General features: G+C 59.7%; 98 protein-coding genes and 1 pseudogene (2 of these 99 cut by a window edge). 39 read left to right on the forward strand and 60 right to left on the reverse strand.

Going from position 1 to position 115343, the window contains the following annotated elements; all coding sequences use genetic code 11:
• Nucleotides 1-976, forward strand: partial view of an ABC transporter substrate-binding protein gene (locus tag PspS49_RS28775; RefSeq protein ID WP_127930229.1) — the 3' portion only. It extends 611 nt beyond the left edge of the window; only the last 976 of its 1587 coding nucleotides appear in the window; the start codon falls outside the window, past its left edge; its stop codon occupies nucleotides 974-976.
• A 133-nt stretch (nucleotides 977-1109) separates the two neighbouring features.
• On the opposite strand, the gene radC is transcribed toward PspS49_RS28775, so the two are convergent.
• Nucleotides 1110-1784: a DNA repair protein RadC gene (gene radC, locus PspS49_RS28780; protein ID WP_160042336.1), complete on the reverse strand. Its 675-nt coding sequence runs from the start codon at nucleotides 1782-1784 to the stop codon at nucleotides 1110-1112.
• A 133-nt stretch (nucleotides 1785-1917) separates the two neighbouring features.
• Here radC and coaBC point away from each other — a divergent pair, with 133 nt between their 5' ends.
• The 4 genes and pseudogenes from coaBC to argB all read left to right on the forward strand — a co-directional run bounded on the left by coaBC (nucleotide 1918) and on the right by argB (nucleotide 6211).
• Entirely contained in the window at nucleotides 1918-3126 is a 1209-nt protein-coding gene (gene coaBC, locus PspS49_RS28785; protein WP_095119812.1) for a bifunctional phosphopantothenoylcysteine decarboxylase/phosphopantothenate--cysteine ligase CoaBC, read from the forward strand.
• A gap of 5 nt (nucleotides 3127-3131) precedes the next feature.
• The gene (gene dut, locus PspS49_RS28790; RefSeq protein WP_038359240.1) at nucleotides 3132-3587 is read left to right on the forward strand and encodes a dUTP diphosphatase; all 456 of its coding nucleotides are present in this window, start codon (nucleotides 3132-3134) and stop codon (nucleotides 3585-3587) included.
• Nucleotides 3588-3884: 297 nt separating this feature from the next.
• A pseudogene (locus PspS49_RS28795) lies at nucleotides 3885-5288 on the forward strand (phosphomannomutase/phosphoglucomutase); the annotation flags it as partial.
• Nucleotides 5289-5305: 17 nt separating this feature from the next.
• Complete coding sequence (gene argB, locus PspS49_RS28800) at nucleotides 5306-6211, forward strand: acetylglutamate kinase (RefSeq protein WP_007954443.1); 906 nt, start codon at nucleotides 5306-5308, stop codon at nucleotides 6209-6211.
• Nucleotides 6212-6379: 168 nt separating this feature from the next.
• On the opposite strand, the gene pyrE is transcribed toward argB, so the two are convergent.
• The gene (pyrE, locus tag PspS49_RS28805) at nucleotides 6380-7024 is read right to left on the reverse strand and encodes an orotate phosphoribosyltransferase (RefSeq protein WP_008078597.1); all 645 of its coding nucleotides are present in this window, start codon (nucleotides 7022-7024) and stop codon (nucleotides 6380-6382) included.
• 82 nt (nucleotides 7025-7106) lie between these two features.
• Between pyrE and PspS49_RS28810 the strand changes: the two genes are divergently transcribed.
• Complete coding sequence (locus tag PspS49_RS28810) at nucleotides 7107-7886, forward strand: exodeoxyribonuclease III (RefSeq protein WP_007920349.1); 780 nt, start codon at nucleotides 7107-7109, stop codon at nucleotides 7884-7886.
• A gap of 79 nt (nucleotides 7887-7965) precedes the next feature.
• Here the strand turns inward: PspS49_RS28810 and gltS are convergent, their stop codons facing one another.
• The 3 genes from gltS to rph all read right to left on the reverse strand — a co-directional run bounded on the left by gltS (nucleotide 7966) and on the right by rph (nucleotide 10654).
• On the reverse strand, nucleotides 7966-9177 hold the full coding sequence (gene gltS, locus PspS49_RS28815; RefSeq protein WP_160042338.1) for a sodium/glutamate symporter: 1212 nt from the start codon (nucleotides 9175-9177) through the stop codon (nucleotides 7966-7968).
• A gap of 357 nt (nucleotides 9178-9534) precedes the next feature.
• Nucleotides 9535-9903, reverse strand: coding sequence for a DUF4870 domain-containing protein (locus PspS49_RS28820; protein ID WP_007920344.1), 369 nt, complete (start codon nucleotides 9901-9903; stop codon nucleotides 9535-9537).
• A gap of 28 nt (nucleotides 9904-9931) precedes the next feature.
• Nucleotides 9932-10654, reverse strand: a complete 723-nt coding sequence (rph, locus tag PspS49_RS28825; RefSeq protein ID WP_016985814.1) for a ribonuclease PH — start codon at nucleotides 10652-10654, stop codon at nucleotides 9932-9934.
• Nucleotides 10655-10922: 268 nt separating this feature from the next.
• Here rph and PspS49_RS28830 point away from each other — a divergent pair, with 268 nt between their 5' ends.
• The 6 genes from PspS49_RS28830 to PspS49_RS28855 all read left to right on the forward strand — a co-directional run bounded on the left by PspS49_RS28830 (nucleotide 10923) and on the right by PspS49_RS28855 (nucleotide 16226).
• Nucleotides 10923-11786, forward strand: a complete 864-nt coding sequence (locus PspS49_RS28830; RefSeq protein WP_127930232.1) for a YicC/YloC family endoribonuclease — start codon at nucleotides 10923-10925, stop codon at nucleotides 11784-11786.
• Between the two features lie 12 nt (nucleotides 11787-11798).
• Nucleotides 11799-12419 carry a guanylate kinase gene (gmk, locus tag PspS49_RS28835; RefSeq protein WP_007920339.1) on the forward strand — a complete coding sequence of 207 codons (621 nt, stop codon included), beginning with the start codon at nucleotides 11799-11801 and terminating at the stop codon, nucleotides 12417-12419.
• Nucleotides 12420-12586: 167 nt separating this feature from the next.
• Nucleotides 12587-12850, forward strand: coding sequence for a DNA-directed RNA polymerase subunit omega (gene rpoZ / locus PspS49_RS28840; protein ID WP_127930233.1), 264 nt, complete (start codon nucleotides 12587-12589; stop codon nucleotides 12848-12850).
• A 57-nt stretch (nucleotides 12851-12907) separates the two neighbouring features.
• Nucleotides 12908-15013: a bifunctional GTP diphosphokinase/guanosine-3',5'-bis pyrophosphate 3'-pyrophosphohydrolase gene (spoT, locus tag PspS49_RS28845; protein ID WP_016985811.1), complete on the forward strand. Its 2106-nt coding sequence runs from the start codon at nucleotides 12908-12910 to the stop codon at nucleotides 15011-15013.
• Between the two features lie 24 nt (nucleotides 15014-15037).
• Nucleotides 15038-15418, forward strand: coding sequence for a RidA family protein (locus PspS49_RS28850; protein WP_003229509.1), 381 nt, complete (start codon nucleotides 15038-15040; stop codon nucleotides 15416-15418).
• Nucleotides 15419-15485: 67 nt separating this feature from the next.
• Nucleotides 15486-16226, forward strand: a complete 741-nt coding sequence (locus tag PspS49_RS28855) for a hypothetical protein (RefSeq protein ID WP_160042340.1) — start codon at nucleotides 15486-15488, stop codon at nucleotides 16224-16226.
• A gap of 139 nt (nucleotides 16227-16365) precedes the next feature.
• Here the strand turns inward: PspS49_RS28855 and PspS49_RS28860 are convergent, their stop codons facing one another.
• Nucleotides 16366-17223 (reverse strand): SDR family oxidoreductase, encoded by an 858-nt coding sequence (locus PspS49_RS28860; protein ID WP_160042342.1) that lies wholly within the window; start codon nucleotides 17221-17223, stop codon nucleotides 16366-16368.
• A 188-nt stretch (nucleotides 17224-17411) separates the two neighbouring features.
• On the opposite strand from PspS49_RS28860, the gene exbB reads away from it, so the two are divergent.
• The 6 genes from exbB (at nucleotide 17412) to PspS49_RS28890 (ending at nucleotide 24306) form a co-directional block, all read left to right on the forward strand.
• Nucleotides 17412-18356: a tonB-system energizer ExbB gene (gene exbB, locus PspS49_RS28865; RefSeq protein ID WP_160042344.1), complete on the forward strand. Its 945-nt coding sequence runs from the start codon at nucleotides 17412-17414 to the stop codon at nucleotides 18354-18356.
• Between the two features lie 6 nt (nucleotides 18357-18362).
• Nucleotides 18363-18791 (forward strand): TonB system transport protein ExbD, encoded by a 429-nt coding sequence (gene exbD, locus PspS49_RS28870; protein WP_007920333.1) that lies wholly within the window; start codon nucleotides 18363-18365, stop codon nucleotides 18789-18791.
• The gene (locus tag PspS49_RS28875; RefSeq protein WP_127930238.1) at nucleotides 18788-19534 is read left to right on the forward strand and encodes an energy transducer TonB; all 747 of its coding nucleotides are present in this window, start codon (nucleotides 18788-18790) and stop codon (nucleotides 19532-19534) included. The genes exbD and PspS49_RS28875 overlap by 4 nt, the downstream gene beginning before the upstream one ends.
• Nucleotides 19535-19811: 277 nt before the next feature.
• On the forward strand, nucleotides 19812-20741 hold the full coding sequence (locus tag PspS49_RS28880) for a hydrogen peroxide-inducible genes activator (protein WP_007920331.1): 930 nt from the start codon (nucleotides 19812-19814) through the stop codon (nucleotides 20739-20741).
• A 9-nt stretch (nucleotides 20742-20750) separates the two neighbouring features.
• A complete protein-coding gene (gene recG, locus PspS49_RS28885; RefSeq protein ID WP_016985805.1) occupies nucleotides 20751-22826 on the forward strand; it encodes an ATP-dependent DNA helicase RecG in 2076 nt (691 codons plus the stop codon).
• A 79-nt stretch (nucleotides 22827-22905) separates the two neighbouring features.
• Nucleotides 22906-24306: an aminoacyl-tRNA deacylase and HDOD domain-containing protein gene (locus tag PspS49_RS28890; RefSeq protein WP_016985804.1), complete on the forward strand. Its 1401-nt coding sequence runs from the start codon at nucleotides 22906-22908 to the stop codon at nucleotides 24304-24306.
• A gap of 150 nt (nucleotides 24307-24456) precedes the next feature.
• On the opposite strand, the gene PspS49_RS28895 is transcribed toward PspS49_RS28890, so the two are convergent.
• Nucleotides 24457-24840, reverse strand: a complete 384-nt coding sequence (locus PspS49_RS28895) for a helicase (protein ID WP_016985803.1) — start codon at nucleotides 24838-24840, stop codon at nucleotides 24457-24459.
• Nucleotides 24841-25424: 584 nt separating this feature from the next.
• Here PspS49_RS28895 and PspS49_RS28900 point away from each other — a divergent pair.
• Complete coding sequence (locus PspS49_RS28900; protein WP_038359293.1) at nucleotides 25425-25796, forward strand: DUF6124 family protein; 372 nt, start codon at nucleotides 25425-25427, stop codon at nucleotides 25794-25796.
• Nucleotides 25797-25853: 57 nt separating this feature from the next.
• On the opposite strand, the gene PspS49_RS28905 is transcribed toward PspS49_RS28900, so the two are convergent.
• The 34 genes from PspS49_RS28905 to PspS49_RS29070 form a co-directional block, all read right to left on the reverse strand.
• Nucleotides 25854-26285: a hypothetical protein gene (locus PspS49_RS28905; protein ID WP_150749850.1), complete on the reverse strand. Its 432-nt coding sequence runs from the start codon at nucleotides 26283-26285 to the stop codon at nucleotides 25854-25856.
• A 66-nt stretch (nucleotides 26286-26351) separates the two neighbouring features.
• Entirely contained in the window at nucleotides 26352-27425 is a 1074-nt protein-coding gene (locus tag PspS49_RS28910) for a tetratricopeptide repeat protein (protein WP_150775932.1), read from the reverse strand.
• Nucleotides 27426-27427: 2 nt separating this feature from the next.
• Nucleotides 27428-28276, reverse strand: a complete 849-nt coding sequence (locus PspS49_RS28915) for a tetratricopeptide repeat protein (protein ID WP_160042346.1) — start codon at nucleotides 28274-28276, stop codon at nucleotides 27428-27430.
• Entirely contained in the window at nucleotides 28263-28808 is a 546-nt protein-coding gene (locus PspS49_RS28920; RefSeq protein ID WP_150749852.1) for a hypothetical protein, read from the reverse strand. The genes PspS49_RS28915 and PspS49_RS28920 overlap by 14 nt, the downstream gene beginning before the upstream one ends.
• A gap of 4 nt (nucleotides 28809-28812) precedes the next feature.
• Nucleotides 28813-29268: a hypothetical protein gene (locus PspS49_RS28925; RefSeq protein ID WP_150749967.1), complete on the reverse strand. Its 456-nt coding sequence runs from the start codon at nucleotides 29266-29268 to the stop codon at nucleotides 28813-28815.
• Between the two features lie 88 nt (nucleotides 29269-29356).
• A complete protein-coding gene (locus PspS49_RS28930; RefSeq protein WP_238786309.1) occupies nucleotides 29357-30061 on the reverse strand; it encodes a hypothetical protein in 705 nt (234 codons plus the stop codon).
• Nucleotides 30062-30081: 20 nt separating this feature from the next.
• Entirely contained in the window at nucleotides 30082-32532 is a 2451-nt protein-coding gene (locus PspS49_RS28935; RefSeq protein ID WP_160042350.1) for an alpha/beta hydrolase, read from the reverse strand.
• Between the two features lie 9 nt (nucleotides 32533-32541).
• A complete protein-coding gene (locus PspS49_RS28940; protein ID WP_160042352.1) occupies nucleotides 32542-33936 on the reverse strand; it encodes a TIGR01777 family oxidoreductase in 1395 nt (464 codons plus the stop codon).
• Nucleotides 33937-34075: 139 nt separating this feature from the next.
• Entirely contained in the window at nucleotides 34076-35440 is a 1365-nt protein-coding gene (locus PspS49_RS28945) for a lysozyme inhibitor LprI family protein (protein ID WP_160042354.1), read from the reverse strand.
• Nucleotides 35441-35568: 128 nt separating this feature from the next.
• Nucleotides 35569-36159 carry a lysozyme inhibitor LprI family protein gene (locus PspS49_RS28950; RefSeq protein WP_160042356.1) on the reverse strand — a complete coding sequence of 197 codons (591 nt, stop codon included), beginning with the start codon at nucleotides 36157-36159 and terminating at the stop codon, nucleotides 35569-35571.
• The gene (locus PspS49_RS28955) at nucleotides 36141-38789 is read right to left on the reverse strand and encodes a pesticin C-terminus-like muramidase (RefSeq protein ID WP_160042358.1); all 2649 of its coding nucleotides are present in this window, start codon (nucleotides 38787-38789) and stop codon (nucleotides 36141-36143) included. The genes PspS49_RS28950 and PspS49_RS28955 overlap by 19 nt, the downstream gene beginning before the upstream one ends.
• 51 nt (nucleotides 38790-38840) lie before the next feature.
• A complete protein-coding gene (locus PspS49_RS28960; protein WP_160042360.1) occupies nucleotides 38841-40883 on the reverse strand; it encodes a type VI secretion system tip protein VgrG in 2043 nt (680 codons plus the stop codon).
• A gap of 28 nt (nucleotides 40884-40911) precedes the next feature.
• Entirely contained in the window at nucleotides 40912-41913 is a 1002-nt protein-coding gene (locus PspS49_RS28965) for a serine/threonine-protein kinase (RefSeq protein WP_160042362.1), read from the reverse strand.
• On the reverse strand, nucleotides 41910-42638 hold the full coding sequence (locus PspS49_RS28970; RefSeq protein ID WP_038359322.1) for a PP2C family serine/threonine-protein phosphatase: 729 nt from the start codon (nucleotides 42636-42638) through the stop codon (nucleotides 41910-41912). Before PspS49_RS28970 ends, PspS49_RS28965 begins: the two co-directional genes overlap by 4 nt.
• The gene (gene tssM, locus PspS49_RS28975; RefSeq protein WP_160042364.1) at nucleotides 42638-46177 is read right to left on the reverse strand and encodes a type VI secretion system membrane subunit TssM; all 3540 of its coding nucleotides are present in this window, start codon (nucleotides 46175-46177) and stop codon (nucleotides 42638-42640) included. The genes PspS49_RS28970 and tssM overlap by 1 nt, the downstream gene beginning before the upstream one ends.
• 13 nt (nucleotides 46178-46190) lie before the next feature.
• The gene (gene icmH / locus PspS49_RS28980; protein WP_016985783.1) at nucleotides 46191-47066 is read right to left on the reverse strand and encodes a type IVB secretion system protein IcmH/DotU; all 876 of its coding nucleotides are present in this window, start codon (nucleotides 47064-47066) and stop codon (nucleotides 46191-46193) included.
• A 5-nt stretch (nucleotides 47067-47071) separates the two neighbouring features.
• Nucleotides 47072-48403: a type VI secretion system baseplate subunit TssK gene (gene tssK, locus PspS49_RS28985; RefSeq protein ID WP_007920300.1), complete on the reverse strand. Its 1332-nt coding sequence runs from the start codon at nucleotides 48401-48403 to the stop codon at nucleotides 47072-47074.
• 2 nt (nucleotides 48404-48405) lie between these two features.
• Entirely contained in the window at nucleotides 48406-48906 is a 501-nt protein-coding gene (gene tssJ / locus PspS49_RS28990) for a type VI secretion system lipoprotein TssJ (protein WP_095119786.1), read from the reverse strand.
• Between the two features lie 5 nt (nucleotides 48907-48911).
• Nucleotides 48912-50108: a type VI secretion system-associated FHA domain protein TagH gene (tagH, locus tag PspS49_RS28995; RefSeq protein ID WP_064116459.1), complete on the reverse strand. Its 1197-nt coding sequence runs from the start codon at nucleotides 50106-50108 to the stop codon at nucleotides 48912-48914.
• Nucleotides 50109-50126: 18 nt separating this feature from the next.
• On the reverse strand, nucleotides 50127-50267 hold the full coding sequence (locus tag PspS49_RS29000) for a hypothetical protein (RefSeq protein WP_007920296.1): 141 nt from the start codon (nucleotides 50265-50267) through the stop codon (nucleotides 50127-50129).
• A 93-nt stretch (nucleotides 50268-50360) separates the two neighbouring features.
• The gene (locus tag PspS49_RS29005; protein WP_127930259.1) at nucleotides 50361-51881 is read right to left on the reverse strand and encodes a sigma 54-interacting transcriptional regulator; all 1521 of its coding nucleotides are present in this window, start codon (nucleotides 51879-51881) and stop codon (nucleotides 50361-50363) included.
• Nucleotides 51882-51891: 10 nt separating this feature from the next.
• Entirely contained in the window at nucleotides 51892-54549 is a 2658-nt protein-coding gene (gene tssH / locus PspS49_RS29010) for a type VI secretion system ATPase TssH (RefSeq protein WP_160042366.1), read from the reverse strand.
• Between the two features lie 11 nt (nucleotides 54550-54560).
• Nucleotides 54561-55568, reverse strand: a complete 1008-nt coding sequence (gene tssG / locus PspS49_RS29015) for a type VI secretion system baseplate subunit TssG (RefSeq protein ID WP_034152087.1) — start codon at nucleotides 55566-55568, stop codon at nucleotides 54561-54563.
• Entirely contained in the window at nucleotides 55532-57319 is a 1788-nt protein-coding gene (gene tssF / locus PspS49_RS29020) for a type VI secretion system baseplate subunit TssF (RefSeq protein WP_122596749.1), read from the reverse strand. The genes tssG and tssF overlap by 37 nt, the downstream gene beginning before the upstream one ends.
• 101 nt (nucleotides 57320-57420) lie before the next feature.
• Nucleotides 57421-57804, reverse strand: coding sequence for a hypothetical protein (locus PspS49_RS29025; RefSeq protein WP_160042368.1), 384 nt, complete (start codon nucleotides 57802-57804; stop codon nucleotides 57421-57423).
• Nucleotides 57801-58652: a hypothetical protein gene (locus PspS49_RS29030; RefSeq protein WP_160042370.1), complete on the reverse strand. Its 852-nt coding sequence runs from the start codon at nucleotides 58650-58652 to the stop codon at nucleotides 57801-57803. Before PspS49_RS29030 ends, PspS49_RS29025 begins: the two co-directional genes overlap by 4 nt.
• A 5-nt stretch (nucleotides 58653-58657) precedes the next feature.
• Nucleotides 58658-59161 carry a PAAR domain-containing protein gene (locus PspS49_RS29035; protein ID WP_122604598.1) on the reverse strand — a complete coding sequence of 168 codons (504 nt, stop codon included), beginning with the start codon at nucleotides 59159-59161 and terminating at the stop codon, nucleotides 58658-58660.
• An 11-nt stretch (nucleotides 59162-59172) separates the two neighbouring features.
• A complete protein-coding gene (gene tssE / locus PspS49_RS29040) occupies nucleotides 59173-59580 on the reverse strand; it encodes a type VI secretion system baseplate subunit TssE (protein ID WP_007920274.1) in 408 nt (135 codons plus the stop codon).
• Between the two features lie 9 nt (nucleotides 59581-59589).
• Nucleotides 59590-61065, reverse strand: a complete 1476-nt coding sequence (tssC, locus tag PspS49_RS29045) for a type VI secretion system contractile sheath large subunit (RefSeq protein ID WP_007920272.1) — start codon at nucleotides 61063-61065, stop codon at nucleotides 59590-59592.
• A gap of 25 nt (nucleotides 61066-61090) precedes the next feature.
• Nucleotides 61091-61594 carry a type VI secretion system contractile sheath small subunit gene (tssB, locus tag PspS49_RS29050; protein ID WP_003229587.1) on the reverse strand — a complete coding sequence of 168 codons (504 nt, stop codon included), beginning with the start codon at nucleotides 61592-61594 and terminating at the stop codon, nucleotides 61091-61093.
• A 32-nt stretch (nucleotides 61595-61626) separates the two neighbouring features.
• Nucleotides 61627-63189: a type VI secretion system protein TssA gene (gene tssA / locus PspS49_RS29055; protein WP_007920270.1), complete on the reverse strand. Its 1563-nt coding sequence runs from the start codon at nucleotides 63187-63189 to the stop codon at nucleotides 61627-61629.
• A 641-nt stretch (nucleotides 63190-63830) separates the two neighbouring features.
• Nucleotides 63831-64106: an HU family DNA-binding protein gene (locus tag PspS49_RS29060; protein WP_003213368.1), complete on the reverse strand. Its 276-nt coding sequence runs from the start codon at nucleotides 64104-64106 to the stop codon at nucleotides 63831-63833.
• 190 nt (nucleotides 64107-64296) lie between these two features.
• On the reverse strand, nucleotides 64297-65445 hold the full coding sequence (locus PspS49_RS29065) for an FAD-dependent oxidoreductase (protein ID WP_160042372.1): 1149 nt from the start codon (nucleotides 65443-65445) through the stop codon (nucleotides 64297-64299).
• 20 nt (nucleotides 65446-65465) lie between these two features.
• Nucleotides 65466-65633, reverse strand: coding sequence for a rubredoxin (locus PspS49_RS29070; RefSeq protein WP_003437744.1), 168 nt, complete (start codon nucleotides 65631-65633; stop codon nucleotides 65466-65468).
• A 200-nt stretch (nucleotides 65634-65833) separates the two neighbouring features.
• Between PspS49_RS29070 and PspS49_RS29075 the strand changes: the two genes are divergently transcribed.
• Nucleotides 65834-66394 (forward strand): chorismate lyase, encoded by a 561-nt coding sequence (locus tag PspS49_RS29075; protein ID WP_160042374.1) that lies wholly within the window; start codon nucleotides 65834-65836, stop codon nucleotides 66392-66394.
• Complete coding sequence (gene ubiA / locus PspS49_RS29080; RefSeq protein WP_127930263.1) at nucleotides 66394-67284, forward strand: 4-hydroxybenzoate octaprenyltransferase; 891 nt, start codon at nucleotides 66394-66396, stop codon at nucleotides 67282-67284. The genes PspS49_RS29075 and ubiA overlap by 1 nt, the downstream gene beginning before the upstream one ends.
• 113 nt (nucleotides 67285-67397) lie before the next feature.
• Here the strand turns inward: ubiA and PspS49_RS29085 are convergent, their stop codons facing one another.
• Entirely contained in the window at nucleotides 67398-67781 is a 384-nt protein-coding gene (locus PspS49_RS29085) for a hypothetical protein (RefSeq protein ID WP_160042376.1), read from the reverse strand.
• A gap of 151 nt (nucleotides 67782-67932) precedes the next feature.
• Here PspS49_RS29085 and phoB point away from each other — a divergent pair, with 151 nt between their 5' ends.
• From phoB to PspS49_RS29100, 3 genes are all read left to right on the forward strand, one after another.
• Complete coding sequence (gene phoB, locus PspS49_RS29090) at nucleotides 67933-68622, forward strand: phosphate regulon transcriptional regulator PhoB (RefSeq protein ID WP_007896474.1); 690 nt, start codon at nucleotides 67933-67935, stop codon at nucleotides 68620-68622.
• Nucleotides 68623-68760: 138 nt separating this feature from the next.
• Nucleotides 68761-70047, forward strand: coding sequence for a phosphate regulon sensor histidine kinase PhoR (phoR, locus tag PspS49_RS29095; RefSeq protein WP_238786360.1), 1287 nt, complete (start codon nucleotides 68761-68763; stop codon nucleotides 70045-70047).
• Nucleotides 70048-70157: 110 nt separating this feature from the next.
• The gene (locus tag PspS49_RS29100) at nucleotides 70158-71498 is read left to right on the forward strand and encodes a hemolysin family protein (RefSeq protein ID WP_095119766.1); all 1341 of its coding nucleotides are present in this window, start codon (nucleotides 70158-70160) and stop codon (nucleotides 71496-71498) included.
• 114 nt (nucleotides 71499-71612) lie between these two features.
• Here the strand turns inward: PspS49_RS29100 and PspS49_RS29105 are convergent, their stop codons facing one another.
• The 8 genes from PspS49_RS29105 to PspS49_RS29140 form a co-directional block, all read right to left on the reverse strand.
• On the reverse strand, nucleotides 71613-72509 hold the full coding sequence (locus tag PspS49_RS29105) for a M23 family metallopeptidase (protein ID WP_127930266.1): 897 nt from the start codon (nucleotides 72507-72509) through the stop codon (nucleotides 71613-71615).
• Between the two features lie 209 nt (nucleotides 72510-72718).
• Nucleotides 72719-73675 (reverse strand): response regulator, encoded by a 957-nt coding sequence (locus PspS49_RS29110; protein WP_095119764.1) that lies wholly within the window; start codon nucleotides 73673-73675, stop codon nucleotides 72719-72721.
• A 177-nt stretch (nucleotides 73676-73852) separates the two neighbouring features.
• Nucleotides 73853-74614: a phosphate signaling complex protein PhoU gene (gene phoU / locus PspS49_RS29115; RefSeq protein ID WP_016985766.1), complete on the reverse strand. Its 762-nt coding sequence runs from the start codon at nucleotides 74612-74614 to the stop codon at nucleotides 73853-73855.
• A 125-nt stretch (nucleotides 74615-74739) separates the two neighbouring features.
• Nucleotides 74740-75573, reverse strand: a complete 834-nt coding sequence (pstB, locus tag PspS49_RS29120; RefSeq protein WP_016985765.1) for a phosphate ABC transporter ATP-binding protein PstB — start codon at nucleotides 75571-75573, stop codon at nucleotides 74740-74742.
• Between the two features lie 144 nt (nucleotides 75574-75717).
• Nucleotides 75718-77388 (reverse strand): phosphate ABC transporter permease PstA, encoded by a 1671-nt coding sequence (gene pstA / locus PspS49_RS29125; protein ID WP_007920248.1) that lies wholly within the window; start codon nucleotides 77386-77388, stop codon nucleotides 75718-75720.
• A 16-nt stretch (nucleotides 77389-77404) separates the two neighbouring features.
• Entirely contained in the window at nucleotides 77405-79438 is a 2034-nt protein-coding gene (locus tag PspS49_RS29130; RefSeq protein ID WP_174245149.1) for an ABC transporter permease subunit, read from the reverse strand.
• Between the two features lie 422 nt (nucleotides 79439-79860).
• Entirely contained in the window at nucleotides 79861-80859 is a 999-nt protein-coding gene (locus PspS49_RS29135; RefSeq protein WP_122660264.1) for a phosphate ABC transporter substrate-binding protein PstS, read from the reverse strand.
• A 240-nt stretch (nucleotides 80860-81099) separates the two neighbouring features.
• Nucleotides 81100-82398: an MFS transporter gene (locus PspS49_RS29140; RefSeq protein WP_150749869.1), complete on the reverse strand. Its 1299-nt coding sequence runs from the start codon at nucleotides 82396-82398 to the stop codon at nucleotides 81100-81102.
• Between the two features lie 377 nt (nucleotides 82399-82775).
• Here PspS49_RS29140 and PspS49_RS29145 point away from each other — a divergent pair, with 377 nt between their 5' ends.
• Nucleotides 82776-83180, forward strand: coding sequence for an acyl-CoA thioesterase (locus PspS49_RS29145; RefSeq protein WP_003229628.1), 405 nt, complete (start codon nucleotides 82776-82778; stop codon nucleotides 83178-83180).
• Between the two features lie 57 nt (nucleotides 83181-83237).
• Nucleotides 83238-84137, forward strand: coding sequence for a D-hexose-6-phosphate mutarotase (locus tag PspS49_RS29150; protein ID WP_160042378.1), 900 nt, complete (start codon nucleotides 83238-83240; stop codon nucleotides 84135-84137).
• 126 nt (nucleotides 84138-84263) lie between these two features.
• Here PspS49_RS29150 and PspS49_RS29155 read toward each other — a convergent pair whose 3' ends face one another.
• From PspS49_RS29155 to PspS49_RS29175, 5 genes are all read right to left on the reverse strand, one after another.
• Nucleotides 84264-84800, reverse strand: a complete 537-nt coding sequence (locus tag PspS49_RS29155; protein WP_007920225.1) for a DUF3299 domain-containing protein — start codon at nucleotides 84798-84800, stop codon at nucleotides 84264-84266.
• 93 nt (nucleotides 84801-84893) lie between these two features.
• On the reverse strand, nucleotides 84894-85139 hold the full coding sequence (locus PspS49_RS29160) for a GlsB/YeaQ/YmgE family stress response membrane protein (protein WP_095187854.1): 246 nt from the start codon (nucleotides 85137-85139) through the stop codon (nucleotides 84894-84896).
• A 112-nt stretch (nucleotides 85140-85251) separates the two neighbouring features.
• Nucleotides 85252-86334: a 5-(carboxyamino)imidazole ribonucleotide synthase gene (locus PspS49_RS29165; RefSeq protein ID WP_127930271.1), complete on the reverse strand. Its 1083-nt coding sequence runs from the start codon at nucleotides 86332-86334 to the stop codon at nucleotides 85252-85254.
• Between the two features lie 10 nt (nucleotides 86335-86344).
• Nucleotides 86345-86836: a 5-(carboxyamino)imidazole ribonucleotide mutase gene (purE, locus tag PspS49_RS29170; RefSeq protein ID WP_127930272.1), complete on the reverse strand. Its 492-nt coding sequence runs from the start codon at nucleotides 86834-86836 to the stop codon at nucleotides 86345-86347.
• Between the two features lie 331 nt (nucleotides 86837-87167).
• Nucleotides 87168-88076: a LysR substrate-binding domain-containing protein gene (locus tag PspS49_RS29175; protein WP_160042380.1), complete on the reverse strand. Its 909-nt coding sequence runs from the start codon at nucleotides 88074-88076 to the stop codon at nucleotides 87168-87170.
• A 180-nt stretch (nucleotides 88077-88256) separates the two neighbouring features.
• Here PspS49_RS29175 and aspA point away from each other — a divergent pair, with 180 nt between their 5' ends.
• The 6 genes from aspA to PspS49_RS29205 all read left to right on the forward strand — a co-directional run bounded on the left by aspA (nucleotide 88257) and on the right by PspS49_RS29205 (nucleotide 99989).
• Nucleotides 88257-89681 carry an aspartate ammonia-lyase gene (gene aspA / locus PspS49_RS29180; protein ID WP_064116482.1) on the forward strand — a complete coding sequence of 475 codons (1425 nt, stop codon included), beginning with the start codon at nucleotides 88257-88259 and terminating at the stop codon, nucleotides 89679-89681.
• A 450-nt stretch (nucleotides 89682-90131) separates the two neighbouring features.
• Complete coding sequence (locus PspS49_RS29185; protein ID WP_150776037.1) at nucleotides 90132-91580, forward strand: alanine/glycine:cation symporter family protein; 1449 nt, start codon at nucleotides 90132-90134, stop codon at nucleotides 91578-91580.
• Nucleotides 91581-91752: 172 nt separating this feature from the next.
• Entirely contained in the window at nucleotides 91753-92757 is a 1005-nt protein-coding gene (locus tag PspS49_RS29190) for an asparaginase (RefSeq protein WP_150749872.1), read from the forward strand.
• A 248-nt stretch (nucleotides 92758-93005) separates the two neighbouring features.
• Nucleotides 93006-93998, forward strand: coding sequence for an AraC family transcriptional regulator (locus PspS49_RS29195; RefSeq protein WP_127930277.1), 993 nt, complete (start codon nucleotides 93006-93008; stop codon nucleotides 93996-93998).
• A gap of 204 nt (nucleotides 93999-94202) precedes the next feature.
• Nucleotides 94203-95228, forward strand: coding sequence for a histone deacetylase family protein (locus tag PspS49_RS29200; protein WP_127930278.1), 1026 nt, complete (start codon nucleotides 94203-94205; stop codon nucleotides 95226-95228).
• Between the two features lie 153 nt (nucleotides 95229-95381).
• Nucleotides 95382-99989 carry a DUF6543 domain-containing protein gene (locus tag PspS49_RS29205; protein WP_160042382.1) on the forward strand — a complete coding sequence of 1536 codons (4608 nt, stop codon included), beginning with the start codon at nucleotides 95382-95384 and terminating at the stop codon, nucleotides 99987-99989.
• Here the strand turns inward: PspS49_RS29205 and PspS49_RS29210 are convergent.
• The gene (locus tag PspS49_RS29210; RefSeq protein WP_160042384.1) at nucleotides 99946-101499 is read right to left on the reverse strand and encodes a PLP-dependent aminotransferase family protein; all 1554 of its coding nucleotides are present in this window, start codon (nucleotides 101497-101499) and stop codon (nucleotides 99946-99948) included. The two genes, PspS49_RS29205 and PspS49_RS29210, sit on opposite strands and share 44 nt — an antisense overlap.
• A 92-nt stretch (nucleotides 101500-101591) precedes the next feature.
• Between PspS49_RS29210 and PspS49_RS29215 the strand changes: the two genes are divergently transcribed.
• The 3 genes from PspS49_RS29215 to PspS49_RS29225 are packed head-to-tail and all read left to right on the forward strand — an operon-like array spanning nucleotide 101592 to nucleotide 103356.
• On the forward strand, nucleotides 101592-102215 hold the full coding sequence (locus PspS49_RS29215) for an FMN-binding negative transcriptional regulator (protein ID WP_160042386.1): 624 nt from the start codon (nucleotides 101592-101594) through the stop codon (nucleotides 102213-102215).
• A gap of 10 nt (nucleotides 102216-102225) precedes the next feature.
• Entirely contained in the window at nucleotides 102226-102672 is a 447-nt protein-coding gene (locus PspS49_RS29220) for a GNAT family N-acetyltransferase (protein WP_137218281.1), read from the forward strand.
• Between the two features lie 12 nt (nucleotides 102673-102684).
• Nucleotides 102685-103356 (forward strand): GNAT family protein, encoded by a 672-nt coding sequence (locus tag PspS49_RS29225; protein WP_127930283.1) that lies wholly within the window; start codon nucleotides 102685-102687, stop codon nucleotides 103354-103356.
• Nucleotides 103357-103456: 100 nt separating this feature from the next.
• Here the strand turns inward: PspS49_RS29225 and PspS49_RS29230 are convergent, their stop codons facing one another.
• Complete coding sequence (locus tag PspS49_RS29230) at nucleotides 103457-104356, reverse strand: homocysteine S-methyltransferase family protein (RefSeq protein ID WP_160042388.1); 900 nt, start codon at nucleotides 104354-104356, stop codon at nucleotides 103457-103459.
• A gap of 113 nt (nucleotides 104357-104469) precedes the next feature.
• Between PspS49_RS29230 and PspS49_RS29235 the strand changes: the two genes are divergently transcribed.
• Complete coding sequence (locus PspS49_RS29235) at nucleotides 104470-105291, forward strand: ABC transporter substrate-binding protein (RefSeq protein ID WP_127930285.1); 822 nt, start codon at nucleotides 104470-104472, stop codon at nucleotides 105289-105291.
• The gene (locus tag PspS49_RS29240; RefSeq protein ID WP_160042390.1) at nucleotides 105288-106124 is read left to right on the forward strand and encodes an amino acid ABC transporter permease; all 837 of its coding nucleotides are present in this window, start codon (nucleotides 105288-105290) and stop codon (nucleotides 106122-106124) included. The genes PspS49_RS29235 and PspS49_RS29240 overlap by 4 nt, the downstream gene beginning before the upstream one ends.
• Nucleotides 106125-106156: 32 nt before the next feature.
• Here PspS49_RS29240 and PspS49_RS29245 read toward each other — a convergent pair whose 3' ends face one another.
• Nucleotides 106157-106435: a transcriptional regulator gene (locus PspS49_RS29245; RefSeq protein ID WP_127930287.1), complete on the reverse strand. Its 279-nt coding sequence runs from the start codon at nucleotides 106433-106435 to the stop codon at nucleotides 106157-106159.
• 262 nt (nucleotides 106436-106697) lie between these two features.
• On the opposite strand from PspS49_RS29245, the gene PspS49_RS29250 reads away from it, so the two are divergent.
• Together PspS49_RS29250 and PspS49_RS29255 are read left to right on the forward strand one after the other, a co-directional pair.
• Complete coding sequence (locus PspS49_RS29250) at nucleotides 106698-109655, forward strand: autotransporter domain-containing protein (RefSeq protein ID WP_160042392.1); 2958 nt, start codon at nucleotides 106698-106700, stop codon at nucleotides 109653-109655.
• Between the two features lie 199 nt (nucleotides 109656-109854).
• Complete coding sequence (locus PspS49_RS29255; RefSeq protein ID WP_160042394.1) at nucleotides 109855-112044, forward strand: autotransporter outer membrane beta-barrel domain-containing protein; 2190 nt, start codon at nucleotides 109855-109857, stop codon at nucleotides 112042-112044.
• 179 nt (nucleotides 112045-112223) lie between these two features.
• Here PspS49_RS29255 and oadA read toward each other — a convergent pair whose 3' ends face one another.
• Both oadA and PspS49_RS29265 read right to left on the reverse strand, forming a co-directional pair.
• Nucleotides 112224-114032 carry a sodium-extruding oxaloacetate decarboxylase subunit alpha gene (gene oadA, locus PspS49_RS29260; protein WP_160042396.1) on the reverse strand — a complete coding sequence of 603 codons (1809 nt, stop codon included), beginning with the start codon at nucleotides 114030-114032 and terminating at the stop codon, nucleotides 112224-112226.
• Nucleotides 114033-114043: 11 nt separating this feature from the next.
• Nucleotides 114044-115343, reverse strand: the 3' portion of a protein-coding gene (locus PspS49_RS29265; protein WP_025112637.1) for an acetyl-CoA carboxylase biotin carboxylase subunit. It continues 116 nt past the right edge of the window; only the last 1300 of its 1416 coding nucleotides appear in the window; its start codon lies beyond the right edge, outside the window; its stop codon occupies nucleotides 114044-114046.

Raw genomic sequence — 115343 nt, forward strand, 5'->3', positions numbered from 1 at the left:
CCCGTTCGTGTTCAACCGTTTCCAGAAAGACGCAGCGATTCGTTACAAGGCCAACCCGGATTACTTCGGCGGTAAGCCTTCGGTGGATCCGTTGATTTTCGCCATTACCCCGGACGCTAACGTGCGCCTGCAAAAACTGCGGCGCAATGAATGCCAGATCGCCCTGTCACCGAAGCCACTCGACGTACAAGCCGCGCTGAAAGAACCGACGCTGAAAGTCGAAAAGACTGACGCGTTCATGACCGCTTTCGTCGGCATTAACAGCCAGCATCCGCCGCTGGACAAGCCGGAAGTGCGTCAGGCAATCAACCTCGCCTTCGACAAGGCCAACTACATCAAGGCTGTGTTTGAAGACACCGCCGAAGCCGCCAACGGCCCTTACCCGCCGAACACCTGGAGTTACGCGAAGAACCTGCCGGGTTACCCGCACGATGTCGCCAAAGCCAAGGCATTGCTGGCCAAGGCCGGGTTGAAGGACGGTTTCCAGACCACCATCTGGACGCGTCCTTCCGGCAGCCTGCTGAATCCGAACCCGAGCCTGGGCGCACAGATGTTGCAGTCAGATCTGGCGGAAATCGGCATTCAGGCGGAAATCCGCGTGATCGAGTGGGGAGAGTTGATTCGTCGCGCCAAGGCCGGCGAGCATGATCTGCTGTTCATGGGCTGGGCCGGCGATAACGGCGACCCGGACAACTTCCTCACGCCGCAGTTTTCCTGCGCGGCGGTCAAGTCGGGTACCAACTTCGCACGCTACTGCAATGCCGATCTGGACAAGCTGATCAGCGCCGGCAAGACCACCAGCGAGCAAGGCGTGCGCACCAAGCTGTATGAGCAGGCGCAGACGCAGATTCAGCAGCAGGCGCTGTGGTTGCCGCTGGCGCACCCGACAGCCTATGCGCTCACACGCAAAGACGTTCAGGGTTACTCCGTGAGCCCGTTTGGCCGTCAGGACTATTCCAAGGTCAACCTCAAATAACCTGCCTTACACATAACCTGTAGGAGTGAGCCTGCTCGCGATGGCGTCATTTCAGTCAACCCATTCGGTGACTGGAAAATTGCTATCGCGAGCAGGCTCGCTCCTACAGGGGTATAGCGTTTGTCCCTGAGAACTACATCCAGCCACACTCCGCCATCGACAGCGGCTCCCCATCGCCAACGATGAAGTGATCGAGCACCCGCACATCGATCAACTCCAGCGTCTTCTGCAGACGCTTGGTCAGCAATCGATCTGCCTGACTGGGGTCGGTATTCCCCGATGGATGGTTGTGGCACAGGATCAGCGCCGCCGCGTTATTGGCCAGACATCGCTTCACAACCTCGCGGGGATGCACGCTGGTGTTGTCGATCGAGCCACGAAAAAGTATCTCGAAATTCAGTACTTGATGTTTGGAGTCGAGAAACAGGCAACCAAACACCTCATGCGGTTCGTGACGCAGCATCGCTTTCAGATAATCGCGAACGACCTGAGGGTTTTCCAGGGCTGGTTTCTGCCGTGATTTCTCAGCCAGATGCCGCCTGTTCATTTCCTGAGCCGCCTGCAGTTGCGCAAACTTCGCCGGCCCGAGCCCTAATTGTTTGCTGAATGCGTGCTGATCGGCCTCAAGCAGCAAACGCAGGCTGCCGAATTGAGTCAACAGATTGCGCGCCAGGTCCACAGCGCTTATTCCGGGCAATCCGGTGCGCAGAAAAATCGCCAGTAACTCAGCGTCCGAAAGACTCGCTGCCCCGTGTTCCAACAACCTTTCCCGCGGGCGTTCCGCCGCAGGCCAATCGCGAATACTCATACACATTCCCTGTCTGTGGGCGCCGCTGTTCCGTAGCGGTCGCTGTGATATCGTAGCCCATCTTTTTTGCGGTCGATTCAACCCTGGGGAGGGGCATCGCATCGCAGTCATCAACGAAATGAAAGGCAGACCTATGCAGCGGCTGTATCGGAAACGCATCGTTCTGGGCGTCGGCGGCGGCATCGCGGCCTACAAGAGCGCTGATCTGGTTCGTCGCCTGATCGACCAGGGCGCCGAAGTGCGCGTGGTCATGACCCATGGCGGCGCCGAGTTCATTACCCCGCTGACCATGCAGGCCTTGTCCGGCCACCCGGTGCACCTCGACTTGCTCGACCCTGCCGCCGAAGCCGCGATGGGCCACATCGAGCTGGCCAAATGGGCCGATCTGGTGCTGATCGCCCCGGCTACCGCCGACCTGCTCGCCCGCCTGGCGCAAGGCATCGCCAACGATTTGCTGACCACTTTGGTGTTGGCCACCGACGCTGTCGTCGCCGTTGCTCCGGCCATGAATCAGGCGATGTGGCGCGATCCGGCGACTCAGGCCAACCTGCAACTCCTCGAAAGCCGTGGCCTGAAGACCTTCGGCCCGGCATCGGGCAGTCAGGCCTGCGGCGACGTCGGCATGGGCCGCATGATGGAAGCCACCGACCTCGCACAATGCGCGGCGGACTGCTTCCAGCGGCAGGCGCTGACCGGTAAACACGTGGTGATTACCGCCGGCCCGACCCAGGAAAACATCGACCCGGTGCGCTACATCACCAACCACAGCTCCGGGAAAATGGGCTTTGCCCTCGCCGAAGCCGCAGTTGAAGCCGGCGCTCGCGTAACCTTGATCAGCGGCCCGGTGCACCTGCCGACGCCGGATCGCGTCACCCGTATCGATGTGGTCAGTGCCCGCGACATGCTCGCGGCCTGTGAGTCGGCGATCCCGTGCGACGTGTTCATCGCCTCTGCAGCGGTCGCGGACTACCGCCCGGAAGTCGTTGCCCCGCAAAAACTCAAGAAAGATCCTACGAGTGGTGACGGCTTCGTCCTGCAAATGGTGCGCAATCCAGACATCCTGGCCACCATCGCAACCCGTCCCGACCGTCCGTTCAGTGTCGGCTTTGCCGCCGAGACCGAACACCTGCTCGACTACGCTGCACGCAAGCTGAAGGACAAGAATCTCGATTTGATCGTCGCCAACGACGTCGCCAACCCGAGTATCGGTTTCAACAGCGAAGAAAACGCCTGCAGCGTGATTGACCGTGCGCTGCACGCCACGGTTTTCGCCCAGACCAGCAAGAGCAAGATCGCTCGCCAACTGGTCACTTTTATCGCCGAACGTCTGAACCAGGTTTAATTTACATGCACGCTTTGCAAGCCAAGATCCTCGACCCACGCATCGGCACCGATTTCCCGCTGCCGCAATACGCCACCCCGGGCTCCGCCGGCCTCGACCTGCGCGCCATGCTGGATCAGGACATCGTGATCAAACCGGGTGAAACCGTGCTGATCCCGACCGGCCTGTCGGTTTACATCGGCGACCCGAACCTCGCCGCGCTGATCCTGCCGCGCTCGGGCATGGGCCATAAGCACGGCATCGTGCTGGGCAATCTCGTTGGCCTGATCGACTCCGACTACCAGGGCCCGCTGATGGTGTCCTGCTGGAACCGTGGCCAGACCGATTTCACCATGACCGTCGGCGAACGTCTGGCGCAACTGGTGCTGGTACCGGTGGTGCAGGCGCATTTCGAAATGGTTGAAGAGTTCGTTGAAACCGAACGCGGCACCGGCGGGTTTGGCCACACCGGCACCAAGTAACCGAGTACATCTCCTGTAGGAGCTGCCGCAGGCTGCGATCTTTTGATTTTGATCTTAAAAAACAAAGTCAAAAGATCGCAGCCTTCGGCAGCTCCTACAGGGGAAATTTGTGCAGTTTCAGCGACAGGTTTTAACACCGTAAATCAAGGTTTTGCCGGCCCAAGGCCACGCCAGCCGAGGCGTCATGGCCCTTTCACACCACGAACTCTCTGTGAAAAACGCCGTCATACCCTTCAGTTTGAGCCTGCCGTCGAACGATTCGTCGGTCTGTCCCGCCACTTTCGAGATGGAGCATTTCCGTAGATGAGCACCCCAGCCAAGATCGCCCCGAAGCTGCCCGACAGCATTTTCCGCGCCTATGACATTCGCGGCACCGTGCCGGAATTCCTCAATGCCGAAACCGCTTACTGGATCGGCCGCGCCATCGGTTCGCAGAGCCTGGCTCAAGGTGAGCCGAACGTATCCGTCGGTCGCGACGGTCGCCTGTCCGGCCCGGAGCTGGTTGCCGAGCTGATTCGCGGTATCGCCGAAAGCGGCTGCCATGTCAGCGATGTCGGTCTGGTGCCGACGCCGGCGCTGTATTACGCCGCCAACGTCCTGGCCGGCAAGTCCGGGGTGATGCTCACCGGCAGCCACAACCCGTCGAACTACAACGGTTTCAAGATCGTCATCGCCGGCGACACCCTCGCCAACGAACAGATCCAGGCCCTGCACGAGCGCCTCAAGACCAACAACCTGAGCAGCGGCGCGGGCAGCGTCACCCAGGTCGAGATCCTCGACCGCTACAACACCGAAATCGTCCAGGACATCAAACTGGCGCGGCGCATGAAGGTCGTGGTCGACTGCGGCAACGGCGCGGCCGGTGTGATCGCCCCGCAATTGATCGAAGCGCTGAACTGCGAAGTCATCCCGCTGTTCTGCGATGTCGACGGCAATTTCCCGAATCATCACCCGGATCCGGGCAAGCCTGAGAACCTCGTCGACCTGATCGCCAAGGTCAAGGAAACCAACGCCGACATCGGCCTGGCCTTCGACGGCGACGGCGACCGTGTCGGCGTGGTGACCAACACCGGCAGCATCGTCTACCCCGATCGCCTGCTGATGCTGTTCGCTCGCGACGTCGTGGCGCGCAACCCGGACGCGGAAATCATCTTCGACGTCAAATGCACCCGTCGTCTGGTGCCGCTGATCAAGGAATACGGTGGTCGGCCGCTAATGTGGAAGACCGGTCATTCGTTGATCAAAAAGAAAATGAAACAATCCGGTGCGCTATTGGCCGGTGAAATGAGCGGGCACATCTTCTTCAAGGAGCGCTGGTTCGGTTTCGACGACGGTATCTACAGCGCCGCACGGCTGCTGGAGATCCTCAGCAAGGAAAAATCCACTGCGGAAGAGCTGTTTGCGACCTTCCCGAACGATATTTCTACGCCGGAAATCAATATCCATGTGACCGAAGAGAGCAAATTCAGCATCATTGATGCACTGCACGACGCACAGTGGGGCGCAGGCGCTGACCTGACCACCATCGACGGCGTGCGAGTCGATTACGCCAAAGGCTGGGGCCTGGTGCGCGCGTCCAACACCACACCGGTGCTGGTGCTGCGCTTCGAGGCCGATGACGAGGCTGAACTACAGCGCATCAAAGACGTGTTCCACGCCCAATTGAAACGTGTTGCACCTGATCTCCAACTACCGTTCTGATCCACCCGGAGCCCTGAATGACCCTCGAACGCGATGCCGCCGCCAACACTGCCAAGGTCCTGTCCGAAGCGCTGCCTTACATCCGACGCTATGTCGGCAAGACCCTGGTGATCAAATACGGCGGCAACGCGATGGAAAGCGAGGAGCTGAAAACCGGCTTCGCCCGCGACATCGTGCTGATGAAAGCTGTGGGCATCAACCCGGTGGTCGTGCACGGCGGCGGCCCGCAGATCGGTGACCTGCTCAAGCGCCTGTCGATCGAAAGCCACTTCGTCGATGGCATGCGCGTCACCGACGCGGCGACCATGGACGTCGTGGAAATGGTCTTGGGCGGTCAGGTCAACAAAAGCATCGTCAACCTGATCAACCGCCACGGCGGCAGCGCCATCGGCCTGACCGGTAAAGACGCCGGGCTGATTCGTGCGAAGAAGCTCACCGTGACCCGCCAGACCCCGGAGATGACCCAGCCGGAAATCATCGACATCGGTCACGTCGGCGAAGTCGTCGGGATCAACACCGAGCTGCTTAACCTGCTGGTCAAAGGCAACTTCATCCCGGTCATCGCGCCGATTGGTGTGGGTGAGAACGGCGAGTCGTACAACATCAACGCCGATCTGGTGGCCGGTAAAGTCGCCGAGGCGCTGAAAGCCGAGAAGCTGATGCTGCTGACCAACATCGCCGGCCTGATGGACAAGTCGGGCACGGTGTTGACCGGTCTCAGCACGCAGCAGGTCGATGATCTGATCGCCGACGGCACCATCTACGGCGGCATGCTGCCGAAGATCCGTTGCGCGCTGGAAGCGGTTCAGGGCGGCGTGGGCAGCTCGCTGATCATCGACGGTCGCGTGCCGAACGCGATCCTGCTGGAAATCTTCACCGACACCGGTGTGGGCACGCTGATCAGCAATCGCAAGCGTCCTTAAGCTTTAGCGCAAACAAAAAGACCCCGCTCAGCCTGGCTGAGCGGGGTCTTTTTTTTCACCGCATTCGCTGTGGGAACGAGCCTGCTCGCGAAAGCGGTCTCTGCATCACATCAATGTTGAATGTGAAGGCCTCTTCGCGAGCAGGCTCGCTCCCACAGTGCTCTGCGGTTAAACGCCGAACTGGGCGCGATAGGCTTCCACCGCTGGCAAGTGCTGCTTGAGCTGCGGATCGTCAGCCAAGAACTCCAGCACCTGATTCAACGAAACAATGCTGATCACCGGAATGCCGAAATCACGCTCGACTTCCTGGATCGCCGACAACTCACCGTTGCCACGCTCCTGACGGTTCAGCGCGATCAGCACGCCAGCGGCCTTGGCGCCGTCCTGGGAAGCGATGATCTGCATCACTTCGCGGATTGCCGTACCCGCAGTAATTACGTCATCAATGATCAGCACGTCCCCAGTCAGCGGGGCGCCAACGAGGCTGCCGCCTTCACCGTGGGCCTTGGCTTCCTTGCGGTTGAAGCACCATGGCAGGTCACGGTCGTGATGCTCGGCCAGCGCGACGGCAGTGGTCGCCGCCAACGGAATGCCTTTGTAGGCCGGGCCAAACAGAACGTCGAAGGGAATGCCGCTTTCGGCAATGGCTGCAGCGTAGAAGCGCCCCAGCTGCGCCAAGGCCGAACCCGAGTTGAACAGGCCGGCGTTGAAGAAGTAAGGACTGGTGCGCCCGGACTTCAGGGTGAACTCACCGAAGCGCAAAACGCCGCGATCGATGGCAAAACGAATGAAATCGCGCTGATACGCTTGCATGAAAAAAACCCCAAATACCACGGATTTAGCTAATTAGCTTGACGCCGTGTATCATACACGCACGCGATTTTTGGGGCCATTTATGCGGATCATCAGTGTGAACGTCAATGGTATTCAGGCTGCAGTCGAGCGTGGTTTGCTCAGTTGGCTGCAAGCACAGAATGCCGACGTCATCTGCCTGCAGGACACCCGTGCCTCCGCCTTTGAACTGGATGACCCAGCCTTCCAACTGGATGGCTACTTCCTTTATGCCTGCGATGCTGAAGTCCCTGCCCAAGGCGGCGTGGCTTTGTATTCGCGGTTGCAACCGAAGGCTGTCATCAGCGGTCTCGGTTTCGAGACGGCCGACCGCTACGGGCGCTACCTGCAAGCAGATTTCGACAAAGTCAGTATTGCCACCTTGCTGCTCCCTTCGGGGATGAACGGCGATGAGGACTTGAACCAGAAGTTCAAGCTCATGGACGACTTCGGCAAGTACCTGGACAAACAGCGACGCAAACGTCGCGAGTACATTTATTGTGGCTCGCTGTACGTGGCGCAGCAGAAGCTCGACATCAAAAACTGGCGCGACAGCCAGCAATCCCCGGGCTTCCTGGCGCCAGAACGCGCCTGGATGGACGAGATTGTCGGCAACATGGGTTATGTCGATGCCCTGCGCGAAGTCAGCCGTGAAGGCGACCAGTACAGCTGGTGGCCGGATAACGAACAGGCCGAGATGCTCAATCTGGGCTGGCGTTTCGATTACCAGATCCTGACCCCGGGCCTGCGACGCTTCGTGCGCAGCGCACGCCTGCCACGTCAGCCACGGTTCTCGCAGCACGCGCCACTGATCGTCGACTACGACTGGACGCTGACCATCTAAGCGTCGTTTCGCAGTTAAAAAATGCCCGTATCGCAAGATACGGGCATTTTTTATGCGTCACGTCCAGGCAGGCTCGAATTCAGACAGCTGCGAAGAACGGCAAAGCCAGATACAGCTTGATGACGATGACATTAATGATGTCGATGAAGAACGCCCCGACCATCGGCACCACCAGAAACGCGATCTGCGAGGGACCGTAGCGCTGTGTCACGGCCTGCATGTTGGCAATGGCAGTCGGCGTGGCGCCCAGGCCAAAACCGCAATGCCCCGCAGCCAGCACGGCCGCGTCGTAGTTGCGCCCCATCATCCGGAACGTCACGAAAATCGCGAACAACGCCATGACCAGCGCCTGTACAGCCAGAATGATGAAAATCGGCAACGCCAGTGCGGCCAGATCCCACAACTTGAGCGACATCAGGGCAATCGCCAGAAACAGCGACAAGCTGACATTACCCAGCACCGACACTTCACGCTCGAACACCTGATACAGGCCCAGCGCCGAGAGCCCGTTGCGCAACACCACGCCTACAAACAGGACACAAACAAACGTTGGCAAATCGAATGCGGTCCCCTGCAGCAGACCGTTCAACAGATTGCCCGCCAGCAAACTGACCGCGATCAGGGCGAGTGTTTCTATAAACGAAAACGGCGTAATCGAGCGTTCTTTGTTTGGTTGCTCGAAGCCTTTTGGCAACCGCGGCGGCGCATCCTGACTCTGACAACCGGGCAGTTGCACTCGCTTGATGAGCAAGCGCGCGACTGGTCCGCCGATCAGACCACCCAGCACCAGGCCAAACGTCGCGGATGCCATCGCCAGTTCCGACGCAGACGCCAGACCGTACTTCTCGCTGAATACCGTACCCCACGCAGCACCGGTGCCATGACCGCCCGCCAGAGTGATCGAACCGGTCAGCAGCCCCATCAATGGATCAAGCCCGAGCATTTTTGCCAAGCCGATACCCATGGCATTCTGCACCACCAACAGCCCGGTGACCGCCAGGAGAAATACCCCAACTATGCGGCCGCCTTTCTTCAGGCTGGCAAAGTCTGCGCTCAGACCAATGGTGGCAAAAAAGGCCAGCATCAAAGGTGTCTGCAGGGAAGTATCGAAACGAATTTCAATATCGAACATTCGCAGCAGCAATAAAAGCAAGGCAACTACCAAGCCACCCGCGACAGGCTCGGGGATATTGTAACTGCGCATGAAACCAACACGCATAACGAGCCCGCGCCCTAGCAGAAGCACTAACGAGGCGGCCACAAGTGTTCCGTAAAAATCGAGCTGAATCATTGGGATTATTCTTGGCTATATATTCAGAGGCGAGCTGTTTACCTGCACGCGCCTCATGAACCGGCTGATTGTCTCAACACTGATTACTCGGAAATTCAAAAGCCTTCGATGGCTTGAATATATCTTAATATTTCAGGAGAAATATTATTCGGCCAACTTTAACAATCGTCGCCTTTGATTCCAAGGCCATGAATCCAAACTAAGCCAATACAGTTGTGACCAAAAGTGTATATACGGAAAGAGTATCGACCAGTCATCGCAGTCAGATTATTCCTACATATAGCAGAGACTAATTTAGTTGCATAAATAAAAATACCCTGACAGGTCAGGGCATTGATTTTAAACTTTTCGAGCTTGTTATTTGATCAGTCGCCAGGTAAACGGATATCGGTAAGGAAAACCTTCATTGGCTTTCACACCGGCGATGATCGTCAAAACCAGCGCGCCGATCGCCAGTATCCCCAGCAGGAAGAACCCGATGATCAGAACCATCAGCAGGAAGCAAATCAACGAGGCGATGGCGACGGTGATCTGAAAATTCAACGCCTCCTTGCCCTGCGCATCGATGAACGGATCTGTCTCGCGCTTCATCTGCCAAAGGATCAATGGTCCGATCAGATTGCCGAACGGAATCCAGATCCCCAGCAAGGCGGACAAGTGACAAAACATCGCCCACTGGCGAACCTCCTGGCTCGGTTTGGGCAGCAACTCTTGCTCGTCACTCATCGTGTCCTCCTTGCGGTTATGCACCTGCTCAGTCGGCCAGTGCAGCCTTTTGCAGTTCGAAGATTTCGTTCATGCCCTGCTTGGCCAGCTCCAGCATGGCGTTCAAGTCTTCCGGCTGGAACGGCGCGCCTTCGGCAGTGCCCTGTACTTCGATGAAACCACCGGTGCTGGTCATCACCACGTTGAGGTCAGTCTCGGCGGCGGAATCTTCAAGATAGTCCAGATCCAGCACGGCTTCGCCCTGATACATGCCAACCGACACGGCACCGATCATTTGCTTGAGCGGATCGCCGCCTTTGAGGCCGCCGCGCTTCTTGATCACTTTCAACGCGTCAACCAGTGCAACCATGGCACCGGTAATGGAAGCGGTACGAGTACCGCCGTCAGCCTGGATCACATCGCAGTCGACATACAGGGTGACATCACCCAGCTTGGACATGTCCAGCGCAGCGCGCAGGGAACGGCCGATCAGGCGCTGGATTTCCAGAGTGCGACCGCCCTGCTTGCCACGGCTCGCTTCACGCTGGTTACGCTCGCCAGTGGCGCGCGGCAGCATGCCGTACTCGGCGGTCAGCCAACCCTGGCCCTGGCCTTTGAGGAAGCGCGGCACGCCGTTTTCGACGCTGACGGTGCAGATGACTTTGGTATCACCGAATTCGACCAGCACCGAACCTTCGGCGTGCTTGGTGTAGTTGCGGGTAATGCGGATCGAGCGGAGCTGATCGGCAGCGCGACCACTTGGACGTTTCATAGGAGATACCTGTACTGAGGACGGAAAACTGCCGAGCATTATAGAGCGCTGCACCGCCCCTGGGCACTCGCTAAAAAATCGGGACGACGACTGAAGCCCTTGAAACACCCATTACCGACGGGCTGCAGCCCTTTGTCACACCGTGTGTTTGGGCGCATTCGCCGCACTGCGCTACAATCCTGCGCCTTTGCTGCCAGTCGGCTTAAATTCATTGATATCGAGCCTGCGGAACATCTGCTGCGCCGATCTGCATTGCGAGGTCACCGCCATGGTGCACAGCATGACCGCCTTCGCCCGCGTCGAAAAAGCCGGCGCCCAGGGCACCCTGAGCTGGGAACTGCGCTCGGTCAACAGCCGCTACCTTGAACCGCACCTGCGTTTGCCGGAGTCGTTTCGCGACCTCGAAGGCGCGGTGCGTGAAGCGCTGCGTCAAGGTCTGTCGCGAGGCAAACTGGAATGCACCCTGCGTTTCACCGAAGAAAGCACCGGCAAAGCGCTGCAAGTCGATCGCGAGCGCGCCGCGCAGTTGGTCGCTGCGGCCGAGACCGTTGCCGGCCTGATCAAGAATCCTGCCGCACTGAATCCGCTTGAGGTGCTGGCCTGGCCCGGCGTACTGGTCGGCGATGCGAGCGACCCGCAGGCACTGAACGCCGACGCACTCGCCCTGTTCAATCAAGGCTTGAAAGAGTTGAAGGCCGGCCGCGAGCGCGAAGGCGCGGAGCTGGCACGCTTGATCAACGAGCGCCTGACCTCTATCGAAGAAGACGTCGTGACCCTGCGTGAACTGGTGCCGCAAATGCTCGCCACTCAGCGCCAGAAGGTCCTCGATCGCTTCACCGACATGAAGGCCGAACTGGATCCACAGCGCCTCGAACAGGAAATGGTCATGCTCGCGCAAAAGAGCGACGTGGCCGAAGAACTGGATCGCCTGAGCACCCACATCATCGAAGTGCGCCGGGTACTGAAGTCCGGTGGTGCGGCCGGACGCCGCCTCGACTTCCTGATGCAGGAACTCAACCGCGAAGCCAACACACTGGGCTCCAAGGCCTTCGATCCGCGCAGCACCCAGGCGGCCGTCAACCTCAAAGTGTTGATCGAGCAGATGCGCGAACAAGTGCAGAATATTGAGTAAGGCAACCCCGACATGACCCACAGCACCGGCACCCTGTACATCATTTCCGCGCCATCGGGCGCGGGCAAGAGCAGTCTGGTCAAGGCTTTGACCGATGCCATACCGGAAATTCGCGTTTCGGTTTCCCACACCACCCGCGCCATGCGCCCAGGTGAAGTGGACGGCGTGAACTATCACTTCGTGACCCGCGAAGAGTTCGTGAAAATGGGCGAGCACGGCGACTTCCTCGAACGCGCCGAAGTCTTCGGCAACTTCTACGGCACCTCGCAAAGCCGCCTGCAGCAGACGCTGGACGAAGGTCACGACCTGATTCTTGAAATCGACTGGCAAGGCGCCGAGCAAGTGCGCAAGCTGATGCCGCAGGCACGCTCGATCTTTATCCTGCCGCCGTCGCTTCAGGCCCTGCACCAACGCCTGACCAACCGCGGTCAGGACAGCGACGAGATCATCGACGGCCGGATGCGCGAAGCGGTCAACGAGATGAGTCACTATGTCGAGTACGACTACCTGATCATCAACGATGATTTTGCTCACGCACTGGACGATCTGAAGGCGATTTTCCGCGCCAATCAGCTGCAACAGAAACGCCAGCAAGTACGTTTCGGCAAATTGCTGGCCGAATTGCTCGGATAATCAGCACTTCCCAAAACCGCTGCAAGCGCTTTACATTGGTGCTTGCAGCGCGTTGAAGGGCTTGGTGAAAAAATCAGCGCTTCCCTAATCGCTGGTGATTTTTTAAACTGTCGAGTCCGCTCGCCCAACCGGGCAGCGCGCATATTGCATTCGCTCCGAGGAATACCATGGCCCGCGTAACCGTTGAAGACTGCCTAGAACACGTGGAAAACCGCTTTGAGCTGGTCATGCTCTCTACCAAGCGTGCCCGTCAACTGGCCACCGGCGGCAAAGAGCCACTGGTCCAGTGGGAAAACGACAAGCCGACTGTTGTCGCCCTGCGTGAAATCGCTGAAGGCCTGATGAGCTACGAGTTCATCGCCGAGCAGGAAATCGTCCAGGAAGAGCCGCTGTTCGCAGCGTTCGAGGACGAGTCCAACGAGGCCGTCTAAGCCTATGCCTGGTCGACGTAGCACGGCGCGGGATCACAGCTTACGGCAGGAATCATCATGCCGAGCATAGACGCCCTCGCCGATCGCTTATCGACCTACCTCGGCAACGACCAGGTCAACCTGGTCCGCCGAGCGTATTTCTACGCCGAACAAGCCCATGACGGTCAACGCCGTCGCAGTGGCGAGGCGTATGTCACGCATCCTCTTGCCGTGGCCAATATTCTTGCCGACATGCACATGGACCATCAGAGCCTGATGGCTGCGATGCTGCATGACGTGATCGAAGACACCGGTATCGCCAAGGAAGCGCTGCAAGCGCAGTTCGGTGAAACCGTGGCCGAACTGGTCGACGGGGTCAGCAAACTGACCCAGATGAATTTCGAGACCAAGGCCGAAGCCCAGGCCGAAAACTTCCAGAAAATGGCCATGGCCATGGCGCGCGACATTCGCGTGATCCTGGTCAAACTCGCTGACCGCCTGCACAACATGCGCACACTGGAAGTGCTGTCTGGCGAAAAACGCCGCCGGATCGCCAAGGAAACCCTCGAAATCTACGCGCCCATCGCCAACCGGCTGGGCATGCATGCGATCCGCATCGAATTCGAAGACCTCGGCTTCAAGGCGATGCACCCGATGCGCTCCGCGCGGATCTACCAGGCCGTCAAGCGCGCCCGGGGCAACCGCAAGGAAATCGTCAACAAGATTGAAGAATCCCTTGGCCATTGCCTCGCGATCGACGGCATCCAGGGTGAAGTCAGCGGGCGCCAGAAACACCTCTACGGCATCTACAAGAAAATGCGCGGCAAACGTCGGGCCTTCAACGAGATCATGGACGTCTACGCGTTCCGGATCATCGTCGACAAGGTCGATACCTGCTACCGCGTGCTAGGTGCTGTACATAATTTGTACAAACCGCTGCCAGGGCGCTTCAAGGATTACATCGCGATCCCCAAGGCCAACGGCTATCAGTCGCTGCACACCACGCTGTTCGGCATGCACGGCGTACCGATCGAGATCCAGATCCGTACCCGCGAAATGGAAGAGATGGCCAACAACGGCATCGCTGCCCATTGGCTGTACAAGTCCAGTGGTGACGAGCAGCCGAAAGGCACTCACGCCCGCGCCCGTCAGTGGGTCAAAGGCGTGCTGGAAATGCAGCAACGTGCAGGCAACTCGCTGGAATTCATCGAGAGCGTGAAGATCGACCTGTTCCCGGACGAGGTCTACGTGTTCACGCCCAAAGGCCGGATCATGGAGCTGCCGAAAGGCTCCACGGCGGTCGACTTTGCCTACGCGGTCCACACCGATGTCGGCAACAGCTGCATTGCCTGCCGGATCAACCGTCGTCTCGCACCGCTGTCCGAACCGCTGCAAAGCGGCTCCACGGTCGAGATCGTCAGCGCCCCCGGCGCACGGCCAAACCCGGCGTGGCTCAACTTCGTGGTCACCGGCAAGGCGCGCACGCACATCCGCCATGCGCTGAAACTGCAACGTCGCTCCGAGTCCATCAGCCTCGGCGAACGCCTGCTGAACAAGGTTCTCAATGGTTTCGACAGTTCGCTGGAGAAAGTCCAGGCCGAACGCGTCAAAGCCATGCTCACCGAATACCGCCTCGAACTGATCGAAGATTTGCTTGAAGACATTGGCCTGGGCAACCGCATGGCTTACGTGGTCGCCCGCCGCCTGCTCGGCGAAGGCGAACAATTGCCAAGCCCGGAAGGCCCTCTGGCGATTCGCGGCACCGAAGGTCTGGTGCTCAGCTACGCCAAGTGCTGCACGCCGATCCCGGGCGACCCGATCGTCGGGCACCTGTCGGCGGGCAAAGGCATGGTCGTGCACCTGGACAACTGCCGCAACATCAGCGAAATCAGGCACAACCCGGAAAAATGCATCCAGCTCTCGTGGGCCAAGGATGTCACCGGCGAATTCAACGTCGAACTGCGCGTCGAGCTGGAACACCAGCGCGGCCTGATCGCCCTGCTGGCCAGCAGCGTCAACGCGGCCGACGGCAATATCGAGAAAATCAGCATGGACGAACGCGATGGTCGCATCAGCGTTGTCCAGTTGGTGGTCAGCGTCCACGACCGTGTGCACCTGGCCCGCGTGATCAAGAAGCTGCGCGCCTTGACCGGGGTGATCCGCATCACCCGCATGCGTGCATAACTCAACCATTACAAGGAGTCATACATGACCAAGACCGTTATCACCAGCGACAAGGCCCCGGCCGCCATCGGCACTTACTCCCAGGCGATCAAGGCCGGCAACACCGTTTACATGTCGGGTCAGATTCCGCTGGACCCAAAAACCATGGAACTGGTTGAAGGCTTCGAAGCCCAGACCGTCCAGGTGTTCGAGAACCTCAAAGCCGTGGCCGAAGCGGCCGGCGGTTCGTTCAAGGACATCGTCAAGTTGAACATCTTCCTCACCGACCTGAGCCACTTCGCCAAGGTCAACGAGATCATGGGCAAGTACTTCGACCAGCCATACCCGGCCCGCGCCGCCATCGGCGTGGCTGCCCTGCCAAAGGGTTCGCAGGTTGAAATGGATGCCATTCTGGTCATCGAGTGATGCGCACGGCGCGGCCTTCAACCGCCGCGCCGACTGCTGCAAGAAAAGGTTTTGAAAGGATTCCACCATGCGCAAAGCGCTAGCTCTCCCGCTGTTCGCCATTTTCCTCGGCGGCTGCGCCAGCAACCCTGCCGACCGTGACATCAGCGGCACCTGGATCAACCAGGTGGCGATCGATGCCGCAGCCAAGGGCGGCCCCCTGCGCGAAGCGCTTCAGGCCTATGGCCCGAATCTTGAGTGGGACGTCAACACCAAGGCCGGTCAGGCCCGCTACACCAACGGTTTTGAGAACGTCGAAGGACGGCTGCTGGGCGAACAGTCCGGCGCCTGGAAAGTCGACTTCTATGGCAGCTCCGCCAGTGAGCTGAAACGCGACGGCGGGCAACTGCAGCAAGCCGCCAGCGAGAACGAACCCGAGCAGGTGTTCGACCGTGCACAGATTCCGGTTCCGGAAGGCGCGCCGATCGGTGCCAGTTTCGAACGCGCGCTGTATTCCGCCTACATGGGCGGCAGCTGGACAATCGCCAGTGGTCAGGGCGAAGGCAGCACCGTGCAGTTCCAGGCTGATGGCCAGGTTTCCGGTTTGCCGGGTGCCGACCGTTATGCCTTGTGCCTGGCGGGCGATTGCGCGTCGATGAGCAGCACCAACGACAACATGTGGCTGCAGCTCAACGGTCAGGGCAATGCCTACATCTTTGCGCGCAAGGGCAAGGAACTGGAGATTTTCCAGGCCGTGAACACGGCGCTGGCGGATGAAATGCCGCAGTACACGCCGGGCGAGCGCAAGTGGTTGCTGGAGAAGCAGTAACCCGCTGCTGAATTCGCAGATATCCCCTGTAGGAGTGAGCCTGCTCGCGATAGCGGTCTAACAGTCAGCATACGTGTTGAATGTTATGACCTCATCGCGAGCAGGCTCACTCCTACAGTTGTTTTGGGGTGTCAGGAAGTCAGCATTTACCTTCGAGGATCGCGGCGTAGCCTTCGCGGTAGCTCGGGTACGTTGGCGTCCAGCCCAACGCTTTCGCCCGGGCATTGCTGCAGCGTTTGCTACCGGTGCGCCGCACACTGGCATCTTCAGACCATTCGGTAACACCCAGATACTCACGCAACCAGCCCACCACCTCGGCCAAGGGTGCCGGCGCGTCGTCGACGCCGATGTAGAAATCCTCCAGTTTCACGCCCTGCCGATCTTTCTCCAACAGGAACGCCAGCAATCCTGCCGCGTCGTCAGCATGAATCCGATTGCCATACAGCGGCGGATCAACCGCCACGCGATAACCGCGACGCACTTGAGTCAGCAGCCATTCGCGGCCCGGCCCGTAGATCCCGGTCAAACGCAGAATGCTCGCAGGGATGACACTCTTAAGCGCGACCTGCTCAGCCTCCAGCATCAATCGCCCGGAATAACCGGCAGCGATGGTCTCTGAGTTCTCATCGACCCACTCACCCTCCTGCTGCCCATACACACTGCTGCTGGAAACGAAAATCAGCCGCTCAGGCACCTGCCCATAGTCATCCAGCCAGCTCAGCACATTCTGCAAACCCTGCACATAAGCCGCGCGATAACCGGCTTCATCGTGATCGGTGGCCGCAGCGCAATACACCAGATAGTCCACCGCCCCCACCGGCCAGGTCGCCGGGCAGTCTTCGTTGAACAGGTCGCCGGCAACGCCAATCACCCCAGCAGGCAGCTTCGAAACGTCACGGCGCAGGCCATGAACTTCCCAGCCAGCCGCCAGCAATTGCTTGGCCAGACGACTGCCGACATCACCACAACCGGCAATCAAAACAGAAGGCGCGGACATCAAAAAACTCCTATCGGAAAGACACAGACTAGCCTCGGGACAGGACGAGCGGCTAGCAATGCAGGAAAAAAAGATACTCTATTACTTTTGTTAACAAGAATTACTTGCAATAATGCACGCCACTTTTGTTCTCGGCCTCACGAGGCCTGGTAGAGCATCACCGTTTTTCTATCTCAGGTCCGGCCAGCATGACACGTAATCAAATCCCCGCTTCGCCAACCAATCGACCTCGCGCCTGGAGCGCAGTGGCGGCTCTGCTGCTCAGCCTGATGCTGGCACCGACCGCCGCTTTCGCCGACGCTCAAGCGCCAGCAACGCCAGCCGCCACCGAGCAAAGCGCACCAGCAGCTGCCCCGGCCGCTACCGATCCGGTGCAAGCGGTTGACGCTGCCGACGTTCCTGAAGTTCTCGAAGCCGACAATAGCCTGGGCATGGCCCACGACCTGTCGCCGTGGGGCATGTACCAGAACGCCGACATCATCGTGAAAATCGTGATGATCGGTCTGGCCATCGCTTCCATCATCACCTGGACCATCTGGATCGCCAAAGGCTTCGAGCTGATGGGCGCCAAGCGTCGTCTGCGTGGCGAAATCGCCGCCCTGAAGAAAGCCACCACCCTGAAAGAAGCCAGCGCCACTGCCGGCAAGGAAGGCACCCTCGCCAACCTGCTGGTGCACGACGCCCTCGAAGAGATGCGCCTGTCGGTCAACAGCCGCGAGAAAGAAGGCATCAAGGAACGCGTGAGCTTCCGCCTCGAGCGTCTGGTTGCCGCCTGCGGTCGCAACATGAGCAGCGGCACCGGTGTCCTCGCCACCATCGGTTCCACCGCGCCGTTCGTGGGTCTGTTCGGCACCGTGTGGGGCATCATGAATTCCTTCATCGGCATCGCCAAAACCCAGACCACCAACCTTGCTGTCGTCGCGCCCGGCATTGCTGAAGCGCTGCTGGCCACTGCATTGGGTCTGGTTGCTGCGATTCCTGCGGTAGTGATCTACAACGTCTTCGCCCGCTCCATCGCCGGTTACAAGGCGCAGGTTTCCGACGCCTCGGCAGAAGTGCTGCTGCTGGTCAGCCGCGACCTCGACCACCAGCCTGAGCGCAGCTCGCAACCGCACATGGTGAAAGTGGGGTAATCGGCCATGGGCCTGCATTTGAAAGAAGGCGCAGACGACGATCTGGCCGAGAACCACGAAATCAACGTCACGCCGTTCATCGACGTGATGCTGGTGCTGTTGATCATCTTCATGGTGGCCGCGCCATTGGCCACCGTGGACATCAAAGTCGACCTGCCCGCCTCGACCGCCAAACCGGCGCCGCGGCCAGAGAAGCCGGTGTTCCTCAGCGTCAAGGCTGACCAGCGCCTGTACATCGGCGACGATGAAGTGAAAGCCGAAACCCTTGGCGCCGTGCTCGACGCCAAGACTCAGGGCAAGAAAGACACCACCATCTTCTTCCAGGCCGACAAAGGCGTGGATTACGGCGACCTCATGAGCGTGATGGACAAGCTGCGCTCCGCCGGTTACCTGAAGGTCGGTCTGGTCGGACTTGAGACGGCAGCCAAGAAATGATCACGACGCGCCATAAGCTGACGCGTTACAGCGGTAGCCTGGCCGTGGTGCTGGGCGTTCACGCGCTGGCCATCGCGCTGGCGCTGAACTGGACCGCCCGCCCGCCCATCGAATTGCCCCCACAGGCAATGATGGTCGAGCTGGCCCCGGTTCCGGCCCCGCCACCGCCTGCTCCGCCGAAAGTCGTCACACCGCCGCAGCCACCGGCGCCGGTTGAAGAGTTGCCGATTCCGAAGCTGGCCGAGGCACCGAAAGCTGAAATCGCGGTGCAGAAACCCAAGCCGAAGCCAAAGCCGAAACCGCCGAAGCCGGTCGAGAAGAAGCTGCCTGATCCACCGAAGGAAAAACCTTCCGAGGAGAAACCGGCCGACACTCAACCGACTCAGGCACCGACGGAGAAATCCGCCCAGCCTGCGCCGGGTCCGTCGCCGGCACAGTTGGCCGCCAAGGCCAGCTGGCAAGGCACCCTGCTCGCGCATTTGGCCAAGTACAAGAAGTACCCGCAAAGTGCTCAGGCGCGGGGCAAGGAAGGCTTGAACCGTCTGCGTTTCGTGGTGGATGCCGAAGGTAATGTGTTGTCGTTTGAACTGGTGGGCCGCTCGGGCAACGCTGATCTGGACCGGGCAACCCTGGAAATGATCCGCCGCGCACAACCGCTGCCCAAGCCACCGGCCGACATGCTGAACAATGGCTCGATTGAAATTGTTGCGCCGTTTGTTTACTCCCTCGAACGCCGCCGCTAAGCAACACCGCAATACCCTGTGGGAGCGAGCCTGCTCGCGAAGAGGTCGTGTCAGTCAGCACATGCTTGTCTGACCCACCGCTTTCGCGAGCAGGCTCGCTCCCACAGTGGTTACGCGTTGAACGTTAGATCGAAATAAAGGCACCGAAAGGTGCCTTTTGCGTATCTGCCCGCGGCAAACCGACATTGCCCGGTGTCGCATTCCACACTCAGTCTGATAACGTGCGTCTATCGATTGCAGTCGGTATGCTTGGCCCGCATCTTCATGGACGCTTGCTATGACCCTCACAGAATTACGCTACATCGTTACCCTCGCCCAAGAGCAGCATTTCGGCCACGCCGCCGAACGTTGCCACGTCAGCCAGCCGACCCTGTCGGTGGGCGTGAAAAAGCTTGAAGACGAACTCGGTGTGCTGATTTTCGAGCGCAGCAAAAGTGCCGTGCGCCTGACCCCGGTCGGCGAAGGCATCGTCGCCCAGGCGCAGAAAGTCCTCGAACAAGCGCAAGGCATCCGTGAACTGGCCCAGGCCGGCAAGAACCAGCTGACCGCGCCGCTGAAAGTCGGCGCGATCTACACCGTCGGTCCTTACCTGTTCCCGCATCTGATTCCGCAACTGCACCGGGTCGCCCCGCAGATGCCGTTGTACATCGAAGAAAACTTCACCCACGTGCTGCGCGACAAACTGCGCAACGGCGAGCTCGACGCGATCATCATCGCCCTGCCGTTCAACGAAGCCGACGTGCTGACCCTGCCGCTCTACGATGAGCCGTTCTACGTGTTGATGCCGGCCCAGCACCCGTGGACGCAAAAAGAAACCATCGATGCTGGCCTGCTCAACGACAAGAGCCTGCTGCTGCTCGGCGAAGGCCACTGCTTCCGCGATCAAGTGCTGGAAGCCTGCCCTACCCTGACCAAGGGCAACGACGGCGCCAAGCACACCACCGTCGAATCCAGCTCGCTGGAAACCATCCGGCACATGGTTGCGTCCGGTCTGGGCATCTCGATCCTGCCGTTGTCGGCGGTCGACAGCCATCACTACGCCCCGGGCGTGATCGAAGTGCGGCCACTGTCGCCGCCAGTGCCGTTCCGCACCGTGGCCATTGCCTGGCGCGCGAGTTTCCCACGGCCGAAAGCCATCGAGATTCTCGCCGACTCCATTCGCCTGTGTTCGGTGGCCAAGCCAGCGGCACCGGTTACGGCCGGTTAAGCGAGCGTCATGACGGAGTTGTCGCAAGTGTCGGTGACGGCACTCAAGGGTGTCGGCGAAGCCATGGCCGAGAAATTGGCCAAGGTCGGCCTGGAGAATCTGCAGGACGTGCTGTTTCACCTGCCGCTGCGCTATCAGGATCGCACCCGCGTGGTGCCGATCGGTGCGTTGCGACCGGGACAAGACGCCGTGGTCGAAGGCACCGTCAGCGGCGCCGACGTGGTCATGGGCCGCCGGCGCAGCCTCGTCGTGCGCTTGCAGGACGGCACCGGCGGCCTGAGTCTGCGTTTCTACCATTTCAGCAATGCGCAGAAAGAAGGCCTCAAGCGTGGCACGCGGGTTCGCTGCTACGGCGAAGCCCGGCCCGGTGCGTCCGGCCTGGAAATCTACCACCCGGAATACCGCGCCATCACCGGTGACGAACCGCCGCCAGTCGATGAAACCCTGACCCCGGTCTATCCGCTCACCGAAGGCCTGACCCAAGCGCGTCTGCGCCAGCTGTGTCTGCAAACTCTGACGATGCTCAAGCCAGACACCCTGCCCGACTGGCTGCCGACCGAACTGGCCCGCGACTACCAACTGGCGCCACTGGCCGATGCGATTCGCTATCTGCACAACCCGCCCGCCGATGCCGACGTCGATGAACTCGCCCTCGGCCATCACTGGGCGCAGCATCGTCTCGCTTTCGAAGAACTGCTGACGCACCAACTTTCACAGCAACGTCTGCGCGAAAGCATGCGTTCGCTGCGCGCGCCAGCCATGCCGAAAGCGAAAAAGCTGCCGCCGAAATATCTGGCCAACCTCGGCTTCAACCCGACCGGTGCGCAACAGCGTGTCGGCAACGAAATCGCCTACGACCTCAGCCAGCACGAACCGATGCTGCGGTTGATTCAGGGCGACGTCGGCGCGGGCAAAACCGTGGTCGCGGCTCTCGCTGCATTACAGGCGCTGGAGGCCGGTTACCAAGTCGCACTGATGGCGCCGACCGAGATTCTCGCCGAACAGCATTTCATCACCTTCAAGCGCTGGCTCGAACCACTGGGCATCGAAGTCGCGTGGCTGGCCGGCAAGCTCAAGGGCAAGAACCGCGTCGCCGCGCTGGAGCAGATTGCCAGCGGCACGCCAATGGTGGTCGGCACTCACGCGCTGTTTCAGGACGAAGTGCAGTTCAAGAATCTGGCGCTGGTGATCATCGACGAACAGCATCGCTTCGGTGTGCAACAGCGTCTGGCGCTGCGGCAGAAAGGCGTCGGCGGGCGCATGTGCCCGCATCAACTGATCATGACCGCCACGCCGATTCCACGCACTCTGGCGATGAGCGCCTACGCCGACCTCGACACCTCGATCCTCGACGAACTGCCGCCCGGGCGAACTCCGGTCAACACCGTGCTGGTCACCGATACGCGCCGCGTCGAAGTCATCGAACGCGTGCGCGGTGCCTGCGCCGAAGGCCGTCAGGCCTATTGGGTCTGCACTTTGATCGAAGAGTCGGAAGAGCTCACCTGTCAGGCCGCCGAAACCACCTTCGAAGACCTCACTCTAGCCCTCGGCGAACTGAAAGTCGGGCTGATTCACGGGCGCATGAAACCCGTCGAGAAGGCTGCCGTCATGGCCGAATTCAAGGCCGGCAATTTGCAATTGCTGGTCGCCACCACGGTGATCGAAGTCGGCGTTGACGTGCCCAATGCCAGCCTGATGATCATCGAAAACCCCGAGCGTCTTGGCCTCGCGCAACTGCACCAATTGCGCGGCCGCGTTGGCCGGGGCAGCGCCGCCAGCCATTGCGTGCTGCTCTACCATCCGCCGCTGTCGCAGATCGGTCGTCAGCGCCTGGGCATCATGCGCGAGACCAACGACGGTTTCGTCATCGCCGAAAAAGACCTCGAACTGCGCGGCCCCGGCGAAATGCTCGGCACCCGTCAGACTGGCCTGCTGCAATTCAAAGTCGCCGACCTGATGCGCGACGCCGACTTATTGCCCGCCGTACGCGACGCCGCGCAAGCCTTGCTGGAACGCTGGCCGACCCACGTCAGCCCATTGCTCGACCGCTGGCTGCGCCATGGGCAGCAATACGGCCAAGTGTGAGCACCGTCGCAGTTTCTGACAGATCGTTCCGACCAAGCTGGTTATACTCCTGCCATTGTTTCAAAAACGGATACAGACCATGACCGAAGCCGCTCTCGCCCCCGAATCCCCGCACGCGCCGTCTGTCATTCGGCTGCTGCTAGGCAAGCTGGGCATCGCCTACGAAGAAGTGCTCGACCACCACGGCCTCAATGCATCGCGCAAGGTACAAGCCGTGTTGCTGGACGACGCCGTCGGCGCGCTGATGGTGCTGTTTCCGCAGAGCCAATTGCTCGACCTCAACCGCCTCGCCGAACTGACTGGCCGGCGCCTCACCGCCGTCTCCACCGAGCGCCTGGAAAAGATGCTCGGCAAACACAGCCTGAGCTTGCTGCCGGGCCTGCCAGCGCTGACCAGCTCGCCGTGCCTCTACGAAGAAAGCCTGCTGCGTGAGCCGAAGTTGCTGATCAACTCCGGCGAGCCGGGCCTGCTGCTGGAAATCGCCAGCGAAGATTTCAAGACCATGCTGACCAAGGCCAGCGCCGCCAACTTCGGCGAAGCCCTGAGCAGCATCCGCCCGAACCTCGACCGCCCCGACGATGACCGCGAGGAAATCACTCAGGCTGTGCAGGCGTTCACCGCCCGGCGCATTCAGCAACGTCTGGAAGCGACCATCGAAATTCCGCCGCTGGCCGAAACCGCGCAAAAAATCATCAAGCTGCGCGTCGATCCCAACGCCACCATCGACGACATCACCGGCGTGGTCGAAACCGACCCGGCGCTGGCCGCACAAGTGGTGAGCTGGGCGGCGTCGCCGTACTACGCCTCGCCGGGCAAGATTCGTTCAGTGGAAGACGCGATCGTCCGCGTACTCGGCTTCGATCTGGTGATCAACCTTGCGCTGGGCCTGGCCCTCGGCAAGACCCTGAGCCTGCCGAAAGACCACCCGCAACACACCACGCCGTACTGGCAGCAATCGATCTACACCGCCGCCGTCATCGAAGGCCTGACCCGCGCCATGCCGCGCGCCCAGCGCCCGGAGGCCGGCCTGACCTACCTCGCCGGTCTGCTGCACAACTTCGGCTACCTGCTGCTGGCCCACGTGTTCCCGCCGCACTTCTCGCTGATCTGCCGCCACCTGGAGGTCAACCCGCACCTGTGCCACAGCTACATCGAGCAACACCTGCTCGGTATCAGCCGTGAACAGATCGGCTCGTGGCTGATGCGCTACTGGGACATGCCCGACGAACTGGCCACCGCCCTGCGCTTCCAGCACGACCCAAGCTACGACGGCGCCTACGCCGAATACCCGAACCTCGTCTGCCTGGCCGTGCGCTTGCTGCGCAGCCGCGGGATTGGCTCTGGGCCGGATGAAGACATCCCCGACGCGCTGCTTGAACGTGTGGGCCTGACCCGCGACAAAGCCAACGACGTTGTCAGCAAAGTGCTTGAGGCTGAAGTGCTGCTGCGCGAACTGGCCTCGCAGTTCAGCCAGGCCTAAACAAAACAGGCCCGCTCCCCAAGGATCACCAAAATCCCTGTGGGAGCGAGCCTGCTCGCGAAGAATCCAACTCGGTCTACCAGACCGCCCCTGATCATTCCCACGCTCCGCGTGGGAATGCATCCCGTGACGCTCCGCGTCACCAAAGGCTCAAGCCTTAGGCTTAGCCTTCCTCGGCACCAAATACTTCATCAACCCTTGAAACCACATCACCAGCGCCGGGTTGCCCTTGAGCTGGATCGACTTGTCCTGAATCCCCTGCATAAACGCCAACTGCTTGTTCTTCGCCTGCATTGTCGCAAAGCCATAACCGGCATCTTTAAACGCAATCGCAAACGCCGGCTCTGCCACCACGCCAGACTTGCTGGTGATGCGCTGATCCTTGACCACGAAATGCCGCGCCACTTTCCCGTCCAGCGTCTGCAACTGAAACACCAGATCCTTGTCACCCAACTGCTGCTGGAACGCAGGATTTGTCCGGCTGGCCTTACCCATCAACAAACCCATCATCCAAAGAAGAAAACGAAATTTCATGCGCACAGCCTCAAAAGGAAAATGAACGGCCGGGGCAGTGTAAGGGATTCGGACGATAACGCCAGTATCTGCCGCTGTTGGAAGAGGATGCTGACTATTCCCCGCACGATGACCGCCAAGTCACGATTCAGCGCTCGCCCACTGATCGTTCCCCCGCTCCGCGTGGGAATGCATCCCGAGACGCTCCGCGTCTCACCACTCACCTTTCCTACACCTGTTGAAACACATCCCTGTAGGAGCTGGCGAAGCCAGCGATCTTTTGATCTTCCGGCCCGCGAATCTATGGGAAATTTCCTGCAAAGTGCGGTGCTGTCCATGAACTAGGCGAGTTGGCTGGCTATCGATAGGCTCTGTGTGTCGCCGCAGATTGGCGATACGGACGTGCAAGTCCGGTCGGAGTACACATTGGTTATGGCAATTCGCCGAGCGTTTTCCTATGCTCGCGGATCGTTATGGCGGCTGTGTATGGGAGGCCTTCGGGTCTGCCGGGTTACTCCACCGGTCTTGCACACCTATGCACAGCTGCCACCACTTTCGAAGTGCGAGCGAAACGGTGTCGGCTCCTTAAACTGGAGTAAGACCGAATGATCAAACCAACACCCAATCCCCCAGAAAACCCAGACGTTTCGCCCTACGAAACCCTGGAATCAAAGAAATTCCACGAAGCCGCCGAACGCGCCCTCGACCACCATTTCAAACCAGCCGTCGATCCACACCCCAAGCGCGAGAACGGCCTCTTCAAACTCTCCCCCGGCACCGACGCCGAAGCCCTCATGGCCAACGCCTCCGAAGACCTCCTGTCTATCAGCGTCATCGCCTGCGACCTCGCCGACGACCTCCACGGCTCCCGACGCTCGGTTGCACTGGCCCTGAGCAGAATGGCGGACGGCGTGAGATTGATGGTGGAAGGGACGCTCGACCAGATTGAAGTGCGAAGCGTGGCGGCCAAGTCGTAGCGAAGTCTGTGGATGAAAAAAGGGGACGTTAAGTCCCCTTTCTGAATATTCCCTGCTTCACCATTGGCAACCTGTTTCAGGTTTCGAATCCACGTTGTAATCGTTTTCAAACGAATACTTCTTTGCGGATTTGTAATTCGTATACGACATCGCATCAACCCGGCCACCCTGAGTGACCATCTGATACTCACCTGTCAGCGCACCATCAACCACTTCAACCCAAGTTGTCGTGTACTGGTAGGGCCGGCCATAGACCAATTCCTCTTGTTCAGTATTGCGATGAACCAGAGTGATGGCCTTCTTCGACTTGCTGTACTTGACGCCAGCACCGCTCCACTTGGCGACAGAGTCGTAATAGGTTCTGAATTCAAAATTTATGGGTTTGCCTTCGTAGGAGCGGAAGCAAAAAACCTCGGTCGTGACCTCGCTATGCGCCGCCAGAGGAACGAAAACGAGCAACGCGGAAAACAATGCAGACGAAAATTTCAAACCGAATATTCCTTTAGCGGTTCATGGGTACAGAACACACAGTTACAGCAACTCAACGAGCTCTTGTCACGCCTCGGGCGCCACAGCGCTGCGCTCCCCCACCCTCGCCGGGATTTTCGAAGCTTTTCCCGCTTCAGACATTCGCGATGCGTATTGCTTGTACGCCGCCACCGCCCGCTCTTTATCGTTCACGGCCCAATAACTGTCAGCGAGATTCAGGTAAGCAACCGTCCTGTTTGGGTGGTTGGCAATCACTGCATTGAGCAACTCAATCGACTCAGCGTAGTAACCCGCCTCGCCGAGCAGAAAACCGAGGTCGTTGGACCAGCCGGGACGCTGCGGGTAGTAGTACTTTGCGGCGATATAGCTATCCGGGGGACAAGTGTCATGCGAGCCGCCGCCCATCAACGCGTAGCTCATCGTATCCTTGAAGGAAGAGTCATCACCCTTTCGGTAGGCTGCCAGCGCCATATCCAGCAAATCAGCCGAATCGACGGTCATCAATTTCTTTCTCACGCCCTTAATACTGCCAGTACGAGCAACCTGCAGCTTCTGCAGCGCCTCACGCCCATCGAAAGAGGCCAGGGTGATTGGGCCCAACGTCTGCACCGGCAACTCCACTACGCTGACAAGCGACCGGTCACAGGAGTCGTTGTTCGCCACTTCCAGCAGAGCTTTCAGCTCAAACTGCTTTGAACCTCTGTTGAAGGCGAACAACAGGTTGAAGTTGTAAACCGCGTTATCTTCCTCGCTGGTTACCAGCGCGATGTAATCCCCAGCCTCAACGAACGGCTGCTTTACCACAGCTTCCTCAGCCTGCGGATCAATGACAGTCATGACGCCAGGGCGACCTTTGAGTACATGGACGCTGAAGACACCCTGAAGCGCAGACGAGTACTGACTCTTGATCAGAGGCAGCGCCTTCGACGTATCGAGCAATATGTCCTCGTTACGTGCTTGTTCCGGCGCAATCAACAATCGGTTAGAAACTTCGTCCGCATCACCCGCCAGCACAAACACCTTTTGCCGTGATACATCACCCAGCAAGCTAGCCGGAATTTCTTTCAGGACTTGTGGGGCAGCGAGTGCGTATGAAGTGGTTAGCAGCCCAAGGCTCAACACGATAAAGCGGAAGAACATATTCACTGTCTCAGTCCCTGAATTTCAGATCGCTCAACGACTCGTTGCGGAATTTTCTGCGCTTTACCAGCAGCAGTCATCGCTTCGCCGTACTCGCGGTAATAACGCTGCGCTTCTTCTTGCCGATCAAGTCGCCACAGCGAATCAGCCACGTTCAGCATCAGCACCGTGCGTTTGCCGACTGCTTCAACGCCTCGATAAAACTTCAACGCCAACTCATCGTTGCCGCCCTCGGCCAAGTAGAAACCGAGGTCGTTGTAAGTCTGAACATTTTGCGCCGGGGGATGACACGCCATGTAGGATTCCGGGCTTAAAAAGCTCAGGCTCCATTCGATGGACTCTGCTCGGGACTGCGCAGGCTGGATACTCGAAGCATTTTTCAGCAGGTCCTTGGGTGACTTAGTCTCCAAGACAGGATTGAGCACCCCGCCCTCTTCGGAAACCCATTGCTTGCCTACCCATTTTCCCTCACAAAACCGCTCGTAACTCTCAGCAAGCACGCAACCGGTTTCCATCGAGATCACATCGCAATGCCCTTGTGATGTCGCTATTTCCTCACCGCCCTCACCTATGACTACGCCGTACTCCACCGCAGTCGCCAGTAGAAATTTTTTGTCAGGGCTGAGCCATTCAGGATAAGCCTGGGCACCAATGCCGGCATGAAACAACGGGAACGTTTTTCCATTCGCGGTGAACCAGGCAGTGGTAGATTCCACGACGGGTGATGTCCATTTTTTTGCCTGGAACGTCACTGTGTTTCCGGCGGCTCCCACTATTGGCGGGTCAACGGCAAAGACATTGGTAGCGCTGAACAAACCGCCGATCATCAACACCCACTTAAGGCTGGCCATAGACGATCCTTTTCACCGCTGGGCTTTCTGACATTAGCTGTCTCTTCGTAACGCCATAGGCCTTGATCAGCTCTTCCCGAGATCCCTTCGAGCCAAAAGAGCGCTGGTTATTATCGAAGCTGTATTGCTCCAATCGCCCTGCTGTCGAGTAATACCCGTGCCACTCCGCGCAGGCACCACAACCGCCATATCCGCCTATCGAAACAAGGCTGCCCTTGGCGCCATCCACGCAATCCATCGCCACAACAACATTGCTCAACATCTTCGTCTTCGCACCGTCGGAAGTGAGTTGTGAAACTTTGCTGATATCGCGTCGAAGCACCTTGCTACCGATGTTGATGGTCTGGTCGGAGCAGACCGGGATGACGTGGGTTTCCGTGTCCTGCACTGTCACGGATCGGCAGGACGAAACCAACACCACTTCAACACCGCCACACTGCATGATATCGCGCTGGGTAAAGGCGTCCGAAGGCGCGGCGAAGGCTGGCAGAGAGAGCAGCAGCGAAAGGCTGCCCGCGAGAAGACGGATCATCCACTCACTCCTCATCCATCGGCGACGATTCCACGTCGGTCATGCTCAGCAGCCGGAATTCGTTGTTCACAAACTCGTAGTAACGATCCCGGTTACCGCTTTCCAACGCATTCCCTTGGGCGTCCTCTTCACCGTCGAGCGTGACGCCGGAGACGATGATCAAGCGGCTGTCGGGCTGGTAGACCATGCCGAAGGTGCTGCCGTCGTAAGCATTCGGCAGACCGCCAACGACTTCCCCAGTCTGAGCGTCCAGCACTTCGCCGCAAATGGCGCTGCCGCCACAACCGAGCCTGTGAAGGATGTAATGGCCGGCGAAGTTGACCTTGCCTTTCAGGGCTTGCACCCGTGCTTGGTCCATCATTGGGCTGCTGTTTTCTTGCGGCACCAGCTTATGGTTGGGGCCGGTGAAAACTGGCGTGACGGTGTAATCCTTGAAGGTTGGATCGGCAGCGAATGCCATGGACGCGGCAGCCAATAACAGGCTGCCGAGAAGAACCGAAAATCCTTTCACGCTGTAACTCCATCGACGCAAGTCATTGTGGGTGTGTTCATTCGAAGGCAATGCCGCGCACCGCTTTCTTGATTTGCTCGAACCCTTCGTTGCTGATCGCCAACGGGGTGGATGAACCCGATTCCGCCGAGCCGATCAGTACGTCTTTGCCCCTCAGCAGGCAAAAAGCGATGCGGGTAATGCGCCGTCGTGATTTATCGTGGAAACCGAAGATGAAACCCGAAGAGTTCTCCCCACCCCATTGTTCGAAGGTGTAGGTGTTCGCACGACCCGCCAGAGAGTTGGGCACCCAGCCCTTATCGGTAAGGGTCGCCGGGCACCTGCGGTCGTTGTCGTCACGCAGGACTTGCACCGCAAATGCATCGTCTACCGGGGGTTTCCAATCGGTGAGAAGCGAAAAGTACTCCAAGTTTTCACACATCAAACCAAACCACGGCTGGCTCAGGTCACCGTGTTTCTCGAAGTGCCAGTCGGCACCACTCGACGTCTGCGCTTGCCACAAGCTGGGGGCGCTTGACGGTTTGGGCAGTTGTTTGGCTGCGATAAATACCGAATAGAAATCGTCGAACTTCAGCCATTGGTTCTGCAGCAGCGGCATGGAGAACCGACACGAACCCATGTCTACAACTGTCTCGGTCGGGCCTTGCGCAACCGGCGACTGGCCGGGCTCGTTACCGACCAATACAGGACCTGCGGCAGTCACATAATCCACCTGTAAAAACGCGACCAGACCAAAGATCAATTCGCGGAGGTATCGTAGTTTCACTTCGCATCCTTCGAATTGATCAATTCCAACTCACCATCCCGATACAACACCTCACACCCCACCCACGCCGGATCCACCTGCGGCATCACTGCCGACGGCTTGCGCAGCTCCCGCAGCAACGTCGAGCCATGCGACAAGCGCCCACCCATCCGCGCAATTACTGCCCGCGCTGTTTGGTAATGCGCGTGCCGCCCCGGATCGAGGGTGTCTTCGAGCAGGATGTCGGCGCCGAGGATGCCTTGCACCTGCCCCGGATAAATCATGAACCCGGTGGCCTGCTCAGCACCTTCGCGACCGTCCTGCCAGAAGCTGCCGTCGCGGGTGCGCACGTCCGGATGCGGCACGAACCAATGTTCGCGATCCGCCAGCGGCATGGCGTGGTGCAGACGGAAGAAGATGCGCATGAGGTTGTCGCGATACCACTCGCGTACTTGCAGGTAGTAGCCGCGCAAGCCCGGCAGGCCGCTCGAATGGGCGAGGCGGATCAGCCCTGACCATTTCGGGAATGGTTGTAATGGCAGCTCACTCGACGCGGGTCTAGGCGTAGCGGGATCGGTTTCCCACGGCAATCGATGCGGACTGTTTTCAAGATTGTCGTAAGCGGTCGGCGGGCGGCCCATCCAATCACCGCCGCTGCTCGCCAGCGCTGTGGCGATGCACAGATTGCCTTGCACGACGAACACGTAAAACCGAGTGAACCAGTCTGCCAATTGCTGACCATCGGCACCTTGGGCGACAAGTTCGGCCAGCTCCCGATCGAAGCGCTGCAAGCCATTTTCAAGGCTCAGCAAATGGCTGCGAGCCATGCGTTGCATGCGCAAAAACAGCGGCAACGAACGCAGCATCTTCAGCGGTTGCCACGGCAGATGAGGCGTCGCGCCGCCAACTTCACCCGCGTAGTTATCGGCGCTGATGCCCCAGTCGGCCAGCCTAGCGAGAAACAGGTCATTGTTGATGTAGGACGCGCCGCCGAACACTGCGGTGAACGGTTCGTTGTCCTGCAACACCCGCGCATCCCAACGCGCCATGATTGCCGGGATACTCGCTGCCGCGCGGCGCTGGGCGTATTCCACCAGCACGCTCGGTTGCGGCGGCAGGATCTCGGCGATATTGGCGGCGGTCAGGTGGCGGCGCCAGCCGTAATCGCTGATCGGCCGGTATTGCAGCAGCCACAGTTGCGAGCCATCCCAGGCCCATTCGACGTCGCCGGGCACATAGTGGAACACGCGCAGCACGTCTTGCAGAAAGCGCCAGAGCAGGTCTTCGGTCAAACCGTGGGACGGCGTGAACGTGCCGCTGCGCCAAGCATCACCGAGCCGCGAAAGCGTTGCTCGCGAGGGGCTGACGTGACCGTCGGCCAGCGATTCGAGATGGCCTTCCACCCACTCAAGTTCTACCGAGAGATGGCGCACGAACGCGATGCCGGAAACGACCGGAGTGATGAAGCGTTGCACCACCACTTCCTCGACGCCTTCGGCCGTCAGTTCGGCGATGCGTTTCGGCACATTGGCGGACGGCTCGCGCAGATAGGTCGTGCTCAAACCGGCATTCGCCGAATCGGCCTGATCCTCGCCATAACTGGAGGAGCGCACCGCCCAGGTCACATCAGGTTGAGCAGCGAGAAATGCTGGCAGACGCGGATCGCTGCAATCGTTGAGCGTCAACGCCGCCGGCACCGCTTGCCGCGCCAGTTCGGCCAAGCGCAAACGCCCACCCTTGGTGTGCGCGACAAACCCGCGCTCGCCCGACTCCAGCCACTGCGCGAACTGCGCGGGCGAGTCGATCCACGGGTAATGACCCCAACCAGATTTGAGGCTGATGGTCAGATCTGCGCGGGCGAGAATCGCCGACCACGCCGCCGCTTGCTCGATGCCGAGCACGGCGTCCTGATCGCCCCAGACCAGCTCGACCGGATCGGTGATCCACTCCAGCAGTGGCAACGCGGTATCGGCGCGAATCAGATCCCAGTGCGGCACGAACGCACGGCAGCGCGCATAACCGGCGCCCATGCGCTGGTACTGCGGGGGCGTCCAGGTCTGGGTGGAAAACTTGCGCGCGAACACCGTGGGTTTGTTCGACAACAGCCAGTGAATGGTCTTACGAATCGGCAGCGGTGACATCAGCGCCGGCAATCGACGCTGCCACAAAAATGCCCCAACCGGCGCCAACAGAACACTGCGCGAAAAGTGCCCGGGCCGACGCTGCAACGCGTGCAGCACCAGCAACGCATTGACCCCGACTGCCATGATCGCGCTGCCCTTCTGCGTCATCGCCAACAAGGTCTGCGCGTAGTCCGCCAGATCCTCGCAGGGTGGCAGCGGATTGGCGCCGAAGCCCGGCAACTCCAGCGGCACCACGTCGTAGCGCTGAAAGTGCGGCAGTGCGTCGTCCCACCAATCGGCAGCGCTACCGTTGCCGGCCAGCAGGTACATCAACGGCTTGCTCATGAGCGATCCTCAGGTCAGATCGCGCAGAGCGGCGTCGAGGGTTGGATAACGGAATGTGTAGCCAGCCTCGGTCAAACGCTGCGGCACCACGCGCTGACCGTCGAAGAACAGCTGCGCCATCTCCCCCGCCATTGCACGCACTGGCGCGGCGGGAATGTGCAACCACACCGGACGCTTGAGGACCTTGCCGGCCTGCTCGGCGAACGCAGCCTGACTGACCGTTTCGGGCGCGACCATGTTGTAGGTGCCACGCATAGTGTCGTCGTTGAAAGCCCGCGCGATCACCTGAAGCACATCGTCGCGGTGCACCCAGCTCATGATCTGCTGACCGTCGCCCATGCGCCCGCCGAAACCCAGACGGAACGGCAGCAGCAACGGCGTCAACGCACCGCCGGGGCCGAAGACTACGCCGAGGCGCAGCACCACCTGACGCACTCCAAATTCCGTGGCTGGTTGCGCGGCGGCTTCCCAGCGTGCGCAGAGTTCGGCCATGAAGCCGTCGCCCTTGCTGGCGTGTTCGTCGAGGCTTTCGCTGGCATCGCGCACGCCGTAGTAGCCGATGGCTGAGGCTTGAATCCACAGTGCTGGTTTTTGCTTGGTGTTCTTCAACCAGGTCATCAGCCCTTCGGTGGTGCCGACTCGGCTGGCGAGCAATTGCGCCTGACGTTTGGGAGTCCAGCGTGGGCCGGCGACGGGTGCTCCGGCGAGATTGATCACTACGTCGAAGGTGTCGTCGTGGCTGAGTTCGCTGAGCGAATGCACGCAGCGGACGCGGCCGTTGAATAGATTGGCCGCGCTCAACGGATCGCGCGTCAGTACGCTGACAGAGTGGCCCGCGTCGAGTAATTGATTGACCAAGGCTTCGCCGATAAAACCGGTGCCGCCGGTGATCAGCACGCGCTTGAAAGCGCCGTCGGCAAACGGGTTGGACTGACTCGGCATCTTTTCTGGTGGGGACTTTCGGCGGTCATTGCGATACAGCCAAACTAGCGGTGGCAACAACACCAGCAACGCAAAACCGTCGAGCCACAGGTGCGACCAGACCTGTTGTTGCGCTGAGAGCCACATGTCCTGCGGCGCCCATAACAGGATGCCGGCGCTCAACCAGCCCCAGACTGCCGGGGCTTTCAAGCGATTGCCCAAGTGCACCAACGCGAGCATGTACAGCGAATAACTTTGCAGCGTCGCGCCGAACAGCGCGAGCCACCAGACTTGTTGTTCGTGGCCGGCGGTGGGAACCGCATCGGCGCCCCAGAACGACAGTTCGAGGACTTGCAGGTAGCCATCGAGCACGCCGGAGTCACCGGCCCAGGTCAGGGTAAAACCGGCGAGGATGTGCGTGATCGCAGCGGCATATAGCCAAAGCACCAACGCTGGGCGAAGCGAGGAAGAAGAGGCTGGCATTCCGTGTCCTGAGCGCGTTCCTTGGGGGTGGGGAGTTTAAAGGAAAATCGGGGGAGTCAGATGCTCAAGCGTTAAACGTTTTAGCCTGAGGGATTCAGGCAAAACTTGTGCAAAACCGCCTCAAACAGGCCCTCGAAATTCAAATGCAGTGGCTGGATTTGATGGGCGCCGTGGCTGACGATCCCAATCGCCCCACGTTGAAGAGGCCCAGCTGATCACCTTTGTCAGCCGCCATTTGATAACAGGCTAACGCTCGAGACATATCCTTCGTTCCCAACTCCCCACCCTCAAAGGTAGAGGCCAGGTAATTCATCGCGTCCGTAGAGCCCATGGTAATCGCTCGAATAACCTGCTCTTCTGCCTGCTTGGGATGAAGGCAAGGGCCGTTATAGTCGGTGGAGTTTCCCGAACAAAGAAACGTCGCATAGCCCATCGCACCCTTTGGTATTTTCGAAGCCGCTTTGAACAAAGCCTCAACCTTAGGGGTTTCCAACTGAGATGCCATTTGCGAAAGACTCAGGCTCGCCGCCGACAGGCTCGCCTGTGCATCGCCCGACTCTGCAGCACACACAAAATTTTCCAGCGACGCTTCAATCAACTCCGCAGTCAGCCGGTATTGCTCAAGAGACCCCAGCCCACCCAACGCTTCTGCACGCTGATAACAAAAGTTTTCGGCGCGGCTCATTCCCGGGTTATCCGTTGCGACAAGATCCTTCTCGCTGACCGACCAATCCTCAATCCCCTCAAGCACCCAGCACGCCTGACGAGAGAAGTTGAAGATCTTGATATTGCTGTTGCCGGCCCGTTTATCCACCACGTTGACGTGACTGTCATCAACCTCTTCAATCTCGACCCCAGGTGTCTTGCCGGGCGTGATTGCAGCCATCAGCGGATAGGTGAAGGTTGTTCCACTGACACCCGAGGTCGAAGGCTCAAAGGTACGTCGATCCTTCCCAGCTACCGGTTTCAACACCAGCGACTTGACCGTCATTGCAGTCAGACGGCGTTGTGATTCGCTGTTGGCGGAAAACGCCGTCAGGAAAGGCGCGAACTCCTCCGAGGGACAAGCGTCGTTGGTGGGTGCCGTCGAAGTGCTCTTGTCGGATGCAAGAGCAGGGACGATCTTGTCCAGATACGCCGAGCGTTCGCGACTCATTCTGGCGATACACGAGTTAACGGCGAACACATGCGCCGGCATCCCCGTCTCGATCTCGAATGCCTCCAACGGGCAATTCGCATCGCGCAATTTCAGCCACGCACGCTGCGATTCTTTGACCTTCGCTGCGTACTCCGCGCCCAATGCCGGATTTGCCCGATAGTCAGACTCAAGCCGCGACATCAGTTGCTTGTAGCTGACATTCAACTGCGCATCGGCAGCCTTCTTCGCCGCCTCCGAGCAGGGCACCATTTCCAGGCTTGAGGAGACATGGCTGCAGTCGTCCTGCGCGTAGGCAGCTGAAGCCGGCAGCAGTACGGCCAGCAGGGTTAAAACAAAACGGTTCACTGTGTTCATCCTTGAGTCTTTCAGGCTTTGCGTTTGGCAACGGAAAAATGGGCAAAGACCACGTTTTTGGATAACTACTCAAACGCGGTCTACCGCCATTTAATTATCTGCATCACCGCGACCCGCAATCAAAAAATCGGAATCTGAAAACGCATTCTCCCCATGCACCGATCTTTAGCCTCGCCGAACAACCTGGATGTTATCGCGCAGTTTTCTTCTGCATATCCTTTCCAAGCCGATCCGAAATCTTCGTTACCACCGACAAACTTCAAAGCTTCCGAATAGTTCATAGCGGTGGCTTTTTCATTAACTAGCGATACAGCCTTATAAAAACCATCCCCTATGACTCCGGTCCGAAGATAAACAAGTTCAGCCACACGGAAACTCGTCAACTGTTTCTTACACGACAATTGTTCAATCGGAGACTCTCCGCCCTCTTCATCATCGTTTTTGCAGTATTCATCCCTAAGGATTATCCATTTTTTTTGCGTAGAAAGCAGCTCGGCCCTAGTTGATGAATCGAGCTCGGCAGACAAAGCTTTGTATTGTTCATTCAGGACTTTATCAATTTTATCAAACGATTTCTGAGAGCAGCTGATAATGTCAGGATTCGTTGAATTAACCGAGCTACAATCAACATCGGCCGACGCAGCGCCGGAAGAAAGAAATACGACCGATAAAACAGAAAAGACTTTCTTCGTCACTTCCAGCAATTGCATTTCAACGCCTCCTCAAAAAATACCGCTTCTTTTTCACGTCTAGTGGCTACACCGACGGTATTAGGGTCATTTTCCCAAAGCCGCTTCATGCTACGTAGCCGGGATGGAATCAGTTCGGGCTTATCGTTATCGAAATCTTCTTTTATCTGTTTCATCTCTAGCCGCTTCAACGCCTTAGCGGGCGTATTCCCTGATAAAGAATTGCCCCGATTCACTACAAGAGAAAGTAATACACCCTGACAATCCGGATGCAAATTTATAGCTTTAGGGTATACGTCAACAACTTGTTGCGCATACCGTTTCTTCATAATAACAGCTAACTTTAAAGCATTATCCTTACTGATGGATATCGAGCTGACGTTGTGCACATAATCGCGCGCATCTTGACCTTTCTTGCCAAGAGCTCCTTTTAATCTTTCTATTTCTTCAGGGGTATACAGGTCTTTAAGCTCCGCATCAACTCTCGCTGCTGTTTGCTGCCCAAGATCGTAACCATAACCTATCGTTATTCCACTGCTATCATCAGGCAATGCATATGGATGTTCTCGATAAGCTTCGATTGCCAACAGAAATTCAAATAGTTTCTTCGATACTACATATGGCCCAACTGTTGTGCCGAGGGTATAGACTTCGGCCTTGCACTTCTCAGGGCAGCCGGACAAGAAACCACCCAACAAACCAAGCAAATGAATATGCTGAACATTATTATCATTGGTTATGCCATGTTTCCCGACCAGCTTATCCCACCAACTCAAGCGTTCAATTCGAAGTTTTTCTTCCACCCACTGCTGATGAGGATCCGAGACACTATGCCCAATCAGCTCATCCAGCGAATCCCACTTTTCTCTTTTGAACTGCCACTCGCTTTCGTAACGCGTAACCATTTGGGATATCGGCTGAGAAAACCAAGGCTTGCTTAACGCTTCTTTGATTTCCGCAGGCGTAAGTTTGTTGTCGCCGTTTTTATCAAGCATTTTGTACAAATGCTGCTTAGCGGGGCCGTCATTGGCATTTCCAACGTTTGGCAAATATGCCGCTCGCTCTTCCTCGGTCAAATTTTCCTGAGCATGGAGAGATGCAGCGAGGTGGTCCGCATTACTGACAGTTTCCTCGATGAAACTGAAACCTTCCCACTCAAAGGGTGAATGCCGCGATAACTTGGTATCTGGCTCTGCAAACCATCCATTGAGCTCATTCCCGTCGGCATCACCCAATACCCCGTCCAGGCGCCACCACAACGTATAGGTAGTGCTTCCTCCCATGACGACAGGAACCTTTATTTTTCTCTCAGCCGGTAAAGCTTCCAGCACTCCGACAGGAACCAGAAAATCATAACCAACCGTTTTGTGCGGATCAGTCACTTTAGGTGGATTGGTAGAACCCATTCCCTCCACGTGAGTAACCACCACGCTGCCTTTAGGAATTTTCACTAACGTTTTTTCAGCTGCTGGCAGTCCCGCAGCCTTCTCTTTGCTCAGCGCGGTAAAGGCCTTCACGTCTTCACAGCTGAACAGCTCAACGTGCAGTAGATTGTTGGGGGCCGAATCGGAGTGATTCTGATACTTCCCTACATGTCCAATCAGACTGCCCGCGGTAATCGGGAATGGAGTCGCCAAGACATGCACGGCGTCCTTTTCTGCTGGCTCACTCTTGGCCTCAAGTAGCCCTTCCCAGACATATCCAAGCACCTCCCCCGCTGCCAGCGGTGGAACAGCATTCCCGCTGACGATCTCCAGCAGTTTCTGGTACTTGCCACGCGTACCGTCGTTTCCGATTTTAACTTGCGTACCGTGCGGCAAAATTGCTCTCACAGCGCCTGACTGGCTGGCAGAGGCGCGCACAACAAGACCTTTCTGAGGCGGAGTCATTGGGTCTTTGGCAGCAGCACCAATGACGTAAGTATTGGTCGTTGGACCTGCGGTCATCTCTCTTTTGAACACCCAGCCTGTACCGGGCGGCAGGTCGCTACTGGCAGGCGTGACGCTAACAACCTTGAGCCAACCATTGTGCTCTTCGCCTGTCTCGACAATCGTGCCGCGATTCAAGACTGTCAAGACCGTTGCATACCCGGGCCTTCCTCGTGGTTCCTGGCGGACACGTAAGCCCAGGAGTTCGTCATTGGCAGTTGCCTTCACCTGCAACGTACCGCCGCTCCAAAAGGCCGGCCGCGGCAGTGCCGGAGTTTCTTCGTAGCTTTTCCATTGCAACAAATGCATGTACAGACTGAAAAAGGTAAGACTCGGGGCGGGAACGGGTGCTGCAGGAGGGGATCCCGCTGGTACCTGTGGCGCTGGCGGCATCGGCACTTCCAATCGATGTTTGACCAATACAAAGCCAGTGGAAAAGTCGGACTGGGTTGTACCGAAATTTGACTTGGGGTAGATGTTATCGATTCGATAGGCAACCACTTCCCCGTCCGCTATGCATCGGACTTCTGTCGAGTCCTGCACCAGACCCGAATCTTGATCGAAATGCACACCACCATGCCAAAGCCCATTGGCCCCCAACGGATAGAAGCCGTCCTTCGCTTTGGCTAACGCCTTGTAGAACTGCTGCGGATCGGTCGCTTCAGCTGTCCCCACTTTCAGGGGATACGACCATTTTTGAATTTTGTTTGTTGTCTCTGTCATTACCAATTACCTGAATTCTGATCCCTGGTGGCTTGGATTGCCGTCGATGTCTTACCCGGAAAAATTGAGCATGCGCTTCGGTTTGCGTTTGATCTTCTCCTCAGACGCATTCAACAACGCCTGATCCATCAAACTCCCCGCCTTATCCTTATCCGCCGCCCCCGGCAGCACCGGCGGTTTAATCCCGATGCCGGTGCCGGAGCCAGCCGAGCCCCCGGCATTGATCTTGATCACCGGCCCAACCACCGTAACCCCACCGCCATCAAGCTTGATAAAGCTCCCACCCCCAAGAATGGTCAGCTCTGTCCCCGCCTCAATAACGATCTTGTCCCCAGCCTTAAGGTGAATCTCTTTCCCCACACTGGTCAGTTGCGCAGTCCCCAGCTTCACATGCTGGTTCTGCCCAATCGTCAGGTGATCATCCAGCTTCGCTTCAATCTTGCGGTCAGAGATCGTGGTGCGGTGCTCTTCAGCCTTCAGCTCGGTGTAGGTGTTCTTCACCACCGTGTCGTGACGTTCATTCCCGACCCGAATCTTCTGATCATGCTCAACGTTTTCATCCCAATCGCGCTGGGCGTGGATGTAGATCTGCTCCGCACCTTTCTTGTCTTCAATGCGCAGTTCGTTATAACCACCGCCACCCGGCGAGCTAAGGGTTTTGAACACACTGCGAGTCTTGTTCGCCGGCAAGGCATACGGCACCGGGTTTTCCTTGTGGTACAGGCAGCCGGTGACGAGGGGCTGGTCGGGGTCGCCTTCGAGGAAGGTGACGAGGACTTCCATGCCGATGCGCGGGATGCTGATGGCGCCGTAGCGGTCGCCGGCCCAGGAGCTGGATACACGCAGCCAGCAGCTGGTTTTGTCGTCGGCGAGGCCTTCGCGGTCCCAGTGGAATTGCACTTTGATGCGGCCGTACTGGTCGCAGTGGATTTCTTCGCCTTTGGGGCCGGTGACCATGGCGGTCTGGCTGCCGAGGACTCGTGGTTTCGGGTGTTCGAGGGCCGGGCGGTAGAACACGTCCCACGGGGTGGCGAGGAAGGTGTTGCGGTAGCCTTGGTGGAAGTCGTCCTTGTTGTCGGTGGTGTCGCTGGTCACGCCTTCTTCGAGGACTTGCGGCTGCTTGCCTTCGTGGAAGATTTCGGTGAGCAGCCACAGGTCGTTCCACTCGCTGCGCGGGTGGTCGGACATCGCCATGAAGTGGCCGCTGACCAGTTTGGTCTGGTCGCCGCGACCTTCGGCCTGGCGGTAGTCGGCGCGATGGCGTTCGAGGGCGCGTTGGCTGAGGAACTTGCCGCGCGCGCGGTCGATGAAGCGGCCTGGGTAGTCGTAGTCTTCCAGATCCGGCTCAGTGCTCTCGCCTTCGGGTTTGTAGGCGGCTTCCATTTGCAGGCGCGGTTTTTCGAAGTCGTAGTCGCGGCGCGTGGTGCGGCTGGTGCGGGTTTCCAGGCGCAGCTTGAAGCCTTTGATCACCGGTTCTTCGGCGACCATGCCGCTGCCCTGCACGTACGCGGTCGGCTGGCCGAGATCGGGGAACACGGTCTGGTCGTCGCCGAACACCAGCAGGTGGCCTTTGTCGCTGTGCTGGAAGTGGTAGTGAATCCCTTCCTCTTCGCACAGGCGCTGGACGAAGTGCAGGTCGGTTTCGTCGTACTGCACGCAGTAGTCGCGATCCGGGCACGGCTGGCTCAACTGGAAGCTGTAGGCGTTGCCCTTGATGCCGTGTTCTTCAAGGATCAGCGCGATGATTTTCGGCGCCGACATCTGCTGGTAGATGCGCTGGTTGGTGCGGTGATGCAGGTATTGCAGTTGCGGCACCATCGACACTTTGTAGCGGGTCAGGCGCTTGCCGGCATCGCCTTGGGCGACGCGGTAGATCTGCCCGTGGATGCCCGAGCCTTGTGGATCGAATGCGAGAAACGCCTGCTTGTGCAGCAGTTGCTCAAGGTCCAGATCAGGGTTTTCGCTGACCAGTTCGAGGTCGAAACGAAACGGCTGGCTGATGCCTTCGGTGCCGGTGAACGACAGCACTTGCAGGTCGCCGACGTAGTCTTCGACCTTGAGGCTGAAGTGGGTTTCGTTAGCTGGGTTGAACATAAAGTGCTCCCTGTTCGAATGTCATCCGTTAGGCCCGAAGTCGCAGACGTTGCAGCCAGGACGAAGTGGCGCCCAAGGCGTCACGCAATTGTTGGGCAGTGATGGTGCGCTCTGCCGGGTCGAAGCTCAGCGCGGTGCGCAGCGCTGGCCAGCCGTGTTTCGGTAAGTTCGCCGGCGCTTGCAGCTCGCGCTCCAGGTGCTCGTCGCGGGCCTGGGTCGAGGGCAAACGGCGGAACGGGTGTTTGCCGCCCGCCAGTTCGTAGATCACGCAGGCCACGCCGTACACGTCCGCGCTGGCCGACAACGGTTGGCCCTCAAGCAGTTCGGGGGCGGCGTAGCCCGGGGTCCAGGCGTTGAAGCGTTCGCGGCTCAGGTGCGGCAGGCCGGGCATCACGCCCTCCTCTGCCTGACCGAGGCCGAAGTCAAAGAGGCGCAAGCCGTCTTCGCTGAGCATGACGTTGCTCGGTTTCATGTCACCGTGCAGCACGCCGCGACCGTGGGCGTAGGCCAACGTGTCGAGCAGCGGCAGGACGATGTCGCGCAGTTCTTGCCACGGCAGGCCGAGGGGCCGCTCGCAGAGCAATTTGTCCAGGGTCAGGCCACGCATGTATTCCATGGTGATGAAGGCCCGCTGGCAGTCGGTGTCGACTTCAAAGGTGTGCGCACGCACGACGTTGTCGTGGCGCAGGCGTCGGGTCAGGGCAAACTCGCTGTAGAGCAAGGCACTGGCGTCCGGCGATTCGGCAAATTCTTCGCTGAGGATTTTCAGCGCAATGTAAGGATCGGGATCACCGAACTGTTCGTGCAGCAGATCCCGCGCCCGGTAAACGGCGCCCATGCCACCGGCCCCGAGCAGACGCTCGAGGTGGTAGCGACCGGCGAGTACATCCGGCAGTGCACCGATGCTGGCCTTGGTCGGCGCCAGCAAAGGCTCTGCCTTGTTTTCCTTGGCGAAGGCGAAGTAGGTCAGGTTGTTGGCCTGCTCTTCGCTCATCAGCAAGTCATCGATTGGCGATTCGATTTTGGTCATTGGCGGATCACCACGGCTGTCAGGTTGTCACGCGCGGCGCCACGCAGGGCGCCGTCGAACAAACGTTCCAGCGCCACGTGCGGCGCGCTGAGGCTGAGGGCGTTGCCGAGGGCATCGCTGCTCAGGCCCTGATACAAACCATCGCTGCAGAGCAAAAACGCATCGCCCGGATAGACCTCGAGTTCCAGTACATCCAGGGTCAGTTGTTCGGCGGCGCCGACGGCTCGGGTCAAGGCCTGAGCCGCCGGGTGAGCCGCCGCTTGTTCGACGCTCATTTGCTGTTCGTCGATCAATTGCTGTTGCAGCGAATGGTCCTTGGACAGCTGATACAGACGCTGCCCGCGCCACATATAGCAGCGGCTATCGCCAGCCCAGATGCAGGCCGCGCGATTGCCTTCCACCAGCAGCGCCACGACGGTGCTGCCCATGATGCTGTCGTGGCGTCCGGCGGTAACCGTCAACTCCTGCCCCAAACGCCGGTTCAACCAGTGCAGGCACTGGCGGATGGCTTTGAGGCGTTCGTCGAAGTCCTCGTGTTGCGGCAGTTCAGCCAGGCTGGCGACGATCAACTGGCTGGCGATGTCGCCACCCTGATGACCACCCATGCCGTCCGCGACCACCCACAGCCCCTGCTGTGGCGAGTCGAGGAAAGCATCTTCGTTGCGCGCCCGCACCTTGCCCGGGTCGGTACGCGCCGCGCTGCGCCAGGCACTGGCCACCAGCATCAGAGCTGCACCGGCATACGGAAGGTGCGCAGTACGCCCATGTCGAACGGGTTCGGCGTGCGCTGGCTGGTCAGCAGGTAGTTGGCGCGCAGGCCACCTACATCGGCTTTCAGCACCAGCACGTCGCGACCGCTCAGGTACTCGGTCTGCATCAGGTCGAACAGACGGAACAGCGACCATGGGCCGGAGTTCTTCTCGATGCCGATCGGGCGCCCGGCCATTTTGTCCATGACCAGACTGGTGCGACCGTCTTCAGCATCGGTCGGCCATTTGAACGACATTGGCAGGATCGGACCGTGGCGGTATTCCATGGTCTTGTCGCCGAACTTGAACTCTGAACGACTGACCGCCGGATCGAGGGTGTACGGCTCCAGTTTGAACTGCACGGTCGGCTCGGCCGGGTTGATCGAGAAGAAGCTCTGACGAATCGTCAGCGCCGCCGCCATCTGGTCCAGATACATTTTTGACACCGGCAGGCTGTGGCCGTCGACGCTGCGCATGCGGTAGTTGCCCGGATCGCCGCTGACGAATGGACGCAGGTAGCTGTCGAAGAAGCGGTCGACGGTGCCTTGAGCGCGGAAGAACTCGCGGAAATCGCTGATCGCTACGTCGCTGGTGCTGCTGGCGCTGAACGGATAACGCTTGCTGATGGTTTTGCCATACACGCTGTACAACTCGTTTTGATAACGACCGTTCAGGTATTGGTAAGCATCGTTGAGCACCAGACGCCACGAGTCTTCGGCCAGCACGTTGAACCACACGCTGAGCGGGCGCGGCAGACGGCCAGACGCATTGCGCAGGTTGGTCAGCGCATCACGCTGGCCGCTCATGCGGGTTTTCGCCATTTCGAACGCGGCTTGTTCCGGCGTGCTGGAACGGGCCAGACCGGCCAGTTGCAGTTGCAGGTCGTTGAGCGCGCTCAGTGCAGGGGTCAGGTCCGCCGCTGGGCCGTTGTTGTCATCGAGCAAACGATGCAGCGGTTCGAAGCGGCGTTGCAGCGATTTCTTCGCGGTGTCCGGCAGGGTCTTCGCTACGTTCAGGGCCGAAGCCTTGTCCGCTGCGGCGGCGGCAAGTTTGCCAACCTTACCCAGTTTGCCTTTCTGCCCGGCCAGCGCATCAGCAGCGTCGCCAGCTTCTTCGACAGGATCTGCTGCCGCCTGGAAGCGGGTGTTCTCACGCACTTCGGTGAGCAATGCCAGCACCGGCGAATTCGCCGAGGTCAGGCCCGCCAGTTGCTCGGCGCCTTCACCGGCGTCGCTGATCGGCGGCAGGGCAACCTGGCCAACCGCTTCGCTCCAGTAGTTGGCGTAGTCGCGGAAGTACAGCTGCTCCAGTTCGACCATCAGGCGACGCAAGTCCATATCGCTGATGCCCGCGCCTTCGCCCAGCACCCAGTTGTCACGCAGGATGTCGGTAACCAGCGCCGAACCCTGTACCGAGAAATACTGCTGATAACCGGTTTGCGTGTAGAAACCCGGGATCACGTATTCGGTGCCGATAAACAGCGAGCCTTGTGGGCCGAGGTGTTGGCTGAAACGGTAGTCCGGGAGGTTGCGTGCCTGCTCGCGGAGCATGCGGTAAACCACCGTGGCCAGCGATTCGCTGCGCAAGACCTGACGCGCCTGAGTGACCAATTGGTCGTTCAGCGGGTAGATAAACGGCTGTTTCAGCAGACGCTCCAGATGCGTGCTCAGACCGTTCTGTACGGCGGTGTTGCCGGTGTAGCGCGTCGACCAGTCAGTGGCGACCCAGTCCTTGAGCCACGCGGCATCGCGACGGTCTTTCATGTTCAGCATCAGGTACGCGCGCAGGCTGTTGAGCAGGCGATCGCGGTCCTTCATGTTGGCGCGAATCTGCCCCTCGAGCATGGTTGCAACCCGTGGCAGCAGTTGCTTTTCAAGCTCGCGCTCGTAAGCCTCTTTGACCACTGGATTGACGTCTTCGCCCTGATACAGACCGCCGCGCTCGTGATACGACACGTCGCCTTTTTTCGGGAAGACCTGCGTCGCGGCATAGCTAGTGTCGAGGGTTTTCAGTACGCCCATGGCGTCATCACGCGGCGACAATGCCGTGCGTTGCTGCGTCCAGTTCTGCGCCAGATTGCGTAGGTTTTCCAGACGCTCGTAGTTGGCCGAGAAACCGCCCGCCCAGAGCATGCCGAACAGTGCCAGTGCCGCCAGTGCGCCAACATACAGGGCACGTTGGCCCCAATGAATACGGCTGCGCTCGCGCTTGTCCAGACCGGCCAAATCGGATTCGGGGAAAATCACCTGGCTGAACAAGTGATGAATGAACCGCGAACGACCGCTGCGCAGGGTCGGCAGCACGCCGGCGCTCATGCCGAGGCTGGCGCCGATGCCGGCGGTGGTCGCATCCATCTCTTGGGTCAGGTGCGGCGCGCTGGTCAGGTAGAAACCGCGCAACTGCGTTGCACGCTGATAACGGTTGCCGGTGAACGCCATGTCGACGAACAGGCACAGGCGCTCGCCGATCTGCCCCAGTTGATGCGGGAAATCGAGGATGCGGCCCCGGCGCTGAGTGTCGCGCTCGGAGTGCATGCGCATGATCACTTGGCTGTTGAGGCGGCGCAGCAGCTCTTCGAACTCGTTGCGCAGCACAGCGACGTCGGTGCCGACCTGATCCTTGCGGAAACTGGTGCCGAGCACCTGATCGCTTTCTTCGCGGGTCAGTTGATCGAAGAACTCGTCGAAGCCGAGCAGCTTGTCAGCCTTGCTCAGGACCAGGTACACCGGTACGTCGACGTGCAGTTTCTGATGCACATCTTGCAGACGGCCGCGAACCTGGCGCGCCAAAGTATCGATGTCCTGCTCACTGCCACCGAGCAGGGTTTCCACCGGAATGGTCACCAGCACGCCGTTCAACGGACGACCGCGACGACGCTTGCGCAGCAGTTCCAGCAACGTCGTCCAGGCGCCGCCGTCGACTTCCACATCCGGTTGCGTGGTGTAACGCCCGGCGGTGTCGATCAGCACACCGTGGTCGGCGAAGTACCAGTCGCAATGACGGGTGCCGAGGGTGTCGCGGGTCAGCTTGCGGTCGATCTTGTTGATCGGGAATTCCAGACCGGAGAAGTCCAGCAGGCTGGTCTTGCCGGAAGCCTGCGGACCGATCAGCAGGTACCACGGCAAGTCACTGCGCCAGCGCTCGCTGCGGCCGCGATACAGGCTCGAGGTCTTCAGGGTTTTCAGCGCGTCTTTGAAGCGCGCCTTCAACTCTTTCTGCTCTTCGTCGATCAGCTCTTCGCGGCGAATGCGGTCCTGGCCGTCCTCGCTTTCTTCCTCGGCTTTCTTGCGGATACCCGAGCGCCAGCTGACGAAGACCATGGTCAGGCCCCAGATCAGGAACAGCACAGCGATGGTCAGCAAGCGAGAGGTCGAGCTCTCCCAGAACTTGTAGTCATCAACCGCCAACAACGGGCCGACGAACCACACCAGCAGCGCCACGAACAGCACCAGCAGCAAGGTCCAGACCCAGGTCTGGCGCAGGAAGGCGCCGACTTTCTTGAAAAACTTTTTCATCACACGTCCCTGTTTACGGCTGCGACTGCGGTTGCACCGCGGCCGGATCAAGCGGCTGATATGGTTGCAGAACGGTGTCGCGCTGCTCGCCCAAGACCCAGGCGAAGCCCGAATACATCACCACCAGACAGACGAAGGTGAACAACACCACCATCCACGCCGGCACGATGCGCACCAGGTTGCGACGCTGATCGTTGAGACCTTCCCAGTGCGGCGACAACTCGCGCGGCACGTCGCCACGCAACTGACGGATCTGCCGGTACAAGGCGTCGCGGATGCCTTCAAGCTCGAGCATGCCGCGTGCCTGGACGCGGTACTTGCCCTCGAAACCGAGGGACAGGCACAGGTACATCAGCTCAAGCATTGGCAAGTGCTTGACCGGGTTTTTCGACAGTCGATCGAGCAACTGGAAGAACTTCTCGCCACCGAAGGTTTCGTTGTGGAAGCTGCTCAGCAGGCTCATCTGCGACCATTCGCTTTCGTTGCCCCACGGCGTGGTCACGACAGCTTCGTCGACCACGGTGCAGAGCACGTAACGCGCGGCCATCACCTGGCTGCTTTCGGCGCCATTGTGCAGGGCGCGTACTTCAAACAGTTTCAGGCCCGCAGTCAGTCGCTCATTCAGCGCGTACAAGTCTTCGCGGGTTTCGCTGTGCTTGAGGCGCACCACTTCCGAAAGCAGCTCGGACGAAGCAGCGACCAGCGAATTGAGGCTGATGTTGAACGCTTCGGCCGGGCGCAGGCGCGCGGCGTAGATCATGCGCTCTTCCAGTTGCTCGAAACGCGGCGGCGCGGCGAAGTCGGTCAGCGGACTCGATGCCGGTCCGTGGCCTTGACGATCGAGCAGGACGGTTTTGTCGTCCTGGTTGTAATCCGTTTCCTTGATCATGTCGGTCAGTTCCTGATGGCCCAGAATTTCAGTTCAAGCTCGGCAAATTCGCCGGACACGTGGAACGCGAAACCGCCGGAGCGCTCGAGTTGTGCCAGGTCTTCGGAACTGAGTTCGAGGATGAAATAGGTTTTGTTCGAGTGGAACGCGATCTGCCGCGGGGCCACCGGCAACGGTTTGACCTTGATCCCCGGCAAGTGCAGGTTGACCAGTTGGCGGATACGCTCCACCGGGCCAACCTTGAGGTGCGCCGGCAAGCGGTGGCGCAGTTCTTCGGAGTCGCAGTTGGCACTGGCTGCCAGCACGAACGACGCCGAGCCAAGCAGTTTGTGGTCGTGCAACGGCGAGACGATGATGCCGTACTGACGCGCTTGCAGGATCAGTTCGATGGCGTGCTGTTCGAGCACCATCGACAGCACCTGACGAATCGCTTCCATCAGTTTGCGGAAGCTCCCACCCTGGTCAGCGTGGGAGTAGCGACTGTCCAGACGTGGGCGTTTGCTTTCGCCGGAGAAGGTCGCCAGATCGCCGAGCATGGTCAGCAGCGTGCGGTACAACTCTTCCGGGTGCACTTGCTCCAGGCCGAGGTAGTGGCGCAGCAGCAGCTCGGTGCGGTTGATCAGTTGCAGCATCATGAAGTCGCCGACCTCCGCGCCGCCGACCTTGCCGTTGGAGCGAATCCGCTCGGCAATCGTGTCGCCACGGTGGTTGAGCATGCTAATGACTTCTTTCAGGCACGACAGCAGATAGCTGGAAGCGTGGGCCTGAATGTAGGTCGGCACGAAGTCCGGGTCGAGGCTGATCACGCCGTCGGGCGTGGTGTCGAGCACGTCGCAGATCTTCAGCTTCACGTAGGCCTGATCGCTCTGCTGCTCGCCGAGCAACAGTTTGAAGTCCGGGCGACCGCAGCTGACCTGACTGGCAGAGTCGTCGCCGGCGTTGGAGTCAGCCACTTCAGCGTCGTACGCGGTGTAACGTGCGAGCACGTCGGATTGCTCCGGGCGGCGCGACTCGATGTGGTTACCGGTGACCAGCGGCAGCGCCAGATAAATCGGCGTGTTGCCGGTGTTCGGCGGTACGTCCAGCGCCAGCGGCTCGGTGTTGCCACCGAGTTCGAACAGGCTGCCGTCCGGCAGAATCCCCGAGGCTTCACTGATCACCAGTTTGCCCATGTTGAGGAACTGCAAGTCGATCTCCAGATTGAGGAAACCCCAGGTGTAGCCACCGAGCAATTGGGTGCGGGTTTTCATCTGGTGATCGTAATAACGATCGTTGTGCTGGAAGTGCTGCGGACGCAGCAGCATGCCTTCCTGCCAAATGACTTTATGGGTATTCATGATCAGTCATCCGCCTTGGCGAGCACTTGATTGGTGTTGCGGATGCCGGTCTGGTCCAGAGTCAGATCGACTTCGGTGACTTCCAGCGGAGTGATCTGAATGGTGTGGCGCCATTGGGTGTCCGGCAAGTCGCGGTAAGCGGCGAGAACGCCCACATAAAGGCTGCCCTCTTCCACCTTGAGCTTCATTTCCACGGTTTCACCCGGGCGCAGTTCGAGTTCTTCGCTGGCCACCAGATCCGGGTTGAGGGATTCCTTGGCGCGTTCGTACAGGCTGAAGAAATCAGCGTTCTCGAAGGTCACCGGGTGCTTGAGTTCGAACAGGCGCACGACGATCGGCGACGGCCGACCGTTGAGGTCCGGGTTGAGCTGATCGCTGCCGGTCAGCTTGAGGTTGATCTTGGTCACTTTCGAGTACGGCGACAGCGACGAACAACCGGCGAGCAGCACCAGCACGGTGAGCGCAGTCAGCGTCTTGAAAAAAGCGGTCGAGCGGCGAGACATGCGCATCATCCTTGGTGGTCGGTGTGGAGGGTGGAGATCAGGCGGATCTGTTCTTCGTAGGCCTGGGCGAAGTCGCGGGCCAGCAGACGCTCGCTCCAGTCATCGTCCTGACGCAGCGCCTGGTGATATCGGCCGAACGCTCTCCAGCGCCCGCCCGAGGTGGCGATCAACGGCTTGTTGTCGCGCTCGAAACGCAAGGTCAGTTGTTCCGGAGAGAAATGCTCCAGGGTGCCGCGTACGGCGGCGCGGCTGGCGGTCAGCAGGGCCACTTGATGCGCCTGCAGGTCGCGGAAAGCGCGGGAGATGGCTTGCTCAGCCGGCAGATGGCCGGGCTTGCTTGGCTGCAACAGAATCTGCAGGGCTTCGCTCGGATCGACAGCGAATTTCAGCGGGTTCTTGTTGGTGCCTTGCACGGTGGTCTGGGCCAGACGCAGTTCGTTTTTCAGCTCCGAACGGGTGCGCAGGCTTTGCTGCAGACCGCCGATGCTTTGGCGCAACAAGCGCGCAGCGTTCAGCGCCAGGGCTTCGCGTTCGTCGTGGCTGAGGCCTTTGACGTCGACGCCCAGCGCCGCACCGAAGTGCTCCCAGAAACCCTCGCTTTGACGCTCAACGGCTTTCGGTGCCGGAGCGGGCTCAGGTTCGGCGGGCGCGGCGATCAGCTCCGGCACCATCAGGCTTTCCATGTCGATGCGCGCGTAGTCGGCACGCTGACGGGAGTCTTCAGGCTTGGTGTTCGGCGCCAGCAATTCGTCGATTTCCGAGTACACACGCTCTTGCTGTTCGAGAGCATTGAGCGGATCGAGATCCAGAAACGCGTCATCGGGAATGATGCTGCCGGCAGCGCGTGGACGGCCGACTTCACCGTCGAAGGTCGCCGGGTCGCGTACCAGCCGCGCGCGAATTTCGAAGTCACCCAGCACGTAGGTGCTGCCGTGTTCGATGCGCACCGGTTCGCCTTTGTGCAGGCGTGCGCCGCTCTCGCCGTCCTGGACACCGTTGCTGCTGGTGTCGGTGAGGAAGAACGTGCCCTCGCGGTAGCTGACAATCGCGTGGTGATTGGACAGGTGACGCTTGCGGTCAGGGATGATCCAGTCGCAGTCCTCGCCCCGCCCGATCACGCCGCCGGCCTGTTTAAAGGTCTTCTGGCACAACTCGGTGGGCACGAACTGCTTGGTGTTCAGCATTTCGAAAACCAATTCCATGTTTGATGCTCCTTGCGGTCACTTGCCGCGATTGACCGCTTGCGGATCACCCAACGGGCGATAGTCGTTGTCGTTGAATTTGTAATTACCGCTACAGCCGCCAAGGCCGCATAGAACGACGAGGGTCAGCAGGACAGCTTGCCAGTGACGAACAGACATCAGAGGGTCTCCAGGTGTAGACAAAGCACAAAGCGCCGACCCTTGCGGGCGGCGCTGAAATTGGTTTTTGCGAGGATTTCGATGACGTTTTGCCTACCCATCGAAATCTCCCAGATTGATGTTCAGACGGCCGAGCCGATATAGCAGCGTGCGTCGCGGCAGGCCCAGTTCACGGGCGGCGAGGGTCTGGTTGCCGTCGTTCTTGCGCAGGCAATCGAGCAATAAAGTGCGTTCGACCTGCTCCAGACGTTCGCGCAAATTCAGGTGGCTGTTGTCTTCCGGCATCGGCTCCATGCGCAGGGAAAAATGCTCGGCGAGCAACTCGCCGCCTTCGCACAACAGCACCGCGCGCTCGACCAAGGCCTTGAGTTCACGCACATTGCCGGGGAAGTTGTAGCCGGACAGGTGTTCCAGCGCCGCGCTCGACCAGCGCACCGGATCGCGTTGCAAATACGTGCAGGTCTTTTCGGCGAAGTGCTGAGCCAGTTCGAGGATGTCGCCTTCGCGCTGACGCAGTGCCGGCAGCTCGATCGGGAATTGCGCGAGACGGTAATACAAGTCCTCGCGGAATTTGCCCTCGCTGACCAGCGTCGACAGATCGCGGTGGGTCGCGGCGATGATGCGCACGTCGATCTTGTGGGTGTCGTTGGAACCCAGCGGACGAATCTCGCCTTCCTGCAACACGCGCAGAATCTTCGCTTGCAACGACAGCGGCATGTCGCCGATTTCGTCGAGCAACAGCGTGCCGCCATTGGCCGCATCAAACAGACCCGCACGGTCGCGGTCGGCGCCGGTGAAGGCACCTTTGCGATAGCCGAACAACTCACTTTCCAGCAGGTTTTCCGGAACCGCCGCGCAGTTCTGCACGATAAACGCCTGGGAACGGCGTGGGCCGCAATCGTGAATCGCCCGCGCCACGACTTCCTTGCCGGTGCCGGTTTCACCACGCAACAACACGGTGTACGGACTGTGCAGGACTTTGCTGATCAGTGAATGGGTCTGGCGCATCGCCGCGCTTTTACCGATCAAGCCATAGCCACTGATGCTCGGCACGCTGCGCACAACCGATGCCGACTCTGCCAACGGCTGACGCAAGCGTTGCAGCAAATGCAATTGGCCAAGCACGAACGAGCCGAGCTGGCCAAGGGAATCGGCGAAGCCTTGCAGGTGGGTGCGACGACGGCTGGCGCACAGCAGCAAACCTTCAACAGCTTTGTGCTGATTGACCAGCGGCACGCACAACAGCGACTGCCACGGCGAGGTCGCCGCCGGCAGAAAACTGGTTTCGTGCAGGCTGCCGCTCAAGTCGTCGAGGCACACCACGCGGTTCTGGCACAGGGCGAATTGCAGCAGTTGCTCACCGTTGTAATCCGCCGGCAGGCTCGCCGCTTCACGCGGTTGCAGAGCGCCGTCGAGGCATTCGGCGTTCATCCCCAGGCACGTGTGGGTGGCGTCGAGCAGATACAGCTGCGTCAATTCGCAACCGCTCAACTCGGCCAACCCACGCACGAAGTCACCCAGCAACGCAGCACCGTCCGCCGCCCGCGACAGACTGGCGAACTGCGCCAGCAACGCTTCGGCATAGACCAGTGGCTGCGGCACCTGAGTGAACATCACACCCACCTCAGGCGAACTCGCACGTCACGCTGGACTCGCCGTCGAGCGTGGCATGCACACGCTTGAGGCTTTCACCGGTAGCCATGGCATCGAGCAAGCGGTCAGCCACCAGCGGCAGCACGTGCTGATCGAGCAGATGGTCGATCAGACGCGCACCGCTTTCGCTTTGCGTGCAACGCTCGGACAGGTGATCGACGAGGTTCTGGCACCAGCTGAAATCCAGCTGACGACGGTTGAGGCGCTCGCCGAGACGACCGAGTTTGATCTCGATCAGCTCGCGCAGCACCGGGCCGCCGACCGGGTAGTACGGCACCACTTTCATCCGCGCCAGCAGCGCCGGTTTGAAGTGTTTGCTCAGCACCGGGCGAATGGTTTCTTCGAGGACTTCAGCGGTCGGGCGTGCGCCGTTTTCGCAAAGGTCGCTGATGCGGTCGCTGCCGAGGTTCGAGGTCATCAGGATCAACGTGTTGCGGAAGTCGATCTCGCGACCTTCGCCGTCGTTGGCCACGCCTTTGTCGAAGATTTGGTAGAACAGGTTGAGCACGTCCGGGTCAGCCTTTTCGACTTCATCGAGCAGCACTACCGAGTACGGTTTCTGCCGCACGGCTTCGGTGAGCATGCCGCCCTCGCCATAACCGACGTAGCCCGGTGGCGCACCGATCAGGCGGGAGACGGTGTGCTTCTCCTGGAATTCGGACATGTTGATGGTGGTGATGAAGCGGTCGCCGCCGTAGAGCAAGTCAGCGAGGGCCAACGCCGTTTCGGTTTTACCGACGCCGCTCGGGCCGACCAGCAGGAATACGCCGACCGGAGCGTCAGGCTTGTTCAGGCCGGCAGCGGTCGCACGCATCGAGCGATCCAGTGCGTGCACGGCTTGTTCCTGACCACGGATGCGCGTGCGCAGGTCGGTGGCGAAACTGGCGACTTTGGCGTTGTGTTCGCGGGCCAGTTGCGCCAGTGGCACGCCGGTCCAGGCGCTGATGACTTCGGCGACCAGACGCGGGCACACTTCGAAGCTGACCAGACGCTCTTTGACTTGTGCGGCGGTCAGGGCGCTGTGGGTTTCGTTGAGTTGGGCTTCCAGCGCTTCGACGCTTTGGCCTTCTTCAACTTCGGCGGCAACGGTTTCGATCACAGTGCCTTCGGCGTCTTCCTCAACGGTGACCACAGGTTCGACCGCTGCAGCTTCGCGAGCCTTGGCCAGTTGCTGACGCAATTCCAACAGGCGCTCGGCCAGTTGCTTCTGTTCAGTCCACAGGGTTTCCAGCGCGACCATTTCATCTTCGGCTTCGTCGAGACGCGCTTCCAGCGCATCCAGCGCTTCGTGGTCGATCAGCAGACCGGCTTCGGCATCGCGGCGCAGGGCCTGACGCTGACGGCCACCCTCAGCCAGTTCGCCACGCAGGCGCTCAAGGCTTTCCGGGGCGGCAGCGAGGCTGATGCGCACGCGGGCGCAAGCGGTATCGAGCACATCGACGGCTTTGTCCGGCAGTTGCCGACCGGCCAGATAACGCGCGGACAGTTCAGCCGCCGAGACCACCGCGTCATCACGCAGATAGATGCCGTGGCTCTTCTCGTAAACCTGGGCCAGACCACGGAGGATGGTCACCGCTTCGCTGACGGTCGGTTCGTGCAGTTGCACCGGTTGGAAACGACGGGCCAGCGCCGGGTCTTTCTCGAAGTATTTCTTGTACTCGGCCCAGGTTGTGGCGGCGATGGTGCGCAATTCGCCACGGGCCAGTGCCGGTTTCAGCAGATTGGCCGCATCAGAACCGCCGGCATTGCCGCCCGCGCCGATCAGGGTGTGGGCTTCGTCGATAAACAGAATGATCGGCTTCGGCGAGGCTTTGACTTCGTCGATCACGCCTTTGAGGCGACGCTCAAACTCACCTTTGACGCTGGCGCCAGCCTGCAGTAAGCCCATGTCCAGCGACAGCAGTTCAACGCCTTTGAGCACTTGCGGCACTTCACCGGCAGCGATGCGCGACGCCAGACCTTCGACGATGGCGGTCTTGCCGACACCGGCCTCACCGACGACGATCGGGTTGTTCTTGCGACGACGGGCGAGGATGTCGACCATCTGGCGGATCGCGCCGTCACGGCACAGCACCGGGTCGAGTTTGCCGTCGCGGGCCTGCTGGGTCAGGTTGTGGGTGAAGCGCTGTAGCAGCGATTCGCCTTGGGCGGCCGGTTTGCCATTGGCCGCCGGTTGCTCTTTCTGCGACAGGGCAAATTCCTTCAGGCGATCGATGTTCAGCTTGGCGAGCAGCGGCTGATAACGGCTGCCGGCGTAGCGCATCGGATTGCGCAGCAGGGCAAGGATCAACGCGGCGTCTTCAACCTGGGTCTGACCCAGTTCGAGGTTGGCCACCAGCAGCGCATCTTGCAGCCACTGCACCAGTTCCGGGGCGAACACCGGGTTGCGCGAAGCGCTGTGTTCGACGCGCGATTGCAGCGCGGCGCTGAGTTCACCGGCGTCGACGTCGGCATCCTGCAGTGCGCGCGACAGCAAGCCGTTCGGACGCTCGAGCAGGCCGAGCATCAAATCTTCGACGAGGATCTTGCTGCCGCCACGGGCCACGCAACGCTCGGCGGAACGTTCCAGATCACGACGGGTTTCGGCGTCCAGCGCCTGGATGAGTTGTTGCAGGTCTACGTTGATCATGGCTCACGTCCTTAATGAATTTTGCTGCCCAGGGTCACCACGCCGTCCGCTTTTTCGCGGCCCAGCCAACTGGTCCAACCGAGGCGACAGGCGTTCTGCTCACCGATGCGCAGTTCGCGGATTTCTTCCTGGCGCAGAACCAGGCGGATGTCGTAATCGAGCGGGTCACGCAAGGTGAACCGCACCAGCGCGCAGAGCGGCTGGTAACCGAAACCGATCGGCAGGAATTCATGGAATCGCTGCCAGTCGAGTTCAGTGATGTGAATGCGGAATTTGCCGCTGCGGTCGCGCACGTGCTCGCCGAGCACAAGGTCTTCACCGAGCAGGCTGTTGGCGCGGCCCAAACGATTGCGCTGCTCTTCGAGAATTTCTACGCGGCGCTCGATGCACTGCTCGATGACCAGGTCTTCGTGCTTGAAGTAGTAACGCAGCACGGCTTCGATCAGCGCCGCCGAGTGCGCGCGCAAGCTGAGCAGGCCGAGGTATGGCAGCAGGCGTTTCCAGTTGAGTTCCTTGGCCTTGCGAATCTCTTCGCCGCCCAGACCGATCAGGGCGAACAGCTGCGAGGAGAACGGGTCAATCGCGCCGCTCTGGAAGCTCGCGCGGTAGCGGTACTTGCGCCAGATCGGCAGCATCAGCCGTTGCAGGCGATGGTGGAACAGGTCGAGGAAATTGCGCGTCGGGTTGCCGTCTTCGCTGTCGCCCAGAGCTTGTTCGCCGTAGAACGCCGGCAACGGCGAACCGGAGCCGACCAGGCCGATCAGATTGAAACGCATGCGCGCGCGCATCTGCCCGTGTTCTTCGAAAAACTCGACGCGATCGACGTCGCTGCGCGGAAAGCCCAGGCTCGGGTTGGCCTGGAACTCCACGTGGTCGTACAGATCGTCTTCGCTCAGGTACGGGTGTGCCTCGCGCAGCCGGTCGATCACCAGCAGCACGGCCTGAAACAGCGAGTACTCGCGTATTACCTTGGTCAGCCCGCTTAAAGCAGGGGCTGCAGGCCCATACGTGGTGTCCATTGGTACACCTCTCCCTGTGTGCTTTTTACGCGCAGCTCATGGAATGAATTGAGACTGGCGTAAAGCGCGAAAAACTCGTTAAGAACCGAAGCGAAAACGAACAGGTCGCCCTCGCCGATATACCCTTCCGGGTCGATAGTCAGTTCGGTGCGCAAACCGCGCACCGGCAACCCACGGTGCAAGCGGTCAACGTGGTGATGCTTGATGTGTTTGAGGCCGCCGAGCAGGCGTTTGCTGACCTTCTCCGCGTGCTGGTCGTAGTAGCGCGGCAAGTCGTAGGTTTCGAGAATCACCTTCAACGCATTGACGTCGGCCAGCGACAGATAGTTAAGCGACATGTTGCTGATCAGCTTCCACAGGAAGTCACGGTTCAGCGGCGGCGCGAAGCTCGACGTGGCCGGGGTGATGTTGCGGAAACTGAGGAACTCCGGCGTCTCTTCGCAGGCCATGCAGATGTCGCCAAGCTTGAGCTTGCGCGGCAGGTTCTGGTTGGTGCAGATCAGCTCGATCGACAGGGTTTCATGGGCTTCGGTGTGGCGGATGCCGAAGCTCAGGTAGGTGTCGAGGCCGTCGTGCAACAGCGAAGAGCGCTGGCGAATGCTGTAGTGCGGACGGCTGTTGGGCACGTCGAAACTCGGGTCGTGCTCGAAGGATTCGAACGGCACGTATTCCTGATAACCGAGGCCGCCGGGCTTCCAGCCGGTCACGGTTTCGACCGAGAACACGCCGCAGTTTTCCAGATCGTATTCCGCTGGCAGCAACAGGTACTCGTCCTGCTTGCCATCGAGGCGAATCGGCAGTGCATCGTGGGCGAACAGGTTGGCAATCGGCGTGCAGAACAGCTTCACGTTATCCAGGGTCGGACGCATACGCATGATGCCGCTCTTGCGGATATCGAAGCGCAATTCCAGCCCGCGCATCTGCTTGAGGGTGTCTTCCGGCAGCGCGTTGATGATGTCCAGACCGTTGACGTCGACGAACAGGAACTTGTCCTGAAAGGCGAAGTATTCCTGCAGGTAGCGATAGCCACGGAAGGTGTTCAGCGGATACGGGATCAACGCTTCTTCTTCGGCAAAGCCCACCGGTTTGACCCGATCACCGGGAATCTTGAACGCCATCGGCTTGCCGCTGACGCCATCAATCGGTTTACCGGCGCCGTCGAGCGGGATCAGTTCGATGCCTTCAAGATTGCGCAGCAAGCTCAGGTAGAGCATCTGACTGATATAGCGCTCACCGGCAAAGTGCAGACGCAGTTTGCTCAGTTCCAGCTCACCGAGGTGGCCGTCGGCGCTCATTTCCAGACGCAGGCTGAGCAGCGAGCCGTCGCCCTTCACCGAGTAGTTCAGTGCGGCCAGATCGAGGGGCAACACTTCGGTCGGATAGCAGGTGCGGAAGCGGCAACGCACGTCTTCGATCGGCTTGCTTTCAATCGGCGTATCGCGCTCGACGCGCAACGCCGGCCCGGAACGCTTGAGCGGATCGAACTGCAAAATGCTGAACGCCGGCAGCGGGCGCATGTAGTTCGGCCACAGCAATTGCATCAGCGAATGGCTGAGTTCCGGCAACTCGTCATCAAGCTTCTGGCGCAGCCGCCCAGTCAGAAACGCAAAGCCTTCGAGCAACCGCTCCACGTCCGGATCCCGCCCGGCCTGGCCCAGATACGGCGCCAACGCCGGACTACGCTCGGCGAAACGGCGACCGAGTTGGCGCAGTGCGGTGAGTTCGCTTTGGTAGTAGTGGTTAAACGACACGGGTTACCTGCCTGGTAGTGGAACTCATTTGAAAAAACAGCAGAACGGTTCATGCGGGCTAGGAACTCCCCGCGAGCAATGTCGGCAATGACGCCCGACAGTCATGCTTCAACTTCTCTTTTTGAAAAAAAAAGGCGATCGATTAACTGACCAGCGAATATCGCCGCAAAAGTCAGGACACCACCCATCAATGTGTAAGCCATCGCGCGGACGGGGTAGTGAGGCAAAAAATAGTACAAGATAAGCGCAAGCATAAATGAGACACAGAGGACTTTTAATTTCAGCTTGGGGATAAAAAAAGTTATAGCGTTCATCACCACAAAATACTGAACCATTAGATCCGGCGTCATACCGATGCCGATACCTCTCGATGTCAATCCACCATACACTCCGATATATAAGTCGACACCGTAGTTATGCAGCGGAACGTACAGAGCACACACTATTAGATGCGGAATACAGCCAATTAAGCGACGAGCTTTCATTTATTCCAAGTCCCGTACTGATCCATATCGCCTTGCGAAATTGGATTCATCAATTTCGCATTTGATACCGGCACATAGGGTGCATCAGTAAGTTCAATTGTGTGCGGGATACCTTTATCGTATACCGTGTCTTTTTTCACAACCAACTTGCAGTTTTCTTTTGCCCACAATATCCCTCGTAATATGATGAAGTTATCGTAGACGTCTTTCGGTCCTCGCTCTGCTCCGGTATAGGCTTTGCCGTCGCCCCAAGTCACACCGGTTTCACCAGCCATCTTTATTGCGAGCTCTACCTGCTTTGTTTCTCGCAGATACTTTCTATAGGTGTTAACCGCAAACGGCACCTGGCCAATGCCATCAGTCCAATAGGGTTTATCCTCCATGAACACCATCAAAAACTCAGCACCGCCCACGGCACGGAATTTCCAGTCACCCGGCATTCCGGAGTGAAACGTGAAGGAAAAGCGGTCAACAATTGCAAAATCGATCAGCTCCTGCCAGGTAACATGTTTATAAGCCGTATTCGACTCTGTTCCGGCCTGCGTTGTTTCTGGATTGATCCAGATAAGTTCTCTGTAATATCTGGCTAACGGTTCGAACCACTGACCCTTTTCTGCGTACAGTTTCTCCGCGGTGATGATTCTGAATGGAGAGTCATCCTTACCCGGTTTCAAAGCGAAGAGAGGCACTCCACTTTTTCGCGTAATAATCCAGGCCAACGGAAGATCAACTGTCTTAGGCTTCGTATCCTTGCTCTCAGTTGTTTCGGCAAGAACTTTAAGTGTAGTCACCTGATCCTGAGTCACAAAGGTGTAAGCGACACCATCGATGTTGATTATGGTCTCCATACCTACTAGTCCGCCGAAATGTATATAGTTACAGGCTCTGCCGTCTTTCCAGTTGAAAAACCACCTGACATGCCTGTTGACGTTGAACCTATTTTCTCAATCCCGCTATCAGAGCGCATGGTGTAGTTTAAATTTTCAACCGTTCTTCCATCTGCGGTTTTGAATTCAAAGACACGATTGAATATTCCAGGGATGATGACCGGTAACGGCGGCACAAACGGCGCCGGCGAGTGCGAATTCCCGATAATCACCGTCCCGGATCCAGCCGTAACCTTGTTGCCATGGGTACCCACCGAATCAACCGTCGCGGCAGGTTTGCCGTTGATCAACACAGTGGTCGCCAAACCACCCGACATCGCACCACCACACGCCGAGGCATCGCCTTGGCGGGCGGCCGCGAGGCCGTCGAAGAACACGTCGCCGGAACCGGCGGCGATCGGGTTGGTACCGTGGCCTGGAAGTGGGCAAGCGGTGGGGTCGGATACGCGTGCTGCGGGTTTGCCAGACATCGGGGATCTCCTTAGGTGACCTTCACTTGACCGCTGCCATCCAGGCGCGCGGAAAAACTGACCTGACGCTTGAACCCTTCAACTTCCAGCAGGCCTTCGATGCTGAAGGCGAGGCGAAGTTGATCGTGGTCACGCGGCAGGGAAATGACACGCACGTTGCTCAGGCGCGGCTCGTAGGCTTCGATGAAGTTTTCGATGGCCAGACGGGCCTGACTCAGGGAGTCGTGCAGGCTCAGACGCATGTCATTGAGATCGGGCAACCCGTAGTCGGCCAGCGTTTGCACGCTGCCGGCCCGGGTGCTGAGCATTTTGGCCAGATGGGCAGCCACTGACGCCATGGCACAAGCCTCAAGGCTGTTGCCCTTGCGTAGTTGTGCGTCGCCGTTGAGGCGTTCGAACAGGCTGCCGTATCCGTCCATGAGTCGCTCTTACTCTTTGTCCAGCTTGCCAACCAGCGACAGGGTGAAATCGGCACCCATGTACTTGAAGTGCGGACGCACGTTCAAGCTCACGCGGTACCAGCCCGGCTCGCCTTCAACGTCGCTGACGATCACTTGCGCAGCGCGCAGCGGACGACGGCCACGGACTTCGGCGCTCGGGTTTTCCTGGTCGGCAACGTACTGACGGATCCACTTGTTCAGTTCCAGCTCGAGGTCGGTACGTTCTTTCCACGAACCGAGTTGCTCGCGCTGCAGCACTTTCAAGTAGTGAGCCAGGCGGTTGACGATCATCATGTACGGCAGTTGGGTGCCGAGCTTGTAGTTCAGCTCTGCGGCCTTGCCTTCTGCGCTGATGCCGAAGAACTTCGGCTTCTGCACCGAACTCGCGGAGAAGAACGCCGCGTTATCGGAGCCTTTACGCATGGTCAGGGAGATGAAGCCTTCCTCGGCCAGTTCGTATTCACGACGGTCGGAAACCAGAACTTCAGTAGGAATCTTGGTTTCGATTTCGCCCATGCTTTCGAAATGGTGCAACGGCAGGTCTTCAACCGCGCCACCGCTCTGCGGGCCGATGATGTTCGGGCACCAGCGGAATTTGGCGAAGCTGTCGGTCAGCTTGGTGCCGAACGCGTAAGCGGTGTTGCCCCACAGGTAGTGCTCGTGGCTGTTGGCAACGGTTTCCTTGTACACGAACGATTTGACCGGGTTTTCTTCCGGATCGTACGGGTTACGCAGCAGGAAACGCGGCACGGTCAGGCCAACATAACGGGAGTCTTCCGAGGTACGGAAGCTCTGCCATTTGGCGAATTGCGGGCCTTCGAAGTGGTCTTTCAGATCTTTCAGATCCGGCAGGCCGGTGAAGCTTTCCAGACCGAAGAATTTCGGGCCGGCAGCAGCGATGAACGGCGCGTGCGACATGCACGAAACGCTGGCAACGTACTGCATCAGCTTGACGTCTGGCGAGCTCGGCGACATGTAGTAGTTAGCGATGATCGCGCCCACAGGCTGACCACCGAACTGGCCGTATTCAGCGGTGTAGATGTGCTTGTACAGGCCCGACTGCATGACTTCCGGCGAATCTTCGAAATCGTCCAGCAGGTCTTCTTTGGAGACGTTGAGGATTTCGATCTTGATGTTTTCGCGGAAGTTGGTGCGGTCGACCAGCAACTGCAGACCACGCCACGACGACTCCAGAGCCTGGAAGTCCGGGTGGTGCAGGATTTCGTCCATCTGACGGCTGAGCTTGGCATCGATCTCGGCGATCATGCGGTCAACCATGGCCTTCTTGACCGGCTCACCGTTGTTCTGCGGCTTGAGCAGTTCTTCGATGAACGCCGACACACCGCGCTTGGCGATGTCGTAGGCTTCGTCGTCCGGAGTCAGACGGGTTTCGGCGATGATGCTGTCGAGAATGCTGTACTCGCCGTTGCCGGCGCTCTTCTCTTGTGCTGCGCTAGTGCTCATTGTGTTGGCTTCCTTGGCTGGAGTCTCAGGCGTCCGGGGCTGCGGCGTTCAGGCCCAGCTCACCGAGTACGCGACCGCGGGATTCGTCGTCGGCGAGCACGCCTTCGATCGCTTTACGGAACGCAGGTGCGTTACCCAGCGGGCCTTTGAGGGCCACCAGCGCATCGCGCAGTTCCATCAGTTTTTTCAGCTCAGGCACTTGCTCGACCAGGCTGGCCGGGTTGAAGTCCTTCATCGAATTGACGCGCAGTTGCACAGCCAGCTCGTCGGCCTCGCCATCTTCCTGCAGACGGTTCGGCACGCTCAGCGTCAGACCCAGTTCTTGCTTGGCCAACACTTCGTCGAAGGTCATCTTGTCGATGCTGATCGGCTTGCGATCTTCGATTTTGCGATCGTCCTTGCGGTGGGTGTAGTCACCGATTGCCAGCAGCTTCAGCGGCAGTTCAATCTCTTCCTGAGCACCGCCGGTGGCGGGTTTGAAGGTGACGTTGATGCGTTCCTTGGGGGCTACCGAGCCTTCTTTGGCCATGGCTTTTCTCCTTGCGGTTGTGGCCCTGGGGCCTATTCGAGTACCACTTCGAGGTCGAGGTGGCACAGCCTGCGATAAATCTCTTCCTTGCGTTCACGTACGGCATGGTTCTGCGGCAACAATTCGCAGCAGCTATGCAGTAGATGCAGCACTTCCAATGCAAGATCGGGCTCCCAGGCGTGCAGGCCTGAGTCCTGTAATGTCTGATCGAGGGTTTCCAGCTGGTTCTTGGCCAGTTCGTATTTCTTGGCCATGAAGCACAGGCGCGCGAGGGCGAACTGCCAGAAGAAGCGTTCGCGACCGCCGTGGGCCGACTGCAAGCCTTGCTTGAGCGTCTGCACGGCAGGCTTCAGGCCTTCCTTGCGCAGCAGCGGCAGGACTTCTTCGAGGGCCTTTTCCCAGGCCGGCTGGGTTTCGACGTTTTCGCTTTCGACCTTGCGCGGCGCGCTGGCGCTTTGCAGGTGCGGCATGACGTTGGCGGCGATCCACGCGCGGGTGGACGGATCGGCAAACGGCGCGCCGTCATGGAAGCGCAACTCGACAATGCCGGGCAGCCGTTGAACCAAAAGCGCGAAGTGGATTTCCACTTCGCGCATTGCCAGCTCGGCGTTGAGGTTCTGGAGACATTCCCAGACCATCCTCTGGCCATCGAACCAGAACGGCGCCTTCGCCAGGCTCGCCTCCAGTTCCACCAGCAGGTCGGCGTATTTGCCCTGATCGAAACGGTCCTGATAGAGCTTGAGCTTTTCCAGCGGCAGGCCGCGCAGCACGGTGATCTGCTCGGCGTTGCGCTCCGGCACCGCGTCGATGGTCATCCACAGCAGCGTGCGGTTCAGGCGCAGGGCGCGCAGATCGGTGGCCTTCTGCTTGAGCCACCAGGCGCACAACGGCCGAGCGCTTTCCTGCTGGGCGCGCAGAGCTTTATGGGCGTCTCGTTCGTTGTCGATCGGTGCGCCGGGGGTGAGCAACTGGCTCGCCGCCTGCTTGACCTGCGCCACCGCGGCGCCCACAACGCCGGGGGCCGGCTGGTTGTCGGCCGCGCGCTGGATCATGGTTTTCAGGCGACGGGAGATCGGCAGCAGCAGCGGCGAATCATCGCCCAGGTGCTCAGCACACGCCGCTTCGAGCCCGGACAGGTGCTCGGAGAGCTGCCGGAACATCGGCAACTGCTCTTTGATCGCAATGTTTTCGGTGATGACCTGCTCGAGACGCGGCACCAGCCAGCCGATGGCGGCGGCACGGGTGCGGGGTTTGAGCGGGTGAACGTCGGCCCAGTTGTTTTCCGACAGATGGTGCAGCAGACCGAGGCCGGCCAGCAGACCAGGGAAGGATTCGCGCTGGTACAGCGACCAGGTCAGCCAAGCGCCGACACGCAGATCCTTGGATTGGGTACGCAGCAGATTTTCGCTGTTTTCGCGAATTTTCAGCCAGTCGATCTGCCCGCTTTCGTGCATCGACGAGGCTTTGGCCAGCTCGCTTTCCAGCGCCTCGAATTCGCTCGAAAAACGAACGTCTTCGCCCGCGAAATTCTCTTTGGAAACAGAGACTTTAGCGAGTTCGAGGTAATGGGCGGAAAGTTTGCTTGAGTAGGACATCCATGGCCTTTATTAAGGATTACAGTCAGGCGCCTATTGGAGTAACCGTGGCGCGGGACAGTATCGAAGAGCAGTGATGCGACTCATCCAATTGAGATGTGCTCTTTCAAGTGGGCGCATCGTAATCACTATGATGGCCACTAGCAAGCATCTGATTAAACAACAAGACGAAGTGTTCTTTGTTTGTTGTAGGAGGTTTCCCTATATTCAGTCAGGGAATCCCCGATGCTCTGTTTATATTCGCATACCCTTACAAACCGCCGGGAAAGCTTGATTTAGAGCGATCGTTCCAGTTGCCGTCGATCACCGCAAACCGGGGCAGGCGAGAATGGCGCGGAGCATGACGGGTTTTGAAAAAATCGGATGTAGGATGATTCCGAAAGACTTCGGTGTTGTTTCAACAAATCACCGCGAGACAACCAACAACTCAGAAAGTGCCATCAATATGATGGCTTTTATATATAGAGGATTGATTTAACTGTGAGGCTGATCGATAGCCAACAAATGCAATCAATTACTCGGCCTTTATTAAGGCTGTACGCCCGAATAAATAGGCAGGCATAAAAAATGGGCACCCGACCGCAATCGGTGTGCCCATTTTTTTCTGCGGTTCTCCCCGTTATTCGAGGAGTTCGCCGCAATTAAGGATTAACGCTGTCTTTCAACGACTTGCCTGGCTTGAACGCAACGGTGTTGCTGGCCTTGATTTTGACCGGCTCGCCGGTCTGCGGGTTTTTGCCGGTGCGGGCGCCGCGGTGGCGTTGCAGGAAGGTGCCGAAGCCGACCAGCGTCACGCTGTCCTTGCGGTGCAGAGCGCCGGTGATTTCTTCGAGAACGGCGTTGAGTACGCGGTTGGCCTGTTCTTTGGTCAGATCTGCTTTTTCAGCGATTGCAGCGGCGAGTTCTGGTTTACGCATTAGTGAAGCCCCTTTGACGGTTTTTTGTTGTTATGTCCGTGCTGTTCTCGTTGGAACAGCGCCCAAGGCGCCGCAGGCTCTACTCTGCGGCAGACGGGAGTGAGAATGGCACGCGGATACCGGCGGCGCCAGTCTCCCCGCGACCTTTGTAGGGGCAAAAGCGGGGTGATTCCGACAGAACGACCGGTATTTACGCCAGCAGGGCCGGAAGCTGTTTGTTCAGGGCGAGTTTTTCCATCACCGCGGCGCCGGTCAGCGCGTAGCCGAGCAATTGGCCGTCGGCGCTGTGGCACAGGGCTTTGATGTCGGCGCCCTGCCCTTCGACGGTCCACACCCCTTCGCTGCCCCGCGGCGGTGGCGATACGACCAGCGGGCAGACCGGGGTTTTCACAGTGATCGGCATCGGCCCGTAGCTCACGGCGGTCGGGTTACCGGCGAGGGTTTGTGCCAGTGCTCGCGCACAACTCATGAGGGGCATCACATACAGCAGATTCAGCCCGTCGACCTCGGCGCAGTCGCCCAAGGCGTAGATATTGGCGTGGGAGGTTTTCAGGTGCCGGTCGACCACCACGCCGCGGTTGACCTGTACGCCGGCAGCCGCCGCCAGATCGATACGTGGGCGCAGGCCGATGGCCGAGACCACCACGTCGCAAGGAATGACCTGGCCGTCGGACAGATGCGCTTCGAGGCCGTCGGCGACTTTCTGCAATCGGGTCAGTACCGGGCCGAGACGAAATTTCGCACCGAGGCTTTCCAGCCCGGCCTGCACCGCCGCCGCAGCGGCCGGGTGCAGCAACATCGGCATGACCTGTTCGCAGGGTGCAACCAGTTGCACTTCGTAGCCACCAAGGATCAGGTCGTTGGCGAATTCGCAGCCGATCAGGCCGGCGCCCAGCAGCAAGACGCGGCGCTTACCGGCCGCTGCCGCACGGAAACGTGCGTAGTCTTCGAGATCATTGATCGGGAATACCAGATCCGCGCCATCGCCTTCGATGGGCACGCGCACGGTTTCTGCGCCCCAAGCGAGAATCAGGTCACGGTAGGCCACCGCTTCTTCACCGATCCACAGACGCTTGTGGCCGGCATCGATGCCGCTGATGCGCGTATGAGTGCGCACCTCGGCTTTCAACTGCTCGGCCATCGCGCCCGGTTCAGCCATGCTCAGGCCGTCGGCATCTTTGTTCTTGCCGAAACCGGTGGAGAGCATCGGTTTGGAGTAAGAGCGCCCGTCATCGGCGGTGATCAGCAGCAGCGGGGTTTCGCTGTCGAGTTTGCGAAACTCGCGGGCCAGGTTGTAGCCCGCAAGGCCAGTGCCAATGATGACGACAGGTGCGCTCATGCCTTACTCCTTGCTTGTGCTTAGTTGATTTCGATCATTTCGAAGTCCATCTTGCCGACGCCGCAATCCGGGCACAGCCAGTCTTCCGGTACGTCCTGCCACAGGGTGCCCGGCGCAATGCCGTCATCCGGCCAGCCGTCGGCTTCGTTGTAGATCAAGCCACAGACGATGCATTGCCACTTTTTCATTCAGGTACTTCCTCAGGGTTCAGGCTTGGTGCCGGCGCGGACGGTCGATGGAGTTGCGCTGCCATCCGGCTCAGGGCGTTTTGTACTGATGGAGCCGGGCAGATGCAAGCCTGTTCGGCGCAATGGCGCCCCGGATCAATCAATAGCGCAGCTCGCCATGGTAAGCTCGCCGCCTCATTTGCGGCCAATAATGACTCATTGTGCAACATTCAAATGCCTGCCCGACCCCGCTCTGGCTGACCCAAAGCCGACTGACGCCCCTCCCCGATTCGTTGACCCTCGACTGGTTGTTCGACGAAGGCTCCCTCACCCGCCGACTGACCCGGTTGTCCAGCGATGGCTTCAGCGTCACGCCGTTGTTCGAAGGCTGGGACACCCTGCGCGCTGACGAATGTGCCGCGCTGGATCTGGCCGAAGGCAGTGAAGGCTGGGTGCGCGAGGTGTATTTGCGTGGCCACGGCGAGGCTTGGGTGTTTGCCCGCAGCGTCGCTTCGCGCGCCGCTTTGCAGGGCGACGGTTTGCACATGGACGAGTTGGGCAGTCGCTCGCTGGGCGAACTGCTGTTTTGCGATCAGGCGTTCCAGCGCCGCGCCCTCGAAGTTTGCCACTACCCTGAACAATGGCTGCCGCCAGCCGCGAAAGCGTCCGAGCTGTGGGGCCGTCGTTCGCGCTTTGATCGTGGCGCGCTGAGCGTCCTGGTTGCGGAAATCTTCCTGCCGAGCCTGTGGAATGCCGCCCGTGCCCATCCGGAGAACTGCTGATGTATCAGAGCCTGCTCAAGTCGCTGAATCGCTTGAACCCGCGTGCCTGGGATTTCATTCAGTTGACGCGGATGGACAAGCCGATCGGCATTTACCTGCTGCTATGGCCGACCCTATGGGCGTTGTGGATTGCCGGCAAGGGCTCGCCGTCGCTGGCCAATGTGGTGATTTTCGTCCTCGGCGTGGTGCTGACCCGCGCCGGCGGCTGCGTGATCAACGACTGGGCTGATCGCAAGGTCGACGGCCACGTCAAGCGCACCGCGCAACGGCCATTGGCTGCGGGCAGAATCAGCTCGAAAGAAGCGCTGGTGTTCTTCGCCCTGTTGATGGGCGTGAGTTTTCTGCTGGTGCTGTGCACCAACGCACCGACCATTTGGCTGTCGCTGGGCGGTTTGGCGCTGGCATTCACGTATCCGTTCATGAAGCGCTACACCTATTACCCGCAAGTGGTGCTGGGCGCGGCGTTCTCGTGGGGCATGCCGATGGCGTTCACGGCCGAGACCGGTGAGTTGCCGGCGGCAGCGTGGCTGCTGTGGATCGCCAACCTGCTGTGGACGGTGGGTTACGACACCTATTACGCGATGACCGATCGCGATGACGATTTGAAGATTGGTGTGAAGTCGACGGCGATTCTCTTCGGCGAGGCGGATCGGGTGATCATCCTGAGCTTGCAGGCGTTGTCGCTGGGGTGCCTGCTGCTGGCGGGGTCGAAATTCGAGTTGGGAATCTGGTTCCATCTTGGCTTGCTGGTGGCTGCTGGCTGTTATGCCTGGGAATTCTGGTACACCCGCGATCGTGACCGCATGCGTTGTTTCAAGGCGTTTTTGCACAACCACTGGGCTGGATTGGCGATTTTCGTCGGGATCGTGCTGGATTACGCATTGCGCTGATCCACACGAACTGTGGGAGCGAGCCTGCTCGCGAAGGCGTCGTGCCAGTCGACAAATAGGTTAACTGACACACCGCTTTCGCGAGCAGGCTCGCTCCCACAGGGGACTTGCGGTTACTTGTGCTCGTGCACCACGTGCCAGACGTCTTTCATCTTGTCGCCCGTCATATCTCCAGGCTTCTCATCCTTGACGAAGGTATACAGCGGCTTGCCGTCGTAGGCGTACTGCATCATGCCGTCATCACGCTTGATAACAGTCCATTTGCCTTCAGCCTTGGCCCCCGCCGGCGCCATCATCGGCGGCCAGTTCTTCGCGCAATCGCCGTTGCACATCGACTTGCCGCCAGCGTCCTTGTCGAACGTATAAACGGTCATGCCTTTGTGATCGACCATCATGCCGTCCTTCATCATGGCCGGCTCCGCGGCCATGGCAAATCCAGGCAGCGTCAGGGCCGCAGCCATCAGCAGTGCTTTGAAAGAAACAGTCATTTGAGTCATGGAAACCTTCTTTTGTGGTTGTCAGGATTCGGACTTAGAGCTTAGTTGAGGATTTGCACAATCGCTGCCGGACTAAAATACTGTCACACGACTGCAATAATTCCGTTATCTAATGCGGCGCAAGACAGTTAAATGACAAGAGGATTAAGGCATGGTTGGCAGGAGCATTCTGATCGTCGACGACGAAGCGCCCATTCGTGAAATGATCGCCGTTGCGTTGGAAATGGCCGGCTATGACTGCCTCGAGGCAGAGAACTCGCAGCAGGCCCACGCCATCATCGTCGACCGCAAGCCGGACCTGATCCTGCTCGACTGGATGCTGCCCGGCACCTCCGGTATCGAACTGGCCCGTCGCCTGAAGCGCGATGAACTGACCGGGGACATCCCGATCATCATGCTCACCGCCAAGGGCGAAGAGGACAACAAGATCCAGGGTCTGGAAGTCGGCGCCGACGACTACATCACCAAACCGTTTTCCCCGCGTGAACTGGTCGCCCGTCTCAAAGCCGTGCTGCGCCGCGCCGGTCCGACCGACGGCGAAGCGCCGATCGAAGTTGGCGGCCTGCTGCTCGACCCGATCAGCCACCGCGTGACCATCGACGGCAAACCCGCCGAGATGGGCCCGACCGAATACCGTCTGCTGCAATTCTTCATGACCCACCAGGAGCGCGCCTACACCCGTGGCCAGTTGCTGGATCAGGTCTGGGGCGGCAACGTCTACGTTGAAGAACGCACCGTCGACGTGCACATCCGCCGCCTGCGCAAGGCCCTCGGCGACGCCTACGAAAATCTGGTACAAACCGTGCGCGGCACCGGCTACCGGTTTTCCACCAAGGCATAAAAAAGCAGCGGCAAGCTTCTAGCTACAAGCGGCAAGTAAAAGCCGATCCGCTTTAACTTGAAGCTTGTGGCTTGAAACTCGAAGCTGCGTTAAGGACGCTCCGTGAATCAAAACTGGCATGGCACCCTGATTCGCCACATGCTGCTGCTGGTCACCGCCTGCCTGGTGATCGGCCTGATCACCGGCTATTACGGCTGGAGCCTCGCGGCGGGTCTGGGGATTTATCTGGGCTGGACGCTCAAGCAATTGCTGCGGCTGCACGAGTGGCTGCGCCAGCACCAACCCGATGAAGCACCGCCCGACGGCTATGGGCTGTGGGGCGAGGTGTTCGACAGCATCTACCACCTGCAACGCCGTGATCAACGCGTACGCGGGCGCCTGCAAGCGGTGATCGACCGGGTGCAGGAATCCACCGCCGCGCTGAAAGACGCGGTGATCATGCTCGACAGTGACGGCAACCTGGAATGGTGGAACCGCGCCGCCGAAACCCTGCTCGGCCTCAAGACCCCGCAGGACAGTGGCCAACCGGTGACCAACCTCGTGCGCCATCCGCGCTTCAAGGAATACTTCGAGCAGGACAGCTACGCCGAGCCGCTGGAAATCCCCTCGCCAACCAACGATCGCGTGCGCATTCAGCTGTACCTGACCCGCTACGGCAACAATGAACACCTGATGCTGGTGCGCGACGTCACGCGTATCCATCAGCTGGAACAGATGCGCAAAGACTTCATCGCCAACGTCTCCCACGAATTGCGCACGCCGCTGACGGTGATCTGCGGCTATCTGGAAACCCTGCTCGACAACGTCGAAGAAGTGAACCCGCGCTGGAGCCGTGCCCTGCAGCAGATGCAACAACAGGGCGGACGCATGCAGACGCTGCTCAACGATTTGTTGTTGCTGGCGAAACTCGAAGCCACCGATTACCCGTCGGACAACCAGCCGGTGCAGGTCGACACCCTGCTGCAATCGATCAAGAGCGATGCGCAGCAATTGTCCGGCGCGAAGAACCAGCGCATCAGCCTCGAAGCCGATGCCAGCCTGTTGCTCAAGGGCAGCGAAGCGGAGTTGCGCAGCGCGTTTTCCAATCTGGTGTTCAACGCGGTGAAGTACACCCCGGCCGAGGGCAACATCCGCATTCGCTGGTGGGGTGACGATCAGGGCGCGCACCTGAGCGTGCAGGATTCCGGGATCGGCATCGACAGCAAACACTTGCCGCGCCTGACCGAACGCTTCTACCGCGTCGACTCCAGCCGCAACTCCAACACTGGCGGCACTGGCCTGGGCCTGGCCATCGTCAAGCACGTGTTGCTGCGCCACCGCGCACGCATGGAGATCAGCAGCGTGCCCGGTCACGGCAGCACGTTCACCTGCCATTTCGCCCCGGCTCAGGTGGCCCAGGCGCGGGCGATCAGCGCCGCTGAGTAATGTCGCACTAGGCAATCGCCAGGTCAGCCGCTACATTGGCTGACTTGTGCCTACCTTTCAGGCGCGACTTTTCTCTCTTTTGAATCACACGGAACCCGCAAAACTCCATCATGGACCCTTCCCCTGGCTTGTCCCTCGCTACAATTTTCGCCGACTTCGGCATGATCCTTTTCGCTCTGATCCTGGTTTTGCTCAACGGCTTTTTCGTTGCGGCGGAATTCGCCATGGTCAAACTGCGCTCGACCCGGGTCGAGGCCATCGCTGAACAGAACGGCTGGCGCGGACACATCCTGCGCACCGTACACAGTCAACTCGATGCGTACCTCTCGGCCTGTCAGCTGGGTATTACCCTCGCCTCGCTTGGCCTCGGCTGGGTCGGTGAGCCGGCGTTCGCACACATCCTCGAACCGCTGCTGAGCGCGGTCGGCGTGCAGTCGCCGGAGATCGTCAAAGGTGTGTCGTTCTTCACCGCGTTCTTCATCATTTCGTACCTGCACATCGTGGTCGGCGAACTGGCCCCGAAATCCTGGGCGATCCGTAAACCCGAGCTGCTGTCGCTGTGGACGGCGGTGCCGCTGTACCTGTTCTACTGGGCGATGTACCCGGCGATCTACCTGCTCAACGCCAGCGCCAACGCGATTCTGCGTATCGCCGGTCAGGGCGAACCCGGCCCGCACCACGAACACCATTACAGCCGCGAAGAACTGAAACTGATCCTGCACTCCAGCCGTGGCCAGGATCCGAGCGATCAGGGCATGCGTGTATTAGCGTCGGCGGTGGAAATGGGCGAGCTGGAAGTGGTCGACTGGGCCAACTCCCGCGAAGACCTGATCACGCTGGAATTCAACGCACCGCTGAAAGAAATCCTGGCGATGTTCCGTCGCCACAAGTTCAGCCGTTATCCGGTGTACGACAGCGAGCGTCAGGAGTTCGTCGGCCTGCTGCACATCAAGGATCTGCTGCTGGAACTGGCGGCGCTGGACCACATTCCCGAGTCGTTCAACCTGGCTGAACTGACCCGCCCGCTGGAGCGCGTGTCACGGCACATGCCGCTGTCGCAGTTGCTGGAGCAGTTCCGCAAGGGCGGCTCGCACTTCGCCGTGGTCGAGGAGGCTGACGGCAACATCATCGGCTACCTGACCATGGAAGACGTGCTGGAAGTGCTGGTCGGCGACATTCAGGACGAACACCGCAAGGCTGAGCGCGGGATCCTCGCCTATCAGCCGGGCAAGCTCTTGGTGCGTGGTGACACGCCGCTGTTCAAGGTGGAACGCCTGCTGGGCATCGACCTTGATCACATCGAAGCGGAAACCCTCGCCGGGCTGGTCTACGAAACCCTGAAACGGGTGCCGGAAGAGGAAGAAGTGCTGGAAGTCGAAGGCCTGCGGATCATCATCAAGAAGATGAAAGGGCCGAAGATTGTGCTGGCCAAGGTGTTGATGCTGGATTGATGGGCTGATCCGGCACCGCGCCGATTCCTTCGCGAGCAGGCTCGCTCCCACAGTTGAAATGCATTCCAGGGTGGGAGCGAGCCTGCTCGCGAAGGCGTCAGATCAGATACCTCATCACTGTTTGCCCAACGCAAAGTTGGGCAACGCCCCCAGCGGCTGGTTGAACTGATACGGAATCGACACCAACCCATCCCCCGTATTGCGCTGCACAACAAAGTGCAAATGCGGGCCGCTGCTGTTGCCAGTGTTGCCTGACAGCGCCAACGGACTGCCCACCGTCACCCTTTGCCCCTCGCGCACGCTCACCGAACCTTGTTTGAGGTGCAGGTACACGCCCATGGTGCCGTCGTCGTGTAGCACCCGCACGAAATTGCCGGAAGCATCATTACCGCGCCCGCTCTGGGAATTCTCGGTCTTCACCACCACCCCGGCCCGCGCGGCAATGATCGGCGTGCCGACCGGCATGGCGATGTCCATCGCGTACTTGTTCTTCGGCCCGTAGTGGCTGTATTGGCCGTTGGCGCCCTGACTCAGGCGAAACGGCCCACCGCGCCATGGCAGCGGATAACGATAGCCCTGTGCGGTTCCAGCGGGGTCACCGAGGGAATAGTGAAATTGCGGCGTGTACACCAGCGGCTGCTTGCCGGACACCGCCGTCAGCAATGCCAACCGCGTATTGCTGCGCGCCGGCAGCACCCGGCGGATGGTTTGTGCCGGCGCGCCGCGCACATTGCTCATCCCGGTGAACGCCAGCGCCACCTCGACCGGCGCATACAGATCGTTGCGCACGAAGACCACATCGGCACCCTTCTGCTTTTTGATGTCGAGGTACACCTGACGCTCCAGGCGCTCGACCATGCGGTCCTGAAAAACGAACACCTGCGCGCCTTTGCTCGGCCGGTCACTGTACGAGACCACGCCGTTGGCATCGGTGGATTTGTAAATGGTCATGGCCACAGCCGAGGTGGAGGCCATGAAGAGACCACAGAAAAACAGCAGGCGCGCGAGCATGGGCAAGAGTCTGTCGAAAGGAAGGCCTGGAAATGAGCCTAGCAGGTGAAGCAGACCAGGCTAGTCGACAGATGTTTCAAATTGGCCAGTCTGGAAAATGTAAGTCGTAAGTGATGGCCCCTTCGCGAGCAGGCTCGCTCCCACATTTGGAATGCATTCCAGGGTGGGAGCGAGCCTGCTCGCGATAGCGGACTGTCAGGCGACGAAGATCACGCGCCCGGAACGAAGTGCTTCTGCGCCGTGCCGCGTGCGATCAGGCGGGAGATGTAGTCGAGCTTCTGAGCGTCCTGATCGACGAAACGGAAGGTCAGTTGCAGCCAGTCGCTGTCCGGTTTCGGCTCAAACGCGACAACCGCGTGCAGGTAGCCGTTGAGGCGGGCAATCTCAGCGTTGTCGCCCTGCTCCAGATCGAGCACGGCGCTGTCGAGGATCTGCGGCAGGGTGTCGGTGCGTTTCACCACCAACAACGCTTCCTTGATGCTCAGGGCCTTGATCACGCATTGCTGAGTACCGCTTGGCAGACGCAATTGGCCTTGGCCGCGACCGCTGGCCGGTGCCGACGCGGCGGCGGGTGCCTTGACCGGAGGGCTGTTGAGCAATCCACGGGATGGCGCAGCAGCGGGCGCTGGCGCGGCAGCAACCGGTTTGGCAAACGGGTTGACCGCCGCCGCTGCCGGAGCGCCGCCGACCACGGCAGGCTTGCCGCCGGTCAAGGCGCTCAGGGAATCGTTGCCGAACGCCGAGTTCATCTTGGTCGGCGCGCTGTTCATCAGGGTGTCGAGTTTGCCGACCTTGTTCAGCGCCTGCTTGACCTTGGTCAGCAGTTGCTCGTTGGTGAACGGCTTGCTGACGTAGCCGGAAACACCGGCCTGAATCGCCTGCACGACGTTTTCCTTGTCGCCACGGCTGGTGACCATGACGAACGGCATGGTCTTGAGGTTGTCTTGCTCGCGGCACCAGGTCAGCAGCTCGAGACCGGACATTTCCGGCATTTCCCAGTCGCACAGGACCAGGTCGAACGCTTCTCTGGCCAGCATGGCCTGAGCCTTTTTACCGTTGACGGCGTCCTCGGTGCGGATCCCCGGGAAGTAATTACGCAGGCACTTTTTCACCAGGTCACGAATGAACGAAGCATCGTCCACGACCAACACACTGATCTTGCTCATCCAACACCCCTATTAAAATCCCGGCAAGCATAACGCTGGCTGATGGCACATCGCCAAAACTCTTCAGTCACGCCGGGACTTTTCGTTCGCGGGTGCTGCTTTTTAATTCGATCTGCCTTGTGAAAAGCACAAACAAAAACGCCCGGCCAAAGGGCCGGGCGCTTTTCTCAGGCAATCTTACTTATCGTCAGCATTGCCCGGAACATTAGCGGTTTCGCCGCTTGTACCCTCAACTTCTTCCTTCATGCGCTTGAGGCCCATGTGGCGCACGTCGGTGCCGCGCACCAGGTAAATGACCAATTCGGAGATATTGCGCGCGTGGTCGCCGATGCGCTCCAGCGAACGCAGCACCCAGATGATGCTCAAGACCCGCGAAATAGAGCGCGGGTCTTCCATCATGTAGGTCGCCAGCTCGCGCAGCGCGGTCTTGTATTCGCGGTCGATGATCTTGTCGTACTGCGCCACCGACAACGCCAGATCGGCGTCGAAACGGGCAAACGCGTCCAGCGCATCACGGACCATGTTGCGTACCTGGTCGCCGATGTGGCGAACCTCGACGTAACCGCGCGGCGCTTCGCCTTCTTCGCACAGCTGAATCGCACGACGAGCGATCTTGGTCGCCTCGTCACCGATGCGCTCAAGGTCGATCACCGACTTGGAAATGCTGATGATCAAACGCAGGTCGGACGCCGCCGGTTGACGACGGGCAAGAATGCGCAGGCATTCTTCGTCGATGTTGCGTTCCATCTGGTTGATCTGGTCGTCGATCTCGCGCACCTGCTGAGCCAGGCCGGAGTCGGCCTCGATCAGCGCGGTCACCGCGTCGTTGACCTGCTTCTCGACCAGCCCGCCCATGGCCAGGAGGTGGCTGCGCACTTCCTCAAGCTCAGCGTTGAACTGCGCGGAGATGTGGTGGGTAAGACCTTCTTTGGAAATCATGCATTCGCTCCGAAAAAGCGTTTAACCAAGAGCTGCTAGCTACAAGCTGCAAGCTGTTATGTGGTGATCCATGCCGCTTCGCTTCTAACTTGCCGCTTGAAGCTTGCCGCTCGCAGCCGCTTCAATCAGCCATAACGACCGGTGATGTAGTCTTCGGTCTGCTTCTTCGCCGGATTGGTGAACAGGGTATCGGTGTCGCCGAATTCCACCAGTTTGCCCATGTACATGAACGCCGTGTAGTCGGACACCCGCGCGGCCTGTTGCATGTTGTGGGTCACGATGACGATGGTGAACTTGGACTTCAGCTCGTAGATCAGCTCTTCGACTTTCAGCGTCGAGATCGGGTCGAGGGCCGAGCACGGCTCGTCGAGCAGCAGCACTTCCGGCTCAACCGCGATGGTACGGGCGATGACCAGACGCTGTTGCTGACCACCGGACAGGCCGAGTGCCGATTCATGCAGACGGTCTTTGACTTCGTCCCACAGCGCCGCGCCTTTCAACGCCCACTCGACCGCTTCGTCGAGGATGCGCTTCTTGTTGATGCCCTGAATGCGCAGGCCGTAAACCACGTTTTCGTAGATGGTTTTCGGGAACGGGTTGGGCTTCTGGAACACCATGCCGACACGACGACGCAGCTCCGCAACGTCTTCGCCTTTGCGATAGATGTTGTTGCCGTAGAGGTTGATCGCGCCTTCTACGCGGCAGCCGTCAACCAGATCGTTCATGCGATTGAAGGTGCGCAGCAGCGTCGACTTACCGCAGCCGGACGGACCGATGAAGGCGGTCACGCGCTGCTTCGGGATGTTCATGCTGACGTCGAACAGTGCTTGTTTCTCGCCGTAGTACAGGCTCAGGCCTGGTACTTCGATGGCAACGGTTTCCTGCTCGAGACTGAGGCTTTGCTTGTCGCGGCCCAGGGCAGACATGTTGATGCCGTGGGTGTGTGTTTCGTGCTGCATGGGAGGCTCCCTGTGCTAACAAATTCGGTTCGGTTTTTGTGGGAGCCAGCCTGCTGGCGATTCAGGCGCTGCGGTTTGTCTATGAAACCGCGGTGATGCCTTCGCGAGCAGGCTCGCTCCCACATAAAAATCAGTGCTGCAAAATCAGCTATCCAGTGCTTTGTATTTTTCGCGCAGGTGGTTGCGGATATACACCGCCGACAGGTTCAACGTGGCGATTACCAGCACCAGCAACAGCGCCGTGGCGTACACCAGCGGACGCGCCGCCTCGACGTTCGGGCTCTGGAAGCCGACGTCATAGATGTGGAAGCCCAAGTGCATGATCTTCTGATCCAGGTGCAGGTACGGGTAGTTGCCGTCCACCGGCAGCGACGGCGCCAGTTTCACCACACCCACCAGCATCAGCGGCGCCACTTCACCGGCGGCGCGAGCCACGGCGAGGATCATGCCGGTCATCATTGCCGGGCTGGCCATCGGAATGACAATCTTCCAAAGGGTTTCAGCCTTGGTCGCGCCGAGGGCCAACGAGCCTTCACGCACGGTACGTGGAATACGCGCCAGACCTTCCTCGGTCGCCACAATCACCACCGGCACCGCCAGCAGTGCCAGGGTCAGCGATGCCCAAAGCAGACCCGGTGTACCGAAGGTCGGCGCCGGCAGTGCTTCGGGGAAGAACAAACGGTCGACCGAACCACCGAGTACATAAACGAAGAAGCCCAGACCGAACACGCCGTAAACGATCGCCGGAACGCCAGCGAGGTTGTTCACCGCGATACGGATGATCCGCGTCAGGGTGTTCTGCTTGGCGTATTCCCGCAGGTACACCGCCGCCAGCACGCCGAACGGGGTGACGATCATCGCCATGATCAACGTCATCATCACGGTGCCGAAGATCGCCGGGAAAATCCCGCCTTCGGTGTTCGCTTCACGCGGGTCGTCCGACAGGAATTCCCAGATCTTGCTGAAGTAGAAGCCGACCTTGGTGAAGGTGCTCATCGCGTTCGGCTGGTAGGCGTGAACCACTTTGCCCAGACCGATTTCGATCTCTTTGCCGTTGGCATCACGAGCGGTCAAGGCATCGCGATTGAACTGCGCATGCAGATCGGCCAGGCGCGCTTCGATGTCCTGATAACGCGCATTCAGCTCGGCACGCTCGGACTCCATGTCCGCTTGCGCGGTAGCGTCGAGCTTGCCTTCCAGTTCCAGTTTGCGACCGTGCAGACGGATGCGCTCCAGACCTGCGTTGATCGCACCGATGTCAGTCTTTTCCAGCGACTTCAGTTGTGCCGCCAGACCGTTCACACGGTTGATTCGCGCCTGCAGCTCAGGCCACGCGGCCTCGCCCTCGGCGATGACTTTGCCATCCTGTTTGACGTTGACCAGGTAGCCGTAGAAATTGCCCCACTCGCGACGCTCGATCGCCATCAGTTCTGGCGGCGTGGTCTGGTTGGTCAGCCACTCGCCGACGATCCAGGTGAAGTCGTTGCCGTTCAGATCACGGTTGCCGACCTTGATCAGCTCGCGGGTCATGAATTCCGGGCCTTCATCGGGCACCGGCAAACCGGCGCTCTTCAGACGGGCGCGAGGCACTTCTTCTTTCTGTACCACTTCACCGATGACCAGGTGATTGGCCTGGCCCGGTACGTCGTAATGGGCGTGGACCAGGTCCGCCGGCCAGAAGTGACCCAGACCGCGCACGGCAATCACGGCCAGCAGGCCAATGGTCATGATGACCGCGATGGACACCGCGCCACCGCTGATCCAGACGCCCGGGGCGCCGCTCTTGAACCATCCTTTCAGGGAGTTCTGTTTCACAGACTTCTACCTTTGCTTAAAGCGACGAGTATTTCTTGCGCAGACGCTGACGAATCAGTTCTGCCAGGGTGTTCATGACGAAGGTGAACAACAGCAGCACCAATGCCGAGAGGAACAGCACGCGGTAGTGGCTGCCGCCGACTTCCGACTCGGGCATTTCCACCGCGACGTTGGCAGCCAGGGTGCGCAGGCCTTCGAACAGGTTCATTTCCATGACCGGGGTGTTACCGGTGGCCATCAGCACGATCATGGTTTCACCGACTGCACGGCCCATGCCGATCATCAGCGCCGAGAAAATCCCCGGGCTGGCGGTCAGGATCACTACGCGAGTCATGGTCTGCCAAGGCGTAGCACCGAGGGCCAGCGAGCCAAGGGTCAGGCCGCGCGGCACACTGAACACGGCGTCTTCAGCGATCGAATAGATGTTCGGGATCACCGCAAAGCCCATGGCCAGACCGACCACCAGAGCGTTGCGCTGGTCGTAGGTGATGCCGAGGTCGTGGGAGATCCACATGCGCATGTCACCGCCGAAGAACCAGTTCTCCATGAACGGGCTCATGTACAGCGACAGCCAGCCCACGAACAGAATCACCGGAATCAGCAGCGCACTTTCCCAGCCATCCGGGACTTTCAGGCGGATCGATTCAGGCAGACGACTGAAGGTGAAACCGGCGACCAGGATGCCGATCGGCAACAACATCAGCAGGCTGAAGATGCCCGGCAGATGTCCTTCGACATACGGCGCGAGGAACAGGCCGGCGAAGAAACCGAGGATCACCGTCGGCATCGCTTCCATCAGCTCGATCACCGGTTTGACCTTGCGGCGCATGCCCGGGGCCATGAAGTAGGCGGTGTAGATTGCCGCAGCGACGGCCAGCGGTGCCGCCAGCAGCATCGCGTAGAACGCGGCTTTCAGGGTGCCGAAGGTCAGTGGCGACAGGCTCAGTTTCGGTTCGAAATCGGTGTTGGCGGCGGTCGATTGCCAGACGTATTTAGGCTCGTCGTAGTTCTCGTACCAGACCTTGCTCCACAGCGCGCTCCACGAGACTTCCGGGTGCGGGTTGTCGAGCAGCAACGGTTGCAGCTTGCCGCCGGCTTCGACGATCACGCGGTTGGCGCGTGGCGACAGACCGAACAGGCCTTGGCCTTCAACCACCTGATCGACCAGCAAGGTGCGGTGCGCGGTGCTGTGGAACACGCCGAGCTTGCCGCTGGCATCCAGCGCGAGAAAGCCTTTGCGACGCTCTTCAGCGCTGATTTCAACGATTGGCGTGGTGCCCATCTGGAAGGTGCGGATCTGCTTCAGGCGCAGCTCGCCATCGGTGTCGCGGGCCATGAACCATTGGGCCAGACCACCCTTGGAGTCGCCGACGATCAGCGAGATACCACCGACCAGTTGCGTGGTCGCGGTGACTTCAGCATCAGCGTTTTCCAGCAGTTTGTAGCGACCGTTGAGGCTCTTGTCGCGCAGGCTGAACACATCGGCCTGAGCGCGACCGTTGACCACGTACAGCCACTGCTGGCGTGGGTCGACGAAGATGTTTTTCACCGGCTCAGTCATTTGCGGCAGATCGATACGCTTCTGCTCGTTGGTGACTTCGCCAGTCATCATGTTTTCTTCGCTGGTCAGCGACAGCACATTGAGTTGCGAACCGGTCGAACCGACCAGCATCAGGGTCGTGTCGGAGGCGTTGAGGCTGACATGCTCAAGCGCACCGCCGGCTTCGTTAAGCGCGATCGGTGCCTCGCCGTACGGATACTCGATGGCCGGGCTGATGGTTTTCTTGCCATCGGGGTAGCTGACTTTATAGGTGTGGCGGAACACCAGCGCCTGACCATTGGACAGGCCCACGGCCACCAGCGGATGGCCCGGCTGGTCTTCACCAATCGAGGTTACGGTGGCGCCGGCAGGCACCGGCAGATCGACGCGCTTCAGCTCAGCGCCACTGTCGATATCAAAGAACAATGCCTGGCCCTTGTCGGAAACACGCATGGCCACCTGATTCTGCTCTTCGAGCGAAATCATCAGCGGCTTGCCGGCGTCCTGCATCCAGGCTGGGGTGATCGAGTCTTTCGCGGTCAGGTCGGCACCCTGGAACAGCGGCGCAACCACGTAGGCGAGGAAGAAGAAGATCAGGGTGATGGCTGCCAGTACCGCGAGACCGCCAACGAGGACGTACCAGCGGGTGAAGCGATCCTTGAGCGCGCGAATGCGGCGCTTGCGTTGCAGCTCAGGCGTATTGAAATCAATGCGCTTGGGAGGATTAGTAGTCATTTGGGAATTGGCCAGATCATTCATGCGCTCACCCTAGCGATCCTGTATGACAGAAAGATGACAATGCAGTGACGCAGCAAATCCACCGCCAGCGGGACTGGCAGAGGATCAAAAATTTGAGGTGTGTAAAAGGCCGGTCTGCGCGCAGATCCGGCCTTTCACCTGAGTCCGGTGGGGCTCACTCCGGACTCAATTTGTTACTTCTTTGCGACAGCGCCGCCTTCCTGCAGACCCAGGTCAGCCAGTGCTTTTGCAGCAACCTTGGCTGGCAGAGGGATGTAGCCGTCTTTCACTACCACTTCCTGGCCCTGTTTCGACAGCACCAGTTTCACGAACTCGGCTTCCAGCGGAGCCAGAGGCTTGTTCGGGGCTTTGTTGACGTAAACGTAGAGGAAACGCGACAGCGGGTATTTGCCGTTCAGGGCGTTTTCTTCGGTGTCTTCGATGAAGTCGGTGCTGCCTTTCTTGGCCAGAGGAACGGTCTTCACGCTGGCAGTCTTGTAACCGATGCCCGAGTAACCGATGCCGTTCAGCGAGGAGCTGATCGACTGCACAACCGACGCCGAACCAGGTTGTTCGTTAACGTTTGGTTTGTAGTCGCCTTTGCACAGGGCTTCTTCTTTGAAGTAGCCGTAGGTGCCGGATACCGAGTTACGACCGAACAGCTGAACTGGCTTGTTGGCCAGGTCGCCGGTCACGCCCAGGTCGCCCCAGGTTTTCACGTCGGCTTTGGCGCCACACAGACGGGTCGACGAGAAGATCGCGTCAACCTGCTCCATGGTCAGGTGCTGGATCGGGTTGTCTTTGTGTACGAAGACAGCCAAGGCATCCACGGCCACCGGGATAGCGGTTGGCTTGTAGCCGTACTTCTGCTCGAAGGCCGCCAGTTCGGTGTCCTTCATCTTGCGGCTCATCGGGCCCAGGTTGGAGGTGCCTTCAGTCAGCGCAGGTGGCGCAGTGGCGGAGCCAGCGGCCTGAATCTGGATGTTGACGTTCGGATATTCTTTTTTGTAGTTCTCAGCCCAGAGGGTCATGAGGTTGGCCAGGGTATCGGAGCCGACGCTGGACAGGTTGCCCGACACACCAGTGGTCTTGGTGTAGCTCGGGATAGCAGGGTCAACAGCGGCAACCGCGTTGGCAGTCGCAACGCCAGCAGCGACAAAAGTCATTGCCGCCATCAAACGCTTCAGTTTCATGCCTTACTCCTAGCAGATAGGGTGTGTTAAGTCGGGGCCAAGTATCAGCAGGCCGTGTGAACACTCTATGGCTGAAATATGACAATTGGATGAAAGGCCAGCATGTCGCGACAGATCGTTCCCACGCTCTGCGTGGGAACGCCGCCATGGACGCTCTGCGTCCGCATTTGAGAAGTGACGCGGAGCGTCACAGGATGCATTCCCACGCGGAGCGTGGGAACGATCAGGCGGGAGGGGAAATCAGCGGCCCTTCTTCCACAGCCACGCCCCGACCAGAATCCCCATCGTGCACAGCACCGCTACATAGTAGGCAGGCCCCATCGCACTTTCTTTCAACAACAGACTGACCACCATCGGCGTCAACCCGCCAAAAATCGCGTAAGCCACGTTATACGAGAACGACAACCCGCTGAAGCGCACCACCGGCGGGAACGCTTTAACCATCACGTACGGCACCGCACCAATGGTGCCCACCAGAAAACCGGTCAACGCGTACAGCGGGAACAGCCAGTTCGGGTGATCGGCGAGGCTGTGATAGAAGGTCCACGAACTGATCAGCAAGCCCAGGCAACCAAACACAAACACGCGCCCGGCACCAAAGCGATCCGCCAGTGCGCCGGAAATGATGCAGCCAATGCTCAGAAACACGATCGCCAGACTGTTCGATTGCAACGATTCGGTCGGCGAGAAGTGATAGACCGTTTGCAGCACGGTCGGCGTCATCAGAATGACCACGACGATCCCGGCCGACAGCAACCAGGTCAGCAGCATCGAGATCGCAATCGCGCCGCGATGATCACGCAGCACCGCACGCAGCGGCACTTCTTCAGCCAGGGCTTTGCGCAGTTGCAGTTCGGCAAATACCGGGGTCTCGTGCAGCCAACGGCGCAGGTAGACCGAGAACAGGCCGAACACACCGCCCAGCAGGAATGGAATCCGCCAGGCGTAATCGGAAACCTCTGCTGGCGTATAAATGCTGTTGATCGCCGTGGCGACCAGCGAGCCGAGCAGAATGCCGGCGGTCAGCCCGCTGGTGAGGGTGCCACAGGCGTAACCCATGTGCTTTTGCGGAACGTGTTCGGAAACGAAGACCCAAGCCCCCGGCACTTCACCGCCAATCGCCGCACCTTGAATGACCCGCATCAATAGAAGAAGGATCGGCGCCCACATGCCGATCTGCGCATACGTTGGCAGCAGACCCATGATCAGGGTCGGCACGGCCATCATGAAAATGCTCAGGGTGAACATCTTCTTGCGCCCCAGCAGGTCGCCGAAGTGCGCCATGACAATGCCGCCCAGCGGCCGCGCGAGGTAGCCGGCGGCGAAGATGCCGAAGGTCTGCATCAGGCGCAGCCACTCGGGCATGTCGGCCGGGAAGAACAGCTTGCCGACCACGGTGGCGAAGAACACAAAGATGATGAAATCGTAGAATTCCAGCGCTCCGCCAAGGGCGGACAGCGACAGAGTCTTGTAGTCATTGCGGGTCAACGGTCGTGCGGGTTGCTCGGGCTGCGCGAGGCTCGAAGGCGCTGTGGTCATGGCAAGGGCTTCTCTTATAGTCGGATCTGCCGCCACAACAACGCTGGCGGTGGCTTGGGCAGGTTCGGCACCATAGCAAATTGTTCGAAAAAGCACATAGAGGCGCGTAATTGACGGTCAAAATCAGAACCGGATGGTCGTCGTGGAGTCTACCGACCGATATACTCGCAACCTGCTCCGGTTTGTAAGGGGTTGCTGTGCGAAAACGTCGTTGGCCCGGCCTTTGCTCGGGATTAGCCGGTTTCGCAGAGTTTCTCCTTTAGGCGCCTGATGGAAAACGTGACGAACGTAGTATGTTCGGTGCTGAATCGTTTTTCCCGAAGACGGCTACCACCAGCAATACCAACGAAGAGTCACGGGTCAGAGGCACCCCCGGCATGATAGAGCTCGAACAAGAAGATCCGATCCCGCAAGGCGACCTGGCCCTGCAAATCACTGCACTCCCGCGCGAAACCAACGGCTTTGGCGATATTTTCGGCGGCTGGCTGGTAGCGCAGATGGATTTGGCCGGCACCGCAATGGCCAGCCGTGTCGCTGGCGGCCGCGTCGCCACCGTCGCCATCGATCGCATGGCATTTCTCGTGCCTGTGGCTGTCGGCGCACAATTGTCCTTTTATACCCAGACCCTGGAAATCGGCCGCAGCTCGATCCAGATGATGGTCGAAGTGTGGAGCGACGATCCGCTGTCCAGCGAGTGGCGTAAAGTGACCGAAGCGGTTTTCGTCTTCGTCGCCATCGACGGCAGCGGTCGCACTCGCTCGGTTCCGCCACGCGCGCGTTAAACCTCGCGGCCGTTTGACGGTCGATAGTTGTCCTTGTTACTGATCGAGAGCTGTCCGATGAACACGCCCAACGTTGAAGCGGTGAAACTGGATGAACTGAACTGCTGGCGCATCCGCCACGGTCAGGCCGAAGTGCTGGTGGCCCAGCAAGGCGCGCACATCCTCAGTTATCAGATCGATGGGCAACCGCCGATCATCTGGCTCAACGACAAGGCCGACTTCAAGACGGGCAAAAGCATTCGCGCCGGCGTGCCGGTGTGCTGGCCGTGGTTCGGCAAGTTCGAACGCAACCCGCAGAGCGTGCAGGCCATGTACACCGGTGAGCAACCGGCACCCGCGCATGGTCTGGTGCGAGCGATGGATTGGGAACTGGGCGGCATCGAATCAGAGGCTGACGGTATCAAGGTCGAGTTCAAGCTGCCCTACCCCGAAGGTGGCCTGCCGGGCTGGCCGCACGAAGTCGATCTGACCCTGACCCTGCATTTGTCCGAGCAACTGAGTTTCAGCCTGACCAGCCATAACCGTGGCAGTGACACCGTCAGCCTGAGTCAGGCGCTGCACACCTATTTCGCGGTCAGTGATGTGCGCAATGTGCACGTCGAAGGCGTGGATGGTTTGAATTACATCGAGACGCTGGATGACTGGAAAACCACCAGTCAGCAAGGCGACCTGCAATTTGCCGGTGAGACCGACCGCATCTACCTCGATGCGCCGCCACAACTGAGCATCGTCGACCCTGCCTGGGAAAGACGCATTGTGCTGACGGCCACAGGTTCACGCACGGCGGTGATCTGGAACCCTTGGATCGATCGCGCGGCGGCATTGGCGGATATGGACAACGATGGTTGGCAGCGCATGTTGTGCATCGAGACGGCGAATGTGATGGATGACATCGTCACGCTGGCGCCGGGGGCGAGTCATACCATGGGCGTCAGCGTCGCCCGCGAACCGCTCTAACCAGCACTGCAATACAAAATGTGGGAGCGAGCCTGCTCGCGAAGGCGTTGTATCAGTCAACATTCAAATGACTGATACACCGCTTTCGCGAGCAGGCTCGCTCCCACAGTTGTTTGGTGGTGATTGTTAGAGATCGGACTCCTGCACCACCCGCACCTTGTCGGCTTCCAGCGCATACGCCGCATCGGCCAGATCATTGCTGACCTTCTCGACCTTCAGCGTGCCGGTCACCCACAGAGGCGTGTAGATATCGTCCAGTTTCAAACCTTTCGGATACCGCACCAGCACCAGTTGATTCGGCGGCGGTGGCGGCACGTGGATGCAGGCGCCGGGATACGGCACAAGGAAGAACAACGTGCTGCGGCCCTTGGCGTCGGACTCCAGCGGCACCGGATAACCACCGATGCGGATGTGTTTGTCATTCATCGATGCCACGGTTTTGGTCGAGTACATCACCGCCGGCAGACCTTTGGCCTGCTTCATCCCGCCCTTCTCGGTGAAGGTGCCGGTGGCTTCCGGGGAGTTGTGGTCGATTTCAGGCATGGCCTCGAGGGCCTTTTGGTCCGACTTGGGCATCAGTTCGAGCCAGTCGGTTTCCGGCAGTTCGCCGGCGTGGGCCAAACCGCTGCCCAGGAAAAGGAGAGTCAACAGAAGACGGCGCATGAAGGTGCTCGGTATAGAAAGGAAGGAACATTGAATCGCCGAGCATTCTAGCCCTCCCGGCCACGTTGGCCGAGAGGGCTTTGTCGCTTTGGATCAGTTCTTTTTGATCAGACCGTAGATCACCAGCAACACGATCGCGCCGACCAGTGCGCCGATGAAACCTGCGCCCTCGCCCGCGCGATAGATGCCCAGAGCCTGGCCGCCGTAAGTGGCTGCCAGCGAACCGCCGATACCGAGCAGGATGGTCATGATCCAGCCCATGCTGTCATCGCCCGGTTTCAGGAACCGTGCCAGCAGGCCGACGATCAAGCCGATAAAGATGGTTCCGATAATTCCCATGGCATTTCCCTCTGATTTGGTAGATATGCCAAAGCCTAGACAGACTTTGGCATCCTGCCATGAGAGAACGGCGGCTCCTGAATGGTTCCGCCGCTGCCACATGAAACTGTCGTTACTCGGCGATCAGCGCTTCGACCTTGACGATCTGCGCTTGCAGCGTGGCCATGTCGGCGCAGCGCAGGTTGGCGTGGCCGACCTTGCGCCCGGCCTTGAATGCCTTGCCGTAGTGATGCAGATGGCAGTCTTCGATAGCGATGACTTTCTCAACCGGCGGTACCACACCGATGAAGTTAAGCATCGCGCTCTCGCCAACCTTGGCCGTCGAACCCAGCGGCAGGCCAGCAACGGCGCGCAGGTGGTTTTCGAACTGGCTGCACTCGGCGCCTTCGGTGGTCCAGTGCCCGGAGTTGTGCACGCGCGGGGCGATTTCGTTGGCTTTCAGGCCACCGTCGACTTCAAAGAACTCGAACGCCATCACGCCGACGTAGTTCAACTGCTTGAGCACGCGGCTCGAGTAGTCTTCGGCCAACGCCTGCAACGGGTGATTGGTGCTGGCCACGGACAGCTTGAGGATGCCGCTGTCGTGGGTGTTGTGCACCAACGGATAGAACTTCGTTTCACCATCGCGGGCACGCACGGCGATCAGCGAGACTTCACCGGTGAACGGCACAAAGCCTTCCAGCAGGCAGGACACGCTGCCCAGTTCGGCGAAGGTACCCACCACGTCTTCCGGTTTGCGCAGGACTTTCTGACCTTTGCCGTCATAACCCAGGGTACGGGTTTTCAGTACGGCCGGCAGGCCGATCGAAGCGACGGCGGCGTCCAGATCGGCTTGCGATTGAATGTCGGCGAAGGCCGGAGTCGGGATGCCCAGGTCCTTGAACATGCTCTTTTCGAACCAGCGGTCGCGAGCGATGCGCAGGGCTTCGGCGCTCGGGTAGACCGGGACGAATTGCGAGAGGAATGCCACGGTTTCGGCCGGGACGCTTTCGAATTCGAAGGTCACCAGATCGACTTCATCGGCCAATTGGCGCAGATGATCCTGATCGCCGTAATCGGCCCGCAGGTGTTCGCCCAGCGCGGCCGCACAGGCGTCCGGCGCAGGGTCGAGGAAAGCGAAGTTCATGCCCAGCGGGGTGCCCGCCAGGGCCAACATGCGACCCAACTGGCCGCCACCGATTACACCGATCTTCATCTCAACAACCTCAGGCAATACGTGGGTCTGGATTGTCCAGGACGCTGTCCGTCTGCTCGGCACGGAAGGTTTTCAGCACCGTGTGGAACTGTGGATGCTTGGCACCGAGGATGCTCGCCGAGAGCAAGGCTGCGTTGATTGCGCCGGCCTTGCCGATGGCCAGAGTGGCGACCGGAATGCCCGCTGGCATCTGCACGATCGACAGCAGCGAGTCGACGCCCGAGAGCATGGCCGACTGGACCGGCACGCCCAGCACGGGCAGGTGGGTCTTGGCCGCACACATGCCTGGCAAGTGGGCTGCGCCACCGGCACCGGCGATAATCACCTCGATGCCGCGGCTTTCAGCCTCTTCGGCGTACTGGAACAGCAGATCCGGGGTGCGGTGGGCAGAGACCACTTTGACCTCGTACGGGATGCCGAGCTTTTCCAGCATATCGGCGGTGTGGCTAAGGGTGGACCAATCGGACTTGGAGCCCATGATCACGCCAACCAGTGCACTCATCGTCGCGCCTCTTCTCTCTGGAGCGCCCGCAGGCGCGTCATAAAACAACAAGCCACGCAGGTTGCGTGGCTTGATTGTACGAAAAATGGCCGGACGTGCCGGCCGAAGGCCGCGCAGTATACCGCAAAGAAAGCAATAAACAGCCCCCCGCGCGACCATCTGTCATCTGCCGCAAATGCCCGGTTTTATTGACTTGAAGGTCAGCGACAGAACACCGCAAATCCCCTGTAGGAGTGAGCCTGCTCGCGATGGCGGTGTATCAGTCACATCATCGTTGAATGTGCAGACGCTATCGCGAGCAGGCTCACTCCTACAAGGGGTCCGCGTAGGCTCAGGAAGCTTGTGCAGCGCCACCCTCGAGCTTGCGCCACAGCAGACGGACGTTGGCTTTGCGCACCAAGGCGCAGCGATACAGGCGAATCTCCAGCGGCACATGCCACTGCGGGCCGCCACAGACCACCAGTTCGCCACGCGCCAGCTCAGCACGCACGCTCAGCTGCGGCACCCACGCAATTCCAAGCCCTTCCAACGCCATGCTCTTCAGGCTGTCAGCCATCGCGGTTTCGTAAATAGTGGTGAAGCGCAGTTGACGCTGACGCAGCAAGCCATTCACCGAACGCCCGAGAAACGCCCCGGCGCTGTAAGCCAGCAACGGCACGCTCGCATCACCTTCCAGATCGAACAACGGCTTGCCCTCGGCATCCGCCGCACACACCGGGAGCATTTCCGTCTGACCCAAATGCAGCGAGGGGAAGATTTCCGGGTCCATCTGCATCACCGCATCCGGGTCGTAGAACGCCAGCATCAGATCGCAGCCACCTTCACGCAACGCATGCACCGCGTCGCCGACGTTGGTTGCGACCAAACGCGTGGCGATGTTCAGGCCTTCATTACGCAGTTGCGCGATCCAGCGCGGGAAGAAACCCAAGGCCAGCGAGTGAGCGGCAGCGACCTGCATCACCTCGCCCTGCCCGCCTTCCAGATGATGCAGATGGCGCAGCACTTCACCGAGCTGTTCGACCACGGTGCGCGCAGTGACCAGAAACAGCTGCCCCGCCGCCGTCAGTTCGATCGGCGTGCGCGAGCGGTTGACCAGAGTCAGCCCCAGCGCCGCTTCTAGGCTGCGGATCCGCCGACTGAAGGCCGGCTGGGTCACGAAGCGTCGTTCAGCGGCCTGCGAGAAGCTGCGGGTGGCGGCCAGAGCACTGAAGTCCTCGAGCCATTTGCTTTCCAGATTCATCACGTCCTCCCGGACACGCACCAAAACAGGTCACACGTCTGCCGCGCACGCGGCGTCACACGGGCATTATGCCGAATGTGCATAGGGCAGTGCTGAACAGCATTGGCCCAAAATTTCCCACAAGCCTAGCATTCGCAGCGTTCCGGCACAGACCGGGTCCATATCGAGATGATTTCTATCATGTCCTCCGCTGCATCTTTCCGCACAGAAAACGACCTGCTTGGCGCCCTCGAAGTACCCGCTCAAGCGTATTACGGCATCCAGACCCTGCGAGCGGTGAACAACTTCCGTCTCTCCGGCGTTCCGATTTCGCATTACCCGAAACTGGTTGTCGGCCTGGCAATGGTCAAACAGGCCGCTGCTGACGCCAACCGCGAGTTGGGTCACCTGAGCGAAGCCAAGCACGCTGCCATCAGCGAAGCCTGTGCCCGATTGATCCGCGGTGATTTCCACGAAGAGTTCGTGGTCGACATGATTCAAGGTGGCGCCGGTACTTCCACCAACATGAACGCCAACGAAGTGATCGCCAACATTGCGCTCGAAGCAATGGGTCATCAGAAAGGCGAGTACCAGTACCTGCACCCGAACGACGACGTGAACATGGCGCAGTCGACCAACGACGCTTACCCAACGGCGATCCGTCTGGGTCTGCTGCTCGGTCACGACACCCTGCTGGCCAGCCTCGACAGCCTGATTCAGGCGTTCGCGGCCAAGGGCAAAGAATTCGATCACGTCCTGAAAATGGGCCGTACCCAGCTGCAAGACGCCGTGCCGATGACCCTCGGCCAGGAATTCCGTGCCTTCGCCACCACCATGGGCGAAGACCTGGCCCGTCTGAAGACGCTGGCCCCGGAACTACTGACTGAAGTGAACCTCGGTGGCACTGCGATCGGTACCGGCATCAACGCCGACCCGCGTTATCAAGCGCTCGCGGTACAGCGTCTGGCCCTGATCAGCGGTCAACCGCTGGTTCCAGCCGCCGACCTGATCGAAGCGACTTCCGACATGGGCGCCTTCGTGCTGTTCTCCGGCATGCTCAAGCGCACCGCGGTCAAGCTGTCGAAGATCTGCAACGACCTGCGCCTGCTGTCCAGCGGCCCACGCACCGGCATCAACGAAATCAACCTGCCAGCGCGTCAGCCAGGCAGCTCGATCATGCCCGGCAAGGTCAACCCGGTCATCCCGGAAGCGGTTAACCAAGTGGCGTTCCAAGTAATTGGTAACGACCTGGCGCTGACCATGGCAGCCGAAGGCGGCCAGCTGCAGCTGAACGTGATGGAGCCACTGATCGCTTTCAAGATCTTCGACTCGATCCGCCTGCTGCAACGCGCCATGGACATGCTGCGCGAGCACTGCATCGTCGGCATCACCGCCAACGAAGCGCGCTGCCGTGAACTGGTCGAACACTCGATCGGTCTGGTCACCGCACTTAACCCGTACATCGGCTACAAAAACGCCACCCGCATCGCCGGTCTCGCCCTTGAAAGCGGCCGCGGCGTGCTGGAACTGGTGCGCGAAGAAGGTCTGCTCGACGAAGCCATGCTCGCCGACATCCTGCGCCCGGAAAACATGATTGCTCCACGTCTGGTTCCGCTCAAAGCCTGAACCGACGCTTTACTTGTAGCACCGCTCACCAGGTCGAGGGACTAGACACCTCTCACCTTTTGAGGGCTTGGGGATTTAGTCCCCAAGCCCTTTTTTTTAACTTTCTGACCCTGAGACCCGTATGTCTGGGGACTGCTCGCTCTCACAGAAGAGCAGTTCCTGCACAAGCCCGGCGCCGGTAACGCCGGGTGTTTCAAAGCCTCGTTTCGTCGCTTGCACCACTACCGTGCAGACGGGCGCGTCACTGATCGGTATAGTGCCGCCCCTCTTCGCGTGAGCGGTCGTCGGTAACGAGGCCATAACCCATGCGAAACCCGAACTAATAACAAACCCGCGAAATGGAACCGGACGAAACCTTCGCCTCACCCGTCGTGCCGCGCGCACACCGGTGTAACACGATGTTTCTTCCATCCAGTATTTGCTTACACAATAAACAGCGAGGAAAAATCCATGCTCGAAGTCATTAACGACTTCCTCTCAGGGAAAGTACTGATCGTGCTCATTGTCGGGCTCGGTAGCTACTTCACGATTCGCTCGCGTTTCGTTCAATTGCGTCACTTCTTCCACATGTTCGCGGTGTTCCGCGACAGCCTCAAAGGCAGCGCCGGGCAACTCAGCTCGTTCCAGGCCCTGATGCTCAGCCTTGCCGGCCGTGTCGGTGCAGGCAACATCGCCGGTGTCGGCATCGCCGTGACCCTCGGTGGTCCGGGTGCGGTGTTCTGGATGTGGGTGACCGCACTGGTCGGCATGTCCAGCAGCTTCTTTGAATGTACCCTGGCCCAAGTCTACAAGCGCGCCGATGGTGACGGCCTGTACCGTGGCGGCCCGGCCTACTACATCCAGCACGGCCTTAAGCTCAAAGGCATGGCTGTAGTGTTCTCCGTCCTGCTGCTGGTCACCTACGGCTTCGCCTTCATTGGCCTGCAGTCCTACACCGTGACCCACTCGCTGCAGAACGCCTTTGAATTCAACCCACAACACACCGGTATCGTCCTGGCGGTGCTGCTGGCCATCACCTTCATCGGTGGCATCAAGCGTATCGCCTCGGTGTCCGACCTGCTGGTGCCGATCAAGACCCTGGCCTATATCGGCGTGACCCTGTACGTGATCGGTACCCAGATCGAACACGTGCCCGCCATGCTGGAAACCATCTTCAAGAGCGCCTTCGGCCTCGACCCGGCCTTTGGCGGCCTGCTTGGCAGCGCCATCGTCATGGGCGTGAAGCGTGGCGTGTTCGCCAACGAAGCGGGTCTGGGCAGTGCGCCGAACGTCGCTGCCGTGGCCGCCGTGAAGCACCCGGGTGCTCAGGGCGTGGTTCAGGCTTTCAGCGTGTTCCTCGACACCTTCGTGATCTGCACCTGCACCGCGCTGCTGATCCTGCTGTCGGGCTTCTACACCCCGGGCTTCGAAGGTGACGGCATCGTCCTCACCCAGAACTCGCTGGCCGCTGTAGTCGGTGACTGGGGTCGCATGTTCGTCAGCGTCGCGCTGTCGCTGTTCGTCTTCACCTGCATCCTCTACAACTACTACCTGGGCGAAAACAGCCTGCAGTTCCTCACCCGCAACCGCGCCGCACTGATGATTTTCCGCGGCCTGGTGCTGGCGCTGGTGGTATGGGGTTCGATGCAGGACCTGTCGACCGTGTTCGCCTTCGCCGACATCACCATGACCTGCCTGGCCTTCGTCAACCTGGTGGCCCTGGCCATGCTGTTCAAGGTCGGCATGCGCGTGATGCGCGACTACGACGCGCAGCGCCGCGCCGGCGTCAAACAGCCGGTGTTCGACTCGAGCAAATTTGCCGATCTGGACCTCGACCTGAAGGCCTGGCCGACCAACCCGTCTGCCGCTGCCGGCCAGACCGAAGCCGAGCCGCAAGGCGTGCCTGCAGCGCAACGCTGACAGGTAAATGACGGGCGCATCCCCTGCGCCCGTCAGTTATTGTGGTGCAATAACTTGTGGCAGTGAGCCTGCTCGCGATAGCTGTCTTTCAACCAACATCAATGTTGAATGATGAACCGCCATCGCGAGCAGGCTCGCTCCCACAAGGACCTCATCCTTTCGGAGAATCCCCATGAATTCGTCGACCTACCCCGCCGCCCAACACGTCATGGTGCTCTACACCGGTGGCACCATCGGCATGCAGGCCAGCGCCAATGGTCTGGCCCCGGCGTCCGGTTTCGAAGCGCGGATGCGCGACTACCTGCACAGCCAGCCTGAACTCGTCGTGCCACAGTGGCGCTTCCGCGAAATGTCGCCGCTGATCGACAGCGCCAACATGACCCCGACCTACTGGCAGCAACTGCGTGAAGCAGTGGTCGATGCTGTTGATGTGCAAGGCTGCGACAGCGTGCTGATCCTGCACGGCACCGACACACTGGCCTATAGCGCGGCGGCGATGAGTTTCCAGTTGCTCGGCCTGCACGCCCGCGTGTGCTTCACCGGCTCCATGCTGCCGGCCGGCGTTACCGACAGCGATGCCTGGGAAAACCTTGGCGGCGCACTGGTTGCCCTCGGCCAGGGCCTGGCACCGGGCGTGCACCTGTACTTCCACGGCGAACTGCTGGCGCCGACCCGTTGCGCGAAAGTGCGCAGCTTCGGCCGTCATCCGTTCAAGCGCCTGGAGCGTCAGGGCGGCGGTATCAAAGCCCCATCGATTCCAGCGTCGTTGAACTACAACCAGCCGAAGCAACTGGCCAAGGTGGCCGTGCTGCCACTGTTCCCCGGCATCAGCGCCGAAGTGCTCGACGGCCTGCTCGACAGCGGCATTCAAGGTCTGGTGCTGGAGTGCTACGGCAGCGGTACAGGGCCGAGCGACAACCCTGAGTTTCTGGCAAGCCTTGGCCGTGCGCGGGATAACGGCGTAGTCGTTGTGGCGGTCACGCAGTGCCATGAAGGTGGCGTTGAGCTGGATGTGTATGAGGCGGGCAGTCGCTTGCGCGGTGTCGGCGTGTTGTCCGGCGGTGGCATGACTCGTGAGGCAGCGTTCGGCAAGTTGCATGGGGTGCTGGGGGCAGGCCTTGAAACTCAAGAAGTGCGCCGGCTGATCGAACTGGATTTGTGTGGTGAGTTGCTCTGAGCAAGGCTCTGGATCGGCCCTCACCCTGGCCCTCTCCCGGAGGGAGAGGGAACTGACCTTAGTGTCTTGCGCTATACGCCGACCTGAAAAAAAGTGTCGATTATGGATTCGGCACAGTTTTTTCACGTCGGCGTATCTCTTCAATATCCCCCAATCGGCCCCCTCTCCCTTTGGGAGAGGGCTGGGGTGAGGGGCTGCTGCGGCATGCAACTTGCTGCGTTCCAGCCATCTCAAGGCTGGAAAATCCCATGCTCCACTCCCACCTCACCACCCTCAACGCTGTATCGCTGATCCTCAACACCTTCAAGGCCGAAGGCCTGTCGAGCGAGGCGCTGCTGACCGGCAGTGGCATCAGTGCGGCGGATCTCAGCCGTGCCGACACGCGCATCACCACCAATCAGGAGATGCAGGTTTGCGCCAACGCGGTCGCGCTCAAGCATGACATTGGTCTGGAGCTGGGCCGACGCATGCATGTTTCCTGCTACGGCATTCTCGGTTACGCACTGTTGACCTGTGCCACCTTCGGTGACGCTTTGCGCCTGGCGATCCGTTATCCGGCGCTGCTGGGAACACTTTTCGAACTGAGCCTGGAAGACGATGGCCAGCGTGTCTGGTTCGTCGCCGCCGATTATCGCGAGAGTCCGGCGATGGCGGTGTTCAATGCCGAATTCTGCCTGGTGTCGCTGAAAGTCATTTGTGATGACTTGCTCGGGCATCCGTTGCCATTGCTCGCCACGCGGTTCGAACACGCGGCGCCGGACTATCGCGACAGCTATGCCGAGCACTTCGACAGTCCGCTGCACTTCACCGCCAAGGACAACGCCTTCGCCTTCGACCGTCACTGGCTCGATCAACCGCTGCCGCTGGCCGATCTCATCACCCATCAAGCCATGGCCGAACGGTGTCGCAAGCAGAACCTGGAATTCACTGGGCGTCAGGCGTGGTTGGGGCGAATTCGGCAGCTGCTCAGCGCGCAATTGAACGCCGCGCCGGGGCTGGAAGGTCTGGCGCAGCAGATGAAGTGCTCGCCGCGCACCTTGCGCCGGCATCTCAAGGACATGGGCAGCAGCTATCAGGAACTGCTCGATGAGCTGCGCTTCGAGCGGGCCAAGCAGATGCTGTGTGAAGATCAATTGCCGATCTATCGCATTGCCGAAACGCTCGGCTTCAGCGAGACCGCCAGCTTCCGCCATGCCTTTGTGCGCTGGAGCGGCGTGGCGCCGAGCCAATTCCGGGCCTGAAGATCAAAAGATCGCAGCCTTCGGCAACTCCTACAGGGATCGGCGTAGGAGCTGCCGAAGGCTGCGATCTTTTGATTCTAAAGGGGCAATTGCGGTCAGTGTTTTTGGCCACATCCATCCCCTTTTGGCCTTTCCTGCCGTTTTCCGATTCGTCTTGTCCCGCAACACTGAGAGCAACCGAATCAGCCCTGCGGAGAACAACAAATGCTGACGATCTACTCAGACGATCACCACCTGCACCATGGCCGTTGCGAACTCATCGATGGCCAGCTCAAGCCGTGCTTCGAGATGCCGTCGCGCGCCGACCATGTGCTGCAACGCGTGAAAAACCAGAACCTCGGCGCGGTCGAGGAACCGAAGGATTTCGGTCTGGAGCCGATCGCCCGCGTCCACAGCCGTGACTACCTCGACTTCTTCAAAGGCGCATGGGCGCGCTGGACTGAATTCAATACCGACGGCGACTTGCTGCCCTACACCTGGCCGGCGCGGACCCTGCGTGCGATCAAACCGACCAGCCTGCACGGCCAGCTCGGTTACTACAGTTTCGACGGTGGCGCGCCAATCACCGCCGGCACCTGGCAAGCGGCGTACAGCGCGGCGCAAGTGGCCCTGACCGCACAAGCGCAAATCCAGCGCGGCGCGCGCAGTGCCTTCGCGCTATGCCGGCCACCGGGACACCACGCCGCCAGCGATTTGATGGGCGGTTATTGCTACCTCAACAACGCCGCAATCGCCACGCAGGCGTTCCTCGATCAGGGCCACAAGAAGGTCGCGATTCTCGACGTCGACTATCACCATGGCAATGGCACGCAGTCGATTTTCTACGAGCGCAGCGACGTGCTGTTCACCTCGATTCACGGCCACCCGGAAGCGGAGTTTCCGTTCTTCCTCGGTTACGACGACGAGCGCGGCGAAGGTGCCGGTGAAGGTTTCAACTTCAACTATCCGCTGCCCGCCGGTTCTGGCTGGGAGGTCTGGAGTGCAGCGCTCGATCAGGCCTGCAGGGAGATCGAAAGCTATGGCGCCGACGTTATCGTCGTATCGCTCGGCGTCGACACTTTCAAGGATGACCCGATCTCGCAGTTCAAACTCGACAGCCCGGATTACCTGGCAATGGGCAAACGCATCGCCAGACTCGGCAAACCGACGCTGTTCGTCATGGAGGGCGGTTACGCGGTGGAAGAGATCGGCATCAATGCGGTGAACGTGCTGGAAGGATTCGAGCAGTAACCACGCGCTAGTCGGACACGCATAAAACCAGACCCGCCCACGCGGGTCTTTTTTTGCCGGCAATATTTATCTACCGCACGCCCCCCGCAGCCTGCCTCTACCTTGCCCGGAACCGCCGCCGTTTCGGCGCGCCCATCAGAGCAGGAGTTGCCCATGCCCGAAATCCCCTCGCCCAGCGCCGTCGATATCCTGACCCAACTGGTGACCGGCCCTTCGCTGCGAGAAGTCGCCTCGAAAACGCTGCGTCCGGCGCTCAAGACGCTATATCCGGATCTGGAGATCGACCCCCAACGGGCCATGGTCGTAAGACCGACCTGGGTCATTCAGGATGATCAGGTCGTCCCCGGCCGCCACCTGATCGAATCGCTGACCGACACACTGGTGCGCCTGGGCCTCTCCGGCACTGCCGTGACGTACCTCGACGGTGAGCATTATCTGACCTCGCAGCCCGACCAGCCCGCAGCCATTCAGTTGCCGGTGAAAATCAGCGCCGTCGGCAAGCTGCTCAATGATCTGGCACCATTGCTGTTCATTGCCTACAAGGAACAGCAAGTCAATTACTGGGACGAATTCACCTACCCGGGACAACCGCGTTGGCAACAGATGTCGCAATCCTTGCGCAAGCTGTGGAACGTCGAAGCCAATCCTGACTGGGATACCGACCAGCGCACCATGGTCGAGGCGGTTTACCAGCACCCGGACAAACACCAGCGCCGGCCAACCGGCAAATACCAGGTACGCGCCTGCCTGGTCGATCTGGACCGCAACGAGGGTGACCAACAGAACCATCTGACCCTTCTCGATACCGCCGTGCTGATCGGTACCGATGGCCAGCGCACCTGGATCATCACGTACTCGGTGATCCAGGGTTTCGAGAGCTTCGAATCGCTGGATGAACTCGGCAAGGCTTTGTTGCGTCGCTACGGGAATGAAGCTGCCGGTGTCGGCCTGGAATGGCGACTGTTCGAACCGCAAGGCCATTTCTTCGACTATCAGGCCTGTACCCTGATTGCGCTGGAGGCTGATGCCCTCGGCGCGATCAATTTCTTTCAAGAGTCGGGGCCCCGCCCGCCCTACCCGCACCCCGGGACTGTCGGCGATCCGCGCGAACCGACACCGCGCCTCAAACCGCATATCGAGCGTCTGCGCCCGATGCTGCCAGCCTGGCTCGACAGCGCCGCGCCGGCCGATCAAACCCGTTACAGCCGGCATCTGCTGGACCTGACCATGGTGCAGCATGCGAACAAAGGAAAAACCTTCCAGAGCGAAGTTGTCAGCCTGCAAGCGTTCACCCGCGATGCCCTGAAACAGCAGATGCTCAAGGACCATCCGAAGGCCGGCGACGTAGCGATCGATGACATTGAAATCAGCATCACCAGCCTGGTGGTCTGGGGCACGTTCGTCTTGCCGGGCAACACGCAGACCCAGACACTGTCACTCATTGAACTTGCCTTGCAGAACCTTGCCGGACAGCCAATCGGCAACAAAACCGTACGTTACAAGGACGGCAGCGAATTGCCCGACTGGATGACCGTCAGTTACGTGGAAACGCTGGTCAGCACGGTCGATATCGGCAAGACCTACCCGGCGCACTTGCAGAACCTGCTGGTCGACGACACCGAGCAAGCGACCGCGCTGCAAGGGCTCTACACCAGCCAGTTGCCCATCGAGCTGCCACTGCTGGCGTTGCAAAACAAAATACAGGGCAAGGCGGGCATGACTGATCTGGGTTACCGCTATGTTGTCGCCGCCCTGGCCAGCACTGACGAGGAGCGGCATGTCGATCACGAGGAAGTGGTCATTCGCCCGCTGGCATTTGTCGCCCATCGCACCCGCTCAGAGGCCGACACCGTCGATAACATGTTCATCATCGGCCCGCGCGCGGTGGAAAAAGGGCCGTGCGTGCTTTATCGGCCACTGTTCGAAATGGCGCTGATGCAGTTTCCCTCTCACGCCAACCTGACGTACGAAATCCAGCAGTCTCGCCAACTGCGTGAGTCAGTTCTGGCCTGGTTGCCGGACGATGTGCGCTTCAACTACAGCCAGTTCGTCTTCACCGCCCGGCTGCCTTCGGTCTGGACGATCCCGCAATTGCTGATCAACCCCACTACCGCTCTCGACATGTCCGGTCCGGTGGCACTGGGAACCGCGGCGATCGAGCAGGATGTGCTGGCGACGCTGCACAACAGTAACGTTCAGGCGGTGATTACCCAGGCTGATCGCCAGTCGGTCTCCGATGCAGAAGCGCGCTGGGCCACGCTAAAACACGGCGGCTGGATGTTGTTCAACGCGGCATTGCCGTTCCTGGGACGCAGCGTCGGCACAGCCGCCTGGATCTGGCAGATCATGGACGACCTGCAAGAAGTCAGCGACGTCGCCAATGAGCAATCCGGCAAGATCGCCTGGACCGCTCTCACCGATATTCTTCTGGCATTGGGCATGGTGCTCGCCCATCGCGCAGCGGTCGGCGACAAGCCACAAAGCGAACCACTGACACAGGAAGAAACCGTTCAGCCCATCACCACCACCGCCGCCGTCATCAGCACTGCATTAAAGCTGCCAGATATCTCCGGCAGCGCCCTGCCCAGCGCCCATGAAATGTCGGTAAACCCTTTTGCCGCACTGAAGCGATCTCCCGTCGCACTGACCACTTTGCTCGAGAGTTTTCAGATCGCCAAACCCAGAGGCATCGGCGATGCCGCCAGCGAGGGCACCCACAGACACCTCTATCCGCGCCAGAAACAATGGTTCGCTCCGGTGGGCAAGCGCTGGTTCGAAGTCACCATCAATGAACACGCAGACGTCCAGATCATCGACTCACGCCAAGCAACGGCGCGCCCCGGACCGCCACTGACCCGCACCGCCAATGGCCAATGGGTGGTCGATCTGCGCTTGCGCCTGCGAGGCGGCGGTCTCGACAGTGCGCTTGAGAAAGCTCAGGACTTCAGCAAAAAAACAGCGAAGCAACTGACTGCCGAAATCAGCGCTTTCGATGTCACGATGACGGCCAAACAGATTCAACTTGACGCACACCGCGCCGCGCTCGACAACGCGCTTGCGCAGTCCAGGGCACAGCTGCGTGAGCAATATCTGACTACGCTTGAATCACAGCGCAAGGCTTACGCCACGAACATCGAACAAATCAAAGCGTTGAATCACAAGGAACCCATTCCCAATTACCGCACCGTGATGATTCAACGACTGCAGATGCAGTTGTTTCTCGGACAGGAGTGGCTCGAACTGCACTCCACAGAGCTTCAGGCCAGCCTGAAGACGATGCAGACAATGCTTGCCGATGAAAGCCGATTCGCCCTTCAGGCGTTTATCGACACCTTCGAAAAAATGACCGATCAGACCCAGGCCATCATCGAAAAAGTGGAGTCGGCACAGACGCGTTTTGACGAATTGACGCTGTTGGGAAAAGAGGCTGTCGAGGTTATTCAACTGTATCGCAAGATGTTGCCTAACTATGATCTCAACGACCTCAAGCTTCTACAGATCAGCCTCGGCCAGGAGATCTGCGTCAAGCCGGGTGACACGACGACTGACGCCAACGCGCGGCAGACACTGGCCACCCTCATCGAAGACGCTGCACTGAGTATCCAGAGCACGCTGAACCTGACCAGCGACGAAAGCCTCGACAACCTGCGTGACCGCACGGATGCCTTGAGCAATGTTGCCGAACAATTTACCGCCATCGATCAACGCTTTGGCGATCTGCTCATCGACTATCCCGAGCAGATCAACACCGCGCGACTGGAACATGTGCGCAGCCGGGTGAGCGCATTCAAAGCCCGCACGGACGTAAAACTGGTCGAGTTGCTGCGCTACAAACACTTGCTGGTACCGCTGCCCGGGCCTTCCCGGCCGACATCGGCATCATCATCGACGCGCCGGATCATCAAAACCAAATCCAGGGGTACATTAGTCGGCGAACGAAAAAAGAGCATCGAGAGTCCGGATACCGACCTGGTGGAAGTGCGCACCACCCTGACGGGCGTCATCGCCACCTTCCAGGAAGAGTCACCCGGTGTCTGGGTCGAACAGCGCACAGCCAAACCGAAACCGCCCAAGCCCAGTCCAAACCTGAATACCAGTATTCGTGAAGGTCAGGCCCTGATCGACGGTCTGGCCACCTTCCACCGGCGTATCGAGGCCCAACTCAAACGAGGGCCACGGATTCCTGTCGAGGTCGAAGAGGACTATCACAAACACGCTGCCGTCTTGCGCAAAGCCAACGCAGACATCGATGAAGCGTTGACCGCCAGCAATCTGACTGCCGACCTCAAAAAACCGACCGAAGCGCTTGGCCACAAGCTTGACGAAGCCGCTAACAACCTTGAAGCAAAAGGCACCAGCACGCGTATCCGGATGGTCAAGCAACAGCCACCGACGGCGGCCGGGATCCTTTGGCTGAAGGACAAGGGGGAAGTGACGGCGTCACAAACCGTGACCCGGCGCCGGCTCCGCAGTCACGCCAACGATTTTCTCGACGAATACGAAATACGCGACGTCCACACTCACAAGGTGCTGTGTTACGCACACTTCCATTACAGCAGCGCGCAAGCGCCCGTCACGCCATTCCCCACCGGCCATATGAAAACCGTTGCACAACGACATATGGGAGGGGCTTATGAGCCACGCTTGCTGAACAATCAGGCACTGATCGATATCCATCGCAGCACAATTTCCGACAAATCCGCACAGACGCTGTTTCTCATACCTGCCACACCTGTCGTAACCGAATCAACGCCGAGTTGATCGCCGCTTCAGGTACGGCAGCAAACCCCAGCACCAACCCGGCGCGCTGATCCATGGGCGTGGTGGAATCAGGCAGCCAGTAGCTGCTCAAACCGTTGATCTCGACATCGACGCGAGCCGCTTGCGCAATCAACTGCTGCTCGCGCTCGAGGTTGTCTACGGCCACGGTCAAGTGCAATCCGGCCGAGACGGCAGGCAGATCGCCGACACCGGCAATGGCGCTCGGCCAACCCTTGAGCAATGTATTGCGGCGGCTCAGAGCAGCCCGCCGCATGCGTCGGATATGTCGCTGGAAATGCCCGGCGGCCATGAATTCGGCCATCACGGCTTGTGTACTCACCTCGGAATGCCGGACATCCACAGCCCGCCGTTGTGAAAATGCATCCACCAGCCCCGGCGGCAGTACCAGATACCCAAGCCGCAGCGCCGGGAACGCGACCTTGCCGAAAGTGCCGACATACAACACGCGTCCCTGTCGATCAAGTGCCGCCAACGGTGCCAGTGGTGCACCGGTGTAGCGGTACTCGCCATCGTAGTCATCCTCGACGATCCAGCCTTGGCAACGCTCGGCCCAGGCGAGCAGTTCAAGACGTCGCGCCAGGCTCATCACCACGCCGGTCGGGTACTGATGAGAGGGCGTGACATAAGCCACGCGACAATCCCCGGTGGCCGACAGCGCAGCGCAATCCATACCCTCGTCATCCACGGCAATACCGTGCAAACGAGCGCCTGCCACGGCGAACGCATGACCGGCCGCACGGTAGCCCGGATTTTCGATCGCCACACCGTCGCCCGGCTCCACCAGCAACTGTGCACAAAGGCTAATGCCCTGCTGTGCGCCGCTGGTGATCAGAATTTGCTCAGGTGAACACTGCATGCCACGCGAACTACGCAGATACGCCGCGATCATGGCGCGCAAACGCGCATCGCCGGACGGATCGCCGTAACACAGTTGCTCCAGATTCGGTTTGCGCCAGAAAGCCGCATTCAGCTTGGCCCATACCTCGAACGGGAACAGATCAAAGGCCGGAACACCGACCCGAAAGGCTCGCGGTGGACCGCTCGGCGGCCGGGGCAAATGGTTCTTTTCGATACGCGAAAAGGTCCCGCTGTGGATAACTTTACTGGATGGAATCACAGGTGAATCCAGCCAATTTGTGGATAAGGCTGTGGATAAGCCTGTTGAAAACCCTGTGGATACTTTTGTGGATAATTTTTTTGGCGCGGCTGCTACCGGCATCAATTGCGCGACATAAGTGCCATCGCCGACCCGCCCCTCGATAAACCCTTCTGCATACAGTTGATCGTAGGCGCGCACCACACTGTTGCGGGAAATACCCAACGCCGCCGCCAGATCGCGACTCGCCGGTAACCGCGTGCCGCTCGCCAGCCGCCCGTCCAGTACCCGCAGGCGCAAAGCCTGATAGAGCTGCCGACTCAAACCCTGACGGCGATCAAGCTCGATACCTGCAGGGTTGAATGGCATGGACAGCGTCGGCGAATCGGGCATGGCAATGGACCTATGAAATTGGTCATCAATGGCTCTTACAACAGACCAATAGCCTGCCTACGATGCAGGCATTCGCCAAGGAAAATCTGTCCATGTACACGCCACGCGCCTTTGCCATCGAAGACCTGACACAACTGCACGAGCTGATTCTCGCCACCCGCCTCGCCATTCTGGTGACTCACGGCGAAAGTGGCCTGCAAGCCAGCCATGTGCCGGTGCTGCTGCATTGCGAACAAGGTGAGTACGGCACGCTGTACGGGCACCTGGCCCGCGCCAATCCACAATGGAAAGACCTGCGCGACGGCGCCGAAGCCATGCTGATTTTTGCTGGCGCCGATGCCTACGTCAGCCCGGGCTTTTACCCAAGCAAGGCCGAACACGGCAAAGTCGTGCCGACCTGGAACTACATCGCCGTGCATGCCTATGGCCACGCCGAAACCTTCAGCGACGGCGGGCGCCTGCTCGACATCGTCAGCACCCTCACCGACCGCCATGAAGCCGGCCGCGCACAACCGTGGTCAGTTGCCGATGCGCCCGCCGATTACATCGACGGCATGCTCAAGGCCATCGTCGGTTTCGCCATGCCCATCGACCGTCTCGAAGGCAAGCGCAAGCTCAGCCAGAACCGCAGCGCCGAAGACATTGCCGGCGTGCGCGAAGGCCTGGCCGCCAGCCCCGAGACCAACGATCAAACCCTCGCCCGATTGATGCGCTAAGGAAATCACCATGAGTCAGATCGACATTCGCCAGGTCAGCGCCGACGACCACGCCGTGTGGCTACCGCTGTGGCAAGCCTACTTGCGTTTCTACAACACTGAACTGCCGGAAGCTGTGACGCACAACACTTGGCAGCGTTTTCTCGACCCGAGCGAACCGACCCACGCGGCATTGGCCTGGGCCGACGGCAAGGCGGTGGGCATGGTGCATTACATATACCATCGCTCGAACTGGAGCATCGAAAACTCCTGCTACCTGCAGGATCTGCTGGTAGTGCCGGAAACCCGTGGCAGCGGTGTCGGCCGCCTGTTGATCGAACACGTTTACGCCACCGCCAAGGCTGACGGTTGCGGCAAAGTGCACTGGCTGACCCACGAAACCAATGCCACCGCGATCCAGCTCTACGAGCGCATCGCCGAACGCCCGGGCTTCATCCAGTTTCGCAAAGCCATTTAAGGAGACGCGTACATGACTGCTTCACTCGCTGACTGGAAAGGCGCCCCCGCCCCTACCGCCACCCTGCTCGAAGGTCGCTTTATTCGCCTGGAACGACTCGACCCGGCGCGTCACGGCAGCGAGCTGTTCGCCGCCCTCGAAGGCCCCGGCGCCGACCCGAAACTCTGGGATTACTTGCCCTACGGCCCGTTCCCGGAACGCAGCGTTTTCGACGCTTGGCTGAACAACCACGCGGCCGCCAGCGACCCGTATTTCTTCGCTGTCATCGACCGCGCCAGCGCTCAGGTGCAAGGCATCCTCAGCCTGATGTCGATCGTCCCGGCCCAGGGTCGCATCGAAATCGGCCACGTCACGTTCGGCGCGCCAATGCAGCGCTCGCCGAGAAGCACCGAAGCGGTGTACCTGCTGGCCAAGCATTCCTTCGACCTCGGCTACCGCCGCCTCGAATGGAAATGCAACAACGGCAATGCCCGCTCCAAGTACGCCGCCGAGCGTTTGGGTTTCAGCTTCGAAGGCGTGTTCCGCCAGCACATGGTGGTCAAGGGCCAGAATCGTGATACCGCGTGGTACTCGATTCTGGATGGCGAGTGGCCGGCGATTGCGGCAGGATTCGAGCGGTGGCTGTCGGATGAAAATCAGACGCCCGACGGGCAGGTGAAAGGCTTGGTCGAATGCCGATCGTGATTACCTGAAAAGCAAAAGATCGCAGCCTGCGGCAGCTCCTACACGGGATTGACGTTCACCCTGTAGGAGCTGCCGCAGGCTGCGATCTTTTGATCTGCGGTTACACCAGTTTCTGCGCAAGCACCGCGATGTGTTCCGGCCCGATCCCGCAGCAACCGCCCAAATGGCTGGCACCGCGCTGCTGCCAGTCAATCGCCCAATGCAGGTAACCCGGCGGATCCAGATCCTCGCGCAGCGGATCGAGTCCGTCGTTGGCCGTAGCTTCTTTTGGCTGCGGCGGAAACGCATTGGCGTAAGCACCAATGTTTATCTTCACCCCCAAACGTTCGAAAGTTTCACGCGCAGCATCAATCGCGGTGCCGATCACTTCCGGCTGACTGCAATTGAACAGCAACGTCTGCACGCCCAACTCAGCCGCCACCGCAGCCGCTTCGGCGACCGGCTCGCCAGAGCGCAGGCGCGGCACTTCATCGGTGTCTTCGTCCGTCAAGGTGAACGACAACCAGAACGGTTTGCCATCCTTCGGCAACCCCGCATGAATGGCACGCGCCTCGGCGATCGAACTCTGGGTTTCCGCCAGCCACAGATCAACGTGCGGTGCCAGGCCATTGACCAAGGGCGCCAGCAACTCGGTCACTCGTGCGGCCTCGAACAGATCCGGACGATAAGAGCCGAACAGCGGCGGCAATGAGCCGGCCACCCGCACGGATTTTCCCGAGGCCTGCACCGCACGCCGCGCCAGCTCACCGGCCAACGCGGCCAGCGCCTGCCCTTCGGCGGCGAAACGTTCTTCGCCAATATGGAACGGCACCACGGCATAACTGTTGGTGGTAATCACATTGGCGCCACTGGCGATATAAGCGGCATGTACCCCCTCAACCGCTTGCGGCGCCTCGCTCAACGCCAGCGCCGACCACTCCGGCTGGCGAAATGGCGCCCCGGCGCGCTGCAACTCACGGCCCATGCCGCCATCGAGAATAATCGTGCTGCCTGCGCCCATATGCTTTTCACTCATATGCTTATGAAAATAACTCACTATCAGAGTCGTTCTTATAACTATTTAATACGCACCATTCCGTTAAAAACAACCTCTTTTTTACCCAGGGATCGACTGTGAAATTTCAACCGCTACTGGCCCTGGGCCTGACGATTCTGGCCGCCTCCACGCAAGCCTTTGGTGGCACGACGCTGGACCGTATCGAGCAAAAGAAAGAACTGGTCGGCGTGCTGATGGAAAGCTATCCACCGTTCTCGTTTCTCAATGACCAGAACCAGCTCGATGGCTTCGACGTGGACGTCGCCAAAGCCGTGGCTGACAAGTTGGGTGTCAAGCTACGACTGGAAACGCCGTCCTGGGACGTCATTGCGGCGGGCCGCTGGAGCGGGCGCTACGATATCTGCATTTGCTCGATGACACCGAGCAAGGCCCGCGCCGAAGTGTTCGATTTCCCGGTCGAGTACTACGCTTCGCCGGCAGTGATCGTGGTCAACGCCAAGGATGAGCGGATTCACGACGCCAAGGATCTGAGTGGCAAAAAAGTCGGCCTCACCAGCGCGTCCAGTTACGAAAGCTATCTGAACAAGAACCTGGTCATTGAAGGTGCCGAGGACACGCAGCTGCAGTACCCGTTCGAAGATGTGCAGATCGCGCCGTACGACACCGACAACGTCGCCTTCCAGGATTTGGGCCTGGGCGCCGGCGTGCGCCTGGATGCCATCCTCACCAACCTCGTCACCGCGCAGCCTCGCCTTAACGAAGACAAACGCTTCAAACTGGCCGGCGCGCCGCTGTATTCGGAGCCGAACTCGGTGGCCATCGAGAAGGGTGACGCGCAATGGGACGCCAAAGTGCGCGAGGTGTTCGCGCAACTGAAACAGGACGGCACGCTGAGCAAGCTGTCGCAAAAATGGATCGGCGCTGATATCAGCCAATGACTTCTTTCCCGACACCGCCCCAGCCACCGCAACCGGTGGCTGAAACTCGCCTGCAACGGATGTTCGGGTTTCGTACGCGGCTGTACCTGACCTGGGCAACGCTGTTCTGCCTGTTCGCCGGGTTCTTCCTGAGCTTCGACCTGAAGTTCTCGATCATCCTCGACAAACTGCCCAATCTGGTCGGCCTGCACCTGGCGCCCAACGGCTTTTTGCAGGGCGCGGCGCTGACGCTTTTCCTCTGTGTGTGCTCGATTGTCGCCTCGTCCCTGCTGGGCTTCATCACCGCATTGGCACGCCTGTCGAAAAGCGCCGTGGCGTTCGGCATCGCCAGTTTTTACACCTCGTTCTTTCGCGGTACGCCACTGCTCATCCAGATCTTGCTGATCTATTTGGGCTTGCCGCAACTGGGCATCGTGCCCGGCGCCATCGTCGCGGGCATCATTGCCCTGTCACTGAACTACGGCGCCTATCTCAGCGAAATCTTTCGCGCCGGCATCCTCGGAGTCGACCACGGCCAACGCGAAGCTTCGCTGGCACTGGGGATGCGCGAGACAGTGATTTTCTGGCGCATCACCCTGCCGCAAGCCATGCGCACGATCATCCCGCCCACGACCAACCAGTTCATCTCGATGCTCAAGGACTCGTCGCTGATTTCGGTGATGGGCGTCTGGGAAGTGATGTTTCTCGCCCAGTCATACGGGCGCTCAAGCTACCGCTACATCGAAATGCTGACGACGGCGGCGATCATTTACTGGCTGATGTCGATTGGCCTGGAATTGATTCAGGCGCGCATGGAGCGGCATTACGGCAAGGCTTACGTGCGGCGGAGCTAGGGCGATCGGCACATTGCGGGCTGCGTCGGGTTTTAATTGATTTCTCGGCGAAGCCGCACGACGCCCATTTTCATCCCGAACAATCGGAATATTGAGTCCAACGACCTTAACGTTTGATTACCCTCAGCGTGCTCTATGTGTATCAACGTGCGGACCGAAATTTTGCACATCTTAGCGAATTGGATTTGATGCAGCCCTGTCACCTCCACTCGTAAACGGCGGACAGCTTCGCTGATTTCCAATGTCCCGTCGGCCAGCGCCTCTTGAATGCTTTCGATGAGCGCCATGCGTTCGAGAACTGTCATTACCATTTTCCTCTCCAATCTTCGAGCGCCGCATAAGGCTCAATAAACATTAATGGCGCGGGGATTCATTGATGTGATTGCTTCGGCGTTTGAATCAAACTTACTGCACCTAATGAGAGGAGCAGGCAAAAAAACTGCAACAAAATGCAGAAATTAATATGTTTCAGCGCCGAAGATGCAAAACAATGCAGATCAACCACCGACATCATTCTGTAAAAACCCTTCGCTATACAGGACGCCCCGCTTATAACAAGAAGGCCGTCCGACCATGCCGTTCCCGCCCCAGCGTCTGTCCCTTGCCATTGCCCTGTTGATCGCTGCTACATCGGCAAACGCTAAAACCGTGCAGATCGACACCGCCACCACTGCAGCGCAAACGCTGGGTGGTAGCGACACGTTGACGATTTCGGCGCCGGGCAGCATCACCAACAGCGGCAAGGCCGTGAGCCTGAAAGACAAGACCAGCGGTGCGGGTGTGGTGATCGATAACGCCGGCAAAATCGTTTCCACCGGCGGCCGGGCCATCGACAGCAGCGGCGACCTGACCCAGGCGCGCAACTACACGATCAACAACCGCAGCAGCGGGCAGATTCTCGGCGCCAACGACGCTTTGCGCATCGACAGTAACTTTATCAGCGGCAGCCTGTTGATCGACAACAGCGGCTTCATTCGTTCGACCACCGGCCAGGGGCTGGACCTCGATGCGCTGCGCAGTGACGGCGTTAAGACCACCATTATCAACCGCGCCGGCGGGCTGATTCGCGGCGACGCCAGTGACGGCATGAAGACCGGCGCCAACGCGAGCATTACCAACTACGGCGAGATTTCCACCGGCGATTCGCACAATGCCGACGAGAAGTTCGACGGCATTGATATCGACTCCGCCAGCGGTGTCAGCGTGACCAATTACGGAGTGATTTCCGCTGGCCGTCATGGCATCACCACCGACCTCGGCGCGACACTGGTCAACTACGGGCAGATCACCGGCCGCAACGGCTCCGGCTTCGGTTCCGACGGCGATGGCACGGTGATCAACCACGGCACCATTACTGGCGCTTACTCAGGCTTGCAAGCGAACGGTGACGGCGACGGCGTGGACATCGACAAGATCGCCCACATCGAAAACTACGGGACCATTCAGGGCGTCGGTGCCGGCGGTGTCGACAAGGGCGGTTTCGCTAACGGCAGCGAAGGTATCGCGCTGGGTGGCGGTTACATCCTCAACGCCAGCAACGCTTTGATCAGCGGTGCCGACAGCGCCATTCTGGTCGACGATGGCAGTGGCGGTTCGGGGCTGGCGGCGACCACTCTGGAAAACTTCGGCACCATTCAAGGCCTCAACGGTTTCGGCGTGAAGCTCGTCGGCGAGTTCGCCGACAGCGTCATCAACGGCGGCACGATCAGTGGTAGCAATGGCCTGGCGCTGGATCTAGGTGGCGGCAACGACAGTCTGACCCTGCGCAACGGCAGTCGCTTTGTCGGCGTGGTGGATGGCGGCAGCGGTTACGACCGGGTGGTGATGGACGATGCGGCCGGTGGCAGCTTCGGCGCCAGTCGCAACTTCGAATGGCTCGAGGTCAAGCAAGGCGCCTGGACGCTGACCGGCCATGATGATTTCAGCGATGGCGGCGCAGTGCGCAACGGCGCAACCCTGGTCAACCAAGGCAGCATCGCCGGCAACCTGACCGTGGATGCCGGCGGTGTGTATGCCGGTGGCGGTTCGGTGGGCAACCTCAACGTCAACGGCACGTTGCGCACCGACACCCGCCTCGGTCGCGCAACCATCGTTCGCGATTTGAACATGGCCAGCACAGCCACCCTCGCTTACGGCGTCAACGCCGATGGCAGCAGCGCACCGGTACAGGTCGGCGGCATCGCCAACCTCAATGGCGCAACGCTCGCGGTGAATCCCGGCAGCGGCACGTATCCATGGCAGAGCCATTACACCGTGCTGCAAGCGGCGCAGGTCAACGGCACCTTCGGCAAGGTCAGCAGCGACTATGCGTTCCTCACTCCAACCCTCGCCTACACACCCACCCAGGTCGATCTGACCTACACCCGCAATGACGTGGCTTTCAACGAGTTCGCCGCGACCGGCAACGGTACAAACGCCGCCAACAGCCTGGCCTCAATCGGTAAAAACAGCGCGCTGTACAACGCCTTGCTCAATACCAGCCAAAGCAGCGCTGGCGCGGCGATCGAGCAGTTGGCCGGTACGAGCAACGCCAACCTGACCAGCGCCACCCTCGGCGCCAGCAGTCAGGTCGGCAGCAGCATGCTCTCGGCCATGCAGCAAGTGGGCGGCAACCCGGGACTGATGGTCGGTCTCGATCAGCGTGACACCCCCGTGCTGGCGGCCAATGGCGTGCCGTCCGAAGCACGCAATCTGAATGACCCGAACGCTCGCGGCCGGCTCTGGCTGCAAGGCATCGGCGGCTACGGCAAACTCGATGGCGAGCACGGCAATAGTGGTCTGGAGCAACGCACCAAGGGCAGCGTGCTGGGCGCCGACTGGTCACTGAACCCGGCGTGGCGTCTGGGCGTACTGGGCGGCTATTCGAAAACCGATCTGGATGCGACCGGCGTCGACGGCAACGTCGAGAGCTGGCACGCCGGTGTCTATGCGCTGCATCAAAACGGCCCGATCGCCGTGCGCCTCGGCGCGGCGTACAGCGGCCATCAAGGTGAAAGCAAACGCACCATCGCCTTCAATGGTTTCAGCGACCGCCCGAAAGGCGATTACGACGCCGACAGCCAGCAAGCCTTCGCCGAAGTCGGCTACGCCATGGGCAGTGGCCGGCTCAGTGCCGAGCCGTTCGCCAGCCTCGGTTATCAGCGCTACCACCGCGACCGCTACCAGGAAAAAGGTGGCGCCGCCGCGCTGCAAGTCGACAGCCAGACCCAGGACAACTTCAGCAGCACCTTCGGCCTGCGCCTGGCGCACTTGAGCAGCCTCGACAACGGCATGAGCGTGACACCGCGCATGGCCGCTGGCTGGAAACACACTTACGGCGATGTCGGCAGCTCGACGCGTCAGGCATTTGTGACCGGCGGCACGGCGTTCAGTGTCGATGGCAGCTCGCTGGATCGCGACAGCCTGGTACTCGAAGCCGGGCTGGATGTGGGGATTTCCGCGCGGCATACGCTGGGTGTGGGATACAGCGGTGAGATCGGCAGCAACAGTCGCAATCACGGCTTGATCGGGCAGTGGCAGATGAGTTTTTGAGGGTTGAACAGCCGGCGGGGTCTTGATTGGTTGTAGGAAAAGGAGGCGCTGCGGCCGAGTAAAAAACCTGGTTGCGGATCTCGCGGTCATTTTCTACAAAACGATGCGATGTCGCCTGCAAGCCTGCGGGAAGCAGCCGACATCGGATTTTTTGGGGCATCAATAGAGTTGGGTCTCCTTTCAGAAAAGGCCCCACCTGATGCCCCTTCAACACACTTTCAAACCAAAACACTTGGCTTTGGCCATTTCGCTGGCTCTGGGTTGCGTAGCGTTCGCCAACGCTCAGCAACCCTCTGAAGTCGCTGATTCACCCGCAATAATGGATGCTGCAGAATCGTCCGAAACCAGCCATAAAGAAATGGCGCTTGAACGACTCAGGGCATTTCTCACTGCCCCAAGTACGGTGCCCATCGCTTTTGAAACCCCTGAAAAAACTTTTAAAGGTACCGCTGTAAACGATCTGATCACGCTCACGGACGGCGCAAGCTTTACGGGCCTGCTGGATGGTGGCGAGGGGGATAACGTCCTCTTTTTGAATGCCGCTGAAGGCGGAGAGTTGAAAGACACACGTAACTTCAACGGTCTGTTTCTCGCTCGAGGAGCCTGGACGTCGAGTTCCAAGGGAGACTTCAAGGAAGGTGTGCTGGTGAACAGTGGTACCGCTCTGAACAACTTGGGAAGCATCAAGGGCGACGTCTATGTCGCAAGGGGTGGCAGCTTTGCAGGTAAAGGTGCGGTGGGAGGCTTGGAGGTCGACGGCCTGCTTACCGTCAATGGAGCGCTAGGCAGTCCGCGAGTCAAAGGAAATTTGCGCCTGTCTCCAACCGCCGAACTGGCTTACGAGGTCACTCCCGATGGCAGTCAAACGATCAAAGTCGATGGCACCGCCAGGCTGGAAGGCGCCACTCTGAATGTCGTTGCCGCTCCGGGAGACTATCCGCCAAGCAAACAGTACAAAATCATCGAAGCCGGCAATGTGGAAGGTGAGTTCGGTAAGGTCCTTAACAACCTCGCCTTCATGACCGCCACACCTCAATACAACAAAAAATCCGTAGGGCTGGCTTACGCCCGTAACGGTGAGCCGCTTGCAAGCGTTGCCACGACAGGCAACGGTCGTTCGGTTGCCGACAGCATTGTCGAACCACAAGCGCCTGCGCCATTCGCAACGCCAACGCCAACGCCAACGCCATTGACGGCATCCGCACCAGTTCCAGTTCCAGTTCCAGTTCCGACGTCAGCATCGACTCTCGTTGCAGAGTCCGCCCCATCGCCAGTGCAGGACGAACCTCTGACTGCACAAGTTAACGAGACCGCCGAACAGCCCGCTCCTGCGCCACTTAAACCCACAAACGCAGCAGTCGCCGCGTTGCTGACCAGTGACAAAACCACCGCCCCCGTCGCCATCGAACAACTCGCCGCCAGCAGCAATGCCAATCTCGCCAAAGCCACGCTGAGCAGCATCACTCCGGTGAGCGCGAGCATGCTCTCGGCCATGCAGCAACTGAATAGCCGTTACGGTTCGGCCTACGGTTCCGGCAACTCACCGCGTCAGGCCGCCGGCGGCGCGGATTCCGGGCGGGTGTGGATTCAGGCGCTCGGCCATGGCGGCAAGGTCGATCGCGGGTTCGACAGCACGCTCAAACACGCCACTCAAGGTCTGGTCATGGGCGCCGACTGGCGGCTCGATGAACAATGGCACATCGGCCTGGTCGGCGGTAAATCGCAGACCAGACTCGACGCCCGGCAATACGATGGCGACCTCGACAGCTGGCATCTCGGGGTCTACGCCGTGCGTCAGGATGGACCGTTCTCACTGCGTCTCGGGGCGACCTATGCCAGTCATGATGGCGACAGCAAACGTCGTGTGGCTTTTAACGGGTTCAGTGATCGCCTCAAGGGCAATTACGACGCCAACACTCAGCAAGCCTTTGCCGAACTGGCGGTCAATGTTGGCCGGCACAACGCGACGCTCGAACCGTTCGCCAGCCTCGGCTATCAGCGCTACCAGCGCGACAGCTACAGCGAAAAAGGCGGGGACGCGGCACTGAAAGTCTTCGGACAAACCCGCGACAACCTCAGCAGCACCTTCGGTCTGCGTACGGCGAAAATCACTCGACTGGATAACGGCATGACGCTGACGCCGCGATTCAGTGCCGGCTGGAAGCACACCTTTGGCGAGATTGAAAACGACACCCGCCAGCAACTGGTCAAGGGTGGCAAACGCTTTGAAATTGCCGGTGCCGCGCTGGATCGAAACAGCCTGTCCTTGGATGCAGGCCTCGATCTCGGACTGTCTGCCAATCACACGGTCGGTGTTGGTCTCACCGGTGAAGTGGCCACTGACAGCCGCACCCACGGCGTGATGGGCCAATGGCGCATGGCGTTCTAACTGACACAACACTCTTTGTAGGAGCTGCCGAAGGCTGCGATCTTTTGATCTTGTTTAATGAACTGCAAACAACATCGAAAGATCGCAGCCTTCGGCAGCTCCTACAGGGTTAAAAACGCAAAAAAAAAGGGGAGCACATGCCCCCCCGAGGTTTAAAGCGTTGGATCGCGGCCGTTATCTCAGCCTTCGATCTCGATCAGGATTTCGCCCGGATTGACCCGATCACCCTTGGCCACATGAATCGCGGTGACCTTGCCGGCAATCGCGGCCTGGACTTCGGTTTCCATCTTCATCGCTTCGGTGATCAGCACCGCCTGGCCCGCCTTGACGGTGTCGCCCTCCTTGACCAGCACATCGACGATGTTGCCCGGCATGGTAGTGCTGACATGGCCTGGTGCAGACGCTTGCTTACGCTTGCTGCTGCCACCGCCGACGAATTCGTTGAGCGGTTCGAACACCACTTCTTCCGGCATGCCGTCGATGGACAGGTAGAAGTGACGCTTGCCTTCAGCCTTGACGCCGACACCAGTGATGTCGACGCGGTAGGTTTCGCCGTGAACGTCGATGACGAACTCGGTCGGCACGCCTTCGCCGCCAGCCTTGGTCACACCGCCCGCTTCCGGAATCGGCAGCAGCACTTCCGGCGTCAGGGTGCCGGCAGCACGCTCTTCGAGGAACTTGCGGCCGATGTCCGGGAACATGGCGAAGGTCAGCACGTCTTCTTCCGACTTGGCCAGTGCGCCGATGTCGGCACGCAGCTTGGTCATTTCCGGCTTGAGCAGATCGGCCGGACGCACATCGATGACCTCTTCGCTGCCGATGGCCTGACGACGCAGTTTTTCGTTGACCACGCCCGGCGCCTTGCCGTAGCCGCCCTGCAGGTACAGCTTCACTTCGTTGGTGATGGTCTTGTAGCGCTCGCCGGCCAGCACGTTGAAGAACGCCTGGGTGCCGACGATCTGCGAAGTCGGGGTCACCAGCGGCGGGAAGCCGAGGTCTTCACGCACGCGCGGGATTTCCGCGAGCACTTCGGCCATACGGTTGAGGGCGCCCTGCTCTTTCAACTGGTTGGCGAGGTTGGAGATCATCCCGCCCGGCACCTGGTTGACTTGCACGCGGGTGTCGACGGCAGTGAATTCGCTTTCGAACTGGTGGTACTTCTTGCGCACGGCGTAGAAGTACAAGCCGATCTCTTGCAGCAGCTCAAGGTTCAGACCGGTGTCGTACTCGGTGCCCTTGAGCGCAGCGACCATCGACTCGGTGCCTGGGTGGCTGGTGCCCGAAGCGAAGCTGGAGATCGCGGTGTCGATGTGGTCGGCGCCGTTTTCGATCGCCTTGAGCTGGCACATGGTCGCCAGACCCGCCGTGTCGTGCGAGTGGATGAACACCGGCAGCGACTGCTCGCTTTTCAACGCGCGGACCAGTTCGCCAGTGGCGTAAGGGGTCAGCAGACCGGCCATGTCCTTGATCGCCACCGAGTCGCACCCCATGGCTTCCATCTGCTTGGCTTGCGCCACGAACGCATCAATGGTGTGCACCGGGCTGGTGGTGTAGGCGATGGTGCCTTGGGCATGTTTACCGGCAGCTTTCACCGCTTCGATGGCCACGCGCAGGTTACGCACGTCGTTCATCGCGTCGAAGATACGGAACACGTCGATGCCATTCACCGCAGCCTTGGCGACGAAGGCTTTGACCACGTCGTCGCTGTAGTGGCGGTAGCCCAGCAGGTTCTGCCCGCGCAGGAGCATTTGCAGGCGGGTGTTAGGCAGTGCCGCGCGCAGTTGGCGCAGACGCTCCCACGGGTCTTCTTTCAGAAAGCGTACGCAGGCGTCGAACGTCGCGCCGCCCCAGCATTCCAGCGACCAGTAGCCGACTTTGTCGAGCTTGTCGCAGATTGGCAGCATGTCTTCAGTGCGCATGCGGGTGGCGAGCAGCGATTGGTGAGCGTCGCGCAGGATGGTATCGGTGACAAAGATCTTCTTGGACATTGTTGTATTCCTCACAGGCCTGCGTGGGCGGCGATGGCGGCGGCGATGGCCAGGGCCAGCTCTTCGGGTTTGCGCTTGATCGAGTAGTTGGTCAGTTCCGGGTGGCTTTCAACGAAGCTGGTATTGAACTGGCCGCTACGGAATTCCGGGTTGCGCAGGATTTCCTGGTAGTACGCGGCGGTGGTCTTCACGCCCTGCAGACGCATGTCGTCCAGCGCACGCAGGCCACGGTCCATCGCCTCTTCCCAAGTCAGTGCCCAGACCACCAGTTTCAGGCACATCGAGTCGTAGAACGGCGGGATGGTGTAGCCGGTATAGATCGCTGTATCGGTGCGCACACCCGGTCCGCCGGGGGCGTAATAACGGGTGATCTTGCCGAAGCTCGGCAGGAAGTTATTCTTCGGGTCTTCGGCGTTGATGCGGAACTGCAACGCGAAACCACGGTGCTGAATGTCTTCCTGCTTCACCGACAACGGCAGGCCGGAGGCGATGCGAATCTGTTCGCGGACGATGTCGATCCCGGTGATTTCTTCGGTGATGGTGTGCTCCACCTGCACCCGGGTGTTCATCTCCATGAAGTACACCTCGCCCTCGGCGAGCAGAAACTCCACAGTACCGGCGTTCTCGTAACCGACAGCCTTGGCCGCACGCACCGACAGGTCGCCGATGTAGGCGCGCTGTTCCGGGGTCAGTTGCGGGCTCGGGGCGATTTCAATGAGTTTCTGGTTGCGGCGCTGGATCGAGCAGTCACGCTCGAACAGGTGCACGACATTGCCAAAGCTGTCGCCAAGGATCTGCGCTTCGATGTGCTTGGGATTGACGATGCATTTTTCCAGGAACACTTCGGCAGAACCGAACGCCTTGGTCGCTTCGGAAATCACCCGAGGGAAATTCTGTTCAAGTTCTTCGCGGCTGTTGCAGCGACGGATACCGCGACCACCACCACCGGAAGTGGCTTTGAGCATCACCGGGTAACCGATACGGTCGCCCTCGGCCAAGGCCTCTTCGATGTCGGCCACATTGCCTTCGGTGCCCGGCGTCACCGGTACGCCCGCCTTGATCATGCTGCGGCGCGCTTCGGTCTTGTCGCCCATGCGGCGGATGACTTCTGCCGACGGGCCAATGAATTTGATCCCGCGCTCGGCGCAGATGTCAGCCAGTTCAGCGTTTTCCGAGAGGAAACCGTAACCGGGATGCAGTGCATCGCAACCGGTTTCGACGGCGAGGTTCACCAGCTTGCGCGGGTTCAGGTAACCGGCCAGTGGCTCGGCACCGATGCTATGGGCCTCGTCCGCACGCTTCACATGAAGT

It is taken from the genome of Pseudomonas sp. S49 (genome assembly GCF_009866785.1).
Classification (GTDB): Bacteria; Pseudomonadota; Gammaproteobacteria; order Pseudomonadales; family Pseudomonadaceae; genus Aquipseudomonas.

Bases quoted from the DNA above. Each gene is read 5' to 3' on its own strand.
- oadA (WP_160042396.1), bottom strand. From the start codon at position 114,032: ATGTCCAAGAAGATCTTTGTCACCGATACCATCCTGCGCGACGCTCAC.
- PspS49_RS29255 (WP_160042394.1), top strand. From the start codon at position 109,855: ATGCCCCTTCAACACACTTTCAAACCAAAACACTTGGCTTTGGCCATT.
- PspS49_RS28970 (WP_038359322.1), bottom strand. From the start codon at position 42,638: ATGCTGGTGGCCAGTGCCTGGCGCAGCGCGGCGCGTACCGACCCGGGC.
- spoT (WP_016985811.1), top strand. From the start codon at position 12,908: ATGCCGAGCATAGACGCCCTCGCCGATCGCTTATCGACCTACCTCGGC.
- icmH (WP_016985783.1), bottom strand. From the start codon at position 47,066: ATGATCAAGGAAACGGATTACAACCAGGACGACAAAACCGTCCTGCTC.
- PspS49_RS29105 (WP_127930266.1), bottom strand. From the start codon at position 72,509: ATGCTCGCGCGCCTGCTGTTTTTCTGTGGTCTCTTCATGGCCTCCACC.
- rph (WP_016985814.1), bottom strand. From the start codon at position 10,654: ATGAAACGTCCAAGTGGTCGCGCTGCCGATCAGCTCCGCTCGATCCGC.
- PspS49_RS28850 (WP_003229509.1), top strand. From the start codon at position 15,038: ATGACCAAGACCGTTATCACCAGCGACAAGGCCCCGGCCGCCATCGGC.
- PspS49_RS29065 (WP_160042372.1), bottom strand. From the start codon at position 65,445: ATGAGCGCACCTGTCGTCATCATTGGCACTGGCCTTGCGGGCTACAAC.
- PspS49_RS29195 (WP_127930277.1), top strand. From the start codon at position 93,006: ATGCTCCACTCCCACCTCACCACCCTCAACGCTGTATCGCTGATCCTC.
- PspS49_RS29135 (WP_122660264.1), bottom strand. From the start codon at position 80,859: ATGAAACTGAAGCGTTTGATGGCGGCAATGACTTTTGTCGCTGCTGGC.
- PspS49_RS28895 (WP_016985803.1), bottom strand. From the start codon at position 24,840: ATGAAATTTCGTTTTCTTCTTTGGATGATGGGTTTGTTGATGGGTAAG.
- PspS49_RS29175 (WP_160042380.1), bottom strand. From the start codon at position 88,076: ATGAATCTGGAAAGCAAATGGCTCGAGGACTTCAGTGCTCTGGCCGCC.
- PspS49_RS29145 (WP_003229628.1), top strand. From the start codon at position 82,776: ATGATAGAGCTCGAACAAGAAGATCCGATCCCGCAAGGCGACCTGGCC.
- PspS49_RS28960 (WP_160042360.1), bottom strand. From the start codon at position 40,883: ATGTTCAACCCAGCTAACGAAACCCACTTCAGCCTCAAGGTCGAAGAC.
- dut (WP_038359240.1), top strand. From the start codon at position 3,132: ATGCACGCTTTGCAAGCCAAGATCCTCGACCCACGCATCGGCACCGAT.
- PspS49_RS29215 (WP_160042386.1), top strand. From the start codon at position 101,592: ATGTACACGCCACGCGCCTTTGCCATCGAAGACCTGACACAACTGCAC.
- PspS49_RS29205 (WP_160042382.1), top strand. From the start codon at position 95,382: ATGCCCGAAATCCCCTCGCCCAGCGCCGTCGATATCCTGACCCAACTG.
- PspS49_RS29035 (WP_122604598.1), bottom strand. From the start codon at position 59,161: ATGTCTGGCAAACCCGCAGCACGCGTATCCGACCCCACCGCTTGCCCA.
- PspS49_RS28965 (WP_160042362.1), bottom strand. From the start codon at position 41,913: ATGACCAAAATCGAATCGCCAATCGATGACTTGCTGATGAGCGAAGAG.
- PspS49_RS29085 (WP_160042376.1), bottom strand. From the start codon at position 67,781: ATGACTCAAATGACTGTTTCTTTCAAAGCACTGCTGATGGCTGCGGCC.
- PspS49_RS29030 (WP_160042370.1), bottom strand. From the start codon at position 58,652: ATGGAGACCATAATCAACATCGATGGTGTCGCTTACACCTTTGTGACT.
- PspS49_RS29140 (WP_150749869.1), bottom strand. From the start codon at position 82,398: ATGACCACAGCGCCTTCGAGCCTCGCGCAGCCCGAGCAACCCGCACGA.
- PspS49_RS28830 (WP_127930232.1), top strand. From the start codon at position 10,923: ATGGTGCACAGCATGACCGCCTTCGCCCGCGTCGAAAAAGCCGGCGCC.
- tssC (WP_007920272.1), bottom strand. From the start codon at position 61,065: ATGAGCACTAGCGCAGCACAAGAGAAGAGCGCCGGCAACGGCGAGTAC.
- tssH (WP_160042366.1), bottom strand. From the start codon at position 54,549: ATGATCAACGTAGACCTGCAACAACTCATCCAGGCGCTGGACGCCGAA.
- purE (WP_127930272.1), bottom strand. From the start codon at position 86,836: ATGAGTGCACTGGTTGGCGTGATCATGGGCTCCAAGTCCGATTGGTCC.
- PspS49_RS28910 (WP_150775932.1), bottom strand. From the start codon at position 27,425: ATGTTCTTCCGCTTTATCGTGTTGAGCCTTGGGCTGCTAACCACTTCA.
- PspS49_RS29200 (WP_127930278.1), top strand. From the start codon at position 94,203: ATGCTGACGATCTACTCAGACGATCACCACCTGCACCATGGCCGTTGC.
- PspS49_RS29130 (WP_174245149.1), bottom strand. From the start codon at position 79,438: ATGCAGGACGCCGGCAAGCCGCTGATGATTTCGCTCGAAGAGCAGAAT.
- PspS49_RS29005 (WP_127930259.1), bottom strand. From the start codon at position 51,881: ATGTTCACTCAGGTGCCGCAGCCACTGGTCTATGCCGAAGCGTTGCTG.
- PspS49_RS29240 (WP_160042390.1), top strand. From the start codon at position 105,288: ATGACTTCTTTCCCGACACCGCCCCAGCCACCGCAACCGGTGGCTGAA.
- coaBC (WP_095119812.1), top strand. From the start codon at position 1,918: ATGCAGCGGCTGTATCGGAAACGCATCGTTCTGGGCGTCGGCGGCGGC.
- PspS49_RS28875 (WP_127930238.1), top strand. From the start codon at position 18,788: ATGATCACGACGCGCCATAAGCTGACGCGTTACAGCGGTAGCCTGGCC.
- PspS49_RS29000 (WP_007920296.1), bottom strand. From the start codon at position 50,267: ATGTCTGTTCGTCACTGGCAAGCTGTCCTGCTGACCCTCGTCGTTCTA.
- PspS49_RS28920 (WP_150749852.1), bottom strand. From the start codon at position 28,808: ATGATCCGTCTTCTCGCGGGCAGCCTTTCGCTGCTGCTCTCTCTGCCA.
- exbD (WP_007920333.1), top strand. From the start codon at position 18,363: ATGGGCCTGCATTTGAAAGAAGGCGCAGACGACGATCTGGCCGAGAAC.
- tssE (WP_007920274.1), bottom strand. From the start codon at position 59,580: ATGGACGGATACGGCAGCCTGTTCGAACGCCTCAACGGCGACGCACAA.
- PspS49_RS29245 (WP_127930287.1), bottom strand. From the start codon at position 106,435: ATGGTAATGACAGTTCTCGAACGCATGGCGCTCATCGAAAGCATTCAA.
- PspS49_RS28810 (WP_007920349.1), top strand. From the start codon at position 7,107: ATGCGGATCATCAGTGTGAACGTCAATGGTATTCAGGCTGCAGTCGAG.
- PspS49_RS28820 (WP_007920344.1), bottom strand. From the start codon at position 9,903: ATGAGTGACGAGCAAGAGTTGCTGCCCAAACCGAGCCAGGAGGTTCGC.
- PspS49_RS29225 (WP_127930283.1), top strand. From the start codon at position 102,685: ATGACTGCTTCACTCGCTGACTGGAAAGGCGCCCCCGCCCCTACCGCC.
- PspS49_RS28935 (WP_160042350.1), bottom strand. From the start codon at position 32,532: ATGAGCAAGCCGTTGATGTACCTGCTGGCCGGCAACGGTAGCGCTGCC.
- PspS49_RS28880 (WP_007920331.1), top strand. From the start codon at position 19,812: ATGACCCTCACAGAATTACGCTACATCGTTACCCTCGCCCAAGAGCAG.
- PspS49_RS28855 (WP_160042340.1), top strand. From the start codon at position 15,486: ATGCGCAAAGCGCTAGCTCTCCCGCTGTTCGCCATTTTCCTCGGCGGC.
- PspS49_RS28940 (WP_160042352.1), bottom strand. From the start codon at position 33,936: ATGCCAGCCTCTTCTTCCTCGCTTCGCCCAGCGTTGGTGCTTTGGCTA.
- PspS49_RS29190 (WP_150749872.1), top strand. From the start codon at position 91,753: ATGAATTCGTCGACCTACCCCGCCGCCCAACACGTCATGGTGCTCTAC.
- PspS49_RS29060 (WP_003213368.1), bottom strand. From the start codon at position 64,106: ATGCGTAAACCAGAACTCGCCGCTGCAATCGCTGAAAAAGCAGATCTG.
- tssK (WP_007920300.1), bottom strand. From the start codon at position 48,403: ATGAATACCCATAAAGTCATTTGGCAGGAAGGCATGCTGCTGCGTCCG.
- ubiA (WP_127930263.1), top strand. From the start codon at position 66,394: ATGTATCAGAGCCTGCTCAAGTCGCTGAATCGCTTGAACCCGCGTGCC.
- PspS49_RS29165 (WP_127930271.1), bottom strand. From the start codon at position 86,334: ATGAAGATCGGTGTAATCGGTGGCGGCCAGTTGGGTCGCATGTTGGCC.
- PspS49_RS29220 (WP_137218281.1), top strand. From the start codon at position 102,226: ATGAGTCAGATCGACATTCGCCAGGTCAGCGCCGACGACCACGCCGTG.
- PspS49_RS28860 (WP_160042342.1), bottom strand. From the start codon at position 17,223: ATGTCCGCGCCTTCTGTTTTGATTGCCGGTTGTGGTGATGTCGGCAGT.
- tssG (WP_034152087.1), bottom strand. From the start codon at position 55,568: ATGGACACCACGTATGGGCCTGCAGCCCCTGCTTTAAGCGGGCTGACC.
- PspS49_RS28915 (WP_160042346.1), bottom strand. From the start codon at position 28,276: ATGGCCAGCCTTAAGTGGGTGTTGATGATCGGCGGTTTGTTCAGCGCT.
- PspS49_RS28950 (WP_160042356.1), bottom strand. From the start codon at position 36,159: ATGCAATTGCTGGAAGTGACGAAGAAAGTCTTTTCTGTTTTATCGGTC.
- pstB (WP_016985765.1), bottom strand. From the start codon at position 75,573: ATGCAGCACGAAACACACACCCACGGCATCAACATGTCTGCCCTGGGC.
- aspA (WP_064116482.1), top strand. From the start codon at position 88,257: ATGTCCTCCGCTGCATCTTTCCGCACAGAAAACGACCTGCTTGGCGCC.
- gltS (WP_160042338.1), bottom strand. From the start codon at position 9,177: ATGATTCAGCTCGATTTTTACGGAACACTTGTGGCCGCCTCGTTAGTG.
- PspS49_RS29110 (WP_095119764.1), bottom strand. From the start codon at position 73,675: ATGAGCAAGATCAGTGTGTTGGTCGTGGACGATGCTTCGTTCATTCGT.
- PspS49_RS29160 (WP_095187854.1), bottom strand. From the start codon at position 85,139: ATGGGAATTATCGGAACCATCTTTATCGGCTTGATCGTCGGCCTGCTG.
- PspS49_RS29025 (WP_160042368.1), bottom strand. From the start codon at position 57,804: ATGAAAGCTCGTCGCTTAATTGGCTGTATTCCGCATCTAATAGTGTGT.
- PspS49_RS29210 (WP_160042384.1), bottom strand. From the start codon at position 101,499: ATGCCCGATTCGCCGACGCTGTCCATGCCATTCAACCCTGCAGGTATC.
- PspS49_RS29230 (WP_160042388.1), bottom strand. From the start codon at position 104,356: ATGGGCGCAGGCAGCACGATTATTCTCGATGGCGGCATGGGCCGTGAG.
- pyrE (WP_008078597.1), bottom strand. From the start codon at position 7,024: ATGCAAGCGTATCAGCGCGATTTCATTCGTTTTGCCATCGATCGCGGC.
- recG (WP_016985805.1), top strand. From the start codon at position 20,751: ATGACGGAGTTGTCGCAAGTGTCGGTGACGGCACTCAAGGGTGTCGGC.
- rpoZ (WP_127930233.1), top strand. From the start codon at position 12,587: ATGGCCCGCGTAACCGTTGAAGACTGCCTAGAACACGTGGAAAACCGC.
- PspS49_RS28890 (WP_016985804.1), top strand. From the start codon at position 22,906: ATGACCGAAGCCGCTCTCGCCCCCGAATCCCCGCACGCGCCGTCTGTC.
- tssB (WP_003229587.1), bottom strand. From the start codon at position 61,594: ATGGCCAAAGAAGGCTCGGTAGCCCCCAAGGAACGCATCAACGTCACC.
- argB (WP_007954443.1), top strand. From the start codon at position 5,306: ATGACCCTCGAACGCGATGCCGCCGCCAACACTGCCAAGGTCCTGTCC.
- phoB (WP_007896474.1), top strand. From the start codon at position 67,933: ATGGTTGGCAGGAGCATTCTGATCGTCGACGACGAAGCGCCCATTCGT.
- PspS49_RS28900 (WP_038359293.1), top strand. From the start codon at position 25,425: ATGATCAAACCAACACCCAATCCCCCAGAAAACCCAGACGTTTCGCCC.
- tssM (WP_160042364.1), bottom strand. From the start codon at position 46,177: ATGAAAAAGTTTTTCAAGAAAGTCGGCGCCTTCCTGCGCCAGACCTGG.
- PspS49_RS29250 (WP_160042392.1), top strand. From the start codon at position 106,698: ATGCCGTTCCCGCCCCAGCGTCTGTCCCTTGCCATTGCCCTGTTGATC.
- PspS49_RS29070 (WP_003437744.1), bottom strand. From the start codon at position 65,633: ATGAAAAAGTGGCAATGCATCGTCTGTGGCTTGATCTACAACGAAGCC.
- PspS49_RS28925 (WP_150749967.1), bottom strand. From the start codon at position 29,268: ATGGCATTCGCTGCCGATCCAACCTTCAAGGATTACACCGTCACGCCA.
- PspS49_RS29100 (WP_095119766.1), top strand. From the start codon at position 70,158: ATGGACCCTTCCCCTGGCTTGTCCCTCGCTACAATTTTCGCCGACTTC.
- PspS49_RS29150 (WP_160042378.1), top strand. From the start codon at position 83,238: ATGAACACGCCCAACGTTGAAGCGGTGAAACTGGATGAACTGAACTGC.
- tssA (WP_007920270.1), bottom strand. From the start codon at position 63,189: ATGTCCTACTCAAGCAAACTTTCCGCCCATTACCTCGAACTCGCTAAA.
- radC (WP_160042336.1), bottom strand. From the start codon at position 1,784: ATGAGTATTCGCGATTGGCCTGCGGCGGAACGCCCGCGGGAAAGGTTG.
- phoR (WP_238786360.1), top strand. From the start codon at position 68,761: ATGCTGCTGCTGGTCACCGCCTGCCTGGTGATCGGCCTGATCACCGGC.
- gmk (WP_007920339.1), top strand. From the start codon at position 11,799: ATGACCCACAGCACCGGCACCCTGTACATCATTTCCGCGCCATCGGGC.
- exbB (WP_160042344.1), top strand. From the start codon at position 17,412: ATGACACGTAATCAAATCCCCGCTTCGCCAACCAATCGACCTCGCGCC.
- PspS49_RS29185 (WP_150776037.1), top strand. From the start codon at position 90,132: ATGCTCGAAGTCATTAACGACTTCCTCTCAGGGAAAGTACTGATCGTG.
- PspS49_RS28955 (WP_160042358.1), bottom strand. From the start codon at position 38,789: ATGACAGAGACAACAAACAAAATTCAAAAATGGTCGTATCCCCTGAAA.
- tssJ (WP_095119786.1), bottom strand. From the start codon at position 48,906: ATGTCTCGCCGCTCGACCGCTTTTTTCAAGACGCTGACTGCGCTCACC.
- PspS49_RS29155 (WP_007920225.1), bottom strand. From the start codon at position 84,800: ATGCGCCGTCTTCTGTTGACTCTCCTTTTCCTGGGCAGCGGTTTGGCC.
- tagH (WP_064116459.1), bottom strand. From the start codon at position 50,108: ATGGAATTGGTTTTCGAAATGCTGAACACCAAGCAGTTCGTGCCCACC.
- phoU (WP_016985766.1), bottom strand. From the start codon at position 74,614: ATGATTTCCAAAGAAGGTCTTACCCACCACATCTCCGCGCAGTTCAAC.